Source organism: Massilibacteroides vaginae, assembly GCF_900178525.1.
Taxonomy (GTDB): Bacteria; Bacteroidota; Bacteroidia; order Bacteroidales; family Tannerellaceae; genus Massilibacteroides; species Massilibacteroides vaginae.
Genome location: NZ_FXDJ01000008.1, coordinates 351,029 through 466,371 on the forward strand (window position 1 = coordinate 351,029; position 115,343 = coordinate 466,371).

92 protein-coding genes and 1 pseudogene (2 of these 93 running past the window's edge) are annotated in these 115,343 nt (G+C 40.3%); 48 read left to right on the forward strand and 45 right to left on the reverse strand.

Annotated elements, in window-relative coordinates; all coding sequences use genetic code 11:
* From B9Y81_RS06825 to B9Y81_RS06845, 5 genes are all read left to right on the forward strand, one after another.
* Positions 1-1,736, forward strand: partial view of a tetratricopeptide repeat protein gene (locus B9Y81_RS06825; protein ID WP_139822900.1) — the 3' portion only. 124 nt of this gene lie to the left of the window's left edge; only the last 1,736 of its 1,860 coding nucleotides appear in the window; its start codon lies off the left edge, out of view; it ends in the stop codon at positions 1,734-1,736.
* A gap of 232 nt (positions 1,737-1,968) precedes the next feature.
* Complete coding sequence (locus B9Y81_RS06830; protein ID WP_085536246.1) at positions 1,969-2,799, forward strand: IS5 family transposase; 831 nt, start codon at positions 1,969-1,971, stop codon at positions 2,797-2,799.
* A 50-nt stretch (positions 2,800-2,849) separates the two neighbouring features.
* Entirely contained in the window at positions 2,850-5,162 is a 2,313-nt protein-coding gene (locus B9Y81_RS06835) for a TonB-dependent receptor (RefSeq protein WP_085536247.1), read from the forward strand.
* Positions 5,163-5,172: 10 nt separating this feature from the next.
* Positions 5,173-6,375, forward strand: coding sequence for a S46 family peptidase (locus B9Y81_RS06840; protein WP_085536248.1), 1,203 nt, complete (start codon positions 5,173-5,175; stop codon positions 6,373-6,375).
* Between the two features lie 69 nt (positions 6,376-6,444).
* Positions 6,445-8,745 carry a TonB-dependent receptor gene (locus B9Y81_RS06845; protein ID WP_085536249.1) on the forward strand — a complete coding sequence of 767 codons (2,301 nt, stop codon included), beginning with the start codon at positions 6,445-6,447 and terminating at the stop codon, positions 8,743-8,745.
* Between the two features lie 8 nt (positions 8,746-8,753).
* Here B9Y81_RS06845 and proC read toward each other — a convergent pair whose 3' ends face one another.
* Positions 8,754-9,560, reverse strand: a complete 807-nt coding sequence (gene proC / locus B9Y81_RS06850; protein ID WP_085536250.1) for a pyrroline-5-carboxylate reductase — start codon at positions 9,558-9,560, stop codon at positions 8,754-8,756.
* A gap of 112 nt (positions 9,561-9,672) precedes the next feature.
* Here proC and B9Y81_RS06855 point away from each other — a divergent pair, with 112 nt between their 5' ends.
* Together B9Y81_RS06855 and B9Y81_RS06860 are read left to right on the forward strand one after the other, a co-directional pair.
* Complete coding sequence (locus tag B9Y81_RS06855) at positions 9,673-10,860, forward strand: C1 family peptidase (protein ID WP_085536251.1); 1,188 nt, start codon at positions 9,673-9,675, stop codon at positions 10,858-10,860.
* A 225-nt stretch (positions 10,861-11,085) separates the two neighbouring features.
* A complete protein-coding gene (locus B9Y81_RS06860) occupies positions 11,086-12,018 on the forward strand; it encodes an Abi family protein (RefSeq protein WP_085536252.1) in 933 nt (310 codons plus the stop codon).
* 1 nt (position 12,019) lies between these two features.
* Here the strand turns inward: B9Y81_RS06860 and nspC are convergent, their stop codons facing one another.
* Positions 12,020-13,159: a carboxynorspermidine decarboxylase gene (nspC, locus tag B9Y81_RS06865; protein ID WP_085536253.1), complete on the reverse strand. Its 1,140-nt coding sequence runs from the start codon at positions 13,157-13,159 to the stop codon at positions 12,020-12,022.
* Positions 13,160-13,199: 40 nt separating this feature from the next.
* On the reverse strand, positions 13,200-14,414 hold the full coding sequence (locus B9Y81_RS06870) for an LpxZ family protein (protein ID WP_245832417.1): 1,215 nt from the start codon (positions 14,412-14,414) through the stop codon (positions 13,200-13,202).
* 250 nt (positions 14,415-14,664) lie between these two features.
* On the opposite strand from B9Y81_RS06870, the gene B9Y81_RS06875 reads away from it, so the two are divergent.
* The 3 genes from B9Y81_RS06875 to B9Y81_RS06885 are packed head-to-tail and all read left to right on the forward strand — an operon-like array spanning position 14,665 to position 16,966.
* The gene (locus B9Y81_RS06875) at positions 14,665-15,384 is read left to right on the forward strand and encodes a M23 family metallopeptidase (RefSeq protein WP_085536557.1); all 720 of its coding nucleotides are present in this window, start codon (positions 14,665-14,667) and stop codon (positions 15,382-15,384) included.
* 6 nt (positions 15,385-15,390) lie between these two features.
* Positions 15,391-16,113: an SDR family NAD(P)-dependent oxidoreductase gene (locus B9Y81_RS06880; RefSeq protein ID WP_085536254.1), complete on the forward strand. Its 723-nt coding sequence runs from the start codon at positions 15,391-15,393 to the stop codon at positions 16,111-16,113.
* A 4-nt stretch (positions 16,114-16,117) separates the two neighbouring features.
* A complete protein-coding gene (locus tag B9Y81_RS06885; protein WP_085536255.1) occupies positions 16,118-16,966 on the forward strand; it encodes a patatin-like phospholipase family protein in 849 nt (282 codons plus the stop codon).
* A gap of 2 nt (positions 16,967-16,968) precedes the next feature.
* On the opposite strand, the gene B9Y81_RS06890 is transcribed toward B9Y81_RS06885, so the two are convergent.
* The 4 genes from B9Y81_RS06890 to B9Y81_RS06905 form a co-directional block, all read right to left on the reverse strand.
* Positions 16,969-18,861, reverse strand: a complete 1,893-nt coding sequence (locus tag B9Y81_RS06890) for a heavy metal translocating P-type ATPase (protein ID WP_085536256.1) — start codon at positions 18,859-18,861, stop codon at positions 16,969-16,971.
* A gap of 50 nt (positions 18,862-18,911) precedes the next feature.
* Positions 18,912-19,331: a Fur family transcriptional regulator gene (locus B9Y81_RS06895; RefSeq protein WP_085536257.1), complete on the reverse strand. Its 420-nt coding sequence runs from the start codon at positions 19,329-19,331 to the stop codon at positions 18,912-18,914.
* Between the two features lie 127 nt (positions 19,332-19,458).
* On the reverse strand, positions 19,459-19,833 hold the full coding sequence (locus B9Y81_RS06900; protein ID WP_085536258.1) for a VOC family protein: 375 nt from the start codon (positions 19,831-19,833) through the stop codon (positions 19,459-19,461).
* An 85-nt stretch (positions 19,834-19,918) separates the two neighbouring features.
* On the reverse strand, positions 19,919-20,713 hold the full coding sequence (locus B9Y81_RS06905; protein ID WP_085536259.1) for a helix-turn-helix domain-containing protein: 795 nt from the start codon (positions 20,711-20,713) through the stop codon (positions 19,919-19,921).
* Positions 20,714-21,243: 530 nt separating this feature from the next.
* On the opposite strand from B9Y81_RS06905, the gene B9Y81_RS06910 reads away from it, so the two are divergent.
* Together B9Y81_RS06910 and serS are read left to right on the forward strand one after the other, a co-directional pair.
* Positions 21,244-21,777: a C40 family peptidase gene (locus B9Y81_RS06910; protein WP_085536260.1), complete on the forward strand. Its 534-nt coding sequence runs from the start codon at positions 21,244-21,246 to the stop codon at positions 21,775-21,777.
* 84 nt (positions 21,778-21,861) lie between these two features.
* Positions 21,862-23,133, forward strand: a complete 1,272-nt coding sequence (gene serS, locus B9Y81_RS06915; protein ID WP_085536261.1) for a serine--tRNA ligase — start codon at positions 21,862-21,864, stop codon at positions 23,131-23,133.
* A gap of 75 nt (positions 23,134-23,208) precedes the next feature.
* Here the strand turns inward: serS and B9Y81_RS06920 are convergent, their stop codons facing one another.
* The 8 genes from B9Y81_RS06920 to B9Y81_RS06955 form a co-directional block, all read right to left on the reverse strand.
* Positions 23,209-24,180 (reverse strand): type I phosphomannose isomerase catalytic subunit, encoded by a 972-nt coding sequence (locus B9Y81_RS06920; protein ID WP_085536262.1) that lies wholly within the window; start codon positions 24,178-24,180, stop codon positions 23,209-23,211.
* 29 nt (positions 24,181-24,209) lie between these two features.
* The gene (locus tag B9Y81_RS06925; RefSeq protein ID WP_085536558.1) at positions 24,210-26,219 is read right to left on the reverse strand and encodes an alpha amylase C-terminal domain-containing protein; all 2,010 of its coding nucleotides are present in this window, start codon (positions 26,217-26,219) and stop codon (positions 24,210-24,212) included.
* A gap of 220 nt (positions 26,220-26,439) precedes the next feature.
* Complete coding sequence (gene xylE / locus B9Y81_RS06930; protein ID WP_085536263.1) at positions 26,440-27,984, reverse strand: D-xylose transporter XylE; 1,545 nt, start codon at positions 27,982-27,984, stop codon at positions 26,440-26,442.
* A 59-nt stretch (positions 27,985-28,043) separates the two neighbouring features.
* Complete coding sequence (xylA, locus tag B9Y81_RS06935) at positions 28,044-29,372, reverse strand: xylose isomerase (protein WP_085536264.1); 1,329 nt, start codon at positions 29,370-29,372, stop codon at positions 28,044-28,046.
* A 29-nt stretch (positions 29,373-29,401) separates the two neighbouring features.
* A complete protein-coding gene (locus B9Y81_RS06940; protein ID WP_085536265.1) occupies positions 29,402-30,898 on the reverse strand; it encodes a xylulokinase in 1,497 nt (498 codons plus the stop codon).
* A 17-nt stretch (positions 30,899-30,915) separates the two neighbouring features.
* Entirely contained in the window at positions 30,916-31,653 is a 738-nt protein-coding gene (locus B9Y81_RS06945) for an NUDIX hydrolase (RefSeq protein WP_085536266.1), read from the reverse strand.
* 172 nt (positions 31,654-31,825) lie between these two features.
* Positions 31,826-33,106, reverse strand: a complete 1,281-nt coding sequence (locus B9Y81_RS06950; protein WP_085536267.1) for a hemolysin family protein — start codon at positions 33,104-33,106, stop codon at positions 31,826-31,828.
* Between the two features lie 131 nt (positions 33,107-33,237).
* Complete coding sequence (locus B9Y81_RS06955; protein ID WP_085536268.1) at positions 33,238-33,423, reverse strand: hypothetical protein; 186 nt, start codon at positions 33,421-33,423, stop codon at positions 33,238-33,240.
* A 202-nt stretch (positions 33,424-33,625) separates the two neighbouring features.
* On the opposite strand from B9Y81_RS06955, the gene B9Y81_RS06960 reads away from it, so the two are divergent.
* The 4 genes from B9Y81_RS06960 (at position 33,626) to B9Y81_RS06975 (ending at position 37,317) form a co-directional block, all read left to right on the forward strand.
* Positions 33,626-34,654, forward strand: coding sequence for an agmatine deiminase family protein (locus B9Y81_RS06960; RefSeq protein ID WP_085536269.1), 1,029 nt, complete (start codon positions 33,626-33,628; stop codon positions 34,652-34,654).
* 212 nt (positions 34,655-34,866) lie between these two features.
* Positions 34,867-35,742 carry a carbon-nitrogen hydrolase gene (locus B9Y81_RS06965; protein ID WP_085536270.1) on the forward strand — a complete coding sequence of 292 codons (876 nt, stop codon included), beginning with the start codon at positions 34,867-34,869 and terminating at the stop codon, positions 35,740-35,742.
* A 17-nt stretch (positions 35,743-35,759) separates the two neighbouring features.
* Positions 35,760-36,740, forward strand: a complete 981-nt coding sequence (locus tag B9Y81_RS06970; RefSeq protein ID WP_085536271.1) for an aminodeoxychorismate synthase component I — start codon at positions 35,760-35,762, stop codon at positions 36,738-36,740.
* Positions 36,724-37,317, forward strand: coding sequence for an aminotransferase class IV family protein (locus B9Y81_RS06975; RefSeq protein WP_085536272.1), 594 nt, complete (start codon positions 36,724-36,726; stop codon positions 37,315-37,317). Before B9Y81_RS06970 ends, B9Y81_RS06975 begins: the two co-directional genes overlap by 17 nt.
* Positions 37,318-37,319: 2 nt before the next feature.
* Here B9Y81_RS06975 and B9Y81_RS06980 read toward each other — a convergent pair whose 3' ends face one another.
* The gene (locus B9Y81_RS06980; RefSeq protein ID WP_085536273.1) at positions 37,320-38,096 is read right to left on the reverse strand and encodes a hypothetical protein; all 777 of its coding nucleotides are present in this window, start codon (positions 38,094-38,096) and stop codon (positions 37,320-37,322) included.
* Positions 38,097-38,191: 95 nt separating this feature from the next.
* On the opposite strand from B9Y81_RS06980, the gene B9Y81_RS06985 reads away from it, so the two are divergent.
* From B9Y81_RS06985 to B9Y81_RS07000, 4 genes are read left to right on the forward strand one after another with little or no spacing between them, the layout of a single operon-like run.
* Positions 38,192-39,124 carry a DUF362 domain-containing protein gene (locus tag B9Y81_RS06985; RefSeq protein WP_085536274.1) on the forward strand — a complete coding sequence of 311 codons (933 nt, stop codon included), beginning with the start codon at positions 38,192-38,194 and terminating at the stop codon, positions 39,122-39,124.
* The gene (locus B9Y81_RS06990) at positions 39,124-40,704 is read left to right on the forward strand and encodes a 4Fe-4S binding protein (protein WP_085536275.1); all 1,581 of its coding nucleotides are present in this window, start codon (positions 39,124-39,126) and stop codon (positions 40,702-40,704) included. The genes B9Y81_RS06985 and B9Y81_RS06990 overlap by 1 nt, the downstream gene beginning before the upstream one ends.
* Before the next feature lie 35 nt (positions 40,705-40,739).
* Positions 40,740-41,870 (forward strand): tRNA guanosine(34) transglycosylase Tgt, encoded by a 1,131-nt coding sequence (gene tgt, locus B9Y81_RS06995; protein WP_085536276.1) that lies wholly within the window; start codon positions 40,740-40,742, stop codon positions 41,868-41,870.
* A 3-nt stretch (positions 41,871-41,873) separates the two neighbouring features.
* Complete coding sequence (locus B9Y81_RS07000; protein ID WP_085536277.1) at positions 41,874-42,959, forward strand: LptF/LptG family permease; 1,086 nt, start codon at positions 41,874-41,876, stop codon at positions 42,957-42,959.
* Between the two features lie 33 nt (positions 42,960-42,992).
* Here the strand turns inward: B9Y81_RS07000 and B9Y81_RS07005 are convergent, their stop codons facing one another.
* Both B9Y81_RS07005 and B9Y81_RS07010 read right to left on the reverse strand, forming a co-directional pair.
* Positions 42,993-43,466, reverse strand: a complete 474-nt coding sequence (locus B9Y81_RS07005; protein WP_085536278.1) for a cytidine deaminase — start codon at positions 43,464-43,466, stop codon at positions 42,993-42,995.
* Positions 43,467-43,468: 2 nt separating this feature from the next.
* Positions 43,469-44,284, reverse strand: coding sequence for an alpha/beta hydrolase (locus B9Y81_RS07010; RefSeq protein WP_085536279.1), 816 nt, complete (start codon positions 44,282-44,284; stop codon positions 43,469-43,471).
* A gap of 95 nt (positions 44,285-44,379) precedes the next feature.
* On the opposite strand from B9Y81_RS07010, the gene B9Y81_RS07015 reads away from it, so the two are divergent.
* The 7 genes and pseudogenes from B9Y81_RS07015 to B9Y81_RS07045 all read left to right on the forward strand — a co-directional run bounded on the left by B9Y81_RS07015 (position 44,380) and on the right by B9Y81_RS07045 (position 55,264).
* Complete coding sequence (locus B9Y81_RS07015) at positions 44,380-45,147, forward strand: Rossmann-like and DUF2520 domain-containing protein (protein WP_085536280.1); 768 nt, start codon at positions 44,380-44,382, stop codon at positions 45,145-45,147.
* Positions 45,147-45,668, forward strand: a complete 522-nt coding sequence (locus B9Y81_RS07020) for a KdsC family phosphatase (RefSeq protein ID WP_085536281.1) — start codon at positions 45,147-45,149, stop codon at positions 45,666-45,668. Before B9Y81_RS07015 ends, B9Y81_RS07020 begins: the two co-directional genes overlap by 1 nt.
* Positions 45,669-45,682: 14 nt before the next feature.
* On the forward strand, positions 45,683-46,264 hold the full coding sequence (locus B9Y81_RS07025) for a Maf family nucleotide pyrophosphatase (RefSeq protein WP_085536559.1): 582 nt from the start codon (positions 45,683-45,685) through the stop codon (positions 46,262-46,264).
* 479 nt (positions 46,265-46,743) lie between these two features.
* Positions 46,744-49,332 (forward strand): alpha-L-arabinofuranosidase C-terminal domain-containing protein, encoded by a 2,589-nt coding sequence (locus B9Y81_RS07030; protein WP_085536560.1) that lies wholly within the window; start codon positions 46,744-46,746, stop codon positions 49,330-49,332.
* A 15-nt stretch (positions 49,333-49,347) separates the two neighbouring features.
* Positions 49,348-50,405, forward strand: a pseudogene (locus B9Y81_RS07035) (glycoside hydrolase family 43 protein); the annotation flags it as partial.
* Positions 50,406-50,490: 85 nt separating this feature from the next.
* Positions 50,491-52,461, forward strand: a complete 1,971-nt coding sequence (locus B9Y81_RS07040; RefSeq protein ID WP_085536282.1) for an alpha-L-arabinofuranosidase C-terminal domain-containing protein — start codon at positions 50,491-50,493, stop codon at positions 52,459-52,461.
* Complete coding sequence (locus B9Y81_RS07045) at positions 52,454-55,264, forward strand: alpha-L-rhamnosidase (RefSeq protein ID WP_085536283.1); 2,811 nt, start codon at positions 52,454-52,456, stop codon at positions 55,262-55,264. The genes B9Y81_RS07040 and B9Y81_RS07045 overlap by 8 nt, the downstream gene beginning before the upstream one ends.
* 106 nt (positions 55,265-55,370) lie before the next feature.
* Here the strand turns inward: B9Y81_RS07045 and B9Y81_RS07050 are convergent, their stop codons facing one another.
* From B9Y81_RS07050 to rbsK, 5 genes are all read right to left on the reverse strand, one after another.
* Positions 55,371-56,234, reverse strand: a complete 864-nt coding sequence (locus B9Y81_RS07050) for a nitroreductase family protein (protein ID WP_317043269.1) — start codon at positions 56,232-56,234, stop codon at positions 55,371-55,373.
* Positions 56,235-56,619: 385 nt separating this feature from the next.
* A complete protein-coding gene (locus tag B9Y81_RS07055; protein WP_085536284.1) occupies positions 56,620-57,624 on the reverse strand; it encodes a GRP family sugar transporter in 1,005 nt (334 codons plus the stop codon).
* A gap of 15 nt (positions 57,625-57,639) precedes the next feature.
* A complete protein-coding gene (locus B9Y81_RS07060; RefSeq protein ID WP_085536285.1) occupies positions 57,640-58,644 on the reverse strand; it encodes a nucleoside hydrolase in 1,005 nt (334 codons plus the stop codon).
* Positions 58,645-58,657: 13 nt separating this feature from the next.
* On the reverse strand, positions 58,658-60,169 hold the full coding sequence (locus B9Y81_RS07065) for an ADP-ribosylglycohydrolase family protein (RefSeq protein ID WP_394335435.1): 1,512 nt from the start codon (positions 60,167-60,169) through the stop codon (positions 58,658-58,660).
* Between the two features lie 64 nt (positions 60,170-60,233).
* On the reverse strand, positions 60,234-61,163 hold the full coding sequence (gene rbsK, locus B9Y81_RS07070; protein WP_085536286.1) for a ribokinase: 930 nt from the start codon (positions 61,161-61,163) through the stop codon (positions 60,234-60,236).
* A 207-nt stretch (positions 61,164-61,370) separates the two neighbouring features.
* On the opposite strand from rbsK, the gene B9Y81_RS07075 reads away from it, so the two are divergent.
* Together B9Y81_RS07075 and B9Y81_RS07080 are read left to right on the forward strand one after the other, a co-directional pair.
* Positions 61,371-62,657 (forward strand): M64 family metallopeptidase, encoded by a 1,287-nt coding sequence (locus B9Y81_RS07075; protein ID WP_085536287.1) that lies wholly within the window; start codon positions 61,371-61,373, stop codon positions 62,655-62,657.
* A gap of 76 nt (positions 62,658-62,733) precedes the next feature.
* Positions 62,734-64,227: an IMP dehydrogenase gene (locus B9Y81_RS07080; RefSeq protein ID WP_085536288.1), complete on the forward strand. Its 1,494-nt coding sequence runs from the start codon at positions 62,734-62,736 to the stop codon at positions 64,225-64,227.
* A gap of 368 nt (positions 64,228-64,595) precedes the next feature.
* On the opposite strand, the gene B9Y81_RS07085 is transcribed toward B9Y81_RS07080, so the two are convergent.
* Positions 64,596-67,076, reverse strand: coding sequence for an alpha-L-arabinofuranosidase C-terminal domain-containing protein (locus B9Y81_RS07085; protein ID WP_085536289.1), 2,481 nt, complete (start codon positions 67,074-67,076; stop codon positions 64,596-64,598).
* 279 nt (positions 67,077-67,355) lie between these two features.
* Here B9Y81_RS07085 and B9Y81_RS07090 point away from each other — a divergent pair, with 279 nt between their 5' ends.
* The 6 genes from B9Y81_RS07090 to B9Y81_RS07115 are packed head-to-tail and all read left to right on the forward strand — an operon-like array spanning position 67,356 to position 72,038.
* A complete protein-coding gene (locus B9Y81_RS07090; protein ID WP_085536290.1) occupies positions 67,356-68,057 on the forward strand; it encodes a nucleotidyltransferase family protein in 702 nt (233 codons plus the stop codon).
* A gap of 4 nt (positions 68,058-68,061) precedes the next feature.
* Positions 68,062-68,922, forward strand: coding sequence for a hypothetical protein (locus B9Y81_RS07095; RefSeq protein WP_085536291.1), 861 nt, complete (start codon positions 68,062-68,064; stop codon positions 68,920-68,922).
* The gene (locus B9Y81_RS07100; protein WP_085536292.1) at positions 68,919-69,857 is read left to right on the forward strand and encodes a CDP-alcohol phosphatidyltransferase family protein; all 939 of its coding nucleotides are present in this window, start codon (positions 68,919-68,921) and stop codon (positions 69,855-69,857) included. Before B9Y81_RS07095 ends, B9Y81_RS07100 begins: the two co-directional genes overlap by 4 nt.
* The gene (locus B9Y81_RS07105; RefSeq protein ID WP_085536293.1) at positions 69,844-70,566 is read left to right on the forward strand and encodes an HAD family hydrolase; all 723 of its coding nucleotides are present in this window, start codon (positions 69,844-69,846) and stop codon (positions 70,564-70,566) included. Before B9Y81_RS07100 ends, B9Y81_RS07105 begins: the two co-directional genes overlap by 14 nt.
* Before the next feature lie 40 nt (positions 70,567-70,606).
* Positions 70,607-71,419 (forward strand): metallophosphoesterase family protein, encoded by an 813-nt coding sequence (locus tag B9Y81_RS07110; RefSeq protein ID WP_085536294.1) that lies wholly within the window; start codon positions 70,607-70,609, stop codon positions 71,417-71,419.
* Positions 71,400-72,038, forward strand: coding sequence for a hypothetical protein (locus tag B9Y81_RS07115; protein ID WP_085536563.1), 639 nt, complete (start codon positions 71,400-71,402; stop codon positions 72,036-72,038). Before B9Y81_RS07110 ends, B9Y81_RS07115 begins: the two co-directional genes overlap by 20 nt.
* Here B9Y81_RS07115 and B9Y81_RS07120 read toward each other — a convergent pair.
* The 4 genes from B9Y81_RS07120 to panB form a co-directional block, all read right to left on the reverse strand.
* On the reverse strand, positions 72,035-72,682 hold the full coding sequence (locus B9Y81_RS07120) for an HAD family hydrolase (RefSeq protein WP_085536564.1): 648 nt from the start codon (positions 72,680-72,682) through the stop codon (positions 72,035-72,037). The genes B9Y81_RS07115 and B9Y81_RS07120 overlap by 4 nt on opposite strands.
* Before the next feature lie 103 nt (positions 72,683-72,785).
* Positions 72,786-74,549 carry an ArnT family glycosyltransferase gene (locus B9Y81_RS07125; protein ID WP_085536295.1) on the reverse strand — a complete coding sequence of 588 codons (1,764 nt, stop codon included), beginning with the start codon at positions 74,547-74,549 and terminating at the stop codon, positions 72,786-72,788.
* Between the two features lie 7 nt (positions 74,550-74,556).
* Positions 74,557-76,119, reverse strand: a complete 1,563-nt coding sequence (locus B9Y81_RS07130; RefSeq protein WP_085536296.1) for a DUF4435 domain-containing protein — start codon at positions 76,117-76,119, stop codon at positions 74,557-74,559.
* Between the two features lie 196 nt (positions 76,120-76,315).
* A complete protein-coding gene (gene panB / locus B9Y81_RS07135) occupies positions 76,316-77,137 on the reverse strand; it encodes a 3-methyl-2-oxobutanoate hydroxymethyltransferase (RefSeq protein ID WP_085536297.1) in 822 nt (273 codons plus the stop codon).
* A gap of 103 nt (positions 77,138-77,240) precedes the next feature.
* Between panB and B9Y81_RS07140 the strand changes: the two genes are divergently transcribed.
* Both B9Y81_RS07140 and B9Y81_RS07145 read left to right on the forward strand, forming a co-directional pair.
* Complete coding sequence (locus tag B9Y81_RS07140; protein WP_085536298.1) at positions 77,241-78,272, forward strand: aldo/keto reductase; 1,032 nt, start codon at positions 77,241-77,243, stop codon at positions 78,270-78,272.
* A gap of 478 nt (positions 78,273-78,750) precedes the next feature.
* Positions 78,751-81,294, forward strand: coding sequence for an adenosylcobalamin-dependent ribonucleoside-diphosphate reductase (locus B9Y81_RS07145; protein ID WP_085536299.1), 2,544 nt, complete (start codon positions 78,751-78,753; stop codon positions 81,292-81,294).
* 63 nt (positions 81,295-81,357) lie between these two features.
* Here the strand turns inward: B9Y81_RS07145 and B9Y81_RS07150 are convergent, their stop codons facing one another.
* Entirely contained in the window at positions 81,358-82,698 is a 1,341-nt protein-coding gene (locus B9Y81_RS07150) for a DUF4270 domain-containing protein (protein ID WP_085536300.1), read from the reverse strand.
* Between the two features lie 4 nt (positions 82,699-82,702).
* On the reverse strand, positions 82,703-83,527 hold the full coding sequence (locus tag B9Y81_RS07155; RefSeq protein ID WP_085536301.1) for a glycogen/starch synthase: 825 nt from the start codon (positions 83,525-83,527) through the stop codon (positions 82,703-82,705).
* Between the two features lie 99 nt (positions 83,528-83,626).
* On the opposite strand from B9Y81_RS07155, the gene panC reads away from it, so the two are divergent.
* The 3 genes from panC to B9Y81_RS07170 are packed head-to-tail and all read left to right on the forward strand — an operon-like array spanning position 83,627 to position 85,491.
* Complete coding sequence (gene panC / locus B9Y81_RS07160; RefSeq protein ID WP_085536302.1) at positions 83,627-84,475, forward strand: pantoate--beta-alanine ligase; 849 nt, start codon at positions 83,627-83,629, stop codon at positions 84,473-84,475.
* Positions 84,476-84,496: 21 nt separating this feature from the next.
* A complete protein-coding gene (gene panD, locus B9Y81_RS07165; protein WP_085536303.1) occupies positions 84,497-84,850 on the forward strand; it encodes an aspartate 1-decarboxylase in 354 nt (117 codons plus the stop codon).
* Positions 84,851-84,888: 38 nt separating this feature from the next.
* On the forward strand, positions 84,889-85,491 hold the full coding sequence (locus B9Y81_RS07170) for a riboflavin synthase (RefSeq protein ID WP_085536304.1): 603 nt from the start codon (positions 84,889-84,891) through the stop codon (positions 85,489-85,491).
* A 201-nt stretch (positions 85,492-85,692) separates the two neighbouring features.
* Here the strand turns inward: B9Y81_RS07170 and B9Y81_RS07175 are convergent, their stop codons facing one another.
* The 14 genes from B9Y81_RS07175 to B9Y81_RS07240 all read right to left on the reverse strand — a co-directional run bounded on the left by B9Y81_RS07175 (position 85,693) and on the right by B9Y81_RS07240 (position 104,916).
* Positions 85,693-86,568 (reverse strand): beta-propeller domain-containing protein, encoded by an 876-nt coding sequence (locus B9Y81_RS07175; protein WP_085536305.1) that lies wholly within the window; start codon positions 86,566-86,568, stop codon positions 85,693-85,695.
* Positions 86,569-86,619: 51 nt separating this feature from the next.
* The gene (gene lsrF / locus B9Y81_RS07180; protein WP_085536306.1) at positions 86,620-87,495 is read right to left on the reverse strand and encodes a 3-hydroxy-5-phosphonooxypentane-2,4-dione thiolase; all 876 of its coding nucleotides are present in this window, start codon (positions 87,493-87,495) and stop codon (positions 86,620-86,622) included.
* 31 nt (positions 87,496-87,526) lie between these two features.
* Positions 87,527-88,141 carry a DAK2 domain-containing protein gene (locus tag B9Y81_RS07185; protein ID WP_085536307.1) on the reverse strand — a complete coding sequence of 205 codons (615 nt, stop codon included), beginning with the start codon at positions 88,139-88,141 and terminating at the stop codon, positions 87,527-87,529.
* Between the two features lies 1 nt (position 88,142).
* A complete protein-coding gene (locus B9Y81_RS07190; protein ID WP_085536308.1) occupies positions 88,143-89,150 on the reverse strand; it encodes a dihydroxyacetone kinase subunit DhaK in 1,008 nt (335 codons plus the stop codon).
* A gap of 25 nt (positions 89,151-89,175) precedes the next feature.
* Entirely contained in the window at positions 89,176-89,490 is a 315-nt protein-coding gene (locus tag B9Y81_RS07195) for a hypothetical protein (protein ID WP_085536565.1), read from the reverse strand.
* Positions 89,491-89,516: 26 nt separating this feature from the next.
* Positions 89,517-91,979, reverse strand: a complete 2,463-nt coding sequence (gene ccsA, locus B9Y81_RS07200) for a cytochrome c biogenesis protein CcsA (protein WP_085536566.1) — start codon at positions 91,977-91,979, stop codon at positions 89,517-89,519.
* Between the two features lie 70 nt (positions 91,980-92,049).
* Complete coding sequence (locus tag B9Y81_RS07205) at positions 92,050-96,048, reverse strand: SUMF1/EgtB/PvdO family nonheme iron enzyme (RefSeq protein WP_085536309.1); 3,999 nt, start codon at positions 96,046-96,048, stop codon at positions 92,050-92,052.
* A gap of 44 nt (positions 96,049-96,092) precedes the next feature.
* Positions 96,093-96,806, reverse strand: a complete 714-nt coding sequence (locus tag B9Y81_RS07210; RefSeq protein ID WP_085536310.1) for a cupin domain-containing protein — start codon at positions 96,804-96,806, stop codon at positions 96,093-96,095.
* An 18-nt stretch (positions 96,807-96,824) separates the two neighbouring features.
* Complete coding sequence (locus B9Y81_RS07215; protein WP_085536311.1) at positions 96,825-97,925, reverse strand: chorismate transformation FkbO/Hyg5 family protein; 1,101 nt, start codon at positions 97,923-97,925, stop codon at positions 96,825-96,827.
* An 11-nt stretch (positions 97,926-97,936) separates the two neighbouring features.
* The gene (locus B9Y81_RS07220) at positions 97,937-99,709 is read right to left on the reverse strand and encodes a YVTN family beta-propeller repeat-containing protein (protein ID WP_085536312.1); all 1,773 of its coding nucleotides are present in this window, start codon (positions 99,707-99,709) and stop codon (positions 97,937-97,939) included.
* A gap of 8 nt (positions 99,710-99,717) precedes the next feature.
* Complete coding sequence (locus B9Y81_RS07225) at positions 99,718-100,518, reverse strand: IclR family transcriptional regulator (protein ID WP_085536567.1); 801 nt, start codon at positions 100,516-100,518, stop codon at positions 99,718-99,720.
* Positions 100,519-100,747: 229 nt separating this feature from the next.
* Positions 100,748-101,446: a tRNA (adenosine(37)-N6)-threonylcarbamoyltransferase complex dimerization subunit type 1 TsaB gene (tsaB, locus tag B9Y81_RS07230; protein WP_085536313.1), complete on the reverse strand. Its 699-nt coding sequence runs from the start codon at positions 101,444-101,446 to the stop codon at positions 100,748-100,750.
* Positions 101,447-101,796: 350 nt separating this feature from the next.
* Complete coding sequence (priA, locus tag B9Y81_RS07235; RefSeq protein ID WP_085536314.1) at positions 101,797-104,262, reverse strand: replication restart helicase PriA; 2,466 nt, start codon at positions 104,260-104,262, stop codon at positions 101,797-101,799.
* Between the two features lie 81 nt (positions 104,263-104,343).
* The gene (locus tag B9Y81_RS07240; RefSeq protein ID WP_085536315.1) at positions 104,344-104,916 is read right to left on the reverse strand and encodes a porin family protein; all 573 of its coding nucleotides are present in this window, start codon (positions 104,914-104,916) and stop codon (positions 104,344-104,346) included.
* Between the two features lie 176 nt (positions 104,917-105,092).
* Between B9Y81_RS07240 and B9Y81_RS07245 the strand changes: the two genes are divergently transcribed.
* Positions 105,093-105,749, forward strand: coding sequence for a carbonic anhydrase family protein (locus B9Y81_RS07245; protein WP_085536316.1), 657 nt, complete (start codon positions 105,093-105,095; stop codon positions 105,747-105,749).
* Between the two features lie 57 nt (positions 105,750-105,806).
* Here the strand turns inward: B9Y81_RS07245 and B9Y81_RS07250 are convergent, their stop codons facing one another.
* Positions 105,807-108,110, reverse strand: coding sequence for a GH92 family glycosyl hydrolase (locus B9Y81_RS07250; RefSeq protein ID WP_085536568.1), 2,304 nt, complete (start codon positions 108,108-108,110; stop codon positions 105,807-105,809).
* A 115-nt stretch (positions 108,111-108,225) separates the two neighbouring features.
* Between B9Y81_RS07250 and B9Y81_RS07255 the strand changes: the two genes are divergently transcribed.
* The 7 genes from B9Y81_RS07255 to B9Y81_RS07290 all read left to right on the forward strand — a co-directional run.
* Complete coding sequence (locus B9Y81_RS07255) at positions 108,226-110,112, forward strand: ABC-F family ATP-binding cassette domain-containing protein (protein ID WP_085536317.1); 1,887 nt, start codon at positions 108,226-108,228, stop codon at positions 110,110-110,112.
* A 13-nt stretch (positions 110,113-110,125) separates the two neighbouring features.
* Positions 110,126-111,298, forward strand: coding sequence for an MFS transporter (locus B9Y81_RS07260; protein ID WP_085536318.1), 1,173 nt, complete (start codon positions 110,126-110,128; stop codon positions 111,296-111,298).
* A gap of 464 nt (positions 111,299-111,762) precedes the next feature.
* The gene (locus tag B9Y81_RS07265; RefSeq protein ID WP_085536319.1) at positions 111,763-112,155 is read left to right on the forward strand and encodes a hypothetical protein; all 393 of its coding nucleotides are present in this window, start codon (positions 111,763-111,765) and stop codon (positions 112,153-112,155) included.
* A gap of 265 nt (positions 112,156-112,420) precedes the next feature.
* Positions 112,421-112,603, forward strand: coding sequence for a hypothetical protein (locus B9Y81_RS15385; RefSeq protein WP_394335436.1), 183 nt, complete (start codon positions 112,421-112,423; stop codon positions 112,601-112,603).
* A complete protein-coding gene (locus tag B9Y81_RS07275) occupies positions 112,587-112,955 on the forward strand; it encodes an SDR family NAD(P)-dependent oxidoreductase (protein WP_176221459.1) in 369 nt (122 codons plus the stop codon). Before B9Y81_RS15385 ends, B9Y81_RS07275 begins: the two co-directional genes overlap by 17 nt.
* A 295-nt stretch (positions 112,956-113,250) precedes the next feature.
* Positions 113,251-114,132, forward strand: coding sequence for a YitT family protein (locus B9Y81_RS07285; protein WP_085536323.1), 882 nt, complete (start codon positions 113,251-113,253; stop codon positions 114,130-114,132).
* A gap of 91 nt (positions 114,133-114,223) precedes the next feature.
* Positions 114,224-115,343 carry the 5' portion of a pyridoxal phosphate-dependent aminotransferase gene (locus B9Y81_RS07290; protein WP_085536324.1) on the forward strand. Its footprint extends 80 nt past the window's final position, so 1,120 of the gene's 1,200 nt are visible here — the first part of the coding sequence; it begins with the start codon at positions 114,224-114,226; its stop codon lies beyond the right edge, outside the window.

Sequence of the window (115,343 nt, forward strand, 5' to 3'; positions counted from 1 at the left end):
ACAGTGCTTTAGCCTTGCTGGAGAAAATGCCGAAGCCTGCACCTTCAGACAAACTGAACGACGCCACCTGGTGCTTGCTCTACACCCAGGCACGAGACAAAAACTACATAAAGCATACCTCAGACTCATTAATTAATATAGCCCTGCAATATTTTGATTCAAAAAACGATTGGCGCAGAAAGGCTCAAGCCTGGTTCTATAAAGGGCAGATATTACAGGATTTGAATAAAGAAGATGAAGCGGCGCTTTGCTATGTTAAGGTGAAAGATTTGTTGAACTATTTTGATGAACCTCTGTTTGCATCATTGGTGTGTCAGACATTGGGACGAATATATCGCAACCAACAACTATACGATATCGCTTTTAAAGAATTTAGAGAAGGAATACATTATGCTTTAAAAGCATCCAAAGGAGATATTCTGTCTCATGCCTACTCCGAATTAGGACGCTCATTTGCGGAATGTGCGGAATGGGACAGCACTCAATATTATTTTGAACGCTCACTCGAAAACGCGAGATTAATAAATGACTTATATGCAGAAGCTATGTGCATTGGTGATCTTGGTGTTCTTTTCCGTGCTAAAGGTGATTATGAAAAGGCTTTAAGATATAATAAAGAAGGATTACAGCTTAATATACAACAGGGAAACATCAGAAATTTGGCCCAAAACAGGCTAAATGTAGGAACAGCATATTATCAAATAGAAAAATTAGATTCTGCTATATTCTATTTGAAAGATGCTTTGCAGACCTCAAATATTTATATAATTCGTGGTGCGAATATGATGTTATATTTGATTGCTAAAAAACAGGGTAATTATATAGAAGCCATAGACTACAATGAAGAATACCTTATTTATAATGATTCTATCAAAAACATAGATAAGACCAAAGCAATAGCAGAAGTACAGGTAAAATACGACAATGAGAAATTAGATAATGAACGTAAAGACTTGCTCCTGAAAAATGACCGGTTGCAGAAGGCGGTTCTTGGGGCGGGTATCTTATTTATTCTTCTGGTGAGCAGTATAGCGATTATTTATCAACGGAAGCTCTGGCTGCAAGAAAGACATATCAGGAAGGCTCAGGAAGAAGTTCAGCGATATTTAGCCAAGCTCCACGATAATGAAGTGGCTATCAGGGAGAATCAGGAACTGATCCAGGATTATTCCGAAGAATTGGAAGCAAAAGGAGGTCTGGAAGGGCTTGTCAACAATCAATCTGAACAAATTAACAGCTTACGCGATCGTATCAAGTACCTGCAAAGTCAGAATACAGAGTTCCAACAAGAGATAAATAAATACGCCCATTCTGTTAAGGAATACGATGAATGGGTCTTTACGGCGGATAAACTTTCAAAACAAAACCTGTCGCTAAAAAAAAGGGAGCAGTTTCTGACTGACTATATAAACAACCATGTGGACCTTTTCAGGGATTTGCGGGAAAAACCACGGAACACTCCAAACTGGACATATATCTTTGAAAGCATAGACATATTATACAATCGATTCTACCGGCGTTTGAGAGAAGAGTTCACCCTTTTGACCAACGAAGACATTCAGGTCTGTTGCCTGATCAGGATCGGCTTGACCACTTCGCAGATAGCGGAATTATTTTCCATCTCCGCTCCCTCTATTACCAAAAAGAAGTATCGCATCCGCGAACGCATAAATCAGCAAAAGGATAATTTCTTAACAGACAATATGGCACTCGATATGTATTTGAAAAAGTATTAGGAAACCAATTGTCCGCATTTCGTTCTCTCCTATTTTCTAAAACAGACAGATAATGAACCGATTAACTGAAATCCTTTGTCCGCATCAAGTAGACGTTATTTTCATTAATATTCAGCATTGTCTTCCTATGTTTGTATGACACAATGAAGTCATCTTGACTTTTAGATAGTCAAAGAAAAAAAAGGAAGCGTTAATTTTGTAATCGCTAAAAAACAAATAAAAAACGCTTCCTATGTACAAAGTACTTGACAAAGATATAATTGAAAACGAGATATTACCTCATTTATCAGTAGCAAAACGAGGTTTTAAGACAAAAAGTTGTCTTATCGAAATAGTTAATTGCATAATATACAAGTTGAAGACGGGGATTCAGTGGGAGTTTCTTCCGGTAGAAAGTCTTTTTTCTAAAGTAGTTCTGAGTTATAAAACAGTTTTCGGACATTTTCGCAAATGGTGTAAAAAAGGAGATTGGCATTGCTGTTGGGTTCTGCTCTTGTCCACCCATAAAACAAAACTGGATTTATCTAGTGCGGATATTGATGGAAGCCATACGCCGGCATTGAAAGGAGGGGAAGAGGTTGCTTACCAAGGTCGCAAAAGCAAGAAAACAACCAATGCCTTGTATTTTACTGACAGTATGGGAATACCTTTAGCTCTATCTAATCCTGTAGCAGGCAACCGCCATGACTTGTATAATATTGAGAGCTCATTGGATGAATTATTTGCCACATTAAGACAGGCCGAAATAAGTGTTGATGGATTGTTTATCAATGCTGATGCAGGTTTTGATTCTAAAGAGTTCAGGGAGGCATGTTTCAAACATGGTATCATTGCAAATGTTGATTTTAATGACAGAAACGGAGGAGATAATGATAACAAAATACTGGATGAATTACTTTATAAAGAACGATATACCATCGAAAGAACCAATGCTTGGCTTGATTCTTTCAGAACTTTGCTTAATAGATTTGATACAACTGTATCAAGTTGGAAAGCGTTTAACTATATCGCATTTATGGTGATTTTATTGAAGAAAATTTTTAAAATAAAAAAGTCAAGATGAGTTCATTGATTCATTAAAATTCTGGTGAAAATAATTAATATTAATCAAACATGAAAAAACTATTGGTATTACTATTCCTGTTAACAGTAAAAGGAGTCTTTGCTCAGAACATCCAGATTAAGGGCGTAGTCAAATTCGATGACGGCACTGCCGCTGAATTTGCGAATGTCGTATTACAAACAAAAGATTCTATATTTGTTACAGGGACAACAGCCGACTTAAAAGGTAGTTTCTCTTTAGAAAAAATCGCAAAAGGTAACTACCTGTTAGTATTGTCATCTATCGGCTATGAGAACAATATAATTGACTTGGAAGGTTTATCGGCGTCGGTAGATTTAGGCGAATTAAATCTGCGCTCCGCTACAATAGACTTGGGGAATGTAACTGTTACTGCTTCCAGTATTGCGAATAAGTCTGACCGGAAGATTCTATTTCCAACGGAAAGGCAATTGAAGACATCTACAAACGGAGTAGCATTGCTGCAATCAATGATGTTACCCCGTATACAGATCGATCCGATGAAAAACACGATCTCCTTGGTCGGACAAGGGAATATTCAGTTGCGGATTAACGGAGTAGAAGTCACGAATAGTGATTTGGTGGCCCTTCAGCCGCATGACATTGTCCGCGTCGAATACATTGAAAGTCCGGGATTGAGGTACGGCAATGCCGATGCCGTACTCAATTATATCACGCGGCGACATGAATCCGGAGGTTCAGTCAGCATGGACTTGATGCAATCTCCCCACCTTATGTTTGCCCAAGATCAGGTCTCGGCCAAGTTTAATAGCAAGAAATCGGAATTCGGCCTCAACTATGATTTCTGGGCCAGGGATTTCTTTGAATATTGGCGTACAAACGAAGAAGTATTCAGTTTTGAAGACAATACAAAGATGCACCGCTACGAGAAGGGAAAACCTGGACGGGCAACCGAACAAGGACATAGCGCTTCGCTAAACTACAATTACCAGGAACCGGAAAAATATTACTTCAACGCTACAATGAGGCTATATGCATATATGCAACCCCATATAGATTTCAAAAGCAATCTTTATACGATCGAACGGCCGGATCATGTGGTAGAGATGTCAGACCTGACTGATAATGGGACGTATCGCCCTTCACTGGATTTATATTATCAGCGCCAGTTAAAAAACAAACAAAGTTTTGTCCTTAATCTTGTCGGAACATATATGAGGACAAATGAAAAACGCAGCTACAGCGAAGTCTGGAACAACATCCCGGTCACTCAGATAAACACGGATGTGGAAGGAAATAAATATTCGTTGATCGGAGAAGCCATATATGAAAAAGAATTCGAAACCGGCAGGTTAAGCGCAGGCGGCAAGCACACACAAGCATTGGCAGATAACAGCTATATGGGGGCAAACCCCATCGACACGAGAATGAAACAGGCTGAATCGTACCTCTATACAGAATATCAGGGAAAGATAAAAAGATTGACATACAGCGCAGGAGTCGGCCTGAGCCGGTCCTGGTTTAAACAAGATGGGCAGGACGACTACGAAACATTCCTATTCCGCCCCCGACTGTCATTGCACTACGGCTTTTCAAATCGGTTTTACATGAGGGCGAAAGGTGAACTAGCAAACGTCCCTCCTTCCCTTTCAGAATTAAGCGCTGTCACACAATCCATCGACTCGCTACTGACACAACGGGGTAATCCTGAACTGTCGCCTTATAAAATGTATAAGTTGGATTTTGATACGGAATACCGGTTCGGAAAATTCTCGCTTGTCGGTAATCTGACTTATATAAACATGTCCGACCCGGTTATGGAAACGACTTACCGTGAGAATGGAACATTCATACGCACCTATGAAAACCAGGAGCGAATGCAGAAGATATGGTCGTCTATAACGTTAAAGACTGCCCCGTGGTGGGATATCCTCCAATTCTCGTTAACCGGAGGTCTTAATCATTACATAAGCGAGGGACAAACCTACCGCCACAATTATAGCAACTGGTTTTACCGAGGTCAGGTAATGGCCCAGTATAAAAATTTTATGGCCCTATTCGATATACAAAGCCGTTGGAACAACTTCTTTGGCGAAACACTTACCGGCGGAGAGAATATGCATCGTTTAATGGTGACCTACAGGTATAAGAATATACAAGCCGGCCTGATGGTTATGAATCCTTTTGTGGATGATTACAAGCGGGTAAACGAAAACTGGAATCAATACACATCCAATACCAGATCGAATTTCGTAAACGAATCGTCCCGCGCCTTCATCTTGAAATTTGCATGGAATTTCAACTTTGGACGAAAGTATGGCTCAGTAAGGAAAAAAGTCTATAATGAAGATTCCAATTCGGGAGTAATGAGTGTCGGTAAATAAAATAAAACTAATGAAACGATTAGTTATAAGTATACTAATTTGTCTATTTCAGATTCATTGTCTGCATGCTGAAAAAGGATTGTGGTTGCCTAAACTGGACACATTGCATTGGTATGAAATAAAAGAGTTAGGTTTTAATCTTTCGATGGATGAATTATATAGCGAGGACAAACCCAGTTTAAAAGATGTTGTAGTCCGTTTTGGCAACGGTTGCTCAGGAGTTGTAGTCTCTGAGAGAGGTTTGATTATGACAAACCATCATTGCGCGCTTCGATATGTGGAGAACATTTCAACTAAAGAACATGATTATCTGTCTGAGGGTTATTGGGCCGAAGGGAAAAGAGAGGTTCCAATCGACGGACTGTCAGTAAAGTTTCTACAAAGGATGATCGACGTAACAGATTCTTTACATACAGATGCTTTTTTAACTATACCGGATAAAGAGATAAAGCATAGAATTCAGGAAATAGAAGGTCAATACACCGACAAAAAAAATGGATATGAAGCGAATATCGTTTCTTTATATTCGGGAAATAAATACTATCTGTACCAGTATCAGGTATTCCAAGATGTCCGGCTGGTTGGAATTCCTCCATTTTCTTTAGGGAAATGGGGGAAAGATAAAGATAATTGGATGTGGGCAAGACATACAGCAGATTTCGCTATTTTCCGTATTTATGCCGGAGAAGACAACCTGCCTGCGTCCTATTCTTCAGATAATATTCCTTATAAGCCCCAAAGATATGCTCCCATATCATTAAATCAGTTAAAAGAAGGAGATTTTACTTTTGTTCTGGGTTATCCCGGTGCTACGGATCAGTATAAAAATTCGGATGTACTTTCAAACTTAGTGCATATCTCATATCCCGAACAGATTGACCTGATGAAAAAATACCTGACTATACTGGATACTTATATGATTAAAGATAAAACATTCGAGTTGAATAACACTTCCGCGTATGGAAGCATTAGTAATGTGATGAAAAGATTCCAGGGATTTATAGCTGGGATAGAACGGACAAAAAAAGTAGAGTTGTCTCGCAGCACACTATTTGAATACATAGCTTACTTACGAAATGATTTAATGTTAAAAATCTGTTATGATGAATATCGGAAAACCTATTATTATGAAGATGAAAACGTGACATCCGCATTAGGTAAACTGCGATGCGAAACATGTAAAGACCGGATGCTTTGTGCAGAAACAGCTTAGGCAGGAACAAGGCAAGTTTTTTGACATATTAGGTTCTACAGGACATGTTAAACATAACATTTTATTACAATGAAAACATTTATAATTACATTTCTTTTTACTGCAAATTATATTTGTGCCCAGAATATCCAAATTAAGGGTTTAGTTAAATTAGAAGATGACACTGCAGTGGAATTTGCAAACGTAGTGTTGCGAACAATCGATTCTGTTTTTGTAACGGGAGCATCGACCGACCTGAAAGGACAGTTTCTACTGACTAATGTCACACCGGGTGATTACAAATTGATTATTTCATCAATAGGATATCAGGATATTACTGAATTAATCGGGGTGACCGAGACAATAGATCTTGGGGTGCTGACCATGCGGGAAGGAACGGAAGTGCTAAACGAAATTACCATAACCGCGCAAAATATAGTCAACAAGTCCGACCGGAAATTAATCTTCCCGAACCAAAAACAGATGGAGGCGTCGACCAATGGGGTCAACTTGCTGCAAACACTGCAATTACCACGTTTGAATGTGGATGTGATGAACAATACAGTTTCCCTTAGCACTAAGGAACCCATACAACTCAGGATCAACGGCGTAAAGGTTAGCGAACAGGAATTGATGGCTTTGCAGCCTCAGGATGTATTACGAATCGAATATATAGAAAATCCCGGAATGCGTTACGAAAATGCGGGTGCTGTAATCAACTATATTGTCAGGAGGCACAAAACCGGGGGGATAATTTCGTTCAATGTAATCCAATCTCCATATAAAGTAATGGGTAATTACAACCTTTCAGCAAAATTAAGCTACAAGAAATCAGAGTTCGGAATTAATTATTTAGGGATGAACAGGAAATTCAATAATGTCTGGAGAGAGAATGAAGAACGTTTTATTTTTGAAGACGGGCGTGAATTGATTAAAGAAGAAATAGCGGAACCAGGAGATTTGACAAACAACGCACATAGGATAATACTAAATTATAATATACAGCCTGACGAAACAAACTATTTCAATGTTACCGCAGGGTATTATTGGGGACTGTATAGCGAAGATTATTATAGCAAACTAAAGAATAGTTGGCATCCGGAACAGATAACACAGATGACCGACTGGACCAGTAACAAAACTGACCGCCCCTGGGTGGACTTGTACTGGTCTCATTCGTTCGAAAACAAACAAAGCCTGATACTGAACGCCGTCGGCACATACATCCGGAGTGAGAATGACCGTACCTACCGGGAAGAGATTGAAAAGAAAATGATTACAGATATTTCTTCTCTTGCGGAAGGTGATAAATACTCCCTTATCAGCGAAGCTATTTATGAAAAAGCATGGGAGAAGGGACGATTAAGCGCGGGATTGAAACACATACAAGCGTCTGTGGATAATAAATACTCCGGCTCAATGGATCATGTAAATAAAATGAAGGAAGCAAACACCTATGCCTATATGCAATATGCAGGGAAGATCAACAAGGTGGATTACACCGCCGGAGTTGGCGTATATCGCGCTTGGTTGAAGCAGAAAGGAATAGATGAATATGAGGCCTATACTTTCCGGCCAACGGTTTCACTCACGTATGCCCCTGTCGATAAGTTCTTCGTCCGGTTGAACGCCTCGATAGAGAATTACTCACCTTCGCTGGCTGATATTAGCTCGGTGGATCAATATATTGACTCGTTGCAGATCAGACGGGGAAATCCGGAGTTAAAACCATACGACTATTATAAATTCAGCCTGAATTCCGAATACAGGTTCGGCAACAGTTCCCTTTCGCTGTGGGGAATGTATATGAGTTTCCCGGATGCAATTATGGAAGAGACCTATCGAGAAGGGAATTGGTTTATCCGGACTAACGAACACCAAAAGCATTTGCATCAGTTAATGGGTTCATTAACATTCAAAACCCGTTTTTTACGTGATATAATCAATCTTTCATTGACCGGAGGAAGCAACTATTTCCTGAGCGAAGGCTATACTTACAGGCATAACTATACAAATCTGTATTACAGGGCATCGTTGTTCATCAATTACAAACAGTGGAGTTTGATGTATGAACAGTATAATTCATTCAATACATTCTGGGGTGAACAGGTTAATGGAGGGGAAAATGTTCAGAATCTTATGCTTAACTTTAAACACAAAGACTGGGTGTTTGGGGCAGGCATGTTTAATCCGTTTTCTACCACCAAGCATGAAACCAGAAATTATAACCAGTATGCTTCTTTTCGCAAGGTCAACAGCGTAGAGGATGCATCAAGGATGTTTGTGCTGCAATTGTCCTGGAATATGAATTTCGGACGTAAGCAAAATGGTGTTCAAAAGAAATTGAATAACACAGACACCGACTCAGGCATCATGAGCACAGGAAAATAAAAGCCCACTTATTTACTTGCTTTCAGTCCACGAATTACGGAAGAAGTAAAGCCGGACAGCTCCATTTCATTTAAGCCCCGAATCGTAACGCCTCCCGGTGTGGTAACTTTATCTATTTCGGTTTCCGGATTCGATTTGTTGGTCAATAACAGATCAACGGCTCCTTTAACCGTGTGAACAACGATTTCTTGTGCTTCTTTCGGATAAAAGCCTAACTCAACGCCTCCTTCGATAGCCGCCCGCATATAGCGCATGGCAAAAGCTATTCCGCTGGAGGCAAGGGCTGTTCCGGGTCCCATCAAACGTTCTTCTACAAGCATGGCATTACCCAATTCGCGGAAAAGATCCAGAACAAGGTTGGTTTGCTCCTCGTTCGCATTAGAAGCAGAAACAAAGGTCATGCTACTCATCACCTCAATCGCGGTATTTGGCATAACACGGAAAACCGGGGGCAGTGAGATATAGTCATAATCGGCCTTATGGGTCAGAAAAGAATTTAACTGATCAAAAGTTATTCCGGCAGCAACGGAAACAATGATTTGCTTGTCAAAGTTCAAGACTGTACGAATTTGGGCAATCACCTCTTCGATGCGCCAGGGTTTTACGGCAAGAATAATCACATCGGCATCTTTCACAGCCTCCATATTATTCCGGGTTAACTTAAACCTGAAATCAGGATTATTCGTCAAGCGGTCAAAACTTTCCTCTGTTTGTACCGTACAAGTTATATCCGAAGAACTCACACGACTTCCTTTAGCCAATCCATGTGCTATAGCTGAACCTATATTTCCGGCACCAATAATGGTTATTTTCATTTGCTCTGTTTAATTATATTTGACTACAAGGGCAAAAGTAAGCAAAAATACAGGAAGGAATGGGTCGGTTGTTGTATATTTGTATCGGATAATCATTAAAAACAGATATAGAATGAAGAAAATTATTGTAACAGCAGCCTTATTCTCTGCGATAGCATTCTCTACTGCTACAGCTCAGGAAGAGCAAGGATATGTATTTACACCGGTTAAAGAACTTAAGATTACTCCCGTAGAAAATCAAAATCGCACCGGAACATGTTGGTCTTATTCCGCATTGGCTTTTATTGAATCAGAATTGATCCGCATGGGAAAAGGGGAACACAATTTGTCTGAAATGTTTGTTGTGAATCATTCATACCGGGACAAAGGAGACAAATATGTACGCACTCATGGCATAACTCCTTATGCGCAAGGCGGATCGTTTTATGATGTTCTATACGTATTGAAAAACTACGGTATTGTTCCCGAATCGGTTATGAAAGGCCTGGAATATGGTGAAGACGGTCATGTACACGGTGAATTGGAAGCTATAACAGGTGCTTATGTAAAAGCTGTTGCCGACAATAAAAACGGGAAATTATCAACTGCCTGGAAAAAAGGATTTAACGCTACAATTGATGCTTATTTGGGCGAACTTCCCGAAAAATTCACGTATAATGGTAAAGAATATACGCCAAAAAGTTTTGTTGCTGAATTAGGTATTAATCCGGACGATTATGTATCACTGACTTCTTACACGCATCATCCGTTTTACTCGAGCTTCGCTTTGGAAATTCAGGACAATTGGCGTTGGTCTGAATCATATAACCTTCCGCTAAATGAACTTATGCAGGTATTCGACAATGCGATCAATACCGGTTATTCAATCGCATGGGGTTCAGACGTGAGCGAAAAAGGCTTTACACGTAATGGTATCGCTGTTGTTCCAGACGTTGTTGCCCTGGAAACTTCCGGATCCGATCAGGACAGATGGGTAGGATTGAGTCGCAAAGAAAAAGACGATATGATTTCAAAAATGATTGAAAGTCCGTGTAAAGAGTTAACTATCACGCAAGAACTTCGTCAGCAGGCTTACGACAATTATCAAACCACCGACGACCATGGCATGCAAATCTATGGTATTGCCAAAGATCAAAAGGGTGGTAAATATTATATGGTAAAAAACTCTTGGGGTACAGACAACAAATACAAAGGAACTTGGTATGCTTCGGAAGCATTTGTTTCTTACAAAACCATGAATATCGTAGTTCATAAAAACGCTATTCCAAGCGCAATAAAAAACAAATTAGGAATCAAATAAACGTTCCTTTTAAAGATTAAAACGAGGGCAGCCGCAGATTACGACTGCCCTCGCTTTTTTAGTATAGTAATGTCTTTAAAATGCAAGGTGTGGAATAACTTCAAAATGATCTAAATCCTTAACCTTTAAGGTTTGTTGTTTATAACGAATTTCGTATATTTGCAGTTGTAGAACCCACCAAGCCTCTTCGCAATGCTCAAATCGGTGGGTCGTTTTTTATACATTATGATCCAAACACCTTATCCAAAAGCCTGTACTCTACCAAATGAATTAATCCCTGTACTAAAAGACAGAGGACTTTCGTTTGCAAATGAAGAGAAAGCAATCAATTATCTTACCAATATAGGCTACTTTCGCCTAAGCTCCTATCTTCGACCACTGTACAATGACCCAAAATCAGCCCATATATTCAAAGTTGATGCAACTTTTGAAAAAGCTATGTCTATGTATCGTTTCGATCGGAAGTTAAGAATACTACTTTTCAATGAGATTGAAAAAATTGAAGTTGCCATCCGAAGTGCAATGTCCAACACAGTAAGCAGTGAATTAGGAAATATTTTCTGGATGACAGACCAAAGCAATTTCTCCAATCAGCGTTTTTTCGATGAAACATTGAATATTATAACCAGTGAATTAGGAAAAACGAAAGAAGAATTTATTTTACATTTTAAAAGAACATATAGCAATACTTATCCTCCGGCATGGATGATTGCGGAAATTCTTCCTTTAGGAGTTATCTGTAAAATCTATCAGAACCTGAAGAAAGAAAGTTTGAAGAAGAAAATTGCTCGTCAATTCGGATTAAATGTTCCGGTAATGAGTTCATGGATACTGGTTTTAGGAAATTTAAGGAATTATTGCGGACACCATAGCCGTATCTGGAATCGAGAAATAGCAATCACTCCTTCCGATCCTCGAAATCCTATATATAAATGGATTGATATTACGAAAACAGACAATCGACGGCTGTATTGCCGTATCAGCATTATAAAGTATTTCCTGTGTTCTATTTCTCCAGAAAACACGTTCAAAGCCAAGCTAATAGACTTATTCTCCAAATACCCAACTATAGACAAAGCGGCAATGGGTTTTCCTCAAGATTGGGAATCAGAACCTTTGTGGGATATTTATCCACAAAAACAGAATGTCAAATATTGATTCAACTCATTCTGCCTTTGTAATCTTCGTAACCAAAGGTGCGGTATAGCACGAATTCATCGTTCTGGCTCCACAGAGCGAGTGCAGGGTGTGGAATACCGTTAAACATGCTGGTCTTTACGATTGTATAGTGGATCATATCTTCGAAGATGATCTTATCTCCTATTTCCAATGGTCTGTCGAACGACCAATCCCCCATAAAATCACCACTCAGACAACTATTACCTCCGATGCGATAAGTTGGCTTTCCTTCTATGGCATCCGTAGCAAAACGAACCATCGGTTTATAAGGCATCTCCAGACAATCCGGCATGTGACAGGTAAAGGAAGCGTCAATAATCGCGGTTTTAATTCCCTTATTTTCCACAATATCCACTACAGTAGTCAGCAAAAAGCCAGTCTGCCAGGCAAATGCACTCCCCGGCTCCATAATGAGTTCAAGGTTGGGGTATTTTTGTTTAAATGCCAATAGCAACGAAATGAGATGCTCTACATCATATCCCTTGCGGGTCATCAAATGTCCTCCTCCCATATTCAGCCACTTTATGTTGGGAAGAAAACGACCGAATCGCGCTTCTACTTCTTGCAGGGTTCTTTCCAGATCGAAAGAAGAAGATTCACATAACGTATGAAAATGAAGTCCATCAACTCCTTCAGGCAATTGATCCCCCAATTCTGCTGCGATAACTCCCATCCGTGATCCGGGTGCACACGGGTTGTAGAGGTCCGTTTCCACGTCTGAATATTCCGGGTTAACGCGAATACCGCACGACACACGATTGCCATCTGCTTGCACCATCGGGTAAAACCGGTTGAATTGAGCCACCGAATTGAATGTTATATGAGAGCTATACTTCAATATTTTCGGAAAATCAGCTTCCGTATAAGCCGGAGAATAGGTATGAGCCGGGCTTCCCATTTCTTCATAAGCCAACTGAGCTTCAAATTTCGAACTGGCTGTTGAATAAGGAATATATTCACGTATGATAGGGAAAGCTTTCCACATGGCAAAGGCCTTAAACGCAAGAATTATATTCACGCCGGCACGGTCTTTCACACTTTTAATAAGGGAAAGATTATTTCTTAACAGCTTCTCTTCCATCACATAACAAGGTGATGGTATTTGATTAAAATCTATCATTCTGTTTATTTTCTAAAAATTCAGGTACAAAGATAACGAACTAATACTTTTTCAATAGGAAAGATGGATTTATCCGTAAATAAACACCGGCCGAAAAAGCAGTTGTAAGGCTTACATCTGTTGCCTTAGGCTTATAGTAGTCAACATCTACACCAAGTGTGTATCCTTTTCCAAAGGTATAACTGTATTCAACACCGGCATATAGGGTAGAACGATCAACATAAACATGCGTTTCGTCGACAGTAGAAACTGCGCCATAATAAGGTATCCCGAAAAGAGAAATAAAATCGTTTCCTTTCCAATAACCCATCTTAATCCGGAAATTGCTCAGGTGGGCAGCTAATGAAGCGTGCCAGGCTGTTCCATCATCAAGGGGCCATAAATTACCGGCTTGCTGGTAATATCCCATGCCATTTACTTCCGCGGTTATTTTCTTCAGAATCCGATAATTTGTATTCCACTCCACACCCACACCAATAGCGGCGTTCATCAACGTATGCACCGAACTGGTTTGAATAGTATCGATCTCTCCTCCCCTGTGTTGCGCCAATAATTGTACGGGGGTGTAAAAATGAACTTTGGATTGCGGATTATTATACTTTATACGAGAAGACAAACCGAAAGTGAAAGCCTCTTGATGGGTATCATCCCTGAAAATGAAACTTTCCCAGTTCACCCACATATCCGCATCAAAAAATCTTGATTTGTACAGAATTTGCGCGCCCGATTCCGGATCAGCGGTTAAACATAACTCCGGATTATATAACGGTTCAATTAAATGATGGTTGGCGCCACCGTAAATATTCCCCAAAATAAGATCAAAATGAGCTGACAGCGCAATATGCGCGCGAAAAAACGGTAGTATCCGAACGCCCGATTGATAACTATCCGGGTTCCATTTGGCAATATCCCGATAGGCATAAGTCGGATAACGTTTCGTTCCGTAATAATATAATGTATGTACTCCGGCTTCCAGTTTAATATTCGTAAGCGGTTGATAAGTTGCCTTTGTGTTTAACCAAAACCCCGGAAGCGTATATCCTTTCATTATATCTCCATCATATTCATTGTTTTTAAAGAATGTGACATTATCGATCTCTATAGAAAGTTCGCCATTTTTTTCGGGAGATAGCGTTGTGTTATCCTCAAAAACCTGTTGGGAGAGTTGAGATTTTACCGGTAAAAAAAGGCCGCTAAAAAAAAGAATCAGGAAGACCTGACTGATAGTTTGTTTGATACGTAATGGATATTTCACGAACGAATAGTTTTCTTCACGTTATTTCTAAATAAAGCACAAATGTACGCTTTTTCATAAACATCGGCTCCCTGTATTTTATAATAAGCGTTTTTTTATTTATTTTTGCTGTGAATAAGTCGTTTATCTGTTAAAGATATACGCATTGAATTACAACTTTCATAGGATGACAATATTAAAAAAAGGATTGTTTTTACTTCTTTCAGCCGGTTTGGTAATTGGAATTATAACCTGTTCTACTCCTCAACGGATGACTGTGTATGACACGGAAAGCACTTGTTCTGTTGTATATCCTAATCTCAACCGCTCAACACCTCCTGCTGAATTACAGGTAAACTTTCCAACTCCGGAACTTGAAATATATAAAGCAGACAGGAAACCTGTCACCACCCGGTTCTCTTCATTTGACAAACAGCATGTACGTTCTAAAGATCCCTTGCTCTTCTCGTCCGGAAATACAATGATTATTGATTTTAAGGAGATAGGAGATGAAGAATACGCTTTTCCGCTTCCGGGAGGTAAAGTAATTTCTTCGTACGGAGGTAGAAGAAGGCATTCGGGGGTGGATATCAAGACCCGCGCAAACGATACGATTGTTTCAGCTTTTGATGGAATTGTAAGAATGGCGGCTCCTTATGCAGCCTATGGTAAAGTTATTGTGGTTCGTCATTACAACGGACTGGAAACAGTTTACAGTCACAACTCCCGCAACCTGGTAAAGGCCGGCGACACGGTTCAAGCCGGTCAACCTATCGGACTTACAGGAAGAACAGGTCGCGCAACAACAGAACATCTTCATTTTGAAATCAGAATAAACGGAGAGCACATCAACCCCACCCTCTTTTTCGACTTTGGCAAATGTGATTTATATAAGAAAAGCTTCGCATGTATCCGTAAAGGGGGAAAAATAACCGTAGCTGCCGTTGATCGGTTTCCTTATCAGCAGAACTACCTATCTTACTATTATTAATGCGGTATGAGACGTATCGTTATCATAGGAGCTACCTCCGGAATCGGATTAGAAATAGCCCGGTGTTATATTCGTAAAGGATGGCGAATCGGTATAGCGGGCAGACGTGAAGAGGCTTTAAAGAAACTGCAATACAGCGCGCCTGATCAGATCGAATACGAAACGATTGATGTTACCTCTGAAGACGCAGTTCGGGGGCTTGAAAGACTGATCGAGAAAATCGGAGGGATGGATGTTTTCCTGCTAAGTTCAGGAATCGGCAGTCAGAACAAGGCGCTGGATCCGGTGATAGAACTCAATACGATACGAACAAACGCGGAGGGATTTACCCGTATGCTTACCGCTGCTTTTAATTATTTCAAAGAACTGCGGGAAGGACATATCGCTGTTATCAGTTCCATTGCCGGCACAAAGGGCCTGGGAGCTGCCCCCGCTTATTCCGCAACGAAGCGATTCCAAAATCATTATGTTGATGCTTTAGCGCAATTAGCGCATATAGAAAAACTGGATATTAAATTTACAGATATTCGTCCCGGATTTGTCGCGACCGATTTATTAAAAAACCGCGACTATCCTTTGCTGATGCAAGCCGACCGGGTAGCTTTCCGGATCGTGAAAGCGATCGATAAAAAACAACGCATAGCAGTTATTGACAACAGGTATAAATTACTTGTGTTTGTTTGGAAACTTATCCCCCGATGGATATGGGAACGTTTATCTATTAAATAAAACCATGAAAGAAAAAACAGAAAAGCCTCAATACAAATTAGGCTTGGCTTTGGCAGGTGGCGGCGCACGTGGATTTGCGCATTTAGGGGTATTCGACGCGCTTGAAGAAATAGGATTGAAACCGGACATTATTTCAGGTACCAGTGCCGGATCGTTAGCCGGCGCATTATATGCGGATGGGTATTCCTCAAAAGAAATAATGGAATTATTTAAGGATGTAAAATTTGGCGAATTAGCTACTACCTCTATTCCCCGCAACAGTTTTTTCAAAACAAAGGGGTTAGCTTCTTTTTTAAAAAAACATTTACGCGCGCAAACGTTTGAAGAATTAGCAATCCCATTGCGAGTTATGGTTTCTGATATAGAACAAGGAGAGAAAGTTCTTTTCGATAGCGGCGAACTTATTCCGGCAATCCTTGCCTCGTGCGCTTTTCCGATCATGTTCGAACCGGTAAAAATCGGCAATCGTTATTTTGTTGATGGAGGACTCTTTGAAAACCTTCCGGTTTCAGCTATACGAAAAGACTGCGAGAAAGTTATCGGAATGAACATCACACCTTTATGCCCAATGAAGTATAGCCGGTCTTTTAAATACATGGTTGAACGTTCCTTGCATTACCTGATGATTTCTAATTCGCTTCACGACCGGGAACTATGCGACTACCTGATCGAATCGGTTGAGCTGGGGAAATACCCGTTATTTGAAATGAATAAAATAAACGAGATTTATCAGATAGGCTATAAATTAGCAAGTTCCTATTTTGAAGAAAACAAAGAGCGTATTCAAAAAGATTTCTTTGCTCCTCCAAAACAGGAATCTTTACTTACAAAAATCCAAAAACTATTTTCCTGATTTTAAAATCGTTTGCTCAATACACGTACCGAGTTAAGAATAGCAAGCAAAGCAACACCAACATCGGCAAATACAGCTCCCCACATACTTGCATACCCAAAAGCACCTAAAAGCAGTATGATCAGCTTGATCGAAATAGCAAAAATAATATTCTGAATAACTATACTTTTCGTGTATTTGGCGATACTGATCGCAGTCGAAATCTTTGAGGGTTGATCGGTTTGGATAACAACATCCGCAACTTCAATAGCCGCATCACTACCCATTCCTCCCATAGCAATTCCCACATCACTCAACGCCAGCGAGGGCGCGTCGTTTATTCCATCCCCAACAAAGGCTATACAATTAGCTGTATTTGCTTTTAATTCCTCCAAATGTCGCACCTTTTCTTCGGGCAACAAATCTCCGTAAGCCGCTGTAACACCAAGTTTTTGGGCAAGCTTCTCAGTTATTGCAGATTTATCACCACTCAGCATTATCGTATTTTGTATGCCAAACTTTTTCATCTCGCGGATGGCTTGGGCCGCATCTTCTTTTTCTTCGTCGGCAATCGTTATATACCCCATATACTGATCGTTATAAGCGATCAAAACAATTGTATCTACAATCTCATCAACAATCGGATCATAGGCTATATCGTATTTTTTCAGCAGTTTAGCATTTCCTGCCAACAAAATCATTCCGTTTAGTTCTCCCTGCAAGCCATATCCGGGAACTTCCATCACATTATGAGCCGCAAACTGAGGGTCTTTCTCTCCGGCATAGCTTGTTATTGCCTTAGCTATGGGGTGATTGGAAAAAGACTCGATAGCCGCCGCCATAGCCGTTAATTGCTTTGTATCATTATTTACAGCAGAAACATGCTGCACTTTAAAAACACCATGCGTTAATGTTCCGGTTTTATCCATCACAACGGTATTGACATGGGTCATTAAATCTAAAAAATTGGCTCCTTTAAAAAGTATTCCGTTTTTAGAAGCAGCTCCTATTCCTCCAAAATAACCTAAAGGAACAGAGATAACCAAAGCACAAGGACAAGAAATAACTAAAAACACCAATGCTCTATACAGCCAATCGGCAAAAACATAATCGGACACGATAAAATAAGGAAGCAAAGTTAAAGACAAAGCAAGGAAAAAGACCAACGGCGTATAAATTCGGGCAAAACGACGTATCAACAGCTCGGTTTTTGCTTTACGCGCCGATGCATGTTGCACCATATCCAATATTTTTGCCAGCGAACTGTCCGAATAAAGCTTGGTTACATGTAGTTCTATTGCATTATCCAGATTGATCATACCGGCCAAAACATCTTCTCCTTCCCTAATCCGTCTGGGTTTGCTTTCTCCTGTAAGCGCGGAAGTGTTAAAACTACTTTGCGATAAATGCAACACACCGTCTAAAGGAATTCGTTCGCCGGGCTTAACCTGTATTTTTTCGCCAACCCTTACTTCTTCCGGAGAAACCGTTAGGTATTTACCATCCCGAAGTACAGTAGCAAAGTCGGGACGTATATCCAGCAGCGATTTTATATTCCTTTTCGCCTTGTTTACCGCCGAAGCCTGAAATAATTCACCTACGCTATAAAACAACATTACAGCGACTCCCTCCGGATATTCGCCGATAGCAAAAGCACCTAAAGTAGCAATCGACATCAGACTGAACTCATTGAAAAAATCTTTTGCCCCGATCAGTTCTGCCGATTCCTTCAGCACAGGCAGTCCGACAGGGAGATAAGCCACTATATACCAGGCTAATCTTACATAATCATTATAAAATGTATAGGGTAGTAAATGATCTAAAACAAGTCCTGCCGAAAGCAAAATAAAACTTACTGCGGCAGGCAGATAAACCCGCCATTTACTTTGTTGATTCAGTTCGTTTGAATGTGCCATAATCTTTATTATTTTTTTATGAAAACAAAGGTATGGAAAGGGTTGTGCAACTAAGTTGCAAACTTTGAACAAGAGTCACAAAGCCCCTTCAGTACAAAGTTCACGTTCTCTAACAAAAAACCTTTTGGTAATTGCACCGATGGAATAGAAATACTTTCCAGACAAAAAGTTTGTTCGCACTTACGGCAATTAAAATGCACATGAAGATCTCCCAACGAGCACATACAGTCCGAACTACAAACAGAAAACTTCATTGTTCCCGAACCATCATCTATACTATGTATTAAAAGCTTTTCATGAAACAACGTGATGGTACGAGAAAGAGTTGATTTATCAACAGTATCCAAGGCATCTTCCAGACTTCGTAAGCAAAACGCTTCTTTACCCGAAAGCATTTTTTTTAATATTAAGAGCCTTACAGCAGTAGGCTTAACACCCCTGTCTTTAAGTCTTTTTTCCAATGAATCCATAATAATCAATATTTAATCCACTCAAAGGTAGTGATAATTCACACAAAACTACAGCAATATTCACAAAGAATACTTGTTTCAGATTACTCCGAAACAAGTATTTTTTCATGCAATCCGGTAGAAATTTTTATTTATCAGAATACAATCCTACCCTATTTCCCTCACAGTCAATAAAGACGGCAAAATAACCCCGATAGTCCGCTTCTATTTTGGTTTTTGGGATAAGAATTTTACATCCGTCTTCTTTAATAAACTGAACGGCTTTTTCCATGTTGTCTACATTCAGACTGATTAACACGCCATTTTCTGATGGAAGAAAACTGTTTTCGGCAGCCCATGAGATTGCGCCTGGACAAAGTCCGTTTTCTTCAGGAAAGAATGCCATCTTCTCGTATTCACAATCCATCCTTGTTAGTTTAACACGCAAAAGATTTTCGTAAAACTTAATTGCCCTGTCAAAATCAATGGCCGGAATTTCAAAAAACGCTACTAATGTTTTCATTTTCAAATTTATTTTATTTGTTTGACAAGACAAAAGTAGCATGCGAAAAGAGGATAGGATTGTAAAAAAAAGACATCCTCATTCCTTATGAAAAGTAATCCGAAAAAGGCTGACAATTGGCAATATATTCGCTTGGTGTATAGCCGGAGAAAGTTTTAAATTCCTTGATCATGTGTGATTGGTCGAAGTAGCCACATTCATAAGCAAGAGCTGTCAAAGGTATATGTCTATTGTTTTCGAGTATATGCAACGCCCGTTGAAAACGAATTGTACGTAAAAATTCTTTCGGATTAGCACCAATATGCTCAGAAAACACTCGACTGAATTGTTTGGTGCTCAAACAAGCACTATCGGCAAGACAAGTAATATCGGTCTGACCGGAATTAATCAGTTGAATAGTGGTTTCTATTCGTTTCAAGTTGTGTTCCGCAAAGAGAGTAAAGCGCTTAAGAAGGAATTGTTCTATAAGGAAAATACAACGCCGGTCGTCTTCGGTACTTGTTAATGAATTTTCCAAGGCTAATAATTCTTTATCTTCCAAATCGCCCGCCGTTAAACGTAAGCCGGCAGCCTTGTTCATGGGAAGATTGAAAAAAGCCCGTACTCCGACCGGATGAAAGACTACTGAAATCATATTGACCCGACCATTATATTGTAAGTCAACAAATGTTCTCTCCTGTCCGCTAAGAAAGGTACGGGGATGAAATTCATTATCACAGATAGACAACAAACGATTTTCCCGATGAAATATTAAGCTCATCATGCCGGTTGGCACAGTTCGGGTGAGGGTAGTCGAATCAACGACCGACTTCAACAGCCAGTAATGCTTTATATAGGGCAGAAGCAAGGATGTTGGCGATATAATTTTAAACTCTTCCATAAAAAAATATTCCGACAAAAGTACGGGTAAATTAAGAGCTGAAATTGTAAAAAAAGGACATTTTTACAACTCAAAACCGGCCTTAAAACAAAGCCGGTTTTTTACATTACTATATGTTTAAAAAGATATCCTTTATTTTTCAGAAAATAACCTTTATGTTTTGAAAAATAACCTTTATGTTTTTACACACATCTAAAGCACTGATTATCAAAACGGTAAAAAGCCCCTGAAAAAAGCAGCTTCGAGAGGCAAATTACAGGCGAAAAAGCATTACTAAAAAAGACAAAAAATAATCGCTGAAGAGGTTGTATATTACTTATGCAAATAAATAATCCAACTCCAGTCTTCCGGGTTTCCTGTACCCACACTTGGTGTGTATAAAAACATTTTCACCTTTTGATTTCACAATACAAAAACCAACATATATATATAAGGATGCGACATTTTTTTATATTCAGTATGTACTTTCTCTTTGTTTTTCCGCTGCATCATCTATCTTTGTAAAGAGACTCTTTACTAAATTTGCATACATGTCATACAAAAACGTTTTATCTTCCGGAATATTCCTGCTTCTTTTCTGCTTCTTGCTGTCGTCTTGTGGAAGCAAGCAAAAAGTTATATTACCTCATGACTTTAAAGGGCCTAAAGAGCTAAGCCGGTTGTATGGCGTACGTATTACTCCTGACGATAATATCTATTTATATAATGCCGGATCGCAGTGGTTGGGCGTGCCTCATCGCCTCGGAGGGATGAGTAAGCAGGGTATAGATTGTTCCGGGTTTGTGACTATTCTATATAAAGATATTTATGGAAAGAGACTTTCCCGCTCTTCGGCAGATATGTTAAAACGTGACTGCCGAAAAGTAAGTCGCGGAAAACTAAAGGAGGGCGATCTGGTTTTTTTCCAAACCGGACGAGGGAAAAGAAAAACACCTAATCATGTGGGAATATACCTGAAGAATGGTCGCTTTATCCATGTAAGTACGTCTCGCGGAGTGATGATAAGCCGATTAGATGAACCTTACTATATGAGAACATGGGTTTCAGGCGGCCGGGTTAATTAGTTTTTCTTCTTATAATACTATACAACACTACCTTTTTCTGTATCTTTGCTTCACTTAATGAATAATAAATAGAGAAGTTAAAGTATGCTGACGCTTAAAGTAATTACGGAAAATCCCGAAGCGGTTATTGAGGGATTGACCAGAAAGCATTTCGATGCGAAAGAATTAATAACTACAGTTATTGAGTTAGACAAAACAAGACGTAATACACAGGTTGTGCTGGATGCGAATCTGGCTGAGCTGAACAATATATCGAAATCCATCGGTCAGTTAATGAAAGAAGGCAAAAAGGAAGAAGCCGAGATTGCCCGCGCCAAGGTAAACGAAATGAAAGAGGGAAACAAGGCGCTTGAAGAAACGAAAACAAACGCAGAACTGGAAATTCAGAATATTCTGGTTCAGATCCCTAACCTTCCTCACGAAAGCGTACCTAACGGCAGAGTTGCTGAAGACAATGTGATAGAACGAACAGGCGGAGCAATTCCCGAACTTTCAGAAGATGCTCTCCCCCACTGGGATTTGGCAAAGAAATACGATCTGATCGATTTCGAACTGGGCGTAAAGATCACCGGAGCAGGATTTCCCGTTTATAAAGGATATGGTTGCCGCCTACAGCGCGCGTTAATCAATTTCTTTTTAGATAATGCCCGTGAAGCCGGATACTTAGAAATACAACCTCCATACGTAGTTAATGCCGATTCCGGATATGGAACAGGACAGTTGCCGGACAAAGAAGGACAGATGTATCACGCTACGGTTGACGATCTGTACCTGATTCCAACCGCAGAAGTACCTGTCACAAATATATATAGAGATGTTATCTTGAATGATGCTGATCTGCCGATAAAGAACACAGCCTATTCCGCTTGTTTCCGTCGTGAAGCAGGTTCTTATGGTAAAGATGTACGCGGACTTAACCGTCTTCACCAATTTGACAAGGTAGAGATTGTTCGTATCGACAAGCCGGAACACTCTTACGAGTCATTAACCGAAATGGTGAATTATGTACAAACGTTGGTTGAAAAGTTAGAATTACCTTGGCGAATTCTTCGTCTATGTGGAGGTGATATGAGCTTTACCTCAGCACTTACATTCGACTTCGAAGTATATTCAGCGGCTCAGAAACGTTGGTTGGAAGTCAGCTCGGTATCTAACTTTGAAAGCTATCAGGCAAACCGTTTGAAATGCCGCTATCGCGACGAGAACAAGAAAACGCAACTTTGCCATACATTAAACGGAAGTGCTATGGCATTACCACGCATCGTTGCCGCCTTATTAGAAAACAACCAAACCCCCGAAGGCATCCGCATCCCCAAAGCGCTGATCCCTTACACCGGATTTGATTTGATCAAATAAAAAAAATAAGTAGAGATGCACAATTTGTGCGTCTCTACTTATTTTTGATACATTTTTAGCTTTTATGCTCTTCTCTTAAATGTAAGTTTCCATAAGCTTTACCGAAGACGATGGGATTATTTCCACCGAAGTCGTATTAGCAGGAATCAACACAGTCTGTCCCTGGTGTACATTTATTTCTTGACCGTTATTATCTTTAATTACCGCGCTTCCGGACATGCAGATATAGATCAGGAATGAGTCTAATTCAGAACAATCACGCGTAAACGGTTTATCGTACTCCAGTAGATTGGTTGTAAAATACGGACAGGTTACCAACTCAACCTCTTCGTTCTCTTTCGGAGTGTAATGTGTGCGATAATCTGAAGAAAGTGTATAGTCTATCGCGTCTTTGGCCAGCTCGGTATGCAGTTCGCGTCCGTTGCCGTTCGCGTCACGACGATCATAGTCGTAGATACGATAAGTAATATTGCTTGTTTGCTGTATCTCCGCCACAAAACAACCGGCTCCAATAGCATGTACACGACCTGCCGGCAAGAAAAACACATCTCCCGATTTCACATTATAGCGTTGCAACACGTCCATAATCGTATTGTTCTCCACACGTTTCACATATTCATCGGCATCAATCTGTTGCGAAAAACCCGAATACAGGGCGGCTTCATCTGCTGCTTTTACAACATACCACATTTCAGTTTTACCAAATGAATTATGGCGTTTACGCGCCAGTTCGTCGTCAGGGTGAACCTGAATAGACAGATTATCACAAGCATCTATAAATTTAATAAGCAAAGGAAAAATATTTCCAAAACGATCAATCACCTTCTTGCCCATTAATTCCGCACCATACGTTTTAATAAGTTCATCGAGGGATTTACCGGCTAAAGCGCCATTTTCAACAACGGAAACGCTTCCTTCCACGTGGGAAATCTCCCAACTCTCGCCAATACCTTCTTGAACCGGAGTAATACCTTTAAAAGGACAAATATCAGCTCCTCCCCAAATCAAAGATTTCAGGATCGGCTTAAATGTAAATGGATATAACATAGATTTATTATAAATATAAGTGTATATGTTTAATTGATTTTCTTTAGAACGACTGCGCTTCTTGCCGGAATATACAGCCTTAGCCAGCCTTTGTTTTCGGATTCATACAATGGATCGAAAGCGGTAAAATGCTTAATAGAGTCATCCGAAAGTCCATTGCCGCCATATTTAACAGCATCCGTATTGAGTATAACTTCATATTTTCCCGGAGGAGTCAGAAAGCCGTAATCAGCAAACGATTTATCCGGACTGAAATTAAAAACAAACAACAGATCGGCACGCATATAAGCGAGTATCTGATCCTGATCGTTGTCCCATATTTTATAAATTGGAGTAGCCTGAAATTTATTCACACTTTTAATGACTTTCATCATTTCAGCGTCAAACTCATTCAGAAAACGATATTTAAGATCGGGGTTATCGGCCAGATCCCATTGCCGGCGGGCATATTTATGCGACCAGCCATTTCCTTCCCTTGGGAAATCAATCCACTCGGGATGACCGAATTCGTTTCCCATAAAGTTAAGATAGCCTCCGTTTATTGTGGATGCTGTAACTAATCGTATCATTTTATGTAAAGCAATACCACGCTCTACCACCAGACTCTTATCGTCTTTGTGCATATGCCAATACATATCCGCATCAATCAGGCGGAAAATAATTGTTTTATCTCCCACCAGCGCCTGGTCATGACTTTCGGCATAACTTATTGTCTTTTCATCCGAACGACGATTTGTTGTTTCCCACCAGATAGAAGACGGACTCCAATCCTCATCCTTTTTTTCTTTGATCGTCTTTATCCAGTAATCCGGGATATTCATAGCCATACGGTAATCAAAACCATACCCACCACTATCTACCGTAGCAGCCAGGCCGGGCATACCGCTCACCTCTTCCGCTATTGTGATGGCATGCGGATTTACTTCATGTATAAGTTTATTAGCCAATGTCAGGTATGCGATTGCATCACCATCCTGATGGCCGTTGTAATAATCACCGTAATTCATAAAAGCTTCACCAAGTCCATGGCTATAGTAAAGCATAGAAGTTACCCCGTCAAAGCGATATCCGTCAAAGCCGTATTCTTCGAGCCAGAACTTACAGTTGGAAAGCAGGAAATGAAGCACTTCATTCTTTCCATAATTAAAACAAAGTGAATCCCAGGCCGGATGTTCCCTACGTTCACCCGTATGAAAATACTGTCCGTATGAACCATCAAAACGTCCTAAGCCCTCTGTTTCATTCTTTACGGCGTGACTGTGAACTATATCCATAATCACGGCAACACCCATTCCATGCGCGTCGTCGATTAATTGTTTTAATTCTTCAGGAGTACCAAAACGGGAAGACGCCGCAAAGAAACTACTTACATGATATCCGAAAGAACCATAGTAAGGATGTTCCTGTATTGCCATAATCTGTATGGCATTATACCCATCTTTAACAATACGGGGCAGCACATTCCGACGGAACTCATCATACGTACCGACTTTTTCCTCTGCTGTTCCCATGCCTATATGACATTCGTAGATCAGCAGCGGATCAATAGTTGGTTTAATTTTTTTATGCTTATACACATAAGGCTGTTCGGGTTCCCAGACTTGCGCACTGAATATTTTTGTCTGATGGTCTTGTACAACACGTCTTATCCAGGCAGGAATGCGCTCACCTACTCCTCCATCCCACTCCATCCGTAGTTTGAACAAGTCGCCGTGATGCAGTTTGTCTTCGCTTAGCTCCAACGTCCAGACACCGTTTTCCTGAGGTTGCAAGCGATAATCTTCTGTTTTTTGCCAGTTATTAAAAGATCCGATAAGGTAAATAGCAGTGGCATTTGGTGCCCACTCTCTGAATATCCAGCCGGAAGAAGTCTTATGCAAACCGAAATACATGTATCCGGAAGCAAAATCAGTTAAGGATTTATCCCCTCCTTTCAACAAGGACTTTTCTTTTTCAACAGCATAATCAAAACGTCCTTGTATAGCTTCTTCATACGGTTCCAGCCAAGGATCATTCTTTATCAGTTTTAGTATTTGCATGATTACTTCCGTTTTCATTTCTATTCCAAACAAAGGTAAAAATAATATGGCAGAAAAGTATCTCTATCAGGTTATTAATGAAAACTATGGATAAACCTATATAAAAGAGTATGCCTCCAAAAGAGCATTTAAACACTTCTGAAGGCATAAAACAATCCTTAATCCGGTTTGATTTCTTACGTTATCAATTTTATATACTAATCAAATAGCTTACAATACGTTATTTTTTCCAATACTCTTCCATTTGCTCCAGACTTTTGCCTTTCGTTTCGGGCACAAACTTCCAGATAAACAAAGCAGCCAGTACTCCCATTATTCCGTAAATCCAATAGGCCATTCCGTGATTGAAAGTTTCTGTCAGATATTGGTTCTTATCGAGCATCGGAAATGTCCATGATACCATAAAATTGGCAATCCATTGTGCTGCAACGGCAATACTCATCACCACCGAACGAATGGAGTTTGGGAATATCTCAGCAAGCAATACCCAGCAAACAGGTCCCCAGGACATGGCGAATCCGGCGGTATAAACAAGCATACAAATTAACGATCCCACACCTACGTTGTGTGTATAAAACGTTGTGCCAAGTATAATCATGGAAAAGGCCATAATCAACGCACCGATAACCATCAACGGGCGACGTCCGAAACGATCTACCGTCAGAATAGCAAGTACGGTAAACGACAAGTTTACTATTCCCACAACAATCTGCTGTAACAAGGCGGCATCAGTAGCTGCTCCCATTGTTTTGAATATCTCCGGTGCATAATAAAGCACAACATTAATACCCACAAATTGCTGGAAGCCGGATAAAAGAACGCCAACAATAATAATCTTAACACCATACGATTTAACCGGCATAAGCAAAGAAACTCCAAAGCTAATAATCAATCCCAGCTCAAGAGCGTTGGAATTGCCGATTATTTCAAGCAAGGAATAGAGTGCGACAAACAACACCAGCCAAGTTCCCATAAATTGGAAATACGGACGAGTGGATGGTGTCTTTTCTTTAAAACTTTCGCGAATTGCTTCGAGTTCTTTATCAGCTCCATCGCCCAGCAGACGTGTTAATACCGAGCGAGCTTGTTCATTCTTTCCACGCATCACAAGGTAGCGAGGAGTCTCGGGTACAAACATCAGCAGAACAAAGAACAAGGCTGCCGGAAGCAGTTCGGAAGCGAACATCCAACGCCAACCATACGTATGCAGCCAAGCAGCGTCTCCCTGAAGAGCAATCGTATAGTTCACAAAATAAACAAGCAACATACCGAAGATAATGGCAAACTGGTTCCATGACACCAGATTACCCCGCCTCTCCGAAGGTGCTATTTCAGCAATGTACATAGGTGATATCATAGAAGCCAAACCAACTCCTATCCCACCATAGATACGATACCCTACAAAGAAATAGATAAAGGAATGATCTCCACTACCCGGCATTCCAAAAAATATTTCCGGCCAGGCAGACCCAATGGTAGAAGTAGCAAAAAGAACTGAGGCAACGATCAAGGTCGGTCTGCGTCCGTAACGCTGACTAAGCCATCCGGCAATAGATGCTCCGAGGATACAGCCGATCAGCGCGCTACTCACAACAAATCCTTCCAATGCATTTGCCTGATCAAGCGGAAGCCCGAGTGGTTCGATAAAAAATCTTCTGAGTGATTCTACTGTTCCTGAAATAACAGCGGTATCATAACCGAATAATAAACCACCGAGTGTGGCAACCAGCGTAACACCTAATATATAATTATTGTTTTTCTTCATACGTAATTTAGATTGGGAGGAATGAAGAGGGGTGTTTTTTCAACACCCCTTCTAACCAATTAAATATACTGATTGATGATTAATTCATACAACTCTTGTTTGCCGCTTATTTGAGCAGGCTCATCTGATTTAAGAGCAATAGTACGTAAATCTTCGAGCGTTAGTTTTCCGTTTTCGAAAGCCTTTCCATCACCACTGTCGAAACTTGCGTAACGATCTGCGCGCATTTTGCGATAAGGAGAGTTTTCAAGGATATCAGCAGCAATAAGCAAACCACGAGCGAACGCGTCCATACCTCCGATATGAGCAAGGAATATATCTTCCAAATCAGTAGAGTTACGTCTTGTCTTCGCGTCAAAGTTGGTACCGCCAGTTGTCAAACCTCCTGCTTCCAGAATAACTAGCCATGCCTGTGCCAATTCATATAGATCAATCGGGAATTGGTCTGTATCCCAACCATTCTGATAGTCTCCGCGATTAGCATCGATACTGCAAAGCATACCGGCATCGGCTGCTGCTTGCAATTCATGTTCGAATGTATGACCTGCTAAAGTAGCGTGGTTCACTTCTATATTCAAAGCAAAGTCCTTATCCAAACCATAGTGGCGAAGGAAACCGATCACCGTTTCCGCATCCACGTCATATTGATGTTTGGTTGGTTCCATTGGCTTAGGTTCAATCAGGAATGTACCTTTAAATCCGTTTTTACGCGCATAGTCACGGGCGATAGTCAGCATCTGAGCCAAGTGATCTTTTTCACGTTTCATATTGGTATTCAAAAGGCTCATATAACCTTCGCGACCACCCCAGAACACATAATTTTCACCCCCTAAAGCAATTGTCGCGTCGATTGCGTTTTTTATTTGAGTACCGGCAAAAGCAACCGCGGCAAAGTCCGGATTAGTGGCGGCTCCGTTCATGTAGCGTTTGTTACTAAACACATTCGCAGTACCCCAAAGTAGTTTTTTTCCGGATTCAGCCTGATGAGCTTTAGCATGCTCAACCATTGCGTCAAGACGTTTTTCGAATTCAATCATAGTAGGTGCTTCATCCACCAAGTCCACATCGTGGAAGCAATAGTAAGGGATGTTACACTTAGTCATGAATTCAAAAGCCGCGTCCATTTTATATTTACCACGTGTAACAGCGTCAGTGCTATCGTTCCATGGGAATGTTTTTGTACCTCCGCCAAAAGGGTCACCGCCTTCCGCACACAACGTATGCCAGTAAGCCATTGAAAAACGCAAATGATCTTTTAAAGTCTTACCCATTACCACTTTGTTTTCATCATAATAATGAAAAGCCATCGGATTTTTTGATTCACGTCCTTCAAATTGAATCTTTCCTATTCCGGGAAAAAATTCTTTTCCACTTTTAAATGCACTCATGATTTTTACTGTTTAAGAATAAATATTGTTTATTTTTTTGTAGTCATTTCTTTATTAAGCTGCTCTTTCCAGACTGTGTAAGCCTCGCAATAGCTGTCTGTGGTGAGTTTGTTTGGTTCGATCACATCTATTTTCTTTAATGAAGCAAAAGCTTCTTCGGCATTTTTATAGATTCCGGCACCGATACCCGCGCCTTTTGCGGCACCTACAGCCCCGTTAGTATCATACAATTCGATCACTGCTCCGGTTACTCCGGATAATGCCTCACGGAAGATCGGACTCAGGAACATATTTGCATTGCCGGCGCGAATCACATCTATATGAATACCCATATCGTTCATAATATCCATTCCATATTTAAAAGCATACACGATACCTTCCTGTGCCGCGCGAGCCATATGTGCTTTCGTATGGATATTAAAATTAAGTCCGTTGATTACGCAGCTGCTGTCTTTATTCTCCAGCATACGCTCTGCACCGTTTCCAAAAGGCAAAACCGACAAACCTTCTGCTCCGATCGGAACAGTAGCAGCCAGATCATTTAGCCGCTCATAGCTGATACCTTCGGGAGCAACGTTTTTCTTTATCCACGAATTAAGGATTCCCACTCCATTAATGCAAAGCAGCACGCCCAATCGCGGGTTTTCTGCCGTATGATTCACATGGGCAAAAGTATTTACCCGTGAGAGGGTATCATAATTAATATGTCCGTTTACGCCATAAACCACTCCGGACGTACCTCCCGTAGCAGCGATCTCACCGGGGTTAAGTACATTCAGAGACAATGCATTGTTAGGTTGGTCGCCTGCGCGATACGTAACCGGAGTTCCTTTTTTCAACCCCAACTCAGCAGCAACAGCAGATTGAAGCTCACCCTGCACACCGAAAGTCGGACAAACAGCAGGAACTATGCTTTCGTCAAAACCGTAGTATGACATTAAGTCGGACGAGATTTTGTTATTTTTAAAATCCCAGAAGATACCTTCAGACAAACCGGACACAGTAGTAGCTGTTTCTCCGGTCATCCGCATAGCAATAAAGTCTCCGGGCAACATAAACTTATGTACTTCTTTAAATAAATCCGGTTCGTTTTCCTTTACCCAAGCCAATTTTGAAGCAGTAAAGTTACCCGGTGAGTTCAGCAAGTGAGACAAACTCGTTTCCTCTCCTATGGAACGAAAAGCATGGTCGCCCAAACCTACCGCACGGCTGTCACACCAGATTATTGAAGGACGAAGCACATTCATATTCTTATCAACCAGCACAAGACCGTGCATCTGATAAGATATACCAATAGCCTTTATATCAGCACCGTCTACACCCGCGTTACGCAAAGCGCCCGATATCGCAAGTTTAAGGTAAGTCCACCAATCATCCGGGTTTTGCTCTGCCCATCCGGGTTTTACAGCTTTAATAAACGCCTCTTCTTTTGGAAAAAAGTCGGAGCCTACGGTCTGTCCCGTTTCTCCGTTTACAACCGAAGCCTTTACCGACGAGCTGCCGATATCACATCCTAACAGGTACATAGTTCTTCGTATTTATTTTAGTTATTACTCAATTTTGAATAAATCTTCTTGTATTTAATAGCATCGAAACGATAGAAACGGGCAGAACGATGCGGCACACCCTCTTCCATCTCATCCGTAGGCACGATATAACCAAGTGAATTTACTTTCTTATGAAAATTACGAACATCCAGCTTTTTATCATAAATGATTTCATACGTACGCCTAAGTTCGGCTACCGTAAACTTGGAAGGCAAATAGTCGAAAACTATTTTAGGTTCAATATCAACCAGTTTGCGAATTTCCTGCACCGCTGTTTTCACAATATGTTCATGGTCAAATAAAAGGCGAGGAAGGTTTTCTACCGGTATCCAATGCGCTAAATTATACCGTTCATTCGTATTCATGCGTTTACGCACCTTGCACAACGCAAGATAAGCAACCGTCACAATTCTTCCTACCTTAAGTTTGGACGATCGTTCCAACCAATGCACATCATCTATATTGGCCGTACGCCCGGGGTCTCCAAAGCTTCGGAATTGTTTCAAAGGAATGCGGGTAAGTCCGGTAGATTCTTTTAATATACGAGAAGCCGCCTGATCTAAATCCTCCGTTTCATAAATCAAACTACCGGGAAGTTTCAATCCTTTTTCATGATTTTCTCGGGTTAGTTCCGCAAGCAGAACACATAGTTTATCATCTACTATACCCAGCAATACACAGTCTACAGACACGTGTGGAGAAAGGATTTCTGTATGGATATGTTGTGTTTTCATTTGTATTACCGCCTTATGAAGGACACAAATATAAACACATTATTTTAAAATTCACAATAAAAAAAAGGTGTTATTCAACAATGATAACACCTTATAATTCTGACAATTCATTATCTTACAGCATACAAGAAGAACAAAATAGTTAATGTATAAAAGAAGATATATAAATCATTTATATTTCATTATCATAAAGTTTCTTCACAAGCACTTTATCAATACGCACACCGTCCATATCGACAATTTCAAATTCGAAGTTCAGCCAGGTTAGTTTTTCGCCGGTTCGGGGAACTCGCTCAAGCACTTCGAGCACAAGTCCGGCTAATGTATTGTAATCATGTTCGGCATAAAGATCTTCCATATCGAAATAATCAAGGAAATCGTAAAATGAAAATTGCCCGTCAACCAGCCATGTGCCGTCTTCACGCGGAACAATTTCCAACTCCTCACCCACTTCCGGCATTTGTCCGATCAAGGCTTCCATAATATCTTTAAGCGTTACAATTCCCTGTATACCGCCAAACTCATCCGTAACCAACGCGGATTTCACACGTGCTTCCTTAAACTGTTCCAGCGCGTTATAGACGCTTAAATTTTCGGGCAGGAACTGTGCAGGTCGAATCACCTGATCCAACGAAAAATCCGGCGCGTCCAATTGCAAAAACAAATCTTTCAGATGAACAACACCTACTATATTATCAAACTTTTCGGAGGCAACCGGATAAGTATTAAACAAATGCTCCTTTACCTTTTCTTTAATAAACTCGCGCGTATCAGTCGGGTCAAGCCATACAAGGTCAGCACGATGTGTCATAATTGTACCAATATTACGATCGCCCAGATTGAACACCCGCTCTACAATATCTTGTTCTACCTCCTGCACTTCACCGTCATCCAAGCCTTCTTTAACGATTGCTTTTATTTCTTCTTCGGTTACTTTGCTGTCATCCATTTTATTCATACCCAAAAGACCCAGCACAAAATTTGTGCTGATCGAGAGAAACCAAACCACGGGAGATGTAACAACAGACAGAAAAGACATCGGCCTGGCCATTATTTTGGCAATTCTCTCTGCCTTACCCATACCTACCCTCTTAGGTACCAGCTCACCTAAAATTAATGTGCCATAAGTCACAATAATAACAATCAATGCTTTAGAGATCAGAAGAGCATAAGGTTCCAGTATAGGTATTCGTTCCACTATTTCCGCCAGGTCTTTAGCAAAGGCTTCACCGGAATACAAACCGGTTAGAATACCGATCAACGTGATACCTATCTGAATGGTGGAAAAAAAAGTATCGGGTTTACTCATTAAAGTTAAGGCGGTCTGAGCAGCTTTCCCTCCCTTTTTGGCTTCAATTTCAAGTTTTGATTTACGGGCGGAAACAAGTGCTATTTCCGACATGGAAAGAAGTCCGTTTAACAGGATCAGACCAATAATAATGATAATTTCCATTTGTATATTAAAAATAATATTTCGTAATGCGAATGTAGTTATTATTTAGGAATTCGATACAATACAGGGTATTAAACTATCATTATTTTATGATAGACTGATCATAAATTCTGTCATGACGGATACAGGTATTACACCTTTTTCAATTGGTATTTAGCTTTCAATGCTTGCTTTTCATCCTCCTCCAAAGAAGAAATATAGTTTTTCCAGCCGGGACAAAAGTTAATATGCCAACGCCAAAACCTTCCGATTAATGACTTGGGGGCTTTATCATATTTTGTTCGCAAGGAGCAGTTTTCGCAATTATGCTGTGCCATTCGTACCTTCTTTTGATTTGATAGACAACAAATTTAGTAAATATCAGGGAAACAACGTGAACATTTTCTATACAACATGTATTATAACTATAAAAAGTATAGGGACAACACTTTTACTATACCCTTTCGCTTTCTGTAGGTATCAGTAATATATTATTTCGGATATTTGATATAGCTTTGTAGGCAGTAATTCATGAATACAATGGAAGATCGTGTTATTTTTCCCGCGGAATGGTATCCGCAAAGTGCGGTTCAATTAACATGGCCGCATAAAGGTACGGATTGGGCGCCGTTATTGAGCGAAGTAATCCCCTGTTTTGTGACTATTGCCAAAGAGATCATGAAACGGGAGAAGTTGCTTATTGTTTGCCCGGACGAACAAGAGGTACGCGCCGTTTTAGGCGAAGTGGATGAAAGCAAAATCATCTTTCGTGAAATGGACACGAACGATACATGGGCGCGTGATCATGGTGGAATTTCCGTTTTCGACGGCGAAGAATCCATGGTTTACGATTTCACATTTAATGGCTGGGGGATGAAATTCGCGGCCGATAAAGATAACCTCATCAACCGAAACCTGATTTACTCGAACACGTTTGCCGATGGCGTTATTCCGGCCAATATGCAACCGTTTGTGCTGGAAGGCGGAAGTCTTGAATCAGACGGCAAAGGCACCTTGCTTACCACTGCCGAATGTCTTCTGTCAAGCAATCGGAACGAATACCTCGACCGCTCACAGATAGAACAGCACCTGAAAGACATTTTCGGGTTTGAGCGTATACTGTGGCTTGAAAGTGGCTACCTGGCCGGCGACGACACGGACAGCCATATCGACACATTGGCTCGCTTTTGCAGTGAAGACACAATAGCTTACGTAAAATGCACAGACGAAAACGATGAGCATTACGACGAATTGCTGCAAATGGAAGAGGAAATAAAGGCTTTCCTGCAAACCAACGGCGAACCTTACAATCTGATTGCCTTGCCAATGGCAGACGAAGTAATATGGGCAGGTGATAGACTTCCGGCAACTTATGCCAATTTCCTGATCATCAATGGAGCTGTGCTTCTGCCTTTCTATAATTCACCTAAAGACGAAATAGCAAGAATTGCTTTGCAAAAGGCTTTTCCGGACCGGGAAGTGATAGGTATTAATTGCCTGCCTTTAATAAAGCAACACGGATCGTTACATTGCGTAACCATGCAATTTCCGGAAGGTTTTATCTCTTAAAAATACGGTTGGCTGACAGCTAAAAAACGCGCTTTTCAGAGGCGTTGATAATCAACGCCTGTAGAGCATCAAAAACATAAAGGTTATTTTTCGAAAAATAAAGGATATTTTTTCAAAAATAAAGGATATATTTTTTTTCGTAAAGGATGCTAAAAAAAAGACGCTTCAATTTTGCTTCACAATCGCCATCTTTTTAACAAAATATTCATACAATGAGAATCGGAATTATTCAACAACATAACTCGGCAGATATACCTGCCAATATAGCAAAGCTACAAGATAGTATTCGTGCCTGCGCAGATCAGGGAGCGGAACTTATCGTACTTCAGGAATTGCATAACGGCCTTTATTTTTGCCAAACGGAAGACACCTCGTTGTTCAACCTGGCGGAATCAATACCCGGCCCCTCCACCGAATTATTCGGTGCATTGGCAAAGGAATTAAAGGTGGTAATTGTTTTATCCTTGTTTGAGAAAAGAGCTCCGGGTTTGTATCACAACACGGCGGTGGTGCTGGAAAAAGACGGCTCAATCGCGGGCAAATACCGCAAGATGCATATTCCGGATGACCCGGCTTACTACGAAAAGTTTTATTTTACACCCGGCGATCTGGGCTTCAAACCGATCGAAACGTCTGTCGGCAAATTAGGCGTATTGGTGTGTTGGGATCAATGGTATCCCGAGGCTGCCCGCCTGATGGCAATGGCCGGCGCGGAGGTGCTGATCTATCCTACGGCTATCGGCTGGGAAAGCACAGATCCGTCTGACGAGAAACAAAGGCAGTTAGACGCCTGGGTTACCGTACAACGCGGACATGCGGTAGCAAACGGACTTCCGGTTATTGCTGTTAACAGAACGGGACACGAACCGGATCCTTCCGGACAAACAAACGGAATACAGTTTTGGGGAAATAGTTTTGTGGCCGGTCCGCAAGGCGAATTACTTACCGTGCTGCCGAATGACTCGGAGTCTGTAACTGTTTTAGACATCGACAAAGAGCGAACCGAAAATGTTCGCCGTTGGTGGCCGTTCTTTCGCGACCGCCGTATAGATGCTTTCGACGATTTAAACAAACGTTTTCTGCTTTAACATTGCAATGCGTATATATGATCGTTCATTCTCAGCAAGAAGCAATAAAATACATGAATAATAAAGGAAGGGCAGGAAAACCCTTCCTTTTTATCATCAATTTCGGGGCAAACATCATACATCTTTATGAGCCGCATGAAATTGATAAAACAAAACTAATATACAACCTGAACGGGTTTACGAACAACACCTGTTGCCGTGCGAATATACAGCCGGTTGAATGGCAAACAGAACCGATTCCTTTTCCTGTTTACGAGAAAGCGTTCAACTACGTGTCCAACCAGATTAAAGCAGGTAACTCCTACTTGCTTAATCTTACTTTTCCCACCCGAATAACAACAAACCTGACTTTAGAGTCAATTTTTCAAGCGGCTAAAGCACCGTATAAGATCTGGCTGAAAGATGAATTCGTTTGTTTTTCTCCGGAGATATTTGTCCGCATCAAGGATAATTGCATCCGTTCTTTTCCGATGAAAGGCACAATAGACGCGTCTTTGCCCGACGCGGAAACACAAATCCTTTCCAACAAAAAGGAAGAAGCCGAACATGCCACAATCGTTGATTTGATTCGCAATGACCTCAGCCGCGTAGCTTCAGAAGTAGAGGTAAAAAGATACCGCTACCTGGACCGGCTGATCACCAACCGGGGAGAATTGTTACAGGTGAGTTCGGAGATTGAAGGGAAATTGCCGGACAACTGGAAAGGAAGCATTGGTCATATTCTTTTTGAACTGCTTCCGGCAGGTTCGATCAGCGGAGCTCCTAAAACAAAAACACTCGAAATAATAGAAGAAGCAGAGATCGACAGCAGGGGTTTTTACACCGGAATAAGTGGCTATTTTGACGGTGAGCAGTTAGACAGCACGGTTTTAATCCGCTTTATCGAGCAAAAAGGCGAACAGCTGCTCTTTCGTAGTGGTGGGGGAATAACCGCGCAAAGCAATGTAGATAAGGAATACAACGAACTCAAACAAAAAGTGTATGTGCCGATTTATTGAAACCATACGTATCGAATGCGGACGCCTCTATCATATTGAGGCACACCAACAACGAATGGATAGAACAAGAAACCACTTCTTTGCGGGTAGTAAGCCTATTGAATTAAAACAACTCCTACTTCCGGACAATTACCACCAAAGAACTCGCTGTCGTGTGGAATATAACGCAAAAGTGCTGAACATAACATACACCCCCTACACTATTCGCCCGGTAAAAAGCCTTAGGTGTATTGAAGCCAATGATTTATTATACGACTTCAAGAAAACAGATCGCAGTGCAATAAACCATCTGTTCGACCAAAAACAAGGTGCCGACGATGTGTTAATCGTTCGCGACAACCTCCTTACGGACACATCGATCTGCAATATCGCATTGTGGGATGGAAACCGCTGGATCACGCCGGCTACACCATTACTTCAGGGCACAATGCGCGAAAAACTATTACAAGAGGGTATAATTCACTCAAAAGACATCAAAGTCGATAACCTGAAAGAGTACCTTAGGATACGGCTTTTTAATGCCATGATCGATTTTGGAGAATTAGAATTGCCCGTTGACGCGATTCGTCTCGACTGAACTTATTCAAATCCATCCAGAAGTTCTTCCGGACTCAGCCCTTTCTGTTTTAAGAATCCGGCAAGCGCGGTGTATTCATCTCTACGCTTTTTGTAATCGGGCATACTGATCCGTTCAATGATTTCTATCGGAAGAGGAGTCGTGGCAAAAGATTCCAAACAACCGTCATGATACCGATAAGCGGCGTCTTCGGGCATAAGCAATCGCGCCAAAATCCATTCTTTTTGGGCAGACAAATGAGCCGCCCTGATTTCTAAACAAGCATTGCAGAGCAAGGAAAAGAATCGGGAATCCACAGCAAATCCCGTGTACTCATCATCATAAAAGAATTTGTCGTATTCTTTTTCCAATTGATCTTCAAAAAAGCGGATATGTTGTTCTTCATCATATTTGCATCTGAGCAGAAACAAGTTCTCAAAAATGCAATGCTCGCCTAACTGTTCATAATTAAGGGTAAGTATCAAATCGGGATGTGTAGTTAAACAGGTTTCGTAAGTTTCATAAAGGCGAGTGGCGTAAATATGCATCTCCGGACCGACTAACAAATTCAGGTTTTCCCTGAAAAACGGGATTTCGCCTTTACTTTCAGCAAGGGGAATGCCTTTTTTCTTTTCAAAATTGTAAATCGCCTTACGAAACAAATACAAGCCGTAAGAACACTCCGACAAGCAACTATCATTCAACCTGTTAGACAAGATCAAATTAATTTCCCGTCCAATTTCGCCAACAGAAACAGCTGCTATAAAATTTTCAAAAGAAAGGGGTACGTGCAATTTCATATAAATAACATTTTATGCAGGTAAAATTACTTTATTTTTTCGTGATTATGGTTTATCTTTGTTCATGCTAAGTATAATTCTAATCCATCTATAAAATGAAACGACGCGATTTTCTTAAAACAAGTGCTATTGCAGGCGCCGCTCTATCTTTAAATTTCGACAATCTGCATGCTGCTCTTTCATCAAATACAATTGCTGTAGAGAAAGCACCGGATATGGTTGCTGTAATGGGAGGTGAACCCGAAGTTATGCTTGACAAAGCATTGGAAGCACTCGGTGGTATAAGTAAATATATCAAAAAAGGACAAAAGGTAGTAATCAAACCGAATATCGGCTGGGATCGCACTCCGGAATTGGCAGGTAACACAAACCCTGCATTAGTCAAGGCTCTGGTAAAAAGATGCTTGGACGCGGGAGCTTCAAAGGTTACTGTTTTTGATCACACTTGTGATAACTGGCAAAAATGTTATGACTCAAGTGGTATTGCCGCTGCCGTAAAAGAAGCCGGTGGCATTATTATGCCCGGAAATGATGAAAAGTACTATAAACCGGTTGATCTGCCATTAGGCAAGAATCTTAAAAGCACTGCTATACATGAAGCTTTAATTGAAGCTGACGCCTGGATTAATGTGCCCGTGCTGAAAAATCATGGTGGTGCAAAACTCACCTGTGCAATGAAAAACTATATGGGTATTGTATGGGACCGACGTTTCTTCCATCAAAATGACCTGCAACAGTGTATTGCCGATGTTTGTACATGGAATAAAAAACCTGTATTAAATATTGTAGACGCTTATCGCATCATGCACCAAAACGGTCCGCAAGGTAAAAGCGCAGCTGATATAGCTACATTAAAATCCTTAATTATTTCTCCCAATATTGTTGCGATAGACACAGCCGCCTTGGGTCTGTTCAATCAGGTCAAGAAGCTTGAAATGGAAGCCGTCGGACATATTGGTAAAGGCGAAGAGTTTAAACTGGGAACAACAAGCCTGGATAAACTAACGATCAAACGTATTAAAATATAATGAAACAAGGAGCTTTATTGAAGTGGTCGCGGGTAATTCTCGCGATCCTCTTTTTCTTACCTATAACTTTCTTTTTTGTAGATTTCTCGGATGTATTGCCTGACAGTTTAAGCCGTTTATTGGATTTCCAGATAATACCGGCCTTGTTGGGTGGCTTTATCGGCATTCTTGTGTTGCAGGCTGTTCTTGCTTTTCTTTTCGGACGTATTTATTGTTCTGTGCTTTGCCCGGCAGGTATATTGCAGGATATTATCAACCGGTTGTTTTGCATCGGAAAGAAAAAAAAGAAAGGCTCCCGTCGTTTTCTTTTCCGGAAACCATCAAATGTGTTACGGTACGGTTTGTTGGCCGTTACCGTTATTTTAGGCGTTTTTGGTTTTACCGGCCTGGTCATGTTATTAGACCCATACAGTAATTTCGGACGTATCGCAACCAACTTATTCCGTCCGGTTGTTATGTGGGGAAATAATTTAATAGCTGATCTGTTCATGAAGATGGACAACTATTCGCTTTATCATGTAACAGTAAGCACAGTAACCACTGTGGCTTTAGTTGCCGCATTCACTGCTTTGCTTTTGTTTGTGATTATGGTTGTTTTCAGAGGGCGGTTGTTCTGTAACACACTTTGCCCGGTAGGCTCTTCCTTGGGATTAATTTCCCGTTATTCTCTTTTCCGCATTACTTTTGACAAAGCCGGTTGCGTTCAGTGTGGTAAATGTGAGTATAGCTGCAAAGCTGAAGCAATTGACGCCAAAAATATGACAGTAGACGCCTCTCGTTGTGTAACTTGTTTTAATTGTGTTAGCTCATGTTCTAAAAACGGTTTAGCTTATAAGCTGAATCCGATTTTTAAAAGCAACAAACAGGAAGCACTAACCGATCTGTCTATTGATACTTCTGCACTAAAGAAACCGAACGGAAGACGTAACTTTCTGACAACAACAGTTGCTATTGCAGGTTCAGCACCTATTGTATCCGCTTTAGCTGATAATGTAAGTACGGAGAAAGAGAAAGAAATAAAAAAATGGCCGCCGATAACACCTCCGGGATCACTTAGTCTGGAACGTTTTAAAGATAAATGTACAGCCTGCCATCTTTGTGTGGTGCAATGCCCAAGCCATGTGCTTCGTCCTACCGGATTAGAATATGGGTTGGACTATCTGCTTCGTCCGAGACTGGCTTATATTGACAGCTATTGCAACTATGAATGTACGGTCTGTGCAGACGTTTGTCCGACTGATGCGATCAAGCCTCTCACTAAAGAAGAAAAAATAACCACGCAAGTGGGTATTGCGAAATTCATGATTGACCTCTGCATAGTTCACACAGAAAAAACAGATTGCGGAGCCTGTTCCGAACACTGTCCTACACAAGCTGTACACATGGTTCCCTATGAAGGAACGTTAACTATTCCTAATGTAACGGAAGACTTATGTATCGGTTGTGGTGGATGTGAATCGATTTGTCCGGTACGCCCTGTCAGAGCTATCGTGATTAAGGCAAATACAGAACATCTTTTCGTTGATTTGCCCGAAGAGGAAGAAGTGAAAGAGGTGCAGATTGATGACTTCGGTTTCTAAAGGAAAATAGTTACCTTTGTCGCAAATTTTGACGAATGAAGTTTAGTTTACAAGGTAAAGATACAAAGTCAAATGCCCGTGCAGGATTGATTTCAACGGATCACGGAGATATTGAGACTCCCATTTTTATGCCGGTCGGTACGCAAGGCAGCGTAAAGGCCGTTCACATGACAGAGTTAATTGAGGAGATAGAAGCACAGATTATTCTGGGCAACACCTATCATCTTTACTTACGCCCGGGACTGGATATATTAGAGCGAGCCGGTGGACTTCATAAATTTAACAGCTGGAACAAACCTATCCTGACAGACAGTGGAGGTTTTCAGGTCTTTTCATTGGCAGAAATACGCAAGATACGGGAAGAAGGTGCAGAGTTTCGTTCACATATTGACGGCTCCAAGCATTTATTTACACCTGAAAAGGTGATGGATATACAACGTACTATCGGAGCAGATATCATCATGGCTTTCGATGAATGTTGTCCGGGAGATGCGGATTATGCGTACGCAAAAAATTCGCTGGCATTGACCGAACGTTGGTTAGACCGTTGCTTTACTCAATTTAATTCTACCGAGCCGAAATATGGCTATCAACAAAGCCTGTTCCCTATTGTTCAGGGTTGCATATATCCCGACTTAAGAAAACAAGCTGCGGAATTCGTTGCAAGTAAAGGAGCTGATGGCAACGCTATCGGTGGATTGGCTGTTGGCGAACCGGTCGAAAAGATGTATGAAATGATTGAACTTGTCAATGACATTCTGCCATCCGACAAACCCCGCTATTTGATGGGCGTCGGTACTCCAATCAATTTATTAGAAGGTATTGAAAGAGGTGTAGATATGTTCGACTGTATAATGCCTACCCGCAATGGTCGCAATGGTCAGCTCTTTACTCGATTCGGAACAATGAATATGCGAAACAAGAAATGGGCAGACGACTTCTCTCCTATCGATCCTGACGCTCATTGTTCAGTAGACACCTTATATACGAAAGCCTATTTGCACCATTTGATTAAGGTAGAAGAAATTCTCGGTCTACAAATTGCTTCAATTCATAATCTGGCGTTTTACCTTTGGTTAGTGAAAGAAGCACGTAAGCATATTCTTGAAGGTGACTTTTCATCGTGGAAAAGCAATATGGTTATACAACTATCAAACAGATTATAAGTTATGAAGTTGGGATTGAAGCGAATCGACTGGTACATTATCAAGCAATTTCTTGGTACTTACTTTTTTGCAATCATATTGCTCATTGCTATTTCGGTAGTGTTTGATATCAATGAGAAAATTGATAAATTCCTCAATCCGGATGTTCCACTGAAGGCGATCATATTTGATTATTATAAGAACTTTATACCTTATTTCGCCAGCATGTTTAGTCCGCTAATTACGTTTGTTGCCGTTATTTTCTTTACATCTAAACTGGCGGACAATACGGAGATCATAGCCATGCTGGCCAGTGGAATGAGTTTCAGGCGACTTATGCTTCCTTACATGACTTCGGCAGCGGTAATTACTGTCTTTACATTTATATTGAATGCGTACGTCATACCGCCGGCGAATGCCACACGTATTGACTTTCAGAATAAATACATTAAGAACAAGAAAGAGACTTCTGCCCAAAATGTGCAATTAGAAGTTGAATCGGGTGTTATGGCCTATTTTAGCACATTTGATTCAAGGTCAAACATGGGCTACCGCTTTTCTTTAGAGCATTTTGATGGAAAGAAATTAGTTTCACGTCTGACGGCGAAATCCATTAAATACGATTCATTACACCAGTGGACAGTAATCGACTACATGATTCGTGATTTTGATGAGACCCGTGAACACATTACATCCGGATCACGAAAAGACACAACACTAACAATCGTACCATCAGACTTCCTTATTTCTATAAATGATTGTGAAACAATGACCAGTCCGCAGTTGAAAACATACATAGACCGTCAGAAAAAGAGAGGTATTGCCAATATCCAGACCTTCGAAATAGAGTATCACAGACGCTATGCTTCTATAATGACGGCATTTATTCTGACACTCATTGGCGTGTCTTTGTCTTCACGTAAGATAAAAGGAGGAATGGGAATGAACATCGGAATCGGATTAGCACTCAGTTTCTCGTACATTTTATTTATGACAGTTACTTCTACATTTGCTGTCAATGGGTATGTAAGTGCTATGGTAGCCTCTTGGATTCCGAATATCCTTTACACATTTATCGCAATTTATTTATACCAGAAAGCTCCGCGATAATCTTTTCTTATTGATTTTGCTCTTTTTGTTTTTTTAGAGATCACTACCGTCAAAACCTATCGGGAGTAGCGATGCAGCACTATCTATCAGTCTCATTTTGTCGGATCCGCAAAGGAATATTTTAATTGGTGCACCGGCACGAATTTCTGTTTCAAGCATTACCTGACGGCATCCTCCGCAGGGAGAAATACCTTCAACGAGTTTTCCTCCGGTTATAGCAGCTATGGCAATAGCCCTGACAGGTACATCGGGATATTTTGCTCCGGCATAGAATAGAGTTACACGTTCGGCACAAAGTCCGGAAGGGTAAGCTGCATTTTCCTGATTAGAACCCGAAACCACCTCACCATTGGCCAATAAAACGGCTGCTCCTACATGAAAATGAGAATAGGGCGCATAAGCTTTTGACGCAGCTTCGATAGCTTCTTTATGCAACAGCTGATATTCTGCCGCCCATTCTTTTAACGGAGCGGATTTTACGATTATTCGGACTTCTTGTTCTTCCATAATTATTTATTCGTTTGACGTCGTTTCATGTCTTGCAATATCAAAAAAGAAGCAGGCTCAACAACATTACCGTGATCAAATCCGGATAATTCATGGAAAACAGCAGTTTGATTGCCTACAGCTAATAAAGCTTCATATAAAAAGCGATTCTCAACTGTTCGGCAAGCCATTTCTTTTTCAGTCTGACCGGCTACAATTAAAAAAGGAGCAGCTTCTTTTCTCACATGAGCTAAAGGAGCATAGTTATCAATCAAAGGAATGTCTGTTGAAAGATTGCGTTCTTGGCGAATCTGAAAATGAGTGATCGCTTGTCCGCTAACGGGATAATAAGCCTTGACCTGATCGGCATCTACCCCTTCAGCATTCAGATATTCTTTATCCAAACCAATCATCGAAGTAAGATACCCTCCAGCGGAATGTCCTCCTACATATATTTGAGAAGGATCACCTCCGTAATGTTCAATATTTTTTATAACCCATGCAACTGCTGCCGCGGCATCCTTAATATAGGCCGGATGTTGGGCTTTAGGGCTCAAACGGTAATTCGCGGAAACGATACAAATATCTTTGTCTTTCAATTCTTCGGGGAAATGCTTCTTATCTCCTCCGGTAAGTCCTCCCCCATGAAACCACACAAGTGTTTGAAAACCCTTCTTTGATACCGGAACATAAACATCAAGCACACAACGTTCACGGCTATATTCGTCTACTACATTTTCTTTATAGGGAATAGCCAACGAAACAGTATGATGTTGTGCGAGTAACGGACACAACTCAAATGTCAGAAATAAGCATAATAAAATTATCGTTTTTTTCATGGAATAGGTAATTGTTGCGAAAAACAAATTTACGCAAAATTGTGGGACATACAATAAATCTACTATCTTCGTAGTACTCAAAAGCTGATTCAAACATGAATATTGTATTTATCGGAGCAGGTAATTTAGCGACATCGCTTGCGAATGAAATGTTCCGTCACAAACTACATATCAGTCAGGTTTATAGTCGGACGGAAGAGAGTGCTTCGCTGTTAGCAAATCAATTAGACTGCCCTTGGACTACCTCTACCGACGATATTATTACGGATGCCGACTGGTATATTTTCTCCGTCAAAGACGATGCCCTGGCTGAACTGATCTCCCGTTTAAAACCGAACAAAGGTCTTTGGCTCCATACGGCAGGGAGTATGCCGGCTGACATTTTCGAAGGCTATACGGATCGCTACGGCGTGATCTATCCCTTACAAACATTCAGCAAGAAACGCATTGTGGATTTCTCTAAAATCCCTTTCATTCTGGAAGCAAATAATGCAGCAGACTTAGCACAGTTGAAAAGCACTTCCGCACTTCTCACGCAGGATATACGAGTACTAACCTCGGAAGAGCGAAAAACAATACATCTGGCTGCGGTATTTGCCTGCAATTTTGCCAATCACATGTGGAGCTTAGCCTGGAAACTTTTGGAGAACAAGCAGATTTCTCCCGAAATACTAATCCCGCTGATTGAAGAAACTGCAAGTAAAATACAGTATTTAACCCCGATGCAAGCTCAAACAGGTCCGGCCGTGCGATACGATAAAAATGTAATAGAAAAACACATGGATATGTTAGAACAGGAGGATATGAAAGCAATCTACGGGCTATTGAGTCAAAGTATTTACAAAACAAAAAACGAACAATAATGAGCAGTATTAATTACGACTTAAAAAAGATAAAAGCATTTTTATTTGATGTTGACGGCGTATTGTCTAAAGACGTTGTCTCCCTCCACCCCAACGGAGAACCCATGCGAACGGTAAATATCAAAGACGGATACGCAATGCAATTGGCCGTTAAGCACGGATATCACGTTGGAATCATTACCGGAGGCAACACGGAAGCCGTAAAAGTGCGTTTCGACAGACTTGGCGTACAACATATCTATATGGCCAGTTCGGTAAAGAAGCACGATTTTCAGGACTTTCTCAACAAATCCGGATTATCTGCAGACGAAGTGATTTACGCCGGCGATGACATCCCCGACTATGAGGTAATGAAACGTGTGGGACTTTCTGTTGCTCCTGCTGACGCCGCACCCGAAATCAAAGCCATCGCCAAATATATATCCCACAAAGATGGTGGCGAAGGAATTGCCCGTGACGTGATTGAGCAAACCATGAAAGCACAGGGTAAATGGATGGGAGAAGAAGCTTTTGGATGGTAAAAAAAAGAGAGACGATGCTTGACAATTTAAAAAAATACAACATAATATTAGGCTCTAATTCTCCGCGCAGAAAAATGCTGTTGGCCGGATTAGATATTGAATTTAAGGTGAAAACGATTCCGGATATTGACGAATCTTATCCGTCTACAATTCCATTTGAAGAAGTTCCCCTTTACATAGCCGGTAAAAAGGCTGAAGCTTTTCAAAAAGAAATGAGTGACGATGAATTGCTGATAACCGCAGACACTGTAGTGGTAACAGACAAAGAAATTCTGGGCAAACCCATAGATAAAACGGATGCGAAAAGAATACTTAATCTTTTATCCGGTCGCGAACACCACGTAATAACAGGCGTATATATCATAACAAAAGAGAAGTCAACAAAATTCTCAGTCCTGTCTACCGTTTCATTCGCGCAACTAACCCCCGAAGAAATAAATTATTACCTCGAAAAATACCATCCCTATGACAAAGCCGGTTCATACGGAATTCAGGAATGGATTGGCTATATAGCAGTAGAATCCATAAACGGTTCATTTTACAATGTAATGGGACTACCCGTACAAAGACTCTACCGCGAACTCCGGCAATTTTAAAAAAACAAACACAAGAAGCAACACAAAGCACATTTTCCCATACATTCCTTATATTTCTATCCGAATAACCTTTATTTTCCTTTTTCCATAACTGTAGTAAAGTTTTTCTATATATATGGTAAAGTTTTTCTATATCTGTAGAAAGCTTTTTCTATATATATGGAAAAAGAAAAATATACTTTATGCAGCAAGTTGTGTCCTTTATAGTTTCTGTTTTATTGTTTATTCTTTTTTTTAATTACTATGCTTTTGGTTTTCTAAGAGCGTGGTGGTTGGGGCTTACTTTTGTGCAAAAAGTTATTTCCTGCTTTAAAGCATACAGCATTTAATTGGGGAACAAATTATTTGGTGTTAATTTTACACTCTGTTTTAATTACAGTCTCTTTTTCCTACTATTGCATGTTTTTTTATTGTGGGGAAAAGGGTTGTTAATAGCTATGCATGAAACAGAACAGCTATTAGTTTTAATTTTTACTTTTATGAAAAACATACTATTATTAGCTTTTTCAGTGTTGATCTGCTTAGGGAAAGTGTCGGCTAATGAGCCCGATTCCGCCTATATTTTTGCTTATGCTACAGCCAAAAACAATCATACTAACGGACTTCATTTTGCTTGGAGTATCGATAACAGGAACTGGCATGCTATTGGTTCTGAACACAGTTTCCTCAAATCTGATTACGGGAGATGGGGGTCACAAAAAAAGCTATTCTCGCCTTTTCTTTTTCAATCTGCCGATGGAATGTGGCATTGCATTTGGAGTCTGAATGACACGGATGGTGCCTTTGCTCATGCTTCTTCTGCTGATCTGGTTTATTGGGGCCGACAGTCTTATCCTGTGGTTTTACCTGATAATAATGTTCTTGAGCCGGAAATTGCTTATGATCGGACAAGTCAGAATTATGTAATCAGCTGGATTAGCAATAAATCTGGTGATGACCGCTTTTATTCGGTTACGACAAAAGATTTTAAAAACTATTCGGAGCCAAAAAAAATAGCCGGAAAACCAAATAACAAACAAGTTGCTTTGTTGAATGGAAACGAAGAAACAGGTACAATCCGGAAGGTTTCACGAGAGGTTGTTGATAAGCTTATCGACGCTCAAAAATTAACGGCATATAAATACGGGCAATGGGCCGAAAGGGCCTATTTAAATCCAAATGAATTGAAAGAGCCTGTTGATATTTCTATTCGGTGGATGCCGGAGAAGGAAAAATCTATCAGTGATATGTTGATCGGTATTTTCTTCGAAGATATCAATTATGCAGCGGATGGAGGGCTATACGCGGAATTAATACAAAACAGAGACTTTGAATATAATCCCGACGATAAGGAACGAAAAGATCCGAACTGGAATGGCTATAAAGCATGGGATGTTAGCGATAATACTATTTCATTCGTTATTGATTCTATATCTCCTATACATATTAATAATAAGAACTATGCGGCGTTGAATGTGAAAAATATTGGCTCCGGACTTATTAATGAGGGTTGGGATGGTATTGCGTTGAAACAGGGAGAAAAGTATGACTTTTCGGTGTTTGCCAGAAGTTCTGAGATGAAAAAAGGGAAAATAACTGTTCGTCTAATCGGAAAGAACGGAGAAGTGTATGGAGAGGCATCTACAAAGGTAATAGCTAAAGATTGGAAAAAGTATGAAGTTGTAATTACTGCCGGACAAACGGTTCGTGATGCCCGGCTGGTCCTTCTTCCTCAACAAACCGGAAGAGTAGATCTGGATATGATTTCTTTGTTTCCGCAGAATACATTTAAAAGACGCAAAAATGGATTAAGAGAAGATCTGGCGCAAACTCTTGCTGATATGAAGCCACGCTTTGTTCGCTTTCCGGGAGGTTGTGTGGCACACGGCGACGGTCTTAAGAATATATACCGATGGGAAAACACAATCGGAGAACCGGAGGAGCGCAAGCCACAACGCAATTTATGGGGATATCATCAAACAGCCGGATTAGGTTATTTTGAATACTTTCAGTTTTGCGAAGATATCGGAGCCGAACCTATTCCGGTGGTTGCCGCAGGAGTGCCTTGTCAGAATTCGGCTCATCATGGATGTGTTATTGGCGGACAGCAAGGGGGTATTCCTATGAATGAGATGGCCGAATATGTTCAGTCTGTCCTCAACCTGATTGAATATGCCAATGGAGATGTGAAAACCGAATGGGGGAAAAAGAGGGCGAAAGCGGGTCATCCCAATCCTTTTAATCTGAAATATATCGGTGTTGGAAATGAGGATTTGATCACAGCTATTTTTGAGGAACGTTTTACCATGATATATAACGCCATCAAGGAAAAATATCCGGAAATTACCGTGATCGGTACTACCGGCCCCTTTTGTGAGGGAACGGACTATGTGGAAGGATGGGATTTAGCAACCAAATTAACTATTCCTATGGTAGATGAGCATTATTATCAATCGCCGGGTTGGTTTCTGAACAACCAGGATTATTACGACAGATATGACCGTACAAAATCCAAAGTATATTTAGGAGAATATGCCGCTCATATCCCGGGAAGACACAATAACATTGAAACGGCATTGTGCGAAGCGTTGCACATGGCAAACGTAGAAAGAAACGGAGATATCGTAACGATGACATCCTATGCTCCTTTATTGGCAAAAGAAGGCTATACACAATGGAATCCTGATTTGATTTATTTTAACAACACTGAGGTAAAACCAACAGTTGGATATTACGTACAGAAGTTATACGGACAGCATGCCGGCGATGCGTATATTCCTGCTTCTACCCATATTTCTGATGGTCGGGCAGAAATAACTAAACGTATTGCCTCTTCTATTGTTCGTGACAATACAACCGGAGATGTTATAATCAAATTGGTTAATATCCTTCCTGTTCACGTTAAAACAAAGCTGGATTTGTCCGGAATAACCATCGCTGACAAATCTGCCCGGTTAGAAACACTTAAAGGAACGCTTGATGATAAAGACGTTGTGGTAAAAGAAGATAGGATTGAAGTAGATTCTATTTTTGATTATCAGATGCCGCCCCACTCTTTTTCCGTCATACGAATTAAAACACATAAATAATACCCTGTCGCAGTGATGAAAATAAAATGGATACTGATTTATTTATTGACCTTTATCGTTCTCGATTTGGGAGCACAAGGCAATAAATCCGGACCTGCTGAGAAAGATTTCGCAGGTTACTTGTTTGCTTATTTCAAAGGCAATGAAGTTAAAGACGAGGCTGTATGCTACGCTATCAGCAAAGATGGTTATACTTATTTATCCTTGAACAATAACAACCCTGTTCTTGACTCTAAGCTGATTAGTTCTACCGGTGGTGTACGAGATCCGCATATACTACGCAGTGAAGATGGAAAAACCTTTTATATGGTAGTAACTGACATGACTTCCTCAAAAGGTTGGGATTCAAACCGTGCGATGGTTTTATTAAAGTCGAACGATTTAGTCAACTGGACTTCATCTGTTATAAATATTCAACAAAGATATGCTGGGCAGGAAGACTTAAAACGGGTATGGGCACCACAAACCATTTTTGACCCTGAGGCAGGAAAATACATGGTTTATTGGTCAATGAAGCATGGAGACGGCCAGGATATTATCTATTATGCCTATGCAAATGATGATTTCACCGACCTGATTAGTGAACCTGCAGTTTTATTTATGCCTAAAAATGGCAAGTCTTGCATTGACGGAGATATTATTAATAAAAACGGGCTTTACTACATGTTTTACAAAACAGAAGGTCATGGCAACGGCATCCGTTTAGCAATAACCGATGCTCTTTCTTCCGGTAAATGGATAGAACAACCGGGCTATAAACAACAAACTAAAGACGCTGTGGAAGGTTCATGTGTATTCAAATTAGCAAACCAAGATACCTACATCTTAATGTATGATGTTTATATGAAAGGTAAATACCAGTTTTGCGAAAGTAAAGATCTGGATGTATTCCATGTGGTAGATAAGGAGATTTCGATGAACTTTCATCCTCGCCATGGTACTGTAGTTCCTGTTACCCATAAAGAGTTGAAAGCATTAACCGACAAATGGGGTATCCCGCAAGGATTTAAGATGCCGGAAGAAAAAAACGTTTATTGACAAAACATTATGCGGCTCCTGAAATAGTATATGCTGAAAGTTTGTATTGATAAGATGGGATTTAATGCAGATGATTCAATAAAACAGATAAAATAATAGATAAATAATAAATTTAACACCATGAATAAACGAGTAAAAACCTTAGTATTGCTGTTCGCGTTGTCGATTATTTCTTTTCAGCATGCTTTCAGTCAGAATTATGAGTTTGTATTAGATGCAAAAAAGAAAGGCGCGGTTGTACAGTCTACCATGTATGGTCTTTTTATTGAAGACATTAATTTTGCCGCTGACGGAGGACTATATGCGGAGTTGGTAAAAAACCGATCTTTTGATTTTCCGCAAAGTTTAATGGGATGGAATACGTTCGGTAAAGTGGATGTTAAAAATAATCAGCCTTTATTTAACCGCAATCCAAATTACTTAGTTTTAAGTCATTCAGGACACGCACATAAGCATACCGGGATAGAAAATGAAGGCTATAGAGGGATGGGATTTCAAAAAGATGCTTCCTATCGCTTCTCGGTGTGGGCCAAATCTCTTGATACGGAAAATCAGAAACTACGAATTGAATTTATCAACTCAAAAAACGATATAATTGCATCAGCCGAATTGTCTGTTGATTCTCGTGACTGGAAGAAATACCAGGTTTCTTTGACTTCCTCGGCAACTGAATACAAAGGGCGTCTGCGTGTTTTTCTTGCATCAAAAGGAAGTGTTGCCGTTGAACATGTTTCTCTTTTCCCGGCAGAAACCTACAAGGGTAGAGAAAACGGATTAAGGAAAGATCTTGCAGAAGCGTTGAATGATGTAAATCCGGGGGTATTCCGTTTCCCAGGAGGTTGTATTGTGGAAGGAACTGATCTGGAAACACGCTACGACTGGAAAAAAAGCATTGGCCCGGTAGAGAACAGACCTGTAAATGAAAATCGTTGGCATTACACATTCGCCAATCGCTTTTTCCCTGATTATTATCAGAGCTACGGACTTGGATTCTATGAATACTTTTTACTATCGGAAGACATGGGTGCAGAACCTCTTCCTATTGTAAACGTAGGACTTGCCTGTCAGTATCAGAACGAATGCTGTCAGGCCCATGTTCCTGTAGGAGAGTTGGATGCTTATGTACAGGATGCTTTAGATTTGATTGAGTTTGCCAACGGAGATATAAATACAACATGGGGAAAAGTGCGCGCTGAGATGGGACATGCAGCACCTTTCAATCTAAAATTCATAGGAGTTGGAAATGAACAGTGGGGAGAAGAATATGTAGAACGTCTGGCAGTGTTTACGAAAGCTATTCGCACGAAATATCCTGAAATGAAAATTATCGGTAGTTCAGGTCCATTGGCTGATGGTGAACAATTCAATTTTTTATGGCCTGAAATGAAAAAACTGAAAGTAGATTTAGTTGATGAGCATTACTATAAAGATCCGGAATGGTTTAAGAATAGTGCAACCCGTTATGATAAATATGACCGTAAAGGGCCTGCTGTATTTGCCGGCGAGTACGCCTGTCATGATCACGCATCCGGAAAAGACAACAATTTTCTGTCAGCACTTTATGAAGCTGCTTTTATGACCGGCTTAGAGCGTAATGCGGATATTGTACACATGTGTACCTACGCGCCCTTATTAGCTCACGTTGACGCTTGGCAATGGAAACCGGACATGATTTGGTTTGATAATTTATCCATCGTTAAGACTCCGAATTATTACGTTCAGCAATTATTTGCTAAAAACAAAGGCACCAATGTTCTATCGCTAACGATGAATAAGCAACCGATTGCCGGAGATAATGGTTTATATGCTTCAGCCGTTTATGACAAAATGGAGAAATGTTACATTGTTAAGATCATAAACATCAATAATGGAAAAATTAATGTTGACGTAGCGCTTAACGGTCTGCCTAAAGACAAAAAGCTGACAGTTTCAAACTCATTCATGTTGCAGTGCGATAATTTAAAGCTTACAAACTCATTGGAAAACCCGAACAATATCACTCCGAAACCGGCAAGTGCTGTTATGAATAATAACAAATTGTCGGTAGAGATGTCCGGATATACCTTCGGATTATATAAGTTGTATGAATAACAAACTATTAGCAATCTGTTTCTCTTTATTAGCTGCGGTATTATCCATTAACGGACAAAGCACAGACTGGCCAAACGTAAATATAGAGGCTAAACCTTGGACACGGTGGTGGTGGTTAGGTAGTTCTGTCGATAAAGCTAATCTGACCTACAATATGGAAATGCTTCATAATGCAGGAATAGGAGGAGTGGAAATCACACCTATTTATGGCGTAAAAGGAGAAGAACAACGCCGGATAGAGTACCTCTCTCCCACTTGGATGGAGATGCTCTCACACAGTCAGGCCGAAGCGAAAAGGTTGGGCATGGAGGTAGATATGACCATGGGCACAGGCTGGCCTTTCGGTGGACCTCAGGTAAGTATAGAGGATGCAGCCACACGTTCTATCTTTCAGGAATATACCTTGGCTGGAGGCGGCAAATTGCAAGAGCCATTAACCGTAAAAGAGGAAAAGCAAGCTGGGATAGCTCAATTGAGCCGTCTGATGGCTTATTCTGATAAAGGGGATCGTTTGGATATCACCAATACGGTAAAAGAAAATGGTAAAACGGATTGGGTCGCGCCTAAAGGTAAAGAATGGCGGTTGATCGCTCTTTTTACAGGTAAAACGTTTCAAAAGGTAAAGCGTGCCGCACCTGGTGGTGAGGGTTATGTACTGAATCATTTTGACAAGGAGGCGGTAGCTCGTTATTTTGATCGCTTCGATAAGGCATTTAAAACGACAAACACTTCTTTTCCACACAGTTTCTTCAACGATTCATACGAAGTGTATGGTGGAGATTGGACGGCAGACCTGTTAGAACAGTTCGAAAAACGTAGAGGATACAAATTAGAAAACTATTTTCCTGAGTTTATAGCCAATGGAAATACGGAAAAATCCGCCCGTATTATCTCGGATTATCGTGAAACAATTGGCGATTTATTACAAGAGAACTTTACTTCATTCTGGGTAGAATGGGCGCATGAAAGAGGAATCAGTATCCGCAATCAGGCACACGGTTCGCCGGCCAATCTGATTGATCTTTATGCCACTGTAGACATTCCGGAATGTGAGATATTCGGAATTACTGATTTCGATATACCCGGATTACGTAAAGATTCCATACGCAAAGAGAACGACGGAGATCCAACTGTATTAAAATACGCTTCTTCCGCAGCGCATATCGCAGGCAAAAAATACACTTCCGCCGAAACGTTTACTTGGTTAACGGAACATTTCAGAACTTCACTTTCTCAATGTAAACCGGAAATTGATCAAATGTTCCTTTCCGGAGTCAATCACGTTTATTTTCACGGGAATACGTATTCTCCGAAAGAGGCTCCCTGGCCGGGATGGAAGTTTTACGCCTCCGTAGACATGTCTCCTACAAATAGTATCTGGCGGGATGCGCCTGCATTTTTTGATTATATCACCCGAACACAATCTTTTTTGCAATATGGCGAACCGGATAACGACTTCTTGCTTTATCTGCCTATTTACGATATATGGGAAGAACAGCGGGAAAATAATTTTCTGACATTCGCGATCCATGGTATGCGAGAACGTTTACCAAAGTTTTACGATATCGTGGCACGTATCAGAGATAACGGATACGATCTGGACTATATTTCCGACAAATTTATACAGACTACAGTCGTAGAAAACGGAGCGTTGAAAACCCAAGGCGGAGCCATGTATAAGGCGCTTATATTACCTGCGGTTAAAATAATTCCTCAGGAAACACTTGATCACTTGTTTACATTAGCGGAACAAGGCGCGACACTTATTTTCGCGGAATCTTACCCCAAAGATATTCCGGGTATGCATGACCTGATAAACAGACGTGCAGTATTCGAAAAAACGCTGCGAAAATTTGCTGAAATAAGTTCATTTTCTAACACTCAAATTCATTCACTGGGCAAGGGAAAGATCATCACAGGAACGGATTATGCCTCTTTACTCAATGCCGGAGGCGTAGAAAAAGAAGAATTTAAACGTTCGTTCGGAGGAGAATTCCTTCGTCGTAAACATGAATCCGGACATCATTATTTTCTGGTTATGCTTCAAAACAAACAGATAGACGGATGGATACCGTTTGCCGTTCCCGCGGCTTCTGCCCTCTTTTTTGATCCGATGACTGGTAATAAAGGAGAAGCTGCTGTACGAAACAAAAACGGGGTTACTGAAATTTATCTTCAGCTGAAGCCGGGACAGTCTATAATTCTGAAAACTTTTGACACAAAGCAAGCAAACATTCCTCAATGGACTTACCTGCAGTCTGCCGAAAAAGAAATCAATTTAGACAAAGACTGGAGTATGCGTTTTGTAGACAGCGAACCGGTTATATCGGAGACTTTCCACCTGAATAGATTAACATCCTGGACAAATTTGCCGGATAAACGTTTATCTGAAAACATGGGTACGGCACGTTATCAGGTTTCTTTCGATTTTGAAAAGAAGAAGGACAAAAAATACGCTCTGCATCTGGGAGATGTCCGTGAAAGCGCACGCGTGTTTGTAAATGGAAAGCCGGCCGGAACCTTGTTTGCAGTTCCCTTTGAAGTAGAAATCGGAGATCTTCTAATAAACGGAACAAACACAATAGAAGTAGAAGTGACCAATCTTCCGGCAAACAGAATCTCGGCTTACGACCGCAAAGGAGTAAACTGGCGCATATTTGAAGAAATTAATTTCGTAAGTATCACCTACCAGGATACCCGCTTTGATAATTGGGGAGTTGTTCCCTCCGGTTTGTTAGGTCCTGTCACCATTAAGGAATTTACAAAACTCGTTCCGCTTCAAATTAAAACAGAAACGAAATAGAGGAATAACACTTGAGCTTTTCAGCAATAACCCCTTGAGCCGCAAAACAAAACAGCTTTACTGATTTCTCTATCAAAAAAAATATTGGGATATGCTTATGCTATCTTTACGAAAAGATGGTTAGGTCTATATCTTGGCGATCCACGTATTTGGGGAATTTAAAGGCAGGCATTGCCAATGCCATTCCGGCATGTATCTTTCCTTCAATATTTAAAAGTTTAGCCAGCTTTTTCTTCTTATCAAACCCAATTGATATACATACATAACCGGTATAAAATTGAGAAACACCTAAACTTTCGGCCATTAATGACGCATTTTGATAGGCCAGATTTGCATCTTGTTTTCCAAAATTACTTGTAGATGGAGTATGGATAAGTAATACGGCTTTAGCTTCTCGCAAAATACTATCACGTCCATTTCTATATCTGTTGATAACAGATTCCAAGTGTGGTATTCCCTTCTTTGCTTCGGGAGAAAACAATCCTAACAATGGCTTTATCAAGGGATTATTTGCCATTTTTACGGTTGCCTCAAAAGTTTCTATAGTGATTTCCGAAATTTGTTTTAACAACTCAGGATTAGTAACAAGCGTAAAACTAAGCTCTTGTTCATTGCTTGCTGTAGGAGCCAGATGAGCCGCGTCAACTATTTGCTTGAGGTATTCAGTGGGCACAGGCGACGACAAAAAAGCCCGGTTAGAACGTCTGGTTCTGCACAATTCAAACACTTGTTCGGGCGTTGGCAACTTTTCTTTGTCCACTGCATGCACCTTATGTTCCGGAAATTCCGAATGAATAACGGAGTCGGGCGGACATGAGGCAACACAATGTCCACAAGCGATACATGTATGTACATTCTTCAATCCGATAGCTGACGTTGGAGATTCTTGCGTCAGGATATACACAGGGCAAACTTTCACACATTTACCACACTTGATACACGTATTTTTATCAATATCTATTGTTATCATTGTTAATTAATTTCTATTATTTTTCAAAAGTAATAAAAAACAAACTTATCTGTGTATAAATATTATTTTGCCGCTATCCAACTATCATCTGATTGGAGGTCTATTGATGGCAGTGAGGGTGATTGGTTGTGAAGATTTGGTTCAAATTTAATATCCGGTTAACAACGGCTATTTCTATTATTTTTTAAGTTAAAAACATGACTTTTCGTACTGTTTTTGAGAGAGTTTTCATCATACTGATAATCAATGGATTATATATGCGAAAAAACATAAAGGTTATTTTCGAAAAAATATCCTTTATTTTTTCAAAAATAAAGGATATCTTTTTAAACAGATAGTAATATAAATTTCAAGCTGATTTTTATTCGTTTTTCAGGCTCCTGTTTTAGGCTCCTGCGTATATTAAAAAACCGAGGCCTATGACAAACAAAATAAACATTCCCGCATTTAAATAAGTGGATACTTTTGGAGCACCTTTAAATTCTTTCCAAATAAATATTCCCCATAAGGCGGAAATTAAAGTTGCTCCCTGCCCTAAGCCGTAAGATATAGCGGCTCCGGCTTTTTCTGAGGCCAGCATACTGAAAGTCTGACCAATACACCAGATAATTCCTCCCAACATACCAACCATGTGCGTACTCATTTTTCCGTTAAAGTATCCGGATATAGAAATAGGTTCTCCTTGTACCGGATTCTTCATGGCTAATGTGTTAAACAAAAAGTTACTGATTAATACCCCTAATGCAAAAATAAATACCGCTGTATAGGGTGTGAGTTTTCCTGCCGCCGGAGAAGCAAAACTGTTCAAGTCCATTGAGGCAGCCACAAAACGATAAAAGAATGCCATTATCACACCTGCCGCTATAGAGATCGCGATTCCTTTTACAGGGATTTTACTATCCTGAACCGCACTTGCCTTTTTGTAGGCTAAGCCATTTAAAATAATAGCGATTGTAATCAGAACAACTCCCGTAAAGATATAAACAGGTTCTCCTTTTGCAGCACCAAAATAGTTTACAAGTACGCCCAGCACAAGTGCCAAACCTATCCCAACCGGAAAAGCAACGGAAAGACCACAGATTGCGATAGCGGCAGCCAGCAAAATATTGGCCGCATTAAAAATAACTCCTCCTAAAAACGCGCTACTTAAAGAAGTAAGATCGGCTTGTAATAAATCCTCAATAAAGCCACGCCCTTCTGCCCCGAAACTGCCCAGGGTAAAAGCAGACAGCAGTGAGAATACTAATATACCAAGTACATAATCCCAGTAAAAGAACTCGTAACGCCACGTTTTAGACGCGAGTTTTTGTGTATTTCCCCATGACCCCCAACAAAGCATGGTTATCACACAAAACAAAACAGCTAATGTATAATCTTGAACAATAAACATAGTTAACTCCTCCTTTTAAATGGGTTGATGCATCATGTAGCGCTCTATCAAGGTTGCCATATCTTTAGCAGGAACCTTTTCTATCAGTTTGATGTGTTTGCCGTTAACATCCGGAATCCAACCGTTCTTTCCTTCATCATCCAAAATCAGGAATCGACCACGTTCGGCAGTGTAATACGGCTCATAGCCTTTGATTGCCACTAAAACAGTTGCCTGATCCCAACTCATACGTCCATCGTAATCGCCTTCGGCTAAACATAATGCATAGGCATCCTTCACCGGACTATTCTCTACACTCATTTGAATAAGTGTTTTGCCTGTCAATATTTTATTTCCGATTTCAAAACCACTAAAAACAATTTCTGTCGGCCATTTTTCCACTACGCACTTGGATGCAGGTGTATCACAATATACATTAAACTCTTTCCCTTCCGGAAACAGCCCTGCCATTGACACCAAACGTTTCACCTTTTGAGCCACCAGATCTACTCCGGAAAGTTTGCTGTATTCGTCCGGTTGAGAATTAAGCAGATCTTTCAGATTTGTAAAGAAGCCAACGGTACAGATTACGACACTTGCATCCGGTTGTTTGCTTAATAATTCACGATAAACTTTTACCGCGTCGGGCGCGTCAGCTGTTTTCTTTGTTCTGTGCGGGTACTTGGTAGGCAGCAATTTTGTCCATTTTTCTTTGTGCCAGGTTGTCAATGTTGCTCCCCCTTCACTTTTAGGAGCGCCTAACGGAATATCCGGACGATTAAAATAAGTATTCAACACATCAATACAAGGAATCACATCCTCATCGTGGTTTGACGAAATAGTTGCCAGAATATTCACCTGCCCGCTATCTGCCAACGCATGCATAAGAGCCATGGCGCCTACATCATCATAATCGGGACCTAAGTCCGTATCTAAAATCAAGCTTACAGGTGTAGACATCACGTGGTCATTGTTGTTTTTTTTCTCATTACAGGAGATCAACAAAGTAAATATCCCCATCAGCAATAGTGTTTTTTTCATGGTTTATCTTTTATTATTGATGATTTACGACTTTCGGTGTATCGGAATAGACTACTATTTCAGAATAGTGAATGGAAACATCTTTTTGAGGGTTCAGCCATTTAAAAGTAGCCGTATGTTTGCCCTTAGGCAGTTCATATTTCCAGAACAATTCATTCCTCCGGGTAGTATAAGAGGCCGGAAGGTTTGCGGTCTCAGTCAATTCACCATCGATATACATGTCAACTTTTGCTACATAGTTGTCCTCTTTAGCCTGTACACTTCCTTTAAAAACAATACCGGTACCATCAAAAGATACAGGCTCCAAGTTGGTAATCTGTTTGTTAAGCACAGTTTTTTCTATGGGATACATTCCTTCAAATGCCTTCTCGTAACGAACGGCCAAAGGTTGTTGGCATTTAATGGTAATATCATCATCCGAAACTTGTCCGCCATTACGTTCAATAACCTGCAAAGCCTGGTTAAAACTCATCTGATATGCTTTGTTAAGCGATATATCCGTATAAGCAAAGTTTATATCCTCCACTTCTTTCAGACTCGTCATCCAATAATCCGGAATCCGGCTATATCCCAGGATAGTTCCCAAAATTCCTCCGGCAGAGGCCGGATTACAGTCTGAGTCTTGTCCGCAACGGGTAGAAATATCCATCGTTTTATAAAAATCGCCCTCTCCATAAAGCAATCCGATCAGGATATATGCACTATTGATCAGCGCATCGATATTAAACGGTACAAACACGCCATCAGGACAACCAATCTCTGAGCTCCATTTTTTTTCGCATTCAAACCATGTTTGTTTCCAATCATCCGGATACTTTTTATGCCAACGGATTACATCATTCATACATTTGTAAAAGTTACTTTCTTCCGGTATTGTTTTCAGCGCCTCGGTTACAATAAATTCAATATCATCAGAAACAAATGCCAGTGTATACATCGCACCAACGTATACGCCCCCATACCATCCATCACCGTAGTTCATGATATGTCCTATCTTATCCGATATCTCCGAAGCGGCATTAGGCATACCCGGCGACATTAATCCGGCATAATCGGCTTCAATCTGATAATCAATATCATCAGCATGCGGATTATTTAACCAATGACCTGAAGCCGGTGGCATAATGCCTTGTAATATGTTATAACGAGCAGCCTGATTGGCATGCCAAAGTGTATAATCAGCCGTAGCAAATGCTACCGCGAAAGAGTCTACGGGAGCATCCAACCCCAGACGTTCAAAGACTTCAACAAACGTAAGATCCATATAAACATCGTCATACAATCCGGGAAAGGTGTCGTACCATTTTTTTATATAGTTGTCTGCCCACGGAATAGGTACATAATCCTGGATAATCGTACCATTATACTTAAACTCAGTAGGTCCTCCATAAGTACAGCCAATCACCTGTCCGGCCCATCCACCTTTAATCTTGTCTAACAACCTCTCTTTATGAATAATAAACTCTGCAGGAATCTGTTTGGTCGCCTCTTTTGAATCTTTCTGTGTACAGGCTATATTAGCCATCAGAAAAAAGGAAAACACAATAAATACAATGTTTGTTTTTTTCATTTTATGCACTTTCTTTAGGTTAACAAAAAACATCGACTTCATTTCTATAAGGAGCAGAAGATTGCGCTCCTATTCTTGTCACAGCTATAGCAGAAGCCTTACAGGCAAACCGTACCGAATCTTCTAACGTTTTATTTTCAGCCAAAGCAACGGTTAATGCTCCGTTAAAAACATCACCTGCGGCTGTAGTATCTACCGCCTTTACCTTAAAAGCCGGAATCATTTGAGTTACAGAATCAGCATAAACAAAAGCCCCCTTTGATCCCAACGTTATTATAATACATTTCACACCCATATCAGAAATCACTTTCGCAGCTTCGCAAGCAGAAGCTTCATCGGTAATTTTTACACCCGAAATTATTTCTGCTTCTGTTTCATTAGGCGTAATCATATACAAGTTGCTTAACAATGAAGAAGATAGTTTCCGGGCTGGAGCAGGATTCAAAATCACTTTCTTGTTCTTTTTACGTGCCATTTCCGCTACAAACTCAACTGTTTCCAACGGAATCTCAAGCTGCATAAGAATATAGTCAGCTTGATCTATTGCTTCTACTGCCTTAGTCAAATCTACCGGTGTAAGATTTGCATTTGCGCCGGAAGCCACTACAATACAATTTTCAGCTTGCTCATCTACTGTTATTAAAGCAACACCTGACGGATGTTTGGAATCAGAAAACAAATACGACGTATCAATACCTTCCTCTTCAAACAGTTGTTGGGATTGGTGCCCAAACACATCATTTCCGGTTTTGCAGATAAACGAAACCATTCCGCCCAAACGAGCTATAGCGACAGCCTGATTCGCACCTTTCCCTCCCGGATTCATAAAAAAAGTACCACCCAACACAGTCTCTCCCGGACGCGGAAGATGATCAGTCTTTACAACCATATCCGTATTAGTACTTCCAACCACTAAAATTTTATTGCTGCATATTGTTTCTTCCTTCATAACAGTAAACAAATAAAGTATTAACTTTCAGATCATTAATTATTACACAAATATAATAATAAAAACAAATTGTTTTTCACCCAATATTACAATAAACAAGTATCAGTCTATATTACAGCACAAAAAGACACTTACAAAGGAATATATACTTTATAAAATAAGTATATTTGTGTTTACGGAGTATTAATTTGTCAAATTTTTTAGACCATGAAATCTAAAACCATTTTATTTCTTTTGTTTTACCTGTGTTTTTGTAATGGATATGCACAAGAAAAATTCAATACGTATTTTGAACATAAAACATTACGTATCGACTTTACATTAAGCGGTAATTCAACTTTTCAAACAGCTGCCATTGAGCAGTTTAGAGAAGAACCAACCTGGGGTGGTCCGGTTAAAAACCTGATCGACGAGTTCGGCTATGGTGGCTATTATGTGAACGTGTTTGATAAGAAAAGTAATGAACTGATCTATTCCCGCGGATTTAACACCTTATTCGAAGAATGGTTGTCTACTGATCAGGCCAAGGAAGAGACGCAAGCCTGGACAAATTCCATAACTCTCCCCTATCCTAAACAGGAGATTGTGTTTGAGATTCTTGCGCGAGATAAAAAAGATATGCAATTCCATTCCTTGCTAAAGCAAACGGTTAATCCGACATCTATATTTATAGATCGTGGAAAATTGAAAGAAAACAAAATAATCAGTATTCAGAAAAAAGGCGACTCTTCGGAAAAAGTAGACCTTGTTTTTGTAGCAGAGGGTTATACTGCAGCAGAGCAGGGAAAATTTGAAGCTGACGCAAAACGTTTTGCCGAATCACTGTTCACAATTCCTCCTTTCGATAAATGCAAGGATAATTTTAATGTATGGGGCGTGGGACTGGTTTCGGAAGAATCCGGTACAGATACTTCGGGAAAAGGCATTTATAAAAACACAGCCCTGAACTCCGGTTATTATACATTCGGTGTAGATCGTTATCTCACAACTCCGGATATTCGTTCTATCCGCAATGCCGTTTGGAATGTTCCTTGCGACGCCGTATTTGTGCTTGTCAACGCTGAAACCTACGGTGGTGGTGGCATGTACAATTTTTATGCAATTGGAACGGCAGACAATGAAAGGACGCTCCATGTTTTCGTACATGAATTTGGTCATAGTTTTGCCGGATTGGCCGATGAGTATTTTTCTTCGGAAGTTGCTTATAATGATTTTTATAATCTGAAGTATGAGCCCTGGGAACCCAATATTACCACGTTGGTAAACTTCGATGTTAAATGGAAGGACTTATTACCATCAAATACGCCCATTCCAACCCCACTAACAGAGCAATACAAAGATAAAGCGGGCGTTTTTGAAGGAGGAGGTTATATTGCAAAAGGTATATACCGACCGGCCGATCATTGTATGATGCGTGATTATGCACCCTTTTGTCCGGCTTGTAGTCGTGCGATTCTTCGAATGGTAAATTACCTGTGTGATAAGGAATATTAATTAGGGAAATACAATTATGAAAAGAAATGATTACTTTTGTGCGATTAATCATTCATCCGCAAAATAATTAATCAATATGGCAATTTATTTAAACGATGTATCTAGAACTTTTGGCGAATTTCTTCTGATACCTGGTCTTACTACCAAAGAATGCGTTCCAAGCAACGTTTCCCTCAAAACTCCTTTAGTAAAACATAAAGCAGGTGAACAATCGGCAATCACGTTGAATATCCCTTTTGTATCGGCTATCATGCAATCGGTGTCCGGTCCTGAGTTGGCTATAGAATTGGCTCGCAATGGAGGTTTGTCGTTTATCTTTGGTTCGCAACCAATCGACAGTCAGGCTGAAATGGTGCGTAAGGTAAAGAAATTTAAGGCCGGATTCGTTATTAGCGATTCCAACTTAACTCCGGAAAATACATTAGCGGACGTAATTAAATTAGTAGAAGCAACAGATCACTCTACAATCGGAATTACAGATGATGGAACTCCTAATGGGAAACTTCTCGGAATGGTTACAAGTCGTGACTATCGTGCAGAAAAAGATCCGAAAGACAGAAAAGTAAAAGAGTTTATGACGCCTTTCTCCAAACTGATTGTTGGAAAAGTAGGCATAACCCTTTCTGAGGCAAATCAGATCATCTGGGACAACAAGCTTAACACTTTGCCGTTAATTGATGAAAATCAGAAACTGGCTTATTTTGTTTTCCGAAAAGACTACGACAGTCACCGTGAAAATCCGAATGAGTTGTCAGGATCAGATAAAAGTCTTCTGGTTGGAGCCGGAATCAACACAAGAGATTACAAAGAACGTGTACCTGCTTTAGTAGAAGCCGGCGTAGATGTTTTATGTATTGACTCCTCCGACGGCTATTCAGAATGGCAGAAAGAAACACTCACCTGGATTAAATCCAATTATGGAGATAAGATTGCAGTAGGTGCCGGAAATGTAGTTGACAAGGAAGGATTCCTTTATCTTGTAGAAGCCGGAGCAGACTTTATTAAAGTGGGAATCGGTGGCGGATCAATTTGTATCACTCGTGAACAAAAAGGTATCGGTCGCGGACAGGCAACAGCCATAATCGATGTTGCCGAAGCAAGAGATGAGTATCTTAAAACAAAAGGAATATACATTCCGATCTGTAGTGACGGAGGTCTTGTGCACGACTACCACATGGTATTAGCCCTATCTATGGGTGCTGATTTTCTGATGATGGGTCGTTATTTCGCAAGATTTGACGAATCGCCCACTAAGATACTTCGTGTAAAAAACAATTACGTGAAAGAATACTGGGGAGAAGGCTCAAACCGTGCTCAAAACTGGCAACGCTACGATATGGGTGGTACGGAAAACCTCAAATTCGAAGAAGGTGTTGACAGCTATGTTCCTTATGCAGGAAAGATGAAAGACAATTTACTAATGACACTTGGCAAAATAAAAGCAACGATGTGTAGTTGCGGAAGTATTACAATTGATGAATTACAAAAGAATGCCAGGGTAACCTTAGTTTCATCAACAAGCATTGTTGAAGGTGGAGCTCATGATGTAATTTTAAAAGAACATTCTTAATATCGATACAGAGAGGCGCACGGTTGTGCGTCTCTTTTTTTTTGCCCTTGCTGTCGTTTATTTTTCCAGGTCAGATGAAAAATTCATTTAGTAGTATTTTTGTATCTATTCCGGCTTCGGATTGGAGTAAGAAAATTCAGCATTAAAATGGCGCGATTTTTTATAATACTATATGAAAAAAAATATATCCTTTATTTTTCAAAAGATAAAGGATATATTTTGAAAAATAACCTTTATGTTTTTTGACGAAATTTACCCGTTGATTATCAACGTTATTTTTAATCGGAAAAATTCTTCTTGTTTTTGCTTTAAAACAAGACAAATGACTGCTTGCAATCGGATATTTTTCTAAGTGATTTTTTGTCTTTTTAATCCAATTTTATTTTAAGGAGGCTGATTGAATTCGGAGGGAAATGATAGATCATTGGCATACCGATTTTAAACGTATGTGTTTTCGATAGGGGCGTTATCAGATCCGGTATTTCAAATGAGTTTTTATCTTCGGGTTTTCCTTTGATTTCGATAACTTCAATTTCGTTTTTCGTACTTACACCATGAATTTTAAGCTCGGTTATTTCGTCGTGGTTGGTCGTATTTACTACCTTTAACAACAACAATTGCTGCTCTTCGTCCATTGTTGCTACAGAAACAAGTGAAGGGAGTGACTTCATCCGTACTTCATAGATCAATTCATCATTTATGCGGCATTGCAACAGATCGTCTACGGCTTTGAGCGACACACGGTATTCACGGTGACTTTCAAACGGGAAACGTTTCGGTGTAACTAATGTATCTTTTATACTACCTGCCTGATGATAAAAATGACAGAACTCCTCGCCCATCGTAAGTCCAATATGGTTGCTTTGTTCTCCCACCAGGCCATTGTCTCGTATTCTTAATTGTATCGGATCACTTCCTTTCGTTCGTTTTATTGTGGCTGAAAATTCATAGTTATATTGTCCGGAATCACCCAGGAGAACATAGTTCCAACGATTCGCCGCGGGCAATAACGACTCGTTATTCATTATCCAACCTCCCGACAAGATTTTATGTTGCCCGATCAATGAGCCGTTTACTTTCACGTCTTTTATTTCATAGCTATTATCAAACAACTCAATCGATGGGCTACCCTCCATCACGTATGGTCTGGAATAAGTAGTTAGCTGAGTTGGAAACACTTGATTTCCACGGTGCGACGCGAAGAGTTTAAGAAGATGATAAGACGGCGTGTATACGATGCTGTCCTTTTTAAAAAGCATCAAAGGGTATCGGTTGATTTCATAATCCGCGTTTCCTAAAAGAGGGGCAAAAGCGATACGTTTCACCATTTGGGGGTTATCTTCTGCACCAATCAAAAAACAAGCCTCTGCAATTGCCGCCTTTAGCGTTCCGCCATATTCATTACAAGTAACACCCATTTCACCTATAAAAACTGAAGACCTGTTCAATGATGGTCTATCCTGTTTGTATCGGGTATAGTTGGTAATGAAAAAATCAGGATTTGAGTAAAGATGAGAATCAATCCATTCTCCTCTCAACTTATCGGAAACCGGAGAACTGCTGATTACCGTTATCTCCGGGTAAGCCTTATTGATTGCTTCTTTAAACAATTGGAAACGTTTTCTGTATTCTGTTCCATAATTTTCACTTCCGATTTCAATAAATTTCAGGTTGAACGGTTCCGGGTGTCCGTTCTTTGCTCTCATTTCACCCAAAAGAGAATCTGCGGGAGCATTGGCATATTCGATCGCATCTATGGCATCCTGAACCAGTTTATTCATCTCCGTAATTACTTCATAACGAGGACGACGTTCCTGATTTGTTACACCACTATTGATTACATAAACCGGTTCTGCCTTCAGATCTTCACAAAGTTGTAAATACTCATGATATCCCATTCCGTTTGAAGTGCCGTATCCCCAGATATTCCAAAAATGCCTTCTTTCGGATACCGGACCTACAGACTCTTTCCAAACGGGAAATGTTCCGTTGGTATATCCCTCTACAAAAAGACCTCCGGGAAAACGAATAAATTTTGGTTTAAGTTCGGACAGTTTGTTTACAAAATCATTCCGTAGTCCGTTCGGACGTTCCATCCATGTATGCTGAGGGAACAAAGACACAACATCGATGTTGAAATAAGCACTTTCCATAGCAGAGATGGTAAGAAGCGCATGCGTTGCGTCTTCGGTTGCGGTAAACACATGGCGGAATTGTTTCCATTCATAGGAAGGGGTAACTTCAAAAGCATCGCTCAACAAGCGCGAGCAAGTAGAATCTTCAAGTGCGATTGTAATGTTTTTGGGCATCTGAGAAGTCGATCTGATATAGAAGGATAAGTTATACCGTTCTCCTTTTTTCAAGGAAATACCTTTATAACCTTCAGCAATAAGCCCTCCCCTTTTACCTTCACTGTAATTAACATAAACGGACAGATAACGACGGTTCTTTTCACTCAACGGGGTTGTAATATCGGGCGAGAAACAGGTGTTGTCTGCTAATCTCCTCCATCCGGGAACGGAGTCCGGACGCGGAAAAGCGAGTGTCCACCTGTTTGGAGTTATCAATACACCCCTTGCCCTGTCATAGGCACTATGAACCGGTAAAACACCATCTTCAAAACTTCTATTCTGAATCAACTCGGCATATAAGCCTCCTTCTATCGCATGATTTATTTCTTCGACATTCAAACCGTATAGATCCGAATTAACCAAAGCAGGTGTTGCTTCCATGTCTATTGAAATAGTAGAAGTAGGCGGAATATCCGGAACACAGCTTGTGATTGAAAGGATAAGCCAAGAATAAAGTATTTTTTGCACAAAACTAAAATACATCGTATTGCCACTCATAAGAACAGTCTTATTTTCCGCACAAAGATAGGTATTTATTGTCCTTTATGCCTGCAATAGCGAGATACATACCATTTTATCTTTTCAAAGAGGAAGAAACTATGTATCTTTACCCTCTTATTTATGGTTCAAGTATAGAACTATAGACTAATTAAATCATATAAACAACTACAATTTTACGAATTGAAATGGGTAATTTTGCATTTTGATTTATTTTTTATACTTTGATTAATTTAGGTTGTTGGGAATGGACATTTTATTAAAACGAAACAATTAATTATGGACTATGCAATTATTGCCGCTGGAGAAGGGTCTCGGTTAGTACAAGAAGGGATCAAAACCCCCAAACCCTTAATTCAACTTCAGGGAATCCCTTTGATAGACCGTTTAATTCAACTATTTTTAGACAACAATGCCGCTTCAATCAGTATCATTGTCAACGAGGAGATGAAAGAAGTACAGGAGCACTTGCAAAACATAAAAGCCGGGGTCCCTATTAATATATGTATAAAAAGTACTCCGAGTTCTATGCACAGTTTTTATGAACTAAGCCGGTTTATAAAAGGCGACAAGCTATGTCTGACAACGGTAGATACGATTTTTCATGAAGCGGAATTCAAACAATATATTAACACGTTTATTGATGACAAGGGGGCTGACGGATTTATGGCGGTTACAGACTTTATTGATGACGAAAAGCCGCTTTATATTGAAGTAGACAGCGAATTCTCAATTCGAAACTTTTATGATACAAAGGAAGAGGGTTGCAACTATATATCCGGTGGTATTTACGGCCTGAAACAAAACGCGATCAGTGTTTTGGAGAAAGCCATTGAATCCGGAGTGTCACGTATGCGAAATTATCAAAAGCTACTTGTAAAAGAAGGGTTGCATCTTAAAGCTTATCCATTTAAGAAAATTATAGATGTGGATCATGCCGAGGATATCCCAAAAGCTGAATATTTTCTGAAAACAAAATAGAGGAATGACAAAAATAACAATAGCAGGTATTTGTCGAAGAGACAAATTTTCACCTAATCATATAGGTAATGACGCCGCTATATTCAATTTAACCGCAGCGCATCTGATAGATATGGGCTGCATAGTAAATAAATATTCAGAATCAGACCTGATACTGGGGAATGTTAAAGAAACAATCATCTTTAACATGGTGCGCGAATGGCAATCTATTTATGAATTGCAGAAGATGGAAGATAAGGGATGCAAAGTGATCAACTCTGCATACGGAATCGATAATTGTACGCGCGAAAACATGACACGTTTATTGATAGGCAACCAAATTCCTCATCCAAGAAGTTTATTTCTTAACACAAATGAAGATCCGGAAGAGGAATTGAAGAAAAGTGGTTTTGAGAATTGTTGGATCAAAAGAGGAGATTTTCATGCTATTCATCGCGAAGATGTAACTTACGTGCGTCATCTGGAAGAAGCAAAAGGCATTTTGAAGGAATATGCGATAAGAGGCATCCAAACGGCAGTAGTAAACGAACATCTCTGTGGCGACCTGATCAAATTTTACGGTGTTAAAGATACCGGGTTCTTTTATTGGTTTTATCCATCCAACGCTAACCACAGTAAGTTTGGGTTGGAAGCGATAAATGGTACAGCCAAAGGAATCCATTTTGATGAAGAAGAACTGAAGAACATTTGCTCCCGTGCCGGTCATGTTTTGAATGTGAATATTTATGGAGGGGATTGCGTTGTTACGGAGGATGGAAAAATACATTTGATAGACTTCAACGACTGGCCAAGCTTTGCTCCATGCCGGGAAGAAGCCGCAAAGTTTATTGCTCAACGGATTTATATGATGGCTACAGAAGAATGAAAGAAGAGAAAAAAGCAAAACATACATTTGAATCGACATTAAAATCTTTAGACACTGAAGAGTTTATCGATATACATTTCTACAGGCCGATTGGTTATCAATGGGCTTTACTGTTTAACAAACTAAACATATCTCCCAACACAGTAACTATAGCGTCTATATTTATTGGAATTGCCGCAGGAATATGTTTCTATTTCAATGATTTAGTTATTAACATCGCAGGAATGTTGTTACTGATATGGGCAAATTCGTATGATAGCGCGGATGGGCAGCTGGCACGTATGACAGGAAAATCAAGTCCTCTGGGGCGTGTGCTTGATGGTGCGTGTGGTGACCTTTGGTTTATCAGTATTTACGCAGCCATTTGTTTACGTCTTACGCCTGAATGGGGAATTTGGATTTGGCTTTTGGGAGCGATTACAGGTTTCTTTCACAGCAAGCAGGCTTCTATGGCCGATTATTATCGTAACATTCATCTCCTTTTCCTTAAAGGTGAATCCGGAAGCGAATTATCCAAATCCGACAAACTTGAGGCCGACTTTGTAAAGCTTTCCTGGAGTAAGGATTTTATCTACAAATTATTCGGGTTATTCTATCTTAATTACACGAAAAGTCAGGAACAGCTTACGCCTAAATTTCAGAAAATGATGGAAACAATTCATTTGGTATACAGCAATAATATACCCGATGAGTTTCGCCGGCGATTCCGCGAAAAGAGTCTGCCATTAATGAAATACACAAATATGCTCTCCTTTAACACGCGGGTGATCGCATTATTTGTAAGTCTTTTTGTAAATATGCCTTGGCTATATTTTATATTTGAGATAACTGTACTTAACATCATGTTGGTCTATATGGTTATCACGCATGAATCTTTCTGTGATCAATTCAGAAAAGATTGTATAAACACAAAACAAAATAATGAGCAAGCTTAATAATATAACAGGAATAATATTTGATTATGGAGGCACAATCGACAGTAATGGTCTTCATTGGGCTGAAGTAATCTGGGAAGCTTATGAAACATTCCTTGTACCCGTAAGCAAAAATGATTTTCGTGAAGCTTATGTCTATGGTGAACGTACCTTGGCAAAGAATCCATTGATTAAACCAAACCATACGTTTAAGGATATGTTGCGTATTAAAATAGACATCCAGATACAATGGTTACACGCAAACAAAAAACTTCCGGAAAACTATATCTCTGAAGATATTTCGGCAGCAATCGCCGGTTGGTGTTATGCTTTTGCCGCAAAAACAACCACAAAGGCTAAGGAAACCATTGCTAAATTAGCAACGGTCTATCCTATTGTATTAGTTTCAAATTTTTATGGAAACATAGAGGCTGTTCTCCGTGATTTCGGGTTGAAGGACTATTTCCAAACAATTATCGAGTCGGCCGTTGTTGGTGTAAGAAAGCCCGATCCGCAAATATTCAGATTGGGAGTAGAACAGCTTCAAATGGATCCGCAAAACATTGTTGTGATAGGTGATTCTTATGACAAGGACATCGTCCCCTCTGCTAAGTTAGGTTGTAAAACCATTTGGATAAAAAACATAGGATGGGAGGAGTACTCCGGAAACGAAAGCGCGGATATTATCATAACAGACTTCACTGAATTAGAACAATATCTGCTCGAATAGAATAAGTCCGTTTATTTTTAACCAAATCAATTTAAACAAAATGCATAAAATACTTATTTATATATCTCTATTGCTTCTCTTCCTTAATTCGTGTGATCTGATTGACTATCATCCTTATGACGGAAAATTAAACTCAAGTACGGAAACAGATATCAACAGAAAGAACATAGCCAAAATACAAGAGCTTTGTAAAGGAAAAGACACCATCCGTTTCGTAATGATCAGTGACACACAACGCAGTTATGATGAAACGGAAGATTTCATGAATCATTTTAACAATCAGGTTCATGATGTAGACTTTATCTTACATGGTGGAGATATGGCAGACTTTGGTATGAAAAAAGAGTATGAATGGACGCATAAAATTCTTTCAAAACTAAAGGTTCCTTATGTTGCAATAATTGGTAACCACGATATTATTGGAAATGGCGCTCAGGTTTATAAAAAAATGTATGGAGAGGATAACTTCTCTTTTATTGTTGGAGACACGAAGATTATCTGTCTGAACACAAATGCCATCGAATATGATTATAGTCATCCTGTACCCGACTTCACGTTTATTAGTGAGCAGATTGCTCCGGACTCGCTGTCTTTTAAGAGAACAATAGTTGCAATGCATGCGCCGCCGGGAAATGAACAATTCAACAACAACGTGAAAGAGATCTTTCACATGGTTATTAAGCAAGCACCTTCCCTACTCTTCTGCCTTTTTGGACATGAGCATAATTTCAAGGCGATTGATTTGTTCAAAGATGGAACATACTATTACGGATGTACGACTATACAAAAACGAGGCTATTATTTATTTACCCTGACACCAGATGGTTATTCTTATGAAGAAGTTGAATTTTAAGTTGATATTTGTACTGGTTTGTTTGATCTGCAATTCAGTGCTGCACGCACAAAACGATCAGGCAATAGAAGATAAAGGCTCAGTATCTCATTATGCCTTCTGGAATAAATTAATTCCTCGCTATTACAAGGGACAATATGCAGGGTCAATCGGTAAATATTCTGCCGGCTTAGGTTGGAGTTATGGGAAAGATCATTGGGAGACAGATTTATTATTAGGTTATATTCCTAAAAACACGGATCGTCACGCCATGGCTACCCTAACCCTCAAGCAGAACTATCTTCCATGGAAAATCCCTGTTTATGAGCAATTCGTTTTCGAGCCACTAAACTGTGGGCTATTTCTAAACACGTTGTTAGACAGTGATTTTTGGGTGAAGGAACCAGACAGGTATCCCAAAGGTTATTACGGCTTTTCCACCAAAGTTCGTATACATGTTTTTATGGGAGAACGTATCACTTATAAGTTTAAACGTCAGGATTTATATGTCAAATCGGTTTCACTCTTTTATGAACTTAGTACTTCCGACCTATATCTCATAAACGCATTCACCAACAGTTATCTCAAACCTAAAGATTATCTGAGTCTGGCCTTTGGTGTTAAGGTTCAGATACATTAATCCTTACACCAAATAAGATAATCTTCAAAAGAGACTGAGTCGAGGTTTGGAACAGCTTGATACACTTTGCTTTTAAGTGACTCTTCTGTGTTTGTAGTGGCTAATCCAATCACTCTCATACCGGCATCAGTCGCGGCTTGAATCCCTACAAAAGAATCTTCAAACACAAGGCAGTCTGCTGGGTTAACCCCCAAATCTTGGGCTGCCAGCAGATAGCAGGAAGGATCAGGCTTGCCTTTCAGTATCCGGTCTGCCGTAACAATCGTATCAAATACGCCTTCCAGCTTTAACTCAGACAGAGCCCGTCTGACTTTAACATCATCCGAGCTGGTAACTAAACCAACCTTTACCCCTTTGCTTTTCAACTGCAATAATAACGCAATTGATCCGGCCAGCGGAGGAAGAGGCATTGTGCTTTCATACGCCATAGACTCTTCAAACACAAGCTGTTTGAATGCTTCCGAACGATCGGAAAAATAATTCTCTATTATGGCAGGAAGCGTTATTCCTTTTATCTCTTCGGCAAAATTATCAATGCCGGTTTCGTAACGAACACTTGCCTCATTCCAGAATTTATCATAGAGCGGTTCCGTGTCCACAAGCACACCATCAAAGTCAAAAAGGGCAATTTTAATATTTTTCATTGCATACATTTTATTTGAAGCGAAAGCCGAATGTATCTTACTGCAAGATCACGAAGATGAGATAGCTTTTCGCAATATAAAGATCAATAAATTGAAATCGTGTTTATTTACGTTTGATACTGTACAAAACTATTTCATCACGTACATCAGCGATATAGTTTGATGTAGAGGTTAATAGCGTAAATTCGTATTGATCTCCATATTTTTTTAATATTTTATCTACACTTTCGGAAGCCATAAGAAAATATCCGGCCTCGGGCTTTTCAAGATCAAAATCCCTGAATGTATTTCCCATATAAAAATTCATCCCGTATAGATTAGGGTATTCATACAAGTTATTCATTACGTAAAGATTATAATCGTTTATTGGATAAGTCTTCTGTATCTCATCAGCAAACAGTCGTGAAGACGTTGCTTTACGAAGGTTATACATAAACACCCCATCAATCATCATATTCATAAAAAATATCAAGGCTATTGACGCATATAGAATTTTTATATTGATCTTTTTAAACAACTGATACCAAAGCACTACCACTGCAAACAAATTGAGTAGAAGTATAGACATCGTAAGCCAGGTGGGTGATACAAACACTTGGGTAAGAACTTCTACCAGACCAAGCATGTTTTCGTCTGCCGTAAACATACGCGCAATAGGCATAGGATCCAACGTTCCTGCCATAATTAACCCGAAGACGATTAATAGAAAAGACATGATCGCGACAAGGAATCCGGCAAAAAAACGGGTAACCAAACGTCGGTATTCAGTCAAGTAAAGCGCATATTGGGCTAAAAACAAGGTAATAAACGGGTAAGCAGGAATCAGATATACACTCCGCTTACTGGAAGGAATAGAATAAAAAATACTGACACAGAATATTACAATAATACTGAACAATACTACTTTATCCAAAGAGCGAAAGCGTATCCACAAGTCTTTGAGGCTCTCTTTAAGGGATTTTTCCGGCTTGGAAAACTTTATTCCGAACAATGAAAACAAAAACAATAAAGTCCAGGGGATAAAACCAAGCAGTAAAGTCATAAAATTATACCAAAGCCCCTTTTCATGCCCCAAGTTATAACTAATATTCAGTTCACTGATACTGAAAAAACGCCCGAAATTCTCAGCTATTACTACATTCAGGAATTCATCTCCGCCTTGTTTCCAAGCGGCAATATACCATAACAAGGGTAGAAAAAGAGAAGCAACTCCTATGTAAAATAACGCCTTAAAGATTGTAAGCAGACTATATTTATTTAGCACCAGCAGATATACCCCAAATATGAATAATGGAATAATTACGCCAACCGGCCCTTTTGTTAATATCGCGCAACTCAAGAAAAACGGGATAATTACAGGAAGCCCTTTCAAATGGAGTTCATCTTCCCATTTGTAAAGCCTGAACAGCCCGAATACGATAAACATACTTAAAAGCATATCCACCCGGGTAGTCATACCGGCCCGATGTATTTCAAAACAAGTCAGCAAAAACAATACAGACACAAAGGCTTGCTGAAACCGGACTCGCTTACCAAAAAACACTAAGACTGAAGCAATCAACCCTACAAAAGCGATGGCAGAGGGTAAGCGCGAAGTAAATTCAGACACATATCCCTGAGGATAAGAAAATATAGCCATTAGCCAATGTGCCATAGGTGGTTTAAAGGCGAATTCACTTGTATACACATAAGGCAGAATCCAATTACCAGACTCCAACATGGATATCGCTACCGCGGCTTCCCGTGGTTCTCCCTTTGTGGAAAAATCACCGAGGATAATCCAAGGTAAAACCGAAACTATACACAGAACGACAACAAAAGTTATCGGCTTTTGTAAATATAAATACTGAAGGTTGGGTGTACGCATATTTTTCTTAATTCAAACCTAATGATTGTTTTATAACGGCTCGTATAATTTCTGCTTCTTTTTTATCTTCTTTCAGAATCGAGATTATCAGATTGAGATAGCTTGCTTTATTACTTATGCCTAACAAGTTGCACAATCTACTTTGCCCTATTATTCCTTTTTGATTATAAACGCGTAAAATTAACTTATAGTCTTTATTATCTATGTAAGCTGAAAATTTTTGTTTCAGCCTATCGTATAATGCTGTTACATCTATACTTTCCTGTAGATTAAGTATATGATCCGAAAGCTCTTCTTTGGATATTATTTTCCGGTTGACGGCTATTTCAAGCCGCTTCCTCACACGATGCTTGGTGTGCAGTAATACCTGTTCATCCAAATCTCTTTCAAATAAACGAATGATGTTTTCTTTAACTTCATAAAATACGTCATCCGGATCTGTCATTAATTTCCCGGCCACTACCTTAATAACCGGTTCCAACAACAACAGGTTTTCCACTTCAGCCACATCAGGCACTAAAATGTGTTGTTCATTCAAATATTCAACCTCTCCCCTTGTTCGTCTGTCGCGATCTACAATGCCCATTGAGTCGAGCGTATGAAAATCCTTTAATTGCCTGAAGGCTTTAGTTGTTTCAATTACTCTCTGACAACCACCCATTGGTTTTACCATATAATTAGGAAAAATCAACGGATACAAACGGCCATCAATACTGTTGGACACTGTTCCTTCAATAAAAAGTACCGGTTTACGACTACCCAACAAGGTAAGATAAATCTCTTCGGGAAAAGATTCATCGCTTTCCAACAGTTCATAATCCCATACTTGGTCATCTGCAAAATAAGCCCGGATCCAAAGTCTTTGCGCAAAAGTACGCGAAGCCGCAAACTCCACATCGTGCGTCAGATAAACAAAAGTACAATCCGGGCGCAGCTGCTCAATTTCATCCCATAAACTATTCTTGATCAGCTGATGCAAAAGCAAAGTAGGTTCTTCAACTATCAACAACGCATTTTTCGGGGCGCAAAGAACAGCACCTATCAGGTAGAACACAATGCGCTCTCCATCGCTCATGCGTTCGGCACTATAATGACTCACCAGGTTGCTGACCGAAGCCAATTCCAGGGATTCTGAATTACGAATCAAGCGGTTATGCGGAAAAACTCTTTCCCAGATAGCCTGTATACGATCCATTTTTGTTTGAGGAGGCAGAATTTTCCGGTTGTGTTTACTCTCTTCTTTATACCTGATAGCCACTTCAAACTCCTCGCTTTGCAAGCGAATCATCAACTTCTCGTATTCGGATAATACCGGTACGGAATTGCCGGATAAAGCAGATTGCAAAAACGATAAATTATTCCACGGGGCTTCCTCTCCTTCCCTTTTCAAATAAAGGGAACTCACACCGGATATTAGTTCAGTATGTCCTGCGTATTGATTACCTAATTCCTTAGCAAATGAACTCTTACCCGCTCCATTTGCGCCGACAATCACTACCGTATTTATCTTTTGCGTATCTAATACCTCGCTTGCTCCTCCGTTCAGTTTCTTTGGCAATACTAATTTCATCAAGCTTCCGGAAATATAGAGTTATACATGATTCTAATATGATTGCCAAATATAGCTAAATTAATCAACATATACTTTCTGATTCCTGATCTATCCGATAGAATCATCTCTTATTTTACGCTTTGCCGATAACTAAATCAGCCCTATCCGTACAGGGATAGGGCATGAAAATGTTTTCAGATTATATATCAATAGCTTAATACTGTTCTTGTTCATTTGGAAAGTCGCTGCTTTTTACATCAGCAATGTATCCTTCTACCGCATGAGTTATTTCGTCAAAAAGATTGGCATAACGGCGAAGGAAACGAGGGGAAAACTCTTTGTTAATGCCTAACATATCATGCATAACAAGCACCTGACCGTCTACTCCGCCACCGGCTCCGATTCCAATAATCGGAATGGTCAGTTCCTGAGCGACACGAGCAGCCAGCTTTGCCGGAATTTTTTCAAGCACAATCGCAAAGCAACCTATCTCTTCAAGCATGTGGGCATCGCTAATCAGTTTTTCAGCTTCGGCTTCTTCGCGCGCCCGAACGGTATACGTACCGAATTTATTGATAGACTGGGGCGTCAAACCCAAATGTCCCATGATAGGAATACCGGCACACAATATGCGTTCGATAGATTCCTTAATCTCTACACCACCTTCCAACTTAATGCAGTCGGCGTGTGTTTCCTTCATTACCCGAATAGCTGATGCCAACGCTTCTTTTGAATTGCCCTGATAGGTTCCGAACGGAAGATCAACAACAACCAACGCCCGCTTTACAGCTTTCATAACGGATTTGCCATGATATATCATCTGATCAAGCGTGATAGGCAAAGTAGTAACATTGCCTGCCATTACGTTTGAAGCGGAATCGCCCACGAGGATCACATCCATCCCTGCCTGATCAATTATTGAAGCCATAGAATAATCATAGGCTGTTAACATGGAAATTTTTTCGCCTCTCGCTTTCATTTCTGTTAGACGATGAGTGGTCACTTTCCTGTTCTCATCTGCTTTTGCTACTGACATAATGTATATTAATTTACAATTACATGCGGCAAAGGTATTGTTTTATTTCTATATATTTGCGCTAATTCATATTGTATATAAAACAACAAAAAACAGTTAAACTATGGAATATAGACAATTAGGAGCTTCGGGATTATACGTACCTGTACTAACATTAGGAACAGCAACCTTTGGTGGAACAAACGGATTTGAAGGTTGGGGCTCTACTCAGGTAGACGAAGCAACAAGAATGGTTAATCTTTGTATGGATGCCGGACTCAATCTTTTTGACACCGCAGATGTTTATTCCAGAGGGCTATCCGAAGAGATTTTAGGTAAAGCCGTAAAAGGACAGCGCGACAAACTGCTGATCTCTACAAAAGCAACATTCAGAATGGGCAACGACCGCAACCAATTGGGTTCGTCTCGTTTTCATATTATCAAAGCCTGTGAAGACAGTCTGAAACGGTTGGATACCGATCATATTGACATCTACCACATGCACGGCTTCGACGCAAACACACCGATCGAAGAAACATTGCATGCTTTAGAATCGTTGGTTACAAGCGGAAAAGTACGCTATATTGCCTGTTCTAACTTTTCAGGATGGCATTTGATGAAATCAATTTCGATCTCTGAAAGATACGGCTGGAGCAGGTATGTTGCTCATCAGGTTTATTATTCTTTGCTAAACCGCGAATTCGAGTGGGAGCTTATGCCATTAGGTATCGACCAAAAAATCGGATCATTAGTATGGAGTCCGTTAGCTGCCGGCCGCCTCGGTGGTAAATACAGGCGCAATCAACCCATTCCATCAGACGGACGTGTTGCCCGTGGCGGAAGTCCAATTCCCGAAGAGGCAACATCCTACGAACGTTTATACAACATCATGGACGTGCTGGATGAATTAGCGAACGAAACCGGAAAATCCGTGGCGCAGATTTCCCTCAACTGGCTATTGCAACGTCCTACGATCAGCAGTCTTGTTATTGGCGCAAGAACGGAAGAACAACTCAAACAGAATCTGGAGGCTATTAACTGGAATTTAACTCCCGAACAAGTAAAACGATTAGACAATGCCAGTCAGCAACAATCCATTTATCCTTATTGGCATCAGGCGCAATTTGAAGAGCTAAACTCTCAACTGCAATTTTAAATAAAACATACTAACGGCAAGTATCCCATCTTTTTTTCTTTTAAACCTTTGTATCTTGCCGCATAACCTATGTTTTTCTTTTTCTATATATATGGAAAAAGCTTTCTACAGATATAGTAAAGTTTTTCCACAACTGTAGTAAAGTTTTTCTACAGTTGTGGAAAAAGAAAAATATAGGTTATAAATCAAAAACCATCCTTACTAATTACACATTTTATAGTATTATAAAATTTTCCGTCTATTACACAATCACCACAAACTTTTTTTAACACAAATTCTCCTTTTTCGAAAACGCCTACTTCACAACATTTTCTTTTGGGAAAACTTTTTGCAACTACAAAATATTATATATATTGATTATCAGTCCATTCACTTATCAAACCGGAATACTTTTCAACATATCGTTTTTTTATTCTTGTTTTATTTTGTCGGTAAGTAAACAATCACTAAACTTGCATGTAATAAAAACACAAGAATAGTGAACCGTAAAACTTACACATTCGACGAAGCTTTCGAAGCTTCTTTAACCTACTTTGGAGGTGATGAATTAGCCGCAAAAGTTTGGGTAAATAAGTATGCATTAAAGGATGCTTTCGGCAACATTTACGAAAAGTCTCCCGTTGATATGCATTATCGCCTGGCGTCTGAAATTGCCCGAATTGAAAAGAAACACCCGAATCCCCTGTCGGAAAAAGATCTTTTCGAGTTGTTTGACCGCTTCAGGTATATCGTTCCGCAAGGAAGTCCTATGACAGGTATAGGGAATGACTTCCAGATTGCCTCTCTATCGAACTGTTTTGTCATTGGTTTAGATGGTCAGGCCGATTCTTATGGTGCTATCATCCGCATTGACGAAGAGCAGGTACAATTAATGAAACGAAGAGGAGGAGTTGGTCATGACCTTTCACACATCCGCCCGAAAGGCTCTCCGGTAAAAAACTCGGCTTTAACTTCTACCGGATTAGTTCCTTTTATGGAACGGTATTCAAATTCGACTCGTGAGGTTGCGCAAGATGGTCGTCGAGGTGCATTAATGTTGAGTGTATCAATAAAACATCCGGATTCGGAATCTTTTATCGATGCGAAGATGGTTGAAGGAAAAGTTACCGGTGCGAATGTGTCGGTCAAGATAGATGATGAATTTATGCAGGCCGTAATTAACGGAACCGAATACCAACAGCAATACCCCGTTAGCTCCGACAATCCTACTTTCAAAAAAAATATAAACGCCTCGGAGCTTTGGGAAAAAATAATCCATAACGCATGGAAATCCGCAGAACCGGGCGTACTTTTCTGGGATACAATAATCAAGGAATCCGTTCCTGATTGTTATGCCGATCTGGGCTTCCGTACGGTATCAACCAATCCTTGTGGCGAAATTCCATTATGTCCGTATGACAGTTGTCGCTTGTTAGCGATCAATCTATACTCCTACGTACAAAATCCATTTACACCACAAGCCACCTTTGATTTTGAATTATTCAAAGAACATGTTGAACTGGCTCAACGTATTATGGACGACATCATCGATCTTGAGTCTGAAAAGATTGAAAAGATTCTGGAAAAGATCGATGCAGACCCCGAATCCAACGAAGTGCGCCAATCAGAACGTCACTTATGGGAGAAGATACAAACAAAAACCCTGCAAGGACGTCGTACAGGAGTCGGCATCACAGCCGAAGGAGATATGCTGGCCGCGTTAAACTTCCGCTACGGCACTGAAGAAGCGACCGATTTTTCTGAAAAAATCCAACGCGAATTAGCACTCGCAGCCTATCGCTCGTCGGTAAAAATGGCTAAAGAACGTGGCGCCTTCGAAATTTTCGATGCGAAGCGTGAAGAAAACAATCCGTTTATCAATCGCCTACGCGAGGCAGACCCACAGCTCTATAAAGACATGGTTAAATATGGCCGTCGCAACATTGCTTGTCTAACGATTGCTCCTACAGGAACAACCAGCTTGATGACGCAAACAACCTCGGGCATTGAACCTGTATTCCTACCCGTTTATAAAAGACGTAGAAAAGTAAATCCTAACGACGCCGATGCCAGAGTAGATTTTGTTGACGAAACAGGCGATGCCTTCGAAGAATATATCGTATATCACCACAAATTCATGACCTGGATGCAGGCCAACGGCTACGATTTAACGAAACACTACACGCAGGAAGAGGTGGATGAATTAGTTGAAAAGTCTCCCTATTACAAAGCAACTTCTAACGATGTTGACTGGTTGCAAAAAGTAAGAATGCAAGGACGTATTCAGAAATGGGTAGACCACTCAATTAGTGTAACGATAAACCTTCCGGCAGATGTTTCCGAAGAATTGGTAAACACCTTATATATTGAAGCATGGAAATGCGGATGTAAAGGATGCACCGTATATCGTGATGGTTCTCGTTCCGGAGTTTTGATTTCTACCGGCAATGAAAAGAAAAAGAAAGACGATTGCAATTGCATGGAACCGCCCGTCATTGTATCCAAACGTCCGAAGGATCTGGATGCCGATGTTGTTAAATTCCAAAACAATCGCGAGAAATGGATTGCCTTTGTAGGCTTGGTAAATGGTCGTCCTTACGAAATATTTACCGGATTAGCAGACGATGAAGAAGGAATCATGCTACCCAAGAACGTATCCAAAGGTAAAATCATAAAAAGCTACGACGAGAATGGCAACAAGCATTATGATTTCCAGTTTACCAACAAACGCGGTTACAAAATGACGATTGAAGGTTTGGACGGCAAGTTTGACCCGGAATACTGGAACTATGCTAAACTAATTTCAGGAGTGCTTCGCTATGGAATGCCCATTGATCAGGTAATAAAATTAGTTCAAGGCATGGAACTTGATAGCGAATCCATCAACACCTGGAAAAACGGAGTGGAGCGTGCACTGAAAAAGTATCTCCCTAACGGAACAGAACTCAAAGGCCAGAAATGTCCGAATTGCGAAATGGAAACACTCACCTACCAAGAGGGCTGTTTGATCTGCACAAACTGCGGAGCCTCTAAATGTGGATAAAGAGATAACAAAAAAAGCTGCAACCCTATCAGGTAGCAGCTTTTTTTTATTCTTATAAAAATATTATTTATTATACTGACTTGTCGTCACCTTTATTTGCATTACATCCGGATCTTTCTTTAGAGTTACCCCCATAGGAGCCTGATAAGTAGTCATTGATGTGATAATACCGGAGTTCTGATCGATTGACGCATTCACCGGAATAAGCAATAAATTCAAGTCTTGATCCGGTGCCTTTTCCTTTTGCGTTTTTAATATTCGGGCAATATTGCTGAACTTATACGTATAAATTTTATCTTCTTCGGAGTATTTATGCTGTGCCATAAATGACGTAATATCATCCTTTATTTTATTTGTTTCGAAAAAGTTCTTCAATGAATCTTCCGGCAACAACAACAAATAAGGCGATGGCTTAGAAGTATATTTCCATTCATCATTCGGTAATACTTTAAAATCAATCGGCAAATTGTTAATCACCCGATCACCTACGCGATTGAGTATTTCTTTTGCAGGAATCGTTACTCGGGTATATACACCAGCCGGAGTCTTCAGATAAGTATATTTATCATTAGGCTTTAGCAGTTCGTCTATCCCAAAGCTATTCATACGGTTCATCTGAATTACTTCATTAGTAACCATAAATATCTCGTTGGTATTCGCTACATAAGTAGAATCATTGCCTTTTGAATCCTTTTTAGTGGCTTCATAGCTATAATGAATCATCATATATGAACCCGCAACAGCAAGCACAGATCCCATACCATAAGTATTTGTCACATAAAGACCCGGAAAGAAACGGTTGAAAGCCTCCTGATTTGCGAAAGATGATGGATTGTTAACTGTTTCGTCGTAAATACGCTGTCCGATTTCTTTATTCAAAAACATATCAATACTCGTAACACTTTTAGATGTTTCCGTATTATAAATCACATACGCTTTTCCGCCTAACGAATTTTGCATATCCGAATATTCTTCAGGATTTATATTCGTATAGTAGTTACGATCTAATGCTTTAGTGACCGGGAAAACATCAACTTTCATTGGAGACAAAGAGTCGCCCACATAAGAATTAATGCCAATTATATATTTTACAGAATCAATTTTCCCATCTATCGGTTCATGTTCAAATTTAAAGCCTTCTTTACAATAAAACTGACTGATATAATCGGCTTTATAATCACCGTATTGCGGATCAAAGAATTGCCCTAAATACCCGGTTGAAGTTTTCGCGTAAATTGAGTCAACCTTAATTGTGGAAGATGTGATCATAAAAGAATCAACAGTCATATTAATCCTATCTCCATCAGGTTGAATCGACCCTCCAACATATTTTAAATCATCATCACAGCCGGATAAAACTCCAACTATCAGCATCAAGCCTAATACTACAGATCGAAACTTCATTGTTTTATTTCTTTTTAGTAGTCATTACTAAATCATAGAATTCATTAAAATCATCCATATAAGTATCTTCTGTTTTATATGGCAAGAAAGGAGTGTCAGTCTTTGAAGTGATATATTCAGCAATCTCAGCATTTATATTTTCACTTCCCTGTATAACGCCGTCACTAAAATCGATCGCTAATTTTGAGAGTGAAACAAAGTTGGCTTCAGCTTTAACGCCTTTTACATCACCATCTTTTGCTCCATCCATTTTCAGCTTAGCTGCAAAATTAGCCGGAAACGCATTCTTAAAGTCGTCTCCGTAAACTGAATAAATAATTTTTGCGTTCTTCAGACACGGATCATCAACATACATTCTTTTTATATATAAAGCCGTCAACGCAGACATCCAGCCATGACAATGAATCACGTCAGGAATCCAACGCAGTTTCTTTATCGTTTCCAAAACACCTCTGACATAGAAAATAGAACGATCGTCGTTGTCGGCGTATTCATTACCATCGTCATCAGAAGTTGTTCCTTTCCGTTGAAAGAAATCCTCGTTATCAATAAAATAAACCTGCATTCTTGCAGATTGAATAGAAGCTACTTTTATGATCAGAGGATGGTCTGTATCGTCAATAATCAAGTTCATACCCGACAGGCGAATCACCTCGTGAAGTTGATTCCGGCGCTCATTGATGTTCCCGAACTTTGGCATAAAGGTTCTTATTTCTCTTCCACGCTCCTGAATGCCTTGCGGCAAGTTCCTACAAATTGTTGCGATCTCTGATTCAGGTAAGTAAGGGGTAATCTCTTGTGCTATAAACAAGATTTTTTTTGCATCCATTCTTTTAAATTAGTTTGATAAAGCTGGTACAAAGATAATAAAATTCTTTCATTTACGCCAATTATTTACTTGCTTTGCAGCGTCTAAAGCTTGAAGCGAATGAAAACAGCAGGTAATATTAAGGAATTAAAACAGTATCTAAACAAAGAAAGGGAGCGCGGCAAAAGCATAGGTCTTGTCCCTACGATGGGCGCTTTACATGCAGGCCACATCAGTTTAGTTCGAAAATGCGTGGCGGAAAATGACATTTGTGTGGTTAGTATTTTTGTAAATCCCACGCAATTCAATGATAAAAAGGACTTGGAAACTTATCCTCGCACACCGGAGCAAGATTATGCTATGCTTGAGTCTGCCGGATGTGCTTATGTTTTTTCGCCGGATGAAAAAGAAATGTATCCGGAAGAAGATACACGAATTTTCGATTTCGGACGTGTGGCGGAAGTAATGGAAGGTAAATACAGACCGGGACATTTTAACGGAGTTGGGCAAATTGTTAGCAAACTTTTTGATATCGTTGAGCCCGGAAAGGCCTATTTTGGCGAAAAAGATTTCCAGCAGATCGCTGTTATCCGGAAAATGGTACGGATACTGAATCAACAAGTGGAGATAATTTCCTGCCCTATTTTACGTGAAAAAGACGGACTTGCACTCAGCAGCAGAAACACCAGGCTAACGCCCGAACAACGCCAAAAAGCACCCCTCATAGCTCGTGTTTTAAAAGAAAGCACTAACTTTGCCGTAAAGAATAGCGTTCGGGAAACAATTGATTTTGTTATACAGGCAATTAACAAAGAAGCAGAAATGAAAGTAGAGTATTATGAAATAGTTGACGGCGAGACGCTCGAACCGATCATCAACTGGTCTGACTCGATCAACCCCGTGGGTTGTATAACGGTATTCTGCGGACAAGTAAGACTCATCGATAATATTCACTACAATATATTTTAACACCATACACAACAAAAAACAATGTTTGTAGAAATAGTAAAATCCAAAATACACCGGGTAACCGTAACTGAGGCGAATCTGAATTACATCGGCAGCATTACAATTGATGAAGATTTAATGGATGCCGCAAATTTGATTGCCAATGAAAAGGTTTTTATTGTGAACAACAATAATGGCGAACGCTTTGATACTTATGTAATCAAAGGAGAACGCGGATCGGGTGTTATCTGTTTAAATGGTGCGGCAGCCCGCAAAGTGCAGCCGGGTGATATCATTATTATAATGGCTTACGCGATGATGGATTTTGAGGAAGCAAAGCAATTCAAACCCGCTATCGCATTTCCGGATACGAAGACGAACAAGCTATTGAAATAAATCGTTGAATTGATATTAAAAAACTAAATAAAGTAACTATGTTTTCAGGAATCGTAGAAGAAGCGGCAAAAGTAGTTGCCCTGGAATCAGATAAAGGGAATCTTCATATTACTATGAAGTGTTCATTCGTAAATGAACTGAAAATAGATCAAAGCATCGCGCACAACGGAGTATGCCTGACTGTAGTAAAGAAAACGGAAGATTCGTATACTGTTACGGCTATTAAAGAAACGCTGGAACGTTCAAATTTAGGTTTGCTTCAGATTGGTGATAAGGTGAATCTGGAACGCAGTATGATTATGAACGGACGCCTTGACGGCCATATCGTGCAAGGGCACGTTGACCAAACGGCTATTTGCAAGGATGTTCGCGAAGCCGACGGTAGTTGGTATTACACTTTCGAATATGTTTTTGATAAAGAAATGGCCAGACAAGGTTACATGACCGTTGAAAAAGGTTCGGTCTGCGTAAACGGCGTAAGTCTGACTGTTTGCAATTCAAAAGACAACAGCTTTGAAGTGGCGATTATTCCTTATACGCATGATTTTACTAATTTCGGTCAGCTTGAAAAAGATTCGGTTGTTAATCTCGAATTCGACATCGTAGGAAAGTACATCAGCAAAATGATTTCTTTCAAATAAAACGGGCAAAAAATTACTAAACAAAGGCGGAAAACAGGCGTTTCTATAACCGTTGAAATTCAAAGCCTGTAGACGGTCAAAAATATAAAGGTTATCTTTTCAAAAATAAAGGATATTTTTGAAAAGATAACCTTTATATTTTTCAACACATTACTATGTGAAAAACGGGGCTCTGTTTTACTGAAAAAATGAGGTTTATTTTTATAGCGGACAAACGGACGAGATCATTCCGAATGTAGCATTATCGTTCAGGCTCCAAATGATTTCGTTGTTAGCGTTTATTTCTATCAACTGGGGATTTTCTTTCATGGCAGGATCATCTCCGTGCCCCTGCCAGTTACACAGGTAAAGCCCTCCGGTGTTTGTTGGTAAAATTTGGGCTACAAACCGTAAGGAAACACCTTTAATATCATTAACGGATACTTTTTTTACGATAGCTCCTGTTTTCAGATCCAATTCAACATAGCTGTGCGCGTCTCCGCATGCTACCATATAATTACCGTTAGGCTGTTTTGCTGCTGAAAAGGGTGTGCCTTCCAATTGTATTTGCTTTACTATGCCACCATCAGGAGATATTTCCCACAAATCGGATGATTGGAAAAGCGGAACGAGGTAATTACCCTGGTCGTTCTTGTTGACCTGTCGAAATTGTGCGTGCGGTTCGTCAATATGCGTATCAAACACTGTCTTTGATACAGTCTCGCCTTTGGTGTTTACCTCTAAAATAGTAGCCGGACTTCCACACCAGGCAAGTAGATAGTTACCATCAGGAAGCACTTTCGCAGTCTGCAATTCGCAACCGTCGGGTGCAGGGATATTCCAGATAGTTTCTTTATCACGCGTAATTAACCGGGCTCCTTTGCTATAGGAAAACAGAATACTCCCGGCTTTGTCTACATCAACGGAGTTGCACTCCCACCCTTTCTCTATGGGATATTCCCACTCAATATTTTTTGTTGTTTTATCGATAATCACCAGTTTATCCCAACCGGAGCCTCCTAAGAGTAGTTTTTGTGAAGGTGAAGAGCAGGAAAGAAAGAATACGGTGGTAAGAAGAGAGAAGATTAGTTTTTTCATGTTGTTCTATTTTGTAGAGACGCACGGTTTGCGCGTCTCTACGAATTGAGGTTATATTTTAGCCAAATCACGGAATTTCTCAAAGCCTTGCTCAGGAGTAAGTCCGTCGTGTACAACTGCGTGAATTGCTTGAATCATGGCTGCAGGACTTTCGCTTTGGAACACATTACGCCCCATATCTACACCTGCTGCACCATCGTTTATCGCATTATAGCAAAGCTCAAGTGCTTCCTTTTCGGGTAGTTTTTTTCCTCCCGCAATAACAACAGGAACCGGACATGCCGCCGCCACTTTCTCGAAACCGTCGCAATAATACGTCTTAACTATATTTGCACCATTTTCCGCGCAAACCCGTGAGGCCAGACCGAAATAACGTGCATCCCGGGCCATTTGCGTACCAACAGCCGTAACTCCCATCACCGGAATGTTGTAACGCGTACCTAAATCCACGGCTTTATAAAGATTGGCTATAGTTTTAGCTTCGTATGCTTCATCTCCAATCGCCAGCATGATAGCCATTGCGGATACGTTCAGTCTTATGGCATCTTCGGCATCAATCAAAACATTATCATTCAATGCCGTAAGAATCGTAGTTCCGGCATCCGAACGCAAACAAATCGATTTGTTTGTATTTGGAGGTACTACAGATTGAAGAATACCACGGCTACACATCAAACAGTCTGCATATTCTATCAAAGGAAGAATATTCAGGTCGATTCGCTCCAATCCCGAAGTTGGTCCCATAATAAAACCATGGTCAAAAGCCAACATGACTGTTTTTCCTGTTTTCGGATTAAATATGCGAGACAAACGATCTTTCATCCCCCAGGGTAAATTGCTTGCCCCTTTGACATGAAATGATTGTTCGCTGACATTCACTCCTAAGCCGAAGTTTTTACCTTCTCTTAAATCATCTAAATCTGCCATTTTTCTTATCGATTAAATCATTATTTATTTCTTATAAAGCGTCCGCAAAAGCCGCAAACATGCAACTCCACGAAGTAGCTCCGCTATCTGCATAGCCGATAGAACGTTCGCCATAATTGCGCGCACGTCCGAAGTTAGCTTTCATTGCCACGGTTGCTTCCGCTCCTTTTTTTGCCGCATCGGCACCGGCTTGCATCAACTCTTTTATATTTTGTGATTGATCAGCTTGCATGGCTTCTACTGCCGGAACCAAGGCGTCCATCATTGTTTTATCGCCCGGTTTGGCTTGCGTTTGCTTTTGTACATTTGCCAGACCGGAGGCAAACATAGCCTTTACACCCGATGCATCAAGTTCGGTTCCGGATGCACCGTCACTCATTCCCAAGAAGAATGCGCCTAACAAAGTACTTGTTGATCCACTGGTTTCAAGCATAATGGCAAAACCCATATCATTGAGCATCGCTTTAAATTCTGTGCCTTTTTCGGCCGATTTAACCGCAGCCGAAAAAGCAGTAACGATAGCTGTGCCATGATCTCCGTCACCAATTACGGCATCTAATTGAGAAAACTCGTTCTCTCTTACCTTAATCTGTGTCAGTGCATGATCCAGCAATCGTTTAAAATCCGTTATTGAAAGTTGTTCCATTTTATTTACCAATAGTTGTCCAATAAGGTGCGTTTGCCGCTTTATTATTCAGATAGTCAATATGATCGTCGTCCAAAAGCGCGATAATCATTTGAAAACCTGCCTGTTCTTGCACAGTCAGAATTTCCGCAATTCGCGAAGAAACAACTTGCAGACCGCGTGACTCTAATTCTTTATATGCTTTACGGAACACAATATTTAATTCCATCTGTGTAGTAGCTCCTACCCCATTGATAACTAACATTGCTTTTTGTCCGGCTTTAGGTTTCAATTGTTGACATAACAGATCTACCATTTCCGCAGCTGTTTCGTCTGCCGACACAAGCGCTTTGCGTCCGCCGCCGCCTTCACCGTGTTGCCCCATACCAATTTCCATAATTCCATCAGGCAGATCACTGATTATAGCGTTATTTTGCGGATGCGTACATGAACGCATAGCAACAGCCAAAGTAGCCACATTTGCCGTATAACGTTGACCAATCTCCAACAGTTCGTCTAACGATTTTCCTTCATCTGCCGCCGCTCCTAAGATTTTGTATAATGGCACACAACCGGCCAATCCGCGACGATCATTAATCGGTGCGTCTATTCCGGCACTGATATCATCATGCGTAAGCAATTGTTTAACTTTAATTCCGGCACGTTCAGCCAACTGGCAAGCCATATTCGCACTCATCACATCGCCTGAATGATTCAATACAACCAACAGAATTCCGGCTTCACGTTTCATTAGCTGAAGAGCCTGAAACAAACGTTGAGCTCCCGGTGCTGCAAAAACATCTCCTACAACAGAACAGTCCAACATGCCGTCTCCTACAAATCCGCTCAATGCCGGTTCGTGACCCGAACCTCCTAATGTTACTATAGCTACCTTATCTTCAGATTTAGGATTAGCTCTGACAACGATATTTTCACCGCCTAAGGCAACCTGATCTTTATAGGCTAACGTGTATCCTTCCAATAGTTCAGCCGTAAGATTTTCAGGGCTATTTATAAATTTTGTTTTCATGTTTATAAATTCGTTTTTAATCGTTTTACTTTATTTCCATCAATTCAATTGCCAAGCCTTCTTCTTCAATAAATGCGATGGTGAGGTGTTCATCACAAACAGCCGGACCAAAAATAACATTCGCATCTTTCAAAGCAGTTTCCAAACAAGGAACAGTATAAGCGATATGCCCATTTTCCTGTACAAGCGGAGGCATACAACTACCGGCTTCGAACTTCAAATACTCAATTTTATTTGGACTCTTCGAATAATCGGTTAACCAAACGCTCAAACCTTCATTAAAAACAGCACCTTCTTTTTTTTCTGTAGTGATAATACCTACATGATTAAAAGTTCTCATGATAAAAAGATTTATAGTTAATAATATTATTGAATAAATTTCTTCTTTTCCTTTGGCCACTTTTGCCATCCATTCCAGGAAAAGCCTGCCAGTAATAAAATAATACCCAATGCGATATATAGATAAATAAATATCCCTCCTAATGCGTCATTGGCTCCGTAGGAATGCATTCCACTAAGAAAATAATTTACGCCGAAGAACGTCATCAGCACGGATGAGATGGCAATAGTTGAAGTAAAATTAAACAACCAATAGTTTTGACATTTCTTTATATGGCGTAAATGGGTTACGATAACATAAATTACAACCGTAATCAGTGCCCAGGTTTCTTTCGGGTCCCATCCCCAATAACGCCCCCAGGATTCATTTGCCCATATAGCCCCCAGAAATGTACCGATCGTCATAAGGGCAATACCTACATGCAATGACATTTCATTGATCAGACTTAATTCTTTCACCCGGGCAATCAATAAGTCTTCTTTTTTCACCCGACCGCAGCACATAAGTGAAAGGTTGGTTAATCCTATCAAACAGCTGATTCCAAAGAATCCGTAAGCAGCAACAATTACAGCCACGTGAAACATCAACCAAGGAGATTTTAACACCGGCACTAAAGGATTTATCTGCGGGTCCATCCAGTTCAGTCCGGAGACAAACAGGATAATTCCACTGAACAAAGTAGCCAATGCAAAGGTCATCGTGCTTTTACGAAGAAAGAACAGCCCTCCTGTTATTGTAGCCCAGGAAACATAAACCATTGTTTCGTACGAGTTACTCCAAGGAGCATATCCGGCAATATACCAGCGCATTCCCATTCCCGTCATCTGAAACAGGTACACACCAATTACGGCTGCAGCAAGCAACCATTTTGCCCACACCATCCATCTTCGTGTTTCAAACAAAGACAAAAACGCTAAGACAAGAGACATTCCGCCTAATAGCAGGTAAAAAATCTTACAATAGCGGAATATGTCCAGTTTATTATATTTCAATTCGGCTTCAATTTTCTTAGTATCAATAGCTATTGATTTATTCTTCGCGTTTTGATACGTCGTTATCATACCCAAAACCTCATCTGCTTTATTCCAATCACGGCTTTGAAGAGCATTCTGAACTTCACCCAGATACCATTCCATTATACGGGATACAAACATTGAATCCTGACCACTAAAATCGGACAAGTCATCACCCGGAGCATACCATTTATGATTAGGATCATCCTCTTTAGGGAAGAGGTTTAACATTTGGTGGTTAAAAAGTTGATGTAAGATGTTTATTTGTTCATCCAGTTTCATCACGTCCTTATCAAAGCTATTGCGTTCGGACGGCATTTTATGGTAAGCCTCTTCTAACCTTTCCTGCAATTTATACTGTCCGTTGCTATCAAAAACTTCAATATAAGCACACGACTTTGGGGATGAAAAAGCATAATAATCCGCCAGCTCTTTGTTTTTATGCACAATAAGGGGAATACGCATCCACATATCGGGCATAGCTAATACGCTTAACAGGAACTGATCAGAAGTAAGGTTTTCGTACGTATTTTCTTTATGTAATTTCCTTATAATTTCGGAAGAGAATGTATTAACAGGAATCATTCGTCCATTAACAGCCTGTATTGGCAGAGCACCAAACTTTGCAGCATGTTCAGGACTGATTGTATATTTTAAAACAGCATCCGTCATGGAAGCTGCATCATTTTGCGCGTTTAACTGAAAAGTGGAAGTTAAAAGAAGAAGCAACCCAAGTGTTGTCTTCACCGAACTTCTTAAATTATTTAACTGACGCCCCAATTGTCTGAATCGGGAATTACGTCCTATAAAACTCAATATAAAACCGACAAATAACAAACCATATCCAAAATAGGTTATCCTTCGTCCGGAAACATCCTGGTTTACAGATAAGACCGTTCCCATTTCATCTTTATCATACGAAGCTTGAAATAAGCGATAACCTTTAATATCAATCACATTATTCATAAACACACGGTCTTTCCTTTGCTGACCGTCCACATGAATTATCAAATCACTTTCAAAAGAAGAAGGACTTGCCGAGCCCGGATAACGGGTAAGAGTAAATTTCACCAACTCCACAGCAAAAGGTAATGTTTTATACTTCGTGCCTTCCGAAGTATGGATAACCATCCGATCTTCACGTGCACCCTCACGAATATGAAGCACACCCTCTTTTCCAAATAAATGAGTAACTAAGGCTCCCCCAAGGATAATAATAAAAGCAATATGAATAAGCAAAAAACCCCATTTCTTCTTTTTCAGCAATTGATGCTCTATCACCTCGTAAATAAAGTTCACAATCAGCAAGAACTGTAACATGATAAATACAGGAGAAAAATAAATCATCGCTTTAGCTGCGGCAGTACCGTGATACTTTTCAATAAATGTGGCCAAGGCCAAACCAAAAGCGTAAACGATTAATAAGACGATAGTCGTCACGTAAGAAGAAAGGATACTTTCTATTTTTGCTTTCATTTGCATTCGTGTTTAGTTATAATTGTTTTCGTGGCAACAAAAACTTTGCCACGAAAACAATTAGTCCCTGTTAATCTTCAATTATAACTCTGAAACCTACGTTGTGCACGCGTTGCCACGGGTAATATGCCTTACGGGCATAAGCAGTAGCAAATTTCGGGCGTTCAATATACGAACCTCCTCGCACAACTTTGTATTCTGAAGAAGATTTAACTTTTTCCGAATACGGATAAGCATTATAATCAGATTTTGTCCACTCCGCAATATTACCATGCATGCTGAACAATCCGAACGGATTGGCAGAATAAACCTTCGAGTCAGTCTGAATCATATGTCCATCATTAACTCCTTCAGCTTTTGGCAAAAAGCTATAGTAAGGATACCAAAAAGCTGTTTTAGCCATTGGCTGCGGGTCAATTCCACTTACTGCCATATTATTCAGTTGCTCGTCTGCCAGATTTTCATACGAACCGAAATCACTATTCATATCTCCGAACCAGAAATCTTTATCACTTCCAGCACGACAAGCCCATTCCCATTGAGCTTCCGTAGGCAGCGTAATCGACAATCCGGTTTTATCACTTAGTTGCTTACAGAAAGACATCGCATCTTCGTAGCTTACACGGATAACCGGCTGTTCCGGCAGATTAGCATCATATCCCGGACGAGTATGATCTTTCCAATGCTGATCAACATAACGGCTGTCATGTTTCGGGAATATAACATTATATTGTGCATTTGTAATTTCAATTTCAGCCATCCAGAAAGATTTATCAATCTTTGCTTTTGCTGTAGGAGCATTATCTTTAGCACCTTGATAACTACCCATCACAAATTCGCCGGCAGGTATACGAACAAACGTTATGTTCAATCCCGGAGCAATTTCAACCACTTTGCGTTTTTCCGTTTCTTTAGCCAGCATTGTTTTAATGGCTTCACCATCAAAAGGCCATCCCTTCACCTTAATGTTCTTTTCCTTAACGGGAGCAGCCTTCGGAGGCATAACGGGCGTAATTGCTCCTTGGGCTTCCAGATAAGAAGCATAATCGGCAATTTCTTTTTTCCAATCTACACCGGTTCCACAAGCATATTTGTCAGTTAATTCTTTACGACGTTCAATCTGGTCAAACCCTTTGTAAGGGAATCCGTCATAAGCAGTCGCTTCAAAGTAACCTTTGTCCGGCGCGTTATAGTCAATCCAGTTATACAACACTTTCCATTCATCATCTGTCAAAGAAACATTGTGGTGTCCGGTTTTAAGTATACGGATCAATTCACTTGTATTTGCATGATACTCGTAAGGTTGAAGCACTATAATGTCTGCTTCAGGTCCCTGACGATGCACGTAAGGATGCAAATTTAAATAAGACGTACCATATCCGCGTTTATCTTTTTTTCCGCCACGCAAGTCAAAAGCTTTTCCTTCACCGGTATGACAAGCAATACATGCCCGATCAAGAACAGGTTGAACTTCCAGATCAAATGTGAAAGAACGAACACCGCCTTTAGGTTTTTCTAATTGCATCGGAGCCTTCTGAGACGCGATTACACGTTTAGGAATAACGATCTTATTCTGATCCTCATGACAACCCACACAAGACACAACCTCACCGGGCATTCCGGTAAACCAGCTGCGCATCCATTGAAGAGCCGCCCCATCTTTATCTAAAGGTTGAATGGAAATCGGAGTATTTGCCGGTATTTTAAAAATAACCGAACCATCCTCTTCCACAGGAACAGTACCCAATAAGCGTTTGATATCCCATCCACTCTGGATACCTTGCGCGTAATGGTCTGACGATGTTTTCAGATAAGCATACTCATACCCATGAATACGCAAAGACTTCACCGTACCACGAGGTATATCACGTAAACCTTCTCCTTCATAAATATCCTGAATAAAAATAGTTGCTTCTTTATCATCCAATTTAACCCGATCCGGGATAGCAGGAGGAGTCGCTGTTTTGCGAAGAAGAATCGGACTAATAAAACCCTCGCCCTCTGTCTTAGCCAAGCAGGTCACATTATCAAATACGTCAACCAGATAAAGCCCCCATAAGTCTTGCGGATCCAGTTTAGCAGCCACAAGGAAATACTTATCATTTAATGGCGTTGGTTTAATAAACTGAGGCCATACCCCATCTACTAACTCGTCTTTGATTTCCGGAATAATTTCACGATTGCGATACGGTATCTCTTGTAGCATACCTTCAATGCCGGTACGTGCTTTCGTTGGGTCGAACAAAATAATTCGTCCTGAACGAGCCACCCCGTGGTGTCCGGAAATAATTCCGACAAAAGCAGAAGAATGCCCCGGCAAAGGTTGAATATCAAATGTACTGTTCGGGAACATAGAACCACTTCCAAACAAAGCTTTATTCTCCGTTCCATCCGGATTCATGTGCATTACGATGCGTGAAAAATAGTGTGTAAGGTCGGTATATTCCCAACGCGTATACATCACCCGCCCGTTGTGCATAATAACAGGATTCCAGTTTGCATCCTGATCGAACGTCAGACGACGCATGTTTTTTGTTTCCGGAGCGTATAACACCATATTTCCAACCGGATCATCTCCGCTTACGCAGGGAACTCCCTGGTAGCCAATGTTAGAATTGGCAATAACACGTCCGTCCGGAAGATAAGTTCCATCATAGAATTCAAGGTCAGGTTCGGTAGTTTCCACCATGGGTCTGAATCCTGATCCATCCGTTTTTACTTCGAAAACATTCCAACGCTTATCCGGCATCAAAGAGGTAAACATCAAACGATCGCCATTCCAATGCAATTTCAAATCAGCAATAGAAGCTGTTCCTTCCGGCTTAAAAACCGATTTTAATTGAATATCCCCTCTTAAGTTTGACAATTCCACGATTTCAGCATCAAAACCTTCACGGCGAGTAGATTGCTGATTACTCCAGTTATTAGCCTGTGTTCCCAAAGCAGGAGCCATTGAATTACGGGCTTGAGTTCCTAATTTAAACCGGGTAGCAACTATCTTTCCATCGTTCAGGAAAGGATTGGCAAATAAAATCGCTTTCTTGTTTGCTATCGCCTTTTCCGCATTTGCGAGGGCAGTCTCATTCGCCGAATAAATACCGGAGAAACCAGCCTTCACTAATCCTTCCAGTTCATTCATCAACGGTTGATATTTGGCCGTTTCAAAGCCTTTCATCCCTTTCATATCTTCGAAAGCCAGACGAACGGCTTCCATATTCAGCCAATCCAGTTCAGCCTGAATATCAGAAACCCGTTTTGCAACTTCAAATAACTGTAAATACGCACGGATTTGTTTATCCACATCTTTCTCCGCATCAATACGCTTAATCTCATTATCAAAATAAGATTTATCCTTCAAACGTCCGGATATTACCTGAATAGCATCACGTTCGGCAGAAGCATCTGAGGCAGCAAGCCAATTCTCCAACTCTCCGAAATTAGCACCAAGGGCACCAATTTGATCCGGATATGCGGCAAATAGCTTTGCAACCGTTTCTTTCGGATAAACGTTAAGCACACGGAAATAAACACTTCCTACTTTAGATTGATCACAAATACCGGCTTCAGCTTCAAATCGCACATAGTTCTTGTCCAATGAATAGACAATTGCACCATTGGCATGACTTACGATACCATGTTCATACTTTTTCCCTTTTACCTGAATCGGATTACCATACAAATCGGAATTCTTACGAATCCCCCCTGAACCGGTATGCGAATAGGCAGGTGTAAGATCGTCTAACCAAACGAAAGTTCCATCGGCTTTGAACAGACGGGCATTAGCCCATACACCCCAATCCCAATCCGTTCCATCCGGTCCGCCGGAAGTAACAAGAACCAGTTTGTCTTGCCCTGTCAGGTTAGCAGATACCGGCACGGCTGTTTGCTGTGCCTTAATCCACTCGGTTTCTACAGGCATTCCTGCCTCATTTAATACTTTTCTAAGTTCTTTTTTTTCCTTTATCACCTGATCTATCCATGTTTCCGTCGTTTTTTTCTTTTGAGCGACAACCGTGGTAAATAAAGACAAAGGAATCAAAAGTGTAAGTAAAAATAAACTCTTTTTCATGCTATTACATTTCGTAATAAGTAAGTTAACAACTCATCGCAGAATTACAGAGAGGCTTTACTATTGGTAAAGCGAAGCCCGGCATTGTCATGATAGCTTGCCCACTCATCTACGATAGCTCCTTCCGGACCGGCCATCATGAAATGAAATGTTTCAGATTTTTTCAGGTGGAGTACTTCTCCCACATTTTGAACCACGAAATTTTTACTTTGGATCGGACCGTGAGTTGCTGAAATTGCAGGAGGATTTGGAGTTTCGTCTCCTATTACTGAAAAGTTATAAACCCATCCGTGATTCACCATCCATGATTCGAACTTTGCAGGAAACTCAGTTTTTACGTGAGCATGCTCAGGAATCATCTGACCCGGCAACAAGTAGATAGCGTGAGCAAAGTAACTGTGTTCCATATCGTTCACCCAAAAGATACCACCCATACCTACATTTTCAAAATCGCCGAGGCCAAAGTCTGTCACCCACATATCTTTTGCCATTAACTCGGTAAATGGCACACCATAAAACGCAAACATATCTTTGAAAGCATTCATTGCTGCTTCCTGATTAAACTGGCCGTCTTTATAAAAGTCGGCATTTGTAAATTTCTTTGAATAAGCCATATCTTCTTTTTTTATACGATTAGTATTTGCAGTTTCATTTGCGCAACAAGCATCTTCGTTTGCAGTTTGTTTATTGCCGCAAGAGCCAAGCGTCACGATACACAACGCGATAAGTAGTAATTTCACACTTTGTTTTGTTTTCATAAGTTATCTATTTATTATTCAATTATCTTTAACAGCAACTCCTTCTATTTCGATCAATAATTCATCCCGGCAAACATCAGCACACATATAAGATACCGGCAGATCGGGATACATATTTCTCAATAAGCTCTCCGTCACAGAGAAATCTTCCTTATATTTAAGGTATACGCGCAACATCAGCAGTTTTGCAACACCTGTCAGTTCAGCGATATTTTCCATCGTGATGTGTAGTTGTTTCACTACGCCAACATTTTCAAGACTTTCTTCACCGCGGATTGCAGCTGTTCCTGAAACATAAATTAATTCCTTTCCCGAAATAGTTAAGCTTTTGGCACGTTCAAACTTCGGTGTTTCTTTTTTATCCGAAGCTTTCTTTAATACCTCTTCGGAATAAGCATGTGCTGCAACCTGCAACTTATTATCTATCGGTTTAATTTTATCTTCCGGTTTATGGAGGAGTACTGCGTCAAAATCAATTAAAACGCCTCCCAGATTAGCGCCTATCCCGGTAGCTGCCGGATACCCTAACGGCCAGTTTGTTTTCTTATAAAATACAGCACGGGCATTATTGAACGACTGATAGTGTTGGTTGTGTCCGTCAAAAGCCGTGATTTGCTCGATATAGTTCCATTGGCGAACTATGCTATTAATCGGGAACCCTTCTTTCTCCAACAATTCGTTTACTAACTTAAGCACTTCAACCGATTGTTGTTCCACGCCTGATCCGGCTACATCTCCCTGAAATCCTCCGGCATATAAAAAACGACCGGTTTCGTTTTCAATAATAACGTATGAAAGATCATTATGAATACCATATATAATACGATCTTCTTTGTTGGCTTGATAGCTATGTACCTCAACTAAAAGCGGTGCGTTAAGCGGAGGCTGCGAAACATAGCTCAAAGCAGGTTTGTTGACTCCAAATTTCTGATCAATCTTTTCACACAGAACCGAACGTCGTTTCAGGTACTCTTCGTTATTTGCCGGTGTTCCAAAAAACGCCAGCCTTACAATTGTTTCGTCCGAAGGTAACTGCGCCAACAAATGGTCTACCATTGTCGGAAAGTCATCCTTTACGGTGGTCAGTAAATTATATTTTATATTGTTACAATAACTCATTTATACTTTGTTTACAACGAATTTACATACTCAACAAGCGATTCTATTTCTTTTTTGGAAACCTTCTTGTCTATTCCATGTTTATGCACTTCAAATACTTCTTCCATTGTTGCCGCTCTGCCGTCAAACAAATAAGGAGCCGTACGCCATACTTCTATCAGTGTTGGTGTGTCCCATCCTTTTTCAAACTCAACATCATCTCCAATACGGTGCATTTTCATATCGGTGTAATACGGGCCACTGTGGCACTCGTTACATTTTAATTTTTCGAAAACTTTCCGTCCTTCTTTGGCTTTCTCAGACAGTTCTCCGTTTACCAGATAAGGACTCGGCACAGGCCGAAGCGCTTTTAAATATTCATCCACAAACGTTGCGCTCTCTTCATCAATCTGGAAAAATTGAATAAATTGGAACCCCGTTCTTACCGCCCGGTAAGAAGACTCACGTATACCCGAAATCATAGCCGGAGGGGTTACATGACTATACAGAAGACTCTTACAGTTCTTTGAATTACCAACTCCGTCATTCATCAAGTCCCAGTTCATGGCATCCATACGACCATCACCGGGATGACAACCGTTACAACTTTGCCATCCTTGAAAACATTTTGTCGCATCATTGAATATCCTCTCCCCTTTATGTGTCATCGCCTCTGTTCTTCCGGGATTAATATCAACTGCAGACATCACATTGGTTTTTACATCCAGGTAGTTCAGCATATCCGCGAAATAAGTAGTCACAATCAGATTGTCATTTGTCAGAACCATATTTCTCGGACCATTTCCTTCTACCGGAATACGCTCTCTCAGTCCATAAAGAAACTGTAAGTCATAGTTCAGATTCTCTTTTTCCGGATAAGCTTCAAATTTACGAATCATCGCCTTATGATCTATTACACTTACTTCATGCGTTCCGGAATGTGAAATATAAAGATGATCCTCGTTACATGCGATACTCCAGATGCCTGCGGCTCCCTTCTCCGCCTCGTCTACCAATATTGCGCCCAAATATTCTTTAGCAGTAACATCAATTACACTAAACGCGCTGGTATTCATCCAGCCTTGTTGCAATTGCGAAGTAGGCACCGTGAAACGTCCTAAATTATGTGATACATAAATATATTTTCCATCCGGAGTAATACAGATGTCGCGCAACGCGTTACTTCCATTTGCTAACGCTATATCTTTTACCTTTTTAAAGGTTTTCATTTCGATCACGGAAACACAGGATGAAACCACATCTAAATCGGCACGTTGAGCCGGGAGATAATTCGCTACAAATAGATATTGACCATCAGGACTAAACACTTTCGCCTTCGGTTCGCGCAAAACGTTTACCGTACGTACTACTTTTCCTTGCGCCGGATCTATTTCTTCAATTGTATTTTGAAATTGATTGCTTACATAAACCTTTTTTCCATCGGGAGAAAGCAACGGAAAGCCGGTACCCGATCCTGTCGGAATAGATACCTCAACCTTGCCTGTTTCTAAATGCAAAACGTGCAGTCGCCCCATCGTTTCGAAAGTAGTAACGTAAGCTTTGTTTCCATCTACTGCTATTCCTGTCGGTATATCATTCAGCAGATAAGAATGAATCAACGTTTTCCCATCAGAAGACAAAACGTCTACACTCTTTTTCCCTTTTTGCGTTAACAATAACTTTCCGTCGGATGTCGGTTTTATATCCGTTGTGAATAAAGGTGATTGTTGTGCAACAACCTGACTTAAACTGCCAACCAGACATATAGCGATAAAAAATTTCTTTACTATGTTTTTCTGTATCATGATTATTGTTAAGCTTTTCTGTATCCTAATTCTGTCGATATCAATCGAGCAATATCCTTAATATGTCCTGCTGAAGTACGTATCGCGTCCGGTGTCAGCCTGTCTTTAGGACCGGATATCCAGATTGCGCCTGCCGGATAACCCGTATAATTAAACAATGGCGCTCCAATACAAATTACACCACTCAGCTCCTCCTCGTTATCCAAGGCGTATCCTCGTTGCCTCACCTTTTCTAATTCCTGAAGATATGCCTCTTCTGATGTAATTGTTCTGGAATTGTAACGTGTAAATTTCATATAAGAAATATACCTGTTTCTCACTATATTGGGAAGATAGGCCATAATAGCCTTGCCGGGTGCCGAACAATGTAATTCGAACGACTTGCCGGGAGACAGAAAGAAACGAAATGTATGATTTCCCAACGCCTGCTCAATAAAAATACCCTTTTCTTCACCCAATAAGCCAAAACAAGCTGTTTCTTTTACCTTATCTCTTAATTCTTGCAAACGAGGCAACACGATTTCCAGCAGATTGTGTTCATCAAGTGAACGAAAACCCAGCGTAAGTAGTTTCCGGGAAATACGATAACGTTTAGTATCTTCGTTATAAACGAGATATTCTAAACGTACAAGTGTATTTAAAATACGATATGCTGTGGTTTGAGAAATACTCAATTCAGTTTTAATGTTCTGAAGTGTTTCTCCACCTTTCTTTAACGATAAATATTCCAGCACGGCAATTCCTTTTTCCAGATTGGGTACCTTATAATTATCCTCGTTTTTTTCCATATTCGGAATAGCGTTTTCCATATTTGAAATAAACATTCGTATTTGAATCTAATATAACAGACCAAATGAAACAACTGCTATACAATGTGTAAATTTTCATTAAACATGCCGAACAGCATATTTAAGCCTGCAATCTCCTTCATAACAGATCACAACTTCAGTGTTTTGTAATAAGAATCGGCGTAAATCAACTACGGCAAAGATTTGCAAAACACCCTCAGGCTGCACTATACGAACTTACAAAAAAATGTCAAGAATTCCCCAACACTTTATTCTTAGCGATAGTTGCCTGAAATTCTTTTAAATAAAAAGGTTCAAAATAAGCGGCATTTTCAGATTGCCCATTCTTGTACGCTTCATCAGCCAATTCAGCCATATCCTTTGCTAAAGGTACAATATCGTTCAGAAAAACAACACGAGGAGAAGAAACAAAGCGCTTGCACTTTTCTGATCCATCACCAAAAATATACAAATTACTTTCTAAAGGAAAATCACTCAAGAAACCCTCCTCAATTATCTCGGCCTTTGTTTCACGAATTTCCAATCCTCTACTATCAAACATAGCAGCATAAACCTCCATCCTGCGCGCGTCCAGCATCGGATAATACACACCATCCCTGTCTTTTTGTTGCTTAATCACGGCATGCGCCATAATCTTCAACGTAGGAATACTGATTATCGGAAGAGAATGACCAAAACAAATCCCTTTTGCCAAGGAAACACCAATTCGCAATCCGGTATAAGAACCCGGACCACTACTTACCGCAACCGCATCCGGCACACACCCTCTTGATTTAGCTTCGGCCAAAGCCTTTTCCACAAAAGTTCCAAGCAGAACCGCATGAGACGGTCCCTCAAAAGACTCCTCATTAAACACCGTCACCCCATCAATCGACAAAGCCGCCGAACACACACGAGTAGATGTTTCTATACTTAAAATACACGCCATATATACATTATTAATAACGAATACAAAAGTACAATTTTAATTACAACAAAAGAGGAGCATACAAAATAGAAACCAAATAAAGAACACACAAAATTAACAATTCAAATTCACCACGAAAAAGCATGGCTTTTTAAAACATACTTTATGTTTAAAAAAATAACCTTTATATTTCTCGAAATAACCTTTATTTCTAAAAAAATAACCTTTATGTTTTCAGAAACCCTATACAACTGATAATCAACAAAATACAAACAGAGCCATTTTAACACAATTCCCTATCATTTTAACTTAAAAAAATAGCGGTTGAAAGATTACCTACCTCTTCTTATATGGTTGCTGCACGAATGAATTTACATGGGGTCTACGTCGTAGTGGAAGATGATTTGTCGGAAAGAAGGGATTGATTGCATTTCTGAATATACTTTTTCTAATAATTCGCGGGTGCCGACTATGGATGCGTTAATTTCGATCTTTAGTACAATATTTCTTACGTATAGGGTTTGTATACGGGTTACAACAGGGGTAACCGGTCCTAAAACCCGGTCTCCGAATTTTGTTCGTAGTTTGTCTGCATATATTGTCGATGTTTCTCTTAATGCTGTTTCATTTCTACTACGCAGCACAAGTGTTATTAATCGATAGTAAGGTGGGTATTTAAACATGTTTCGCTCACCTAATTGCAAGGTTGCCATTTCTTTATAGGCCGAACGCATAACCATCCTGATCAATGGATGTTCCGGCTGGGAGGTTTGCAGCACAACTGTACCCGGTGTATCCCGTCTTCCTGCTCGTCCGCTAACTTGCGCCATCAGTTGATAGGCTCTTTCATGAGCCCGAAAGTCCGGAAAGTTCATCAAACCATCCGCATTAAGAATACCAACAACACTAACATTGGCAAAATCCAAGCCTTTGGATAACATCTGAGTGCCTATTAACAGCTGAGTTTTTCCCTGATCAAAATCAGCTAATATGCGTTCGTATGCAGTTCGTGTTCGTGCCGTGTCGAAATCTAATCTGTCGGTTTTCGCAGATGGAAAAATCGAGGCTATTTCTTCTTCTACTTTTTCTGTTCCGAATCCCATCATTCGTATGTCCGTACTTTTACATTCGGGGCATTCTTGCAGTTGTTTAATCGAATAACCACAATAATGGCAAACTAATCGTTCTTGTCGTTTATGGTATGTCAAGCTCACATCGCAGTTCAAACAGTGGGGCACATAACCACACTCCTTACATTCTACCATTGGTGCAAAACCTCTCCTGTTCTGGAACAGAATCACTTGTTCTTTTTTTTCCAGCGCATAACTGATTTTATCTATCAACAAAGGAGAAAACAATGCGTCTCTTTTCATTTTCTTCTTCCTTTTGAGTTCCTTAAGATCAACCGGAATGATTTCAGGGGGCTGTGTATCTGCAAATCGAGTATTCAGTTCTACAAGTCCATATTTTGAAGTTAATGCATTATAATAGGAATCAATCGACGGAGTAGCAGAAGCCAGAAGTGTCTTTGCTCCATGCATATTGGCCAATACAATAGCGGCGTTGCGGGCATTATATCGAGGGGCCGGATCTTGTTGCTTGTATGAGTTTTCGTGTTCTTCATCCACTATGATCAAGCCTAAATCTTTGAAGGGCAGGAAAAGAGATGAGCGTACACCTAAAATCAGCATCGGTTCGTTTCCATATAAAAGTTTATTCCATACTTCTACCCGTTCATTATCTGAAAATCGGGAATGATACACTAATAAACGATCTCCGAAATGGGCGGCTAACCGCTCTGTGATTTGTGTTGTTATTGCTATTTCTGGCAATAGATAAAGCACTTGTCTCCCCATGTTCAACACCTCATCGATCAGATGGATGTGTATTTCTGTTTTTCCACTGGAAGTTGCACCATAAAGCAAGCAAACATCTTTTGTTTCGAAAGTTTCACGAATTCTGTTGCAGGCTTCGAATTGTGCCGGCGTTAGTTTTTTAGGAGGCGTTAACCGGCAGACGGGTATTTGCAAGCGTCCGATTTCTTTTTCGTAGCTTTCAAGTATTCCTTTTTTCAATAGCTCATTGAGTACAGTGGTAGTTGTACCGGCACGCTCTAACAATTCTTTTTTTGATAGTTCTTTTGCTTTCGATGGGTTCAGCGCATGACTAAGTTCCAAATAAGTGATCAGTACTTCTTCTTGTTTTTTGGCACGTTTCAGATCACTGAAGACTTGTTGCAATTTTACTTCACTTCTGAAAGGTTCAGCTAAACGAATAAAGGGCTGCATTTTCGGTACAAAGCCGCGTTTCAAAGCCTCATTTACCTCAACAGCTCCGTAAGATAACAGCGATGAAATAGCCGGCAGCACATTGCGCAATCCGGTTCGTTTTTCTAAATCAGAAACTGTCAGCTTCTCTCCCACTTTAAAAGCATCCAGCACTTTCCCCTCGCTTGGTTTGAGCGGTTGCTCTGCTTCAAAATCCTCATTCAGTGTGATAATCGTTTCACTCTCTAATTTTAATCCGGAGGGTAAAGCCGCTTTATAAACATCTCCCAGTTTGCATAGGTAATAAGACGAGATCCATTCCCAGAATTTCAGTTGCGGTCTGCGCAACACGGGTACAGTATCTAATAAGCTATGAATCGATTTGATTTCGTAAGCGGTATTCGGACAACGATGATGTGTATGAATCACAATAGCGGTATAAAAACGCTTCTTCCCAAAATGCACAATCACACGACAGCCCGGCACAATTGATTTTTCCAAATCATCGGGCACCCGGTACGTATAACTATTCTCTAAAGAGAGCGGGAGTACTACATCGGCATACATCATCTTTTCTTTGCTTTTTCAGGTCAAAAGTAACAAAAAAAGGCCGGACTTCTTTGGTCCGACCTTTCATCTGTTTTATTAATATCAAAACAGAATAGCAGCGGTAATAGCCCAGCCTCTGTTCTTGCCATCGCCTGTTCTTTCTGTTCCCTCATAACTTTTTATTAAACCTAAGTCATAATTCACACCTACTTGAAGATGCTTTACAATCTCAACCCCGGCTCCGAAATTTAATCCTGTGCCAAAGCCTTTTGTTTTAATTTGCTCATCCAACACATTCCAAATTTTATCTCCGCCAATACGAAACGAAGCATAGGGACCTGCAGTTAAGAAACCTTTTAAAACAGGAAGACCAAACTTCCATTTCAAATTAACAGGTATCTCTAAATAATCTGTTTTATGACTTTCCGATTTAAAATCTACACCTTTTTGCGAATACAAAACAGCGGCATCCATTCCAATGCCTAACAAAGGAACTGTAAAGTCCACCATAGGACCGATCTGAAATCCGGTAAGGTTATCCGCATCTATAACGTCTTTACTAAAATGTGCTTTAGAAATATTCAAACCTCCTTTTACGCCAAACGCTAATTGAGCCGTTGCCGTAAGCGTACTTAATAGCAACATAGTAAAAATAACACCTAAATTCTTTTTCATACCTTTTCCTTATTTGTTTATAAATAATAACAGTGCAAATAAACTGAAAGTTCTTTAGATAACAAACTAACAAATTCGTTTTTCCTTTAACACTAAAGAAAAATTATGATTTGCATAAAAAAACTCAAAACAATAATTCCCGTTAAAATGTTTTTTTTAAAAATATAGTATAAGTTATGGAACACTTTCCCAAAAAAGATATTCTCTCAGGTAATGTTTTAACAGCAGAAGAACAAGCGAAATTAACACCCGAAACAGTTTTAGAAATATTAGAAAAAGGCAATCAGGATTTTGTGAAAGGTCATCTCACCGTACGTAATAACTCTCAGCGCGTAAGAGACGCTTCTTTAGGTCAATACCCCATGGCCGTGGTGCTTTCGTGTCTTGATTCACGTGTTCCTGTAGAAGACGTCTTCCAACGTGGTATTGGCGATCTTTTTGTAGCGCGTGTAGCTGGAAACATTGTAAACGATGATATTTTAGGCAGTCTGGAATTGGCTTGCAAAGTATCCGGAGCTAAACTGATCGTGGTGCTCGGACATGAGTATTGCAGTGCTATAAAATCGGCAATAGACAACCTTGACATGGGAAATATAACCACATTATTGACCAAGATCAAACCTGCAGTAGCTTTAGCCGAAAAGGATTTTCAAGGAGAAACAACTTCTAAAAATGAGCTGTTTATGGAAAAGGTTTGTTTATGCAACGTTGAGCTTACCATCAAAGAAATAATCAACAAAAGTTCTATACTGAAAGAAATGAAACAACAAGGAGAAATTAATATTGTAGGAGGTATTTACGATATGAAAAAGGGGGCTGTTTCATTTTTTTAAGTTATGTCCTTTACTGAACATGTTTTTCAGTAAAGGACATAAACTCAAAATACTGTTTTACTGAATCGTCTGCGGACGATCTTCTTTAGCTACACCGAATGTTGCCGATGGAGTATCTCCCATTTCAAACACCAACTCACCGCCTGCGGCAATGTTTGCATATTCGATATATGATTTTGTATAAGGCTGTCCATTTAATGTTACCTGTTGGATATATTTATTGTCAGCGCTATTGTTAGTTGCTTTTACCGTAAACGTTTTGCCTGAACCTACATGCACAACCGCTTCGTTCACCAACGGACTACCAAACACATATACTCCTCCGGCTGGAGCAACCTGATAAAACCCGAGTGCAGATAAAACATACCAGGCCGACATTTGACCTACATCTTCATTTCCACATAATCCGGCAGGAGCATCGTGATATAGCGTAGTCATGGTTTCACGCACTTTATCAGCCGTTTTCCAAGGCTGACCTACATACGAATAGAGATACAATACGTGGTGGCTTGGTTCGTTACCGTGCGCATACTGACCTATTAGTCCGCTAATATCCGGCGAAGCCTCATCACCCATATCCCCTGCCACAATAAATAGCGAGTCGAGTTTTTCAACAAACTTATCTTCGCTACCGAACAAGTCTATCAATCCCTGTACATTCTGAGGCACCAACCAAGTGTATTGCCATGCGTTTCCTTCTGTATAGTCATTAACACGGTGTACGGATTTAAATGGGTCAAGCGGTTCCGGTCTGAATTTCCCTTTGGAGTCAATACCTCTTACGAAATTGATACTTTTATCAAAATAATACGAGAAAGAATTACTTCTTTTCAGGAAATAGTTGTAATCATCCGTAGCTCCTCTTTCTTTAGCAACCTGGGCAAGCGCCCAATCAGCAAGGGCGTATTCCATTCCTTTGGCTACAGATTCGTTTTCAAGATCAAAAGGCACATAACCTAATTTTTTATAGTGATCAAGTCCTCTATCATCCAGCATGGCAGACGTTTTCATTGCTTCGAAAGCCAGGTCTTTATCAAAACCGGAAAAACCTTTCAGGTAAGCATCCGCTACTACAGGAATACCCGGATTACCAACCATACAGTCTGTTTCATTAGCCATAAGGTGCCATACGGGAAGTTTTCCTTGTTGTTTATAGATATTCAACATCGTGTTGATGATATCCGGCATCTTTTCGGGATGAATAATCGTCATCAACGGATGTGCAGCGCGGTAGGTATCCCAAAGTGAGAATGTGGTATAATTCTTAAAGCCTTCATTCGCATAGACTGTTTTATCAGAACCCCGGTAGCTTCCATCCACATCACAGAAAACGGAAGGAGCTGTCATTGTGTGATACAAAGCAGTATAAAATGTACGCATAACAGATGCTTCATTCGTAGTTACCTGCACTTTATTCAATTCTTCATTCCATGCTTTATCTGCATCAACAATTACCTGTTCGAAATCCCATCCCGGAAGTTCCGCGGTAAGGTTAGCTTTAGCACCAGCGACACTCACCGGAGAAACAGCTACTTTGGCATATACTTCTTTCGCTTTATCCGCAGCGGCAAACTGCGCCACACCATAAGCCCGACGGGTAGTAATGTTATTACCTTCCTGAATAGCTGTTGTGTCGGAAACCGAAAATGCTTGAATCGGTTCGGAGAAAACAGCCGTAAAATAAATACGTTGATCGTTAGCCCATCCTTTTGAGAAACGATATCCGGAAATAACCGAATCATTTTCCTGAATCAAGTGCCCTTCAACAGGACTGTCCCAACCAATACCGGCAGCCAGATCGATTACCAATTTAGGATCGGCAGCGGATGCAGCCTGATAGGTGTATTTATGGAAACCAACACGTTTGGTAGCAGTCAGTTCCACATCCACATCATAACGATCCAGATGTACGGCATAATAGCCCGGCTTAACCGTTTCTGTTTCTCTTCTGAAAAGGGAATACAAACCGGTTGTTTGATCTCCATGAACTCCCCGTTGTAAGTTAGGTTCACCTGTCAATGGCATAAAAACAATATCACCCAGATCGCCGATACCCGTTCCACTCAGGTGGGTATGGGCGAATCCCATAATTGTAGAATCTGAAATATGATAGCCCGAACACCAGTCCCAACCTTGGGTAATATTAGATGGGCCTAATTGAACAGCACCAAAAGGTACATTTGCCCCTACAAATACATGTCCGTGATCTCCTGTTCCGATATACGGATCAACATACTGTGTAAGATTGGGCGAAGTTTGAGAGGTTGTTTCTTGCTTGCAGGAAGTTAAAACACCAAAAATCAAACCGGAACACAAACTTACGCTCACCATTCCGGTGATAGTTTTTTTCGTTAATTTCATATGAATAAGTAATCTTTTAAAATAAGAATAGTCTTTATACAAAAGCATTGATACAACAAAGATATAGATTTTATCAGGGTATAAATACGTACCTTTGTAAAAAATTAAATACAGCATGGTTAGTTATTTGCAAATAGATGGCCTTACGAAGAGCTTTGGCGATCTCGTTCTTTTTGAAAATATATCCTTTGGAATAGCTCAAGGACAGAAAACCGGATTAATCGCAAAAAACGGAGCGGGAAAAACTACGCTACTCAATATAATAGCAGGAAAAGAAGGTTATGACGAAGGTAATGTTGTATTTCGAAATGATTTGCGCGTAGGGTATTTAGAACAAACACCCGTATTCCCTGAAAACATAAACGTGCTTCAGGCTTGTTTTCACTCCGAAAATGAAACAGTACGCCTGATTGCTGAATATGAAGAGGCCATGAGTAGTGGCAATCACGATAATCTGGAAGATATTCTTCAACGGATGGAACACGAGAAAGCATGGGACTACGAACGTAAAGCCAAACAAATTCTATCCCAATTAAAGATAGCTGATTTCGACCAACCGATAAGCCAACTTTCGGGAGGCCAACTAAAGCGGGTTGCTCTGGCAAATGTATTGATCACCGAACCGGAGCTGATCATATTAGATGAACCTACCAACCACCTTGATCTCGAAATGACCGAATGGCTGGAAGATTATCTGAGCCGACAGTCTATCAGTATATTAATGGTAACGCACGACCGTTATTTCTTAGACCGTGTATGCAATGAGATCATGGAAATCGACCGGAAACAGGTTTTTCAATACAAAGGAAATTACAACTATTTTCTCGAAAAGAAAGAGGAACGGATGGCAACGCTGAATACCGAAACAGACCGTGCCTCTAACCTACTCCGTAAAGAGTTAGACTGGATGCGCCGTCAGCCTCAGGCTCGTGGCACTAAAGCAAAATATCGTATCGACGCCTTTTATGAACTCGAAAAGAAAGCCAAACAGCAACGGGACGAAGGCAATGTAAACCTGAAAGTCAAAGCCGCATACATTGGCACTAAAATATTCGAAGCATCACATGTTTCTAAACGTTTCGGCGATTTAAAAATCGTTGAAGATTTTAATTACATATTTGCCCGCTATGAGAAAATGGGTATAGTTGGCAATAACGGTACAGGCAAATCTACGTTTATAAAGATGTTGCTTGGCGAGGTAGCACCCGATAGCGGCAGCTTTGATGTTGGCGAAACAGTTCGGTTTGGCTATTACAGCCAGGACGGACTGCAATTTGACGAGCAGATGAAAGTTATCGATGTAGTACAAGATATTGCGGAATATGTTGACCTTGGCGACGGCACAAAATTAGGGGTAAGCCAATTCCTGAACTACTTTATGTTCGAGCCGGAAAAGCAACACAGCTATGTATACAAACTAAGCGGTGGTGAAAAACGCAGATTGTATCTGTGTACCGTATTAATGCGCAACCCCAATTTTCTGGTTCTTGACGAGCCTACCAATGATTTAGATATCGTTACACTGAATGTTTTAGAGGAATATCTTAAAAACTTTAAAGGATGCGCTATCGTGATATCTCACGACCGCTACTTTATGGATAAAGTGGTAGATCATTTATTGGTATTCCGTGGTCAGGCAGACATCAAAGACTTTCCGGGCAACTATACACAGTACAGGGAGTGGAAAGAAGCGGAAGAGCAACTTAAAAAAGAAGAGGAAGCCCGTTTAGCTAAAAGTCAAACACAAACGGAGAAACCTCAGAAAAAAAACGAAGACAAGCTTCAAAAGAAGAAACTCTCTTTCAATGAGCGGCGCGAATTTGAAAGTCTGGAATCGGAAATAGCGAAACTGGAAGAGGAAAAAACAATGCTTGAGTCTGAAATGAGCAGTGGACTGTTGGGAAATGAGGAGTTAATAAAAAAATCAGATCGAATAGCAAAAGTAATAGACGAGTTAGACGAAAAAACAATGCGGTGGCTTGAATTAAGCGAACTCGCGTAAAAACAGAAGATATATGGCTGAAAGCAAACCAAAATTGTGGAACAGAAATTTTGTTCAGTGTTGTACTTCCTACTTCCTGATGAACTTTGCGTTTTATATGCTTATGCCTACAATTCCGGTCTACTTAGTGGAAGAATTAGGCATCGAACCGTCTCAGGTGGGAATGGCACTGTCCAGCTATACACTCGGGTTAATGCTGATACGTCCGTTTTCCGGTTATTTAGTTGACTGTTTATCCAGAAAACCGCTTTACTTCTTTGCCTTTCTTGCGTTTGCCTCTATGTTTGCCGGTTACCTGTTCGCCACGTCTATTCTTGCCGTAATGCTCGTTCGCTTTATTCAAGGGAGTTTTATGGGACTAACCTCTGTAGCCGGCAATACAATAGCGATTGATGTGATACCTTCGAAAAGGCGTGGTGAGGGTATGGGTTTTTACGGGCTCACGATCAATCTTGCCATGTCTTTATCTCCTTTGGTTGCGGTAGCCCTGTATGACAAATCCGGTTTCCATCCGGTTGTTCTAACAGGCATGGCAATCGCCTATATCGGGGTTATCTCCGTTTCACTTATCCGCTACCCCAAACGCAAAACAATAAACCGCCCTCCGCTTTCATTAGACCGATTTGTATTGGTAAAAGCCTTGTGGGCCGGTCTTTCTTATATGCTTTGTGCAGTACCCTACGGAATGATTATTTCTTTTGTCGTTTTGTACGGAAAAGAGATCAATATTGCTAACCCGGGCTATTTTTTCATCTTTATGGCTATCGGTGTAGGTACGGCAAGACTTATTTCCGGCAAATTAGTAGACCGGGGTAAAATTCATATCGTATCGGTTTCAGCACTCCTGTTTTTAACGCTCTCGTTTGCGCTATTTGCTTTGCTGCATACAGAAACAGCCTATTTTGCCTGCGCCTTGTCCATAGGGGTTGGCTTCGGTATTAGTGTGCCGGCCTTTCAGATGCTTTTCGTAAATGTAGCCCCTCACAATATGCGTGGAACGGCCACCTCCACCTACCTCACTTCCTTTGACCTGGGTGTAGGCATCGGCATGCTGAGCGCCGGCTTTATTTCATCACGCTACAATTTGGCAGCCGCCTACCTTATCGGATCATTATCCTGCTTTCTTTCTTTGCTTGTTTACCTGCTTTTCGCCAAACCGGCTTACGAAAGAGACCGGATTCATTAATTTCCTTCCGATACGCTTCTTCTCCACATAGTAATAAACCTTCTTTTCTTTAGGTTTAAATTTTCCGCATAAAGTATATTTTCCTTTTTCTATATCTGTGGAAAAAGCTTTCTATATCTGTAGTAAAGTTTTTCTATATATATGGTAAAGTTTTTCGACATATATGAAAAAAGAGAAATAAAGGATGTTTTCAAAAACAAATAGTAAAGACAAGAAAAAATATACTAACACCACACACAACTATCATTTAGGTTTTCAATATTACAATACTGTTACAAAATGACTATCCATTAGCTTTGAGTATGACATTTTTATATATTTTATCATTTTTTATACTTGTTGAGCAACAGTGTTATAAAACATATTGCTATATTTGTATCAGGTAAAGATTAAAAGGGGAAAAGGTTATCACCCCTATTTTTTAGGTTTAGGTTTTTAATTTAGGATTATTAAAATTAGGTATTATGAAACGTTTAGGTTTGGCAGTTGCTGCCGTATTAATGAGTGCATCAGTTGGATTTGCACAAAGTGGTGAAGTAAGATTGAGTAAAGAACCGTTTGCTGTTAATGCTGAAAGATTGAGTTCTTATCTGCAATTGACTCCGGGTCAATATAATGAAGTAGCTAATATTAACGCCTATTTCATCGAAAAACAGAATGAAAGCATTAAATCAAGCAGTAAGTTACAAGCAAAAAAAATGCATCAGGCTGTTTATGGCAACCTGAAGTTAATGAAGAAAACGCTTACTTCTGAACAATATCGTAAATATGTTGTTCTGCTAAACATCACAAACAACAACAATCGCCTGATGGGTATCAACGCGATTCCGGATGTATATCTGGCGGATAATAAATAAGGAATTCACCTTTAAGTAGTAGTATATTTGAGAAGAGATTACACGCAATAACTGCATGTAGTCTCTTTTTTTTGTCTATATGTTTTTATATTATTCCGTTCTCTGCCTAAGATTTTAACAGGTAATGATAAAACTTACCCTATTTTCCTTTAGATATTTGTTCCGTAGGAAACTAATATGTATATTTGCTGTATAAATCTGAAGTTAAACATTAAAAGGAGGAAAAATGGATAGAGTAATAAACATAATAAAAAGAAATTCACTAATGCTTATCGGTCTGGCAGTGGGCGCAATTGGCGGATTTCTGTACTGGAGATTGATTGGATGCAGCAGTGGAACTTGTCCGATAACGTCATCGCCAATCATAAGCTCCGTATGGGGCGCACTATTAGGTAAGTGTTTTTCTGGGACAAAAATATGCGTTAGAGTTATTGAAGAAAGGAGATAACCCGGCAATTATTAATATCGCCTCGATTGCCGGATTAGAAGGAAGCCGCGACGGAGCTGCCTACCACAGTTCTAAAGCAGCCGTAATCTCACTAACAGAATGCGCGGCCTTAGAGTTTGCCGATTTTGGCATAAGGGTAAATTCTATTTCTCCCGGAGCGGTTCTAACCGATATGGTATTGAACAACGAAGAGTATAGAGATGCGATAAACAAAATGATAGAGGCAGTTCCTTTGAAGAAAATTGCCAATTCGGAAGATATTGCAAAGGCGATATCTTTTCTGGCTTCAAGTTACGCACCGGTTATTACCGGAACCAACCTGATTATTGACGGTGGTTCAACTAAGGTTTAACGATAAACAAGATAATTGCGAGCGATTCTGTTGAAAGTTGTTCATGATGACTTAAAAGTAAAGTGCTTGCAGCAGAAAAGCCGTTGGGAAACAGATACCCTACGGCTTTTCTTGCTTTATCACTTAACTCCTTTGGTTTCAATATTTTCAACTTTGGGTTACCCTTCAAATCAGTCCGCATTTAGCGGGGGGATAAAATTAGTTTACTTAAAACGCGGTAAATCTAAAAAAAGAACTTTTTTTGTAAGATTCTGTCTATATTTGCGCCATTATTCATGCACACGCAAAACGAATCATGACACTCAATACAACTATACGACAAAACGCAGGCGCCTATACATTAATTGTTATCGGCGCTTTTTTACAAGCACTTAGTTATGTGCTTTTTTTAGCTCCCTACAAAATCGTTCCCGGTGGTGTATACGGTATTTCTATTGTGATTCACCACATAACACAAGGACTGTTTCCATTCTTTCCCGATGGGCTGCCAATGGGGGCAACCGCGCTTTGTTTTAATATTCCGTTGTTGTTTCTTGCCATGAAAAAGCTGGGATTATCTTCCGGACCTAAAACCATCGTTACATTTCTGCTGATCTCTGTTTTTACAGACACCATTGCTTACCTGGTAGGTAGTGAGCCTTTGGTTGAAAACGACCGCTTCATTGCCTGTTTCTATGGAGGGGCCATTTTAGGGTTAGGTGTAACTTGCGTTTTTCGGGCCGAAAGCACAAGTGCCGGATCGGATGTATTGGCGCGTGTGATAGCAAACAACACCAATATGAAAGTCAGCAACATGATCATCATTGTGGATTCGTGTGTTGTTATTCTGGGGCTTATTGTGTTTCAGGATTGGGCGGTACCTTTGTATTCCTGGTTTACTATTTTCGTATTCGGTAAGATTGTTGAGATGTTTCAGGTGGAGAACCCCAGCCGGGCAGTCTTTATTGTTTCTAAAAAGACACAGGAAATGAAAGAAATGATCATGGATAAAATGAAAATGAGAGGAACCTTTCTACATGGTCGCGGAATGTATGAGGGCAAAGAAAAAGACATCATTTTCATGATAGCGGAACGTAAGGATATTCCACGCCTGAAAAACGAGGTGAAAGCGATCGATGAAAACGCTTTCTTATCCACAATGCACGCGAGTAAAGATTCGCCGGCAACCGGAAGATAAATAAGGTTATATTTGCACCTTTTAGCGACTTACGCTATTTTTGCATCATTTTTAAACTGAATGGATATTTTTATTTACTAAATAATAGATAATGCCTAACATTTCACAACGAGGGCTCAACATGCCTGCTTCACCTATTCGTAAGCTTGTACCCTTGGCCAACAAAGCTAAAGCAAAAGGCCATAAAGTATATCACCTCAATATCGGCCAGCCGGATCTGCCAACTCCGGAAGTCGCGATGGAGGCGATGCGAGCGGTGGACCGCAAAGTGTTAGAATATTCTCCGAGTGAAGGCAATCTCAGTTTTCGTGAAAAGCTGGTTAAGTATTACGCTAAGTTCAATATCGATGTAACTGTCGATGATATTATTATCACCACAGGTGGATCAGAAGCTGTATCTTTTTCTTTCATGGCTTGTCTTGATCCGGGAGACGAAATAATCGTTCCCGAGCCGGCTTATGCCAACTATATGGCTTTTGCAATTTCGGCCGGTGCCATAATCAAGACTGTTCCCTCAACGATAGAAGAAGGTTTCGCACTTCCTTCCATTGAGCGTTTCGAAGAACTGATCACTCCAAGAACGAAAGCTATCTTAATCTGTAACCCGAATAATCCGACAGGGTATTTATATACACAAAAGGAAATGAACCAACTCCGTGACATTGTCAAGAAGAATGATCTTTTCCTTTTCTCCGACGAAGTATACCGTGAATTCTGCTACACAGGAGCTCCGTACATATCTGCTTTCCATCTGGAAGGTATCGAAAACAATGTGGTATTGGTAGATTCCGTATCTAAAAGGTATAGCGAATGTGGCATTCGTATTGGCGCGCTGATCACGAAAAATCAGCAGGTGAAAGAGAATGTGATGAAATGGTGTCAGGCTCGTTTGAGCCCTCCTTTGATCGGACAGATAATAGCCGAAGCCTCTTTGGATACGCCCGACGACTATATGCTGGACGTTTATAATGAGTATGTTGAGCGAAGAAAGTTCCTCATCGACGGGATTAACCGTATCCCCGGCTGCTACTCTCCTATTCCTATGGGTGCGTTTTATACGGTAGCGAAACTTCCGGTTGATGATGCAGACAAGTTCTGTGCCTGGTGCTTAAGCGACTTCGAGTATCAAGGACAGACCATTATGATGGCTCCCGCGTCCGGTTTTTACACCACTCCGGGATTAGGTAAAAACGAGGTTCGTATTGCTTACG

Excerpts from the sequence above, each read along its gene's own strand:
- B9Y81_RS06830 (WP_085536246.1), top strand. The coding sequence starts at position 1,969 with ATGTACAAAGTACTTGACAAAGATATAATTGAAAACGAGATATTACCT.
- B9Y81_RS06835 (WP_085536247.1), top strand. The coding sequence starts at position 2,850 with ATGAAAAAACTATTGGTATTACTATTCCTGTTAACAGTAAAAGGAGTC.
- B9Y81_RS06840 (WP_085536248.1), top strand. The coding sequence starts at position 5,173 with ATGAAACGATTAGTTATAAGTATACTAATTTGTCTATTTCAGATTCAT.
- B9Y81_RS06845 (WP_085536249.1), top strand. The coding sequence starts at position 6,445 with ATGAAAACATTTATAATTACATTTCTTTTTACTGCAAATTATATTTGT.
- proC (WP_085536250.1), bottom strand. The coding sequence starts at position 9,560 with ATGAAAATAACCATTATTGGTGCCGGAAATATAGGTTCAGCTATAGCA.
- B9Y81_RS06855 (WP_085536251.1), top strand. The coding sequence starts at position 9,673 with ATGAAGAAAATTATTGTAACAGCAGCCTTATTCTCTGCGATAGCATTC.
- B9Y81_RS06860 (WP_085536252.1), top strand. The coding sequence starts at position 11,086 with ATGATCCAAACACCTTATCCAAAAGCCTGTACTCTACCAAATGAATTA.
- nspC (WP_085536253.1), bottom strand. The coding sequence starts at position 13,159 with ATGATAGATTTTAATCAAATACCATCACCTTGTTATGTGATGGAAGAG.
- B9Y81_RS06875 (WP_085536557.1), top strand. The coding sequence starts at position 14,665 with ATGACTGTGTATGACACGGAAAGCACTTGTTCTGTTGTATATCCTAAT.
- B9Y81_RS06880 (WP_085536254.1), top strand. The coding sequence starts at position 15,391 with ATGAGACGTATCGTTATCATAGGAGCTACCTCCGGAATCGGATTAGAA.
- B9Y81_RS06885 (WP_085536255.1), top strand. The coding sequence starts at position 16,118 with ATGAAAGAAAAAACAGAAAAGCCTCAATACAAATTAGGCTTGGCTTTG.
- B9Y81_RS06890 (WP_085536256.1), bottom strand. The coding sequence starts at position 18,861 with ATGGCACATTCAAACGAACTGAATCAACAAAGTAAATGGCGGGTTTAT.
- B9Y81_RS06895 (WP_085536257.1), bottom strand. The coding sequence starts at position 19,331 with ATGGATTCATTGGAAAAAAGACTTAAAGACAGGGGTGTTAAGCCTACT.
- B9Y81_RS06900 (WP_085536258.1), bottom strand. The coding sequence starts at position 19,833 with ATGAAAACATTAGTAGCGTTTTTTGAAATTCCGGCCATTGATTTTGAC.
- B9Y81_RS06905 (WP_085536259.1), bottom strand. The coding sequence starts at position 20,713 with ATGGAAGAGTTTAAAATTATATCGCCAACATCCTTGCTTCTGCCCTAT.
- B9Y81_RS06910 (WP_085536260.1), top strand. The coding sequence starts at position 21,244 with ATGTCATACAAAAACGTTTTATCTTCCGGAATATTCCTGCTTCTTTTC.
- serS (WP_085536261.1), top strand. The coding sequence starts at position 21,862 with ATGCTGACGCTTAAAGTAATTACGGAAAATCCCGAAGCGGTTATTGAG.
- B9Y81_RS06920 (WP_085536262.1), bottom strand. The coding sequence starts at position 24,180 with ATGTTATATCCATTTACATTTAAGCCGATCCTGAAATCTTTGATTTGG.
- B9Y81_RS06925 (WP_085536558.1), bottom strand. The coding sequence starts at position 26,219 with ATGCAAATACTAAAACTGATAAAGAATGATCCTTGGCTGGAACCGTAT.
- xylE (WP_085536263.1), bottom strand. The coding sequence starts at position 27,984 with ATGAAGAAAAACAATAATTATATATTAGGTGTTACGCTGGTTGCCACA.
- xylA (WP_085536264.1), bottom strand. The coding sequence starts at position 29,372 with ATGAGTGCATTTAAAAGTGGAAAAGAATTTTTTCCCGGAATAGGAAAG.
- B9Y81_RS06940 (WP_085536265.1), bottom strand. The coding sequence starts at position 30,898 with ATGTACCTGTTAGGATGTGATATCGGCAGCTCGTCGGTAAAGGCTTCG.
- B9Y81_RS06945 (WP_085536266.1), bottom strand. The coding sequence starts at position 31,653 with ATGAAAACACAACATATCCATACAGAAATCCTTTCTCCACACGTGTCT.
- B9Y81_RS06950 (WP_085536267.1), bottom strand. The coding sequence starts at position 33,106 with ATGGAAATTATCATTATTATTGGTCTGATCCTGTTAAACGGACTTCTT.
- B9Y81_RS06955 (WP_085536268.1), bottom strand. The coding sequence starts at position 33,423 with ATGGCACAGCATAATTGCGAAAACTGCTCCTTGCGAACAAAATATGAT.
- B9Y81_RS06960 (WP_085536269.1), top strand. The coding sequence starts at position 33,626 with ATGGAAGATCGTGTTATTTTTCCCGCGGAATGGTATCCGCAAAGTGCG.
- B9Y81_RS06965 (WP_085536270.1), top strand. The coding sequence starts at position 34,867 with ATGAGAATCGGAATTATTCAACAACATAACTCGGCAGATATACCTGCC.
- B9Y81_RS06970 (WP_085536271.1), top strand. The coding sequence starts at position 35,760 with ATGATCGTTCATTCTCAGCAAGAAGCAATAAAATACATGAATAATAAA.
- B9Y81_RS06975 (WP_085536272.1), top strand. The coding sequence starts at position 36,724 with ATGTGCCGATTTATTGAAACCATACGTATCGAATGCGGACGCCTCTAT.
- B9Y81_RS06980 (WP_085536273.1), bottom strand. The coding sequence starts at position 38,096 with ATGAAATTGCACGTACCCCTTTCTTTTGAAAATTTTATAGCAGCTGTT.
- B9Y81_RS06985 (WP_085536274.1), top strand. The coding sequence starts at position 38,192 with ATGAAACGACGCGATTTTCTTAAAACAAGTGCTATTGCAGGCGCCGCT.
- B9Y81_RS06990 (WP_085536275.1), top strand. The coding sequence starts at position 39,124 with ATGAAACAAGGAGCTTTATTGAAGTGGTCGCGGGTAATTCTCGCGATC.
- tgt (WP_085536276.1), top strand. The coding sequence starts at position 40,740 with ATGAAGTTTAGTTTACAAGGTAAAGATACAAAGTCAAATGCCCGTGCA.
- B9Y81_RS07000 (WP_085536277.1), top strand. The coding sequence starts at position 41,874 with ATGAAGTTGGGATTGAAGCGAATCGACTGGTACATTATCAAGCAATTT.
- B9Y81_RS07005 (WP_085536278.1), bottom strand. The coding sequence starts at position 43,466 with ATGGAAGAACAAGAAGTCCGAATAATCGTAAAATCCGCTCCGTTAAAA.
- B9Y81_RS07010 (WP_085536279.1), bottom strand. The coding sequence starts at position 44,284 with ATGAAAAAAACGATAATTTTATTATGCTTATTTCTGACATTTGAGTTG.
- B9Y81_RS07015 (WP_085536280.1), top strand. The coding sequence starts at position 44,380 with ATGAATATTGTATTTATCGGAGCAGGTAATTTAGCGACATCGCTTGCG.
- B9Y81_RS07020 (WP_085536281.1), top strand. The coding sequence starts at position 45,147 with ATGAGCAGTATTAATTACGACTTAAAAAAGATAAAAGCATTTTTATTT.
- B9Y81_RS07025 (WP_085536559.1), top strand. The coding sequence starts at position 45,683 with ATGCTTGACAATTTAAAAAAATACAACATAATATTAGGCTCTAATTCT.
- B9Y81_RS07030 (WP_085536560.1), top strand. The coding sequence starts at position 46,744 with ATGAAAAACATACTATTATTAGCTTTTTCAGTGTTGATCTGCTTAGGG.
- B9Y81_RS07040 (WP_085536282.1), top strand. The coding sequence starts at position 50,491 with ATGAATAAACGAGTAAAAACCTTAGTATTGCTGTTCGCGTTGTCGATT.
- B9Y81_RS07045 (WP_085536283.1), top strand. The coding sequence starts at position 52,454 with ATGAATAACAAACTATTAGCAATCTGTTTCTCTTTATTAGCTGCGGTA.
- B9Y81_RS07050 (WP_317043269.1), bottom strand. The coding sequence starts at position 56,234 with ATGATAACAATAGATATTGATAAAAATACGTGTATCAAGTGTGGTAAA.
- B9Y81_RS07055 (WP_085536284.1), bottom strand. The coding sequence starts at position 57,624 with ATGTTTATTGTTCAAGATTATACATTAGCTGTTTTGTTTTGTGTGATA.
- B9Y81_RS07060 (WP_085536285.1), bottom strand. The coding sequence starts at position 58,644 with ATGAAAAAAACACTATTGCTGATGGGGATATTTACTTTGTTGATCTCC.
- B9Y81_RS07065 (WP_394335435.1), bottom strand. The coding sequence starts at position 60,169 with ATGGCTAATATAGCCTGTACACAGAAAGATTCAAAAGAGGCGACCAAA.
- rbsK (WP_085536286.1), bottom strand. The coding sequence starts at position 61,163 with ATGAAGGAAGAAACAATATGCAGCAATAAAATTTTAGTGGTTGGAAGT.
- B9Y81_RS07075 (WP_085536287.1), top strand. The coding sequence starts at position 61,371 with ATGAAATCTAAAACCATTTTATTTCTTTTGTTTTACCTGTGTTTTTGT.
- B9Y81_RS07080 (WP_085536288.1), top strand. The coding sequence starts at position 62,734 with ATGGCAATTTATTTAAACGATGTATCTAGAACTTTTGGCGAATTTCTT.
- B9Y81_RS07085 (WP_085536289.1), bottom strand. The coding sequence starts at position 67,076 with ATGAGTGGCAATACGATGTATTTTAGTTTTGTGCAAAAAATACTTTAT.
- B9Y81_RS07090 (WP_085536290.1), top strand. The coding sequence starts at position 67,356 with ATGGACTATGCAATTATTGCCGCTGGAGAAGGGTCTCGGTTAGTACAA.
- B9Y81_RS07095 (WP_085536291.1), top strand. The coding sequence starts at position 68,062 with ATGACAAAAATAACAATAGCAGGTATTTGTCGAAGAGACAAATTTTCA.
- B9Y81_RS07100 (WP_085536292.1), top strand. The coding sequence starts at position 68,919 with ATGAAAGAAGAGAAAAAAGCAAAACATACATTTGAATCGACATTAAAA.
- B9Y81_RS07105 (WP_085536293.1), top strand. The coding sequence starts at position 69,844 with ATGAGCAAGCTTAATAATATAACAGGAATAATATTTGATTATGGAGGC.
- B9Y81_RS07110 (WP_085536294.1), top strand. The coding sequence starts at position 70,607 with ATGCATAAAATACTTATTTATATATCTCTATTGCTTCTCTTCCTTAAT.
- B9Y81_RS07115 (WP_085536563.1), top strand. The coding sequence starts at position 71,400 with ATGAAGAAGTTGAATTTTAAGTTGATATTTGTACTGGTTTGTTTGATC.
- B9Y81_RS07120 (WP_085536564.1), bottom strand. The coding sequence starts at position 72,682 with ATGAAAAATATTAAAATTGCCCTTTTTGACTTTGATGGTGTGCTTGTG.
- B9Y81_RS07125 (WP_085536295.1), bottom strand. The coding sequence starts at position 74,549 with ATGCGTACACCCAACCTTCAGTATTTATATTTACAAAAGCCGATAACT.
- B9Y81_RS07130 (WP_085536296.1), bottom strand. The coding sequence starts at position 76,119 with ATGAAATTAGTATTGCCAAAGAAACTGAACGGAGGAGCAAGCGAGGTA.
- panB (WP_085536297.1), bottom strand. The coding sequence starts at position 77,137 with ATGTCAGTAGCAAAAGCAGATGAGAACAGGAAAGTGACCACTCATCGT.
- B9Y81_RS07140 (WP_085536298.1), top strand. The coding sequence starts at position 77,241 with ATGGAATATAGACAATTAGGAGCTTCGGGATTATACGTACCTGTACTA.
- B9Y81_RS07150 (WP_085536300.1), bottom strand. The coding sequence starts at position 82,698 with ATGAAGTTTCGATCTGTAGTATTAGGCTTGATGCTGATAGTTGGAGTT.
- B9Y81_RS07155 (WP_085536301.1), bottom strand. The coding sequence starts at position 83,527 with ATGGATGCAAAAAAAATCTTGTTTATAGCACAAGAGATTACCCCTTAC.
- panC (WP_085536302.1), top strand. The coding sequence starts at position 83,627 with ATGAAAACAGCAGGTAATATTAAGGAATTAAAACAGTATCTAAACAAA.
- panD (WP_085536303.1), top strand. The coding sequence starts at position 84,497 with ATGTTTGTAGAAATAGTAAAATCCAAAATACACCGGGTAACCGTAACT.
- B9Y81_RS07170 (WP_085536304.1), top strand. The coding sequence starts at position 84,889 with ATGTTTTCAGGAATCGTAGAAGAAGCGGCAAAAGTAGTTGCCCTGGAA.
- B9Y81_RS07175 (WP_085536305.1), bottom strand. The coding sequence starts at position 86,568 with ATGAAAAAACTAATCTTCTCTCTTCTTACCACCGTATTCTTTCTTTCC.
- lsrF (WP_085536306.1), bottom strand. The coding sequence starts at position 87,495 with ATGGCAGATTTAGATGATTTAAGAGAAGGTAAAAACTTCGGCTTAGGA.
- B9Y81_RS07185 (WP_085536307.1), bottom strand. The coding sequence starts at position 88,141 with ATGGAACAACTTTCAATAACGGATTTTAAACGATTGCTGGATCATGCA.
- B9Y81_RS07190 (WP_085536308.1), bottom strand. The coding sequence starts at position 89,150 with ATGAAAACAAAATTTATAAATAGCCCTGAAAATCTTACGGCTGAACTA.
- B9Y81_RS07195 (WP_085536565.1), bottom strand. The coding sequence starts at position 89,490 with ATGAGAACTTTTAATCATGTAGGTATTATCACTACAGAAAAAAAAGAA.
- ccsA (WP_085536566.1), bottom strand. The coding sequence starts at position 91,979 with ATGAAAGCAAAAATAGAAAGTATCCTTTCTTCTTACGTGACGACTATC.
- B9Y81_RS07205 (WP_085536309.1), bottom strand. The coding sequence starts at position 96,048 with ATGAAAAAGAGTTTATTTTTACTTACACTTTTGATTCCTTTGTCTTTA.
- B9Y81_RS07210 (WP_085536310.1), bottom strand. The coding sequence starts at position 96,806 with ATGAAAACAAAACAAAGTGTGAAATTACTACTTATCGCGTTGTGTATC.
- B9Y81_RS07215 (WP_085536311.1), bottom strand. The coding sequence starts at position 97,925 with ATGAGTTATTGTAACAATATAAAATATAATTTACTGACCACCGTAAAG.
- B9Y81_RS07220 (WP_085536312.1), bottom strand. The coding sequence starts at position 99,709 with ATGATACAGAAAAACATAGTAAAGAAATTTTTTATCGCTATATGTCTG.
- B9Y81_RS07225 (WP_085536567.1), bottom strand. The coding sequence starts at position 100,518 with ATGGAAAACGCTATTCCGAATATGGAAAAAAACGAGGATAATTATAAG.
- tsaB (WP_085536313.1), bottom strand. The coding sequence starts at position 101,446 with ATGGCGTGTATTTTAAGTATAGAAACATCTACTCGTGTGTGTTCGGCG.
- priA (WP_085536314.1), bottom strand. The coding sequence starts at position 104,262 with ATGATGTATGCCGATGTAGTACTCCCGCTCTCTTTAGAGAATAGTTAT.
- B9Y81_RS07240 (WP_085536315.1), bottom strand. The coding sequence starts at position 104,916 with ATGAAAAAGAATTTAGGTGTTATTTTTACTATGTTGCTATTAAGTACG.
- B9Y81_RS07245 (WP_085536316.1), top strand. The coding sequence starts at position 105,093 with ATGGAACACTTTCCCAAAAAAGATATTCTCTCAGGTAATGTTTTAACA.
- B9Y81_RS07250 (WP_085536568.1), bottom strand. The coding sequence starts at position 108,110 with ATGAAATTAACGAAAAAAACTATCACCGGAATGGTGAGCGTAAGTTTG.
- B9Y81_RS07255 (WP_085536317.1), top strand. The coding sequence starts at position 108,226 with ATGGTTAGTTATTTGCAAATAGATGGCCTTACGAAGAGCTTTGGCGAT.
- B9Y81_RS07260 (WP_085536318.1), top strand. The coding sequence starts at position 110,126 with ATGGCTGAAAGCAAACCAAAATTGTGGAACAGAAATTTTGTTCAGTGT.
- B9Y81_RS07265 (WP_085536319.1), top strand. The coding sequence starts at position 111,763 with ATGAAACGTTTAGGTTTGGCAGTTGCTGCCGTATTAATGAGTGCATCA.
- B9Y81_RS15385 (WP_394335436.1), top strand. The coding sequence starts at position 112,421 with ATGCTTATCGGTCTGGCAGTGGGCGCAATTGGCGGATTTCTGTACTGG.
- B9Y81_RS07285 (WP_085536323.1), top strand. The coding sequence starts at position 113,251 with ATGACACTCAATACAACTATACGACAAAACGCAGGCGCCTATACATTA.